The organism is Mesobacillus sp. ABV4_180 (assembly GCF_056158485.1).
Genome location: NZ_JBSWTJ010000001.1, coordinates 2963588 through 3078930, shown reverse-complemented (window position 1 = coordinate 3078930; position 115343 = coordinate 2963588). Strand labels below are relative to the sequence as shown.

Annotated in this window: 115 protein-coding genes (2 of these 115 running past the window's edge); 114 read left to right on the top strand and 1 reads right to left on the bottom strand. The window is 42.9% G+C overall.

Features of this window, described 5'->3' with window-relative positions; genetic code table 11:
* The 6 genes from ACXAEA_RS15820 to spoVM form a co-directional block, all read left to right on the top strand.
* Window positions 1-281, top strand: partial view of a Stp1/IreP family PP2C-type Ser/Thr phosphatase gene (locus ACXAEA_RS15820; protein WP_475098144.1) — the 3' portion only. 472 nt of this gene lie to the left of the window's left edge; 281 of the gene's 753 nt are visible here — the last part of the coding sequence; its start codon lies beyond the left edge, outside the window; its stop codon occupies window positions 279-281.
* A gap of 5 nt (window positions 282-286) precedes the next feature.
* Window positions 287-2242 (top strand): Stk1 family PASTA domain-containing Ser/Thr kinase, encoded by a 1956-nt coding sequence (gene pknB / locus ACXAEA_RS15815; RefSeq protein ID WP_475096834.1) that lies wholly within the window; start codon window positions 287-289, stop codon window positions 2240-2242.
* Between the two features lie 18 nt (window positions 2243-2260).
* Window positions 2261-3142, top strand: a complete 882-nt coding sequence (gene rsgA, locus ACXAEA_RS15810; RefSeq protein WP_475096833.1) for a ribosome small subunit-dependent GTPase A — start codon at window positions 2261-2263, stop codon at window positions 3140-3142.
* A 2-nt stretch (window positions 3143-3144) separates the two neighbouring features.
* Window positions 3145-3789: a ribulose-phosphate 3-epimerase gene (gene rpe / locus ACXAEA_RS15805; RefSeq protein WP_475096832.1), complete on the top strand. Its 645-nt coding sequence runs from the start codon at window positions 3145-3147 to the stop codon at window positions 3787-3789.
* Window positions 3790-3877: 88 nt separating this feature from the next.
* Window positions 3878-4525 (top strand): thiamine diphosphokinase, encoded by a 648-nt coding sequence (locus ACXAEA_RS15800; RefSeq protein WP_475096831.1) that lies wholly within the window; start codon window positions 3878-3880, stop codon window positions 4523-4525.
* Between the two features lie 151 nt (window positions 4526-4676).
* A complete protein-coding gene (gene spoVM, locus ACXAEA_RS15795) occupies window positions 4677-4757 on the top strand; it encodes a stage V sporulation protein SpoVM (RefSeq protein ID WP_023614935.1) in 81 nt (26 codons plus the stop codon).
* Window positions 4758-4967: 210 nt separating this feature from the next.
* Here the strand turns inward: spoVM and rpmB are convergent, their stop codons facing one another.
* Window positions 4968-5156 (bottom strand): 50S ribosomal protein L28, encoded by a 189-nt coding sequence (rpmB, locus tag ACXAEA_RS15790; RefSeq protein ID WP_213366849.1) that lies wholly within the window; start codon window positions 5154-5156, stop codon window positions 4968-4970.
* A gap of 295 nt (window positions 5157-5451) precedes the next feature.
* Here rpmB and ACXAEA_RS15785 point away from each other — a divergent pair, with 295 nt between their 5' ends.
* The 108 genes from ACXAEA_RS15785 to ACXAEA_RS15250 all read left to right on the top strand — a co-directional run.
* Window positions 5452-5814: an Asp23/Gls24 family envelope stress response protein gene (locus ACXAEA_RS15785; protein WP_041965977.1), complete on the top strand. Its 363-nt coding sequence runs from the start codon at window positions 5452-5454 to the stop codon at window positions 5812-5814.
* A 15-nt stretch (window positions 5815-5829) separates the two neighbouring features.
* Window positions 5830-7500, top strand: a complete 1671-nt coding sequence (locus ACXAEA_RS15780) for a DAK2 domain-containing protein (RefSeq protein WP_475096830.1) — start codon at window positions 5830-5832, stop codon at window positions 7498-7500.
* A gap of 113 nt (window positions 7501-7613) precedes the next feature.
* Window positions 7614-7748 (top strand): hypothetical protein, encoded by a 135-nt coding sequence (locus tag ACXAEA_RS15775; RefSeq protein ID WP_475096829.1) that lies wholly within the window; start codon window positions 7614-7616, stop codon window positions 7746-7748.
* A 30-nt stretch (window positions 7749-7778) separates the two neighbouring features.
* Window positions 7779-9827 carry an ATP-dependent DNA helicase RecG gene (recG, locus tag ACXAEA_RS15770; protein WP_475096828.1) on the top strand — a complete coding sequence of 683 codons (2049 nt, stop codon included), beginning with the start codon at window positions 7779-7781 and terminating at the stop codon, window positions 9825-9827.
* 210 nt (window positions 9828-10037) lie between these two features.
* Window positions 10038-10607 (top strand): transcription factor FapR, encoded by a 570-nt coding sequence (gene fapR, locus ACXAEA_RS15765; protein ID WP_475096827.1) that lies wholly within the window; start codon window positions 10038-10040, stop codon window positions 10605-10607.
* Window positions 10608-10619: 12 nt separating this feature from the next.
* A complete protein-coding gene (gene plsX / locus ACXAEA_RS15760) occupies window positions 10620-11618 on the top strand; it encodes a phosphate acyltransferase PlsX (protein WP_475096826.1) in 999 nt (332 codons plus the stop codon).
* A gap of 54 nt (window positions 11619-11672) precedes the next feature.
* Complete coding sequence (gene fabD / locus ACXAEA_RS15755; RefSeq protein WP_475096825.1) at window positions 11673-12620, top strand: ACP S-malonyltransferase; 948 nt, start codon at window positions 11673-11675, stop codon at window positions 12618-12620.
* Entirely contained in the window at window positions 12617-13360 is a 744-nt protein-coding gene (gene fabG / locus ACXAEA_RS15750; RefSeq protein WP_475096824.1) for a 3-oxoacyl-[acyl-carrier-protein] reductase, read from the top strand. Before fabD ends, fabG begins: the two co-directional genes overlap by 4 nt.
* 115 nt (window positions 13361-13475) lie before the next feature.
* Window positions 13476-13709, top strand: a complete 234-nt coding sequence (locus tag ACXAEA_RS15745; protein WP_475096823.1) for an acyl carrier protein — start codon at window positions 13476-13478, stop codon at window positions 13707-13709.
* Between the two features lie 218 nt (window positions 13710-13927).
* Entirely contained in the window at window positions 13928-14695 is a 768-nt protein-coding gene (rnc, locus tag ACXAEA_RS15740) for a ribonuclease III (protein ID WP_475098143.1), read from the top strand.
* A gap of 64 nt (window positions 14696-14759) precedes the next feature.
* Entirely contained in the window at window positions 14760-18326 is a 3567-nt protein-coding gene (gene smc, locus ACXAEA_RS15735) for a chromosome segregation protein SMC (RefSeq protein ID WP_475096822.1), read from the top strand.
* Between the two features lie 19 nt (window positions 18327-18345).
* Window positions 18346-19344 (top strand): signal recognition particle-docking protein FtsY, encoded by a 999-nt coding sequence (ftsY, locus tag ACXAEA_RS15730; RefSeq protein ID WP_474835873.1) that lies wholly within the window; start codon window positions 18346-18348, stop codon window positions 19342-19344.
* Window positions 19345-19450: 106 nt separating this feature from the next.
* Entirely contained in the window at window positions 19451-19780 is a 330-nt protein-coding gene (locus ACXAEA_RS15725) for a putative DNA-binding protein (RefSeq protein ID WP_474835872.1), read from the top strand.
* Window positions 19781-19793: 13 nt separating this feature from the next.
* Window positions 19794-21146 (top strand): signal recognition particle protein, encoded by a 1353-nt coding sequence (ffh, locus tag ACXAEA_RS15720; protein WP_474835871.1) that lies wholly within the window; start codon window positions 19794-19796, stop codon window positions 21144-21146.
* Between the two features lie 109 nt (window positions 21147-21255).
* Window positions 21256-21528, top strand: a complete 273-nt coding sequence (gene rpsP, locus ACXAEA_RS15715) for a 30S ribosomal protein S16 (RefSeq protein ID WP_475096821.1) — start codon at window positions 21256-21258, stop codon at window positions 21526-21528.
* A gap of 14 nt (window positions 21529-21542) precedes the next feature.
* On the top strand, window positions 21543-21773 hold the full coding sequence (locus ACXAEA_RS15710; protein WP_475096820.1) for a KH domain-containing protein: 231 nt from the start codon (window positions 21543-21545) through the stop codon (window positions 21771-21773).
* A 218-nt stretch (window positions 21774-21991) separates the two neighbouring features.
* Complete coding sequence (locus ACXAEA_RS15705; protein WP_475096819.1) at window positions 21992-22384, top strand: YlqD family protein; 393 nt, start codon at window positions 21992-21994, stop codon at window positions 22382-22384.
* Window positions 22385-22392: 8 nt separating this feature from the next.
* Entirely contained in the window at window positions 22393-22911 is a 519-nt protein-coding gene (gene rimM, locus ACXAEA_RS15700; RefSeq protein WP_475096818.1) for a ribosome maturation factor RimM, read from the top strand.
* Window positions 22908-23651: a tRNA (guanosine(37)-N1)-methyltransferase TrmD gene (trmD, locus tag ACXAEA_RS15695; protein ID WP_475096817.1), complete on the top strand. Its 744-nt coding sequence runs from the start codon at window positions 22908-22910 to the stop codon at window positions 23649-23651. The genes rimM and trmD overlap by 4 nt, the downstream gene beginning before the upstream one ends.
* A gap of 132 nt (window positions 23652-23783) precedes the next feature.
* The gene (gene rplS, locus ACXAEA_RS15690; RefSeq protein ID WP_207498457.1) at window positions 23784-24128 is read left to right on the top strand and encodes a 50S ribosomal protein L19; all 345 of its coding nucleotides are present in this window, start codon (window positions 23784-23786) and stop codon (window positions 24126-24128) included.
* Between the two features lie 184 nt (window positions 24129-24312).
* A complete protein-coding gene (lepB, locus tag ACXAEA_RS15685) occupies window positions 24313-24867 on the top strand; it encodes a signal peptidase I (protein ID WP_475096816.1) in 555 nt (184 codons plus the stop codon).
* Between the two features lie 61 nt (window positions 24868-24928).
* Entirely contained in the window at window positions 24929-25810 is an 882-nt protein-coding gene (gene ylqF / locus ACXAEA_RS15680) for a ribosome biogenesis GTPase YlqF (RefSeq protein ID WP_475096815.1), read from the top strand.
* An 86-nt stretch (window positions 25811-25896) separates the two neighbouring features.
* Window positions 25897-26673 (top strand): ribonuclease HII, encoded by a 777-nt coding sequence (locus ACXAEA_RS15675; RefSeq protein WP_475096814.1) that lies wholly within the window; start codon window positions 25897-25899, stop codon window positions 26671-26673.
* A gap of 22 nt (window positions 26674-26695) precedes the next feature.
* Window positions 26696-28573: a hypothetical protein gene (locus ACXAEA_RS15670; RefSeq protein ID WP_475096813.1), complete on the top strand. Its 1878-nt coding sequence runs from the start codon at window positions 26696-26698 to the stop codon at window positions 28571-28573.
* Entirely contained in the window at window positions 28570-28848 is a 279-nt protein-coding gene (locus ACXAEA_RS15665; RefSeq protein WP_475096812.1) for an EscU/YscU/HrcU family type III secretion system export apparatus switch protein, read from the top strand. Before ACXAEA_RS15670 ends, ACXAEA_RS15665 begins: the two co-directional genes overlap by 4 nt.
* 323 nt (window positions 28849-29171) lie before the next feature.
* The gene (sucC, locus tag ACXAEA_RS15660; RefSeq protein ID WP_475096811.1) at window positions 29172-30332 is read left to right on the top strand and encodes an ADP-forming succinate--CoA ligase subunit beta; all 1161 of its coding nucleotides are present in this window, start codon (window positions 29172-29174) and stop codon (window positions 30330-30332) included.
* A 22-nt stretch (window positions 30333-30354) separates the two neighbouring features.
* Window positions 30355-31257: a succinate--CoA ligase subunit alpha gene (gene sucD / locus ACXAEA_RS15655; protein ID WP_475096810.1), complete on the top strand. Its 903-nt coding sequence runs from the start codon at window positions 30355-30357 to the stop codon at window positions 31255-31257.
* 71 nt (window positions 31258-31328) lie between these two features.
* Complete coding sequence (gene dprA, locus ACXAEA_RS15650) at window positions 31329-32186, top strand: DNA-processing protein DprA (RefSeq protein ID WP_475096809.1); 858 nt, start codon at window positions 31329-31331, stop codon at window positions 32184-32186.
* A 248-nt stretch (window positions 32187-32434) separates the two neighbouring features.
* On the top strand, window positions 32435-34510 hold the full coding sequence (gene topA / locus ACXAEA_RS15645; protein ID WP_475096808.1) for a type I DNA topoisomerase: 2076 nt from the start codon (window positions 32435-32437) through the stop codon (window positions 34508-34510).
* 295 nt (window positions 34511-34805) lie between these two features.
* Entirely contained in the window at window positions 34806-36113 is a 1308-nt protein-coding gene (gene trmFO, locus ACXAEA_RS15640) for an FADH(2)-oxidizing methylenetetrahydrofolate--tRNA-(uracil(54)-C(5))-methyltransferase TrmFO (protein ID WP_475096807.1), read from the top strand.
* A 60-nt stretch (window positions 36114-36173) separates the two neighbouring features.
* Window positions 36174-37076, top strand: a complete 903-nt coding sequence (xerC, locus tag ACXAEA_RS15635; RefSeq protein ID WP_475096806.1) for a tyrosine recombinase XerC — start codon at window positions 36174-36176, stop codon at window positions 37074-37076.
* 20 nt (window positions 37077-37096) lie between these two features.
* Complete coding sequence (hslV, locus tag ACXAEA_RS15630; protein ID WP_475096805.1) at window positions 37097-37639, top strand: ATP-dependent protease subunit HslV; 543 nt, start codon at window positions 37097-37099, stop codon at window positions 37637-37639.
* 19 nt (window positions 37640-37658) lie between these two features.
* On the top strand, window positions 37659-39062 hold the full coding sequence (hslU, locus tag ACXAEA_RS15625; protein WP_475096804.1) for an HslU--HslV peptidase ATPase subunit: 1404 nt from the start codon (window positions 37659-37661) through the stop codon (window positions 39060-39062).
* Between the two features lie 130 nt (window positions 39063-39192).
* The gene (gene codY, locus ACXAEA_RS15620; RefSeq protein ID WP_475096803.1) at window positions 39193-39972 is read left to right on the top strand and encodes a GTP-sensing pleiotropic transcriptional regulator CodY; all 780 of its coding nucleotides are present in this window, start codon (window positions 39193-39195) and stop codon (window positions 39970-39972) included.
* A gap of 473 nt (window positions 39973-40445) precedes the next feature.
* Window positions 40446-40841, top strand: coding sequence for a flagellar basal body rod protein FlgB (gene flgB / locus ACXAEA_RS15615; RefSeq protein WP_475096802.1), 396 nt, complete (start codon window positions 40446-40448; stop codon window positions 40839-40841).
* 2 nt (window positions 40842-40843) lie between these two features.
* Window positions 40844-41293: a flagellar basal body rod protein FlgC gene (gene flgC, locus ACXAEA_RS15610; protein ID WP_475096801.1), complete on the top strand. Its 450-nt coding sequence runs from the start codon at window positions 40844-40846 to the stop codon at window positions 41291-41293.
* Window positions 41294-41340: 47 nt separating this feature from the next.
* A complete protein-coding gene (fliE, locus tag ACXAEA_RS15605; protein WP_475098142.1) occupies window positions 41341-41619 on the top strand; it encodes a flagellar hook-basal body complex protein FliE in 279 nt (92 codons plus the stop codon).
* Window positions 41620-41697: 78 nt separating this feature from the next.
* The gene (gene fliF, locus ACXAEA_RS15600) at window positions 41698-43290 is read left to right on the top strand and encodes a flagellar basal-body MS-ring/collar protein FliF (protein ID WP_475096800.1); all 1593 of its coding nucleotides are present in this window, start codon (window positions 41698-41700) and stop codon (window positions 43288-43290) included.
* An 11-nt stretch (window positions 43291-43301) separates the two neighbouring features.
* The gene (gene fliG / locus ACXAEA_RS15595; RefSeq protein ID WP_475096799.1) at window positions 43302-44318 is read left to right on the top strand and encodes a flagellar motor switch protein FliG; all 1017 of its coding nucleotides are present in this window, start codon (window positions 43302-43304) and stop codon (window positions 44316-44318) included.
* A complete protein-coding gene (gene fliH, locus ACXAEA_RS15590; RefSeq protein WP_475096798.1) occupies window positions 44302-45078 on the top strand; it encodes a flagellar assembly protein FliH in 777 nt (258 codons plus the stop codon). Before fliG ends, fliH begins: the two co-directional genes overlap by 17 nt.
* Window positions 45075-46388 carry a flagellar protein export ATPase FliI gene (gene fliI, locus ACXAEA_RS15585; RefSeq protein ID WP_475096797.1) on the top strand — a complete coding sequence of 438 codons (1314 nt, stop codon included), beginning with the start codon at window positions 45075-45077 and terminating at the stop codon, window positions 46386-46388. Before fliH ends, fliI begins: the two co-directional genes overlap by 4 nt.
* A gap of 7 nt (window positions 46389-46395) precedes the next feature.
* Entirely contained in the window at window positions 46396-46842 is a 447-nt protein-coding gene (gene fliJ, locus ACXAEA_RS15580; protein WP_475096796.1) for a flagellar export protein FliJ, read from the top strand.
* 4 nt (window positions 46843-46846) lie between these two features.
* The gene (locus ACXAEA_RS15575; RefSeq protein WP_475096795.1) at window positions 46847-47446 is read left to right on the top strand and encodes a MotE family protein; all 600 of its coding nucleotides are present in this window, start codon (window positions 46847-46849) and stop codon (window positions 47444-47446) included.
* 29 nt (window positions 47447-47475) lie between these two features.
* On the top strand, window positions 47476-48723 hold the full coding sequence (locus ACXAEA_RS15570) for a flagellar hook-length control protein FliK (protein ID WP_475096794.1): 1248 nt from the start codon (window positions 47476-47478) through the stop codon (window positions 48721-48723).
* Between the two features lie 11 nt (window positions 48724-48734).
* On the top strand, window positions 48735-49364 hold the full coding sequence (gene flgD / locus ACXAEA_RS15565; protein WP_475096793.1) for a flagellar hook assembly protein FlgD: 630 nt from the start codon (window positions 48735-48737) through the stop codon (window positions 49362-49364).
* Between the two features lie 16 nt (window positions 49365-49380).
* Window positions 49381-49770: a TIGR02530 family flagellar biosynthesis protein gene (locus tag ACXAEA_RS15560; protein ID WP_475096792.1), complete on the top strand. Its 390-nt coding sequence runs from the start codon at window positions 49381-49383 to the stop codon at window positions 49768-49770.
* Between the two features lie 82 nt (window positions 49771-49852).
* Window positions 49853-51088, top strand: a complete 1236-nt coding sequence (locus ACXAEA_RS15555; RefSeq protein ID WP_475096791.1) for a flagellar hook protein FlgE — start codon at window positions 49853-49855, stop codon at window positions 51086-51088.
* Window positions 51089-51143: 55 nt separating this feature from the next.
* The gene (locus ACXAEA_RS15550) at window positions 51144-51365 is read left to right on the top strand and encodes a flagellar FlbD family protein (RefSeq protein WP_475096790.1); all 222 of its coding nucleotides are present in this window, start codon (window positions 51144-51146) and stop codon (window positions 51363-51365) included.
* Entirely contained in the window at window positions 51355-51783 is a 429-nt protein-coding gene (fliL, locus tag ACXAEA_RS15545; protein ID WP_475096789.1) for a flagellar basal body-associated protein FliL, read from the top strand. Before ACXAEA_RS15550 ends, fliL begins: the two co-directional genes overlap by 11 nt.
* Before the next feature lie 38 nt (window positions 51784-51821).
* A complete protein-coding gene (fliM, locus tag ACXAEA_RS15540) occupies window positions 51822-52823 on the top strand; it encodes a flagellar motor switch protein FliM (RefSeq protein WP_475096788.1) in 1002 nt (333 codons plus the stop codon).
* Window positions 52810-54081 carry a flagellar motor switch phosphatase FliY gene (fliY, locus tag ACXAEA_RS15535; protein WP_475098141.1) on the top strand — a complete coding sequence of 424 codons (1272 nt, stop codon included), beginning with the start codon at window positions 52810-52812 and terminating at the stop codon, window positions 54079-54081. The genes fliM and fliY overlap by 14 nt, the downstream gene beginning before the upstream one ends.
* Before the next feature lie 19 nt (window positions 54082-54100).
* Complete coding sequence (locus tag ACXAEA_RS15530; RefSeq protein ID WP_475096787.1) at window positions 54101-54463, top strand: response regulator; 363 nt, start codon at window positions 54101-54103, stop codon at window positions 54461-54463.
* A gap of 33 nt (window positions 54464-54496) precedes the next feature.
* Window positions 54497-55150, top strand: a complete 654-nt coding sequence (locus ACXAEA_RS15525; protein ID WP_475096786.1) for a flagellar biosynthetic protein FliO — start codon at window positions 54497-54499, stop codon at window positions 55148-55150.
* Complete coding sequence (gene fliP / locus ACXAEA_RS15520; protein WP_475096785.1) at window positions 55143-55808, top strand: flagellar type III secretion system pore protein FliP; 666 nt, start codon at window positions 55143-55145, stop codon at window positions 55806-55808. Before ACXAEA_RS15525 ends, fliP begins: the two co-directional genes overlap by 8 nt.
* A gap of 14 nt (window positions 55809-55822) precedes the next feature.
* Window positions 55823-56092: a flagellar biosynthesis protein FliQ gene (fliQ, locus tag ACXAEA_RS15515; protein WP_475096784.1), complete on the top strand. Its 270-nt coding sequence runs from the start codon at window positions 55823-55825 to the stop codon at window positions 56090-56092.
* Window positions 56093-56096: 4 nt separating this feature from the next.
* Window positions 56097-56873, top strand: a complete 777-nt coding sequence (gene fliR / locus ACXAEA_RS15510) for a flagellar biosynthetic protein FliR (protein ID WP_475096783.1) — start codon at window positions 56097-56099, stop codon at window positions 56871-56873.
* On the top strand, window positions 56874-57959 hold the full coding sequence (gene flhB / locus ACXAEA_RS15505; protein ID WP_475096782.1) for a flagellar biosynthesis protein FlhB: 1086 nt from the start codon (window positions 56874-56876) through the stop codon (window positions 57957-57959). It begins immediately after the preceding gene.
* 34 nt (window positions 57960-57993) lie between these two features.
* A complete protein-coding gene (gene flhA, locus ACXAEA_RS15500; protein ID WP_475096781.1) occupies window positions 57994-60030 on the top strand; it encodes a flagellar biosynthesis protein FlhA in 2037 nt (678 codons plus the stop codon).
* Window positions 60027-61199: a flagellar biosynthesis protein FlhF gene (gene flhF / locus ACXAEA_RS15495; protein ID WP_475096780.1), complete on the top strand. Its 1173-nt coding sequence runs from the start codon at window positions 60027-60029 to the stop codon at window positions 61197-61199. Before flhA ends, flhF begins: the two co-directional genes overlap by 4 nt.
* Complete coding sequence (locus ACXAEA_RS15490) at window positions 61192-62058, top strand: MinD/ParA family protein (protein ID WP_475096779.1); 867 nt, start codon at window positions 61192-61194, stop codon at window positions 62056-62058. Before flhF ends, ACXAEA_RS15490 begins: the two co-directional genes overlap by 8 nt.
* A 7-nt stretch (window positions 62059-62065) precedes the next feature.
* A complete protein-coding gene (locus tag ACXAEA_RS15485; protein WP_475096778.1) occupies window positions 62066-63163 on the top strand; it encodes a protein-glutamate methylesterase/protein-glutamine glutaminase in 1098 nt (365 codons plus the stop codon).
* A 19-nt stretch (window positions 63164-63182) separates the two neighbouring features.
* Complete coding sequence (locus ACXAEA_RS15480) at window positions 63183-65237, top strand: chemotaxis protein CheW (protein WP_475096777.1); 2055 nt, start codon at window positions 63183-63185, stop codon at window positions 65235-65237.
* 47 nt (window positions 65238-65284) lie between these two features.
* Window positions 65285-65740: a chemotaxis protein CheW gene (locus tag ACXAEA_RS15475; RefSeq protein WP_475096776.1), complete on the top strand. Its 456-nt coding sequence runs from the start codon at window positions 65285-65287 to the stop codon at window positions 65738-65740.
* Between the two features lie 16 nt (window positions 65741-65756).
* Complete coding sequence (locus ACXAEA_RS15470) at window positions 65757-66398, top strand: chemotaxis protein CheC (RefSeq protein ID WP_475096775.1); 642 nt, start codon at window positions 65757-65759, stop codon at window positions 66396-66398.
* Entirely contained in the window at window positions 66391-66888 is a 498-nt protein-coding gene (locus ACXAEA_RS15465; protein WP_475096774.1) for a chemotaxis protein CheD, read from the top strand. The genes ACXAEA_RS15470 and ACXAEA_RS15465 overlap by 8 nt, the downstream gene beginning before the upstream one ends.
* A 57-nt stretch (window positions 66889-66945) precedes the next feature.
* Entirely contained in the window at window positions 66946-67704 is a 759-nt protein-coding gene (locus tag ACXAEA_RS15460; RefSeq protein WP_475098140.1) for a FliA/WhiG family RNA polymerase sigma factor, read from the top strand.
* A 16-nt stretch (window positions 67705-67720) separates the two neighbouring features.
* Window positions 67721-69103: a DUF342 domain-containing protein gene (locus ACXAEA_RS15455; protein ID WP_475096773.1), complete on the top strand. Its 1383-nt coding sequence runs from the start codon at window positions 67721-67723 to the stop codon at window positions 69101-69103.
* Complete coding sequence (locus ACXAEA_RS15450) at window positions 69100-69411, top strand: hypothetical protein (protein WP_475096772.1); 312 nt, start codon at window positions 69100-69102, stop codon at window positions 69409-69411. Before ACXAEA_RS15455 ends, ACXAEA_RS15450 begins: the two co-directional genes overlap by 4 nt.
* A 9-nt stretch (window positions 69412-69420) precedes the next feature.
* Window positions 69421-70005 carry a DUF6115 domain-containing protein gene (locus ACXAEA_RS15445; protein WP_475096771.1) on the top strand — a complete coding sequence of 195 codons (585 nt, stop codon included), beginning with the start codon at window positions 69421-69423 and terminating at the stop codon, window positions 70003-70005.
* A gap of 144 nt (window positions 70006-70149) precedes the next feature.
* Window positions 70150-70860, top strand: a complete 711-nt coding sequence (gene rpsB / locus ACXAEA_RS15440) for a 30S ribosomal protein S2 (RefSeq protein ID WP_475096770.1) — start codon at window positions 70150-70152, stop codon at window positions 70858-70860.
* A gap of 148 nt (window positions 70861-71008) precedes the next feature.
* Window positions 71009-71893, top strand: coding sequence for a translation elongation factor Ts (gene tsf / locus ACXAEA_RS15435; RefSeq protein ID WP_475096769.1), 885 nt, complete (start codon window positions 71009-71011; stop codon window positions 71891-71893).
* Between the two features lie 86 nt (window positions 71894-71979).
* A complete protein-coding gene (pyrH, locus tag ACXAEA_RS15430; RefSeq protein WP_102262217.1) occupies window positions 71980-72705 on the top strand; it encodes a UMP kinase in 726 nt (241 codons plus the stop codon).
* Window positions 72705-73262, top strand: coding sequence for a ribosome recycling factor (gene frr / locus ACXAEA_RS15425; RefSeq protein WP_475096768.1), 558 nt, complete (start codon window positions 72705-72707; stop codon window positions 73260-73262). The genes pyrH and frr overlap by 1 nt, the downstream gene beginning before the upstream one ends.
* A gap of 472 nt (window positions 73263-73734) precedes the next feature.
* Entirely contained in the window at window positions 73735-74511 is a 777-nt protein-coding gene (locus ACXAEA_RS15420; protein ID WP_475096767.1) for an isoprenyl transferase, read from the top strand.
* A gap of 19 nt (window positions 74512-74530) precedes the next feature.
* On the top strand, window positions 74531-75319 hold the full coding sequence (locus ACXAEA_RS15415) for a phosphatidate cytidylyltransferase (protein ID WP_475096766.1): 789 nt from the start codon (window positions 74531-74533) through the stop codon (window positions 75317-75319).
* A gap of 112 nt (window positions 75320-75431) precedes the next feature.
* Complete coding sequence (gene dxr / locus ACXAEA_RS15410) at window positions 75432-76574, top strand: 1-deoxy-D-xylulose-5-phosphate reductoisomerase (protein WP_475096765.1); 1143 nt, start codon at window positions 75432-75434, stop codon at window positions 76572-76574.
* A gap of 63 nt (window positions 76575-76637) precedes the next feature.
* Window positions 76638-77900 (top strand): RIP metalloprotease RseP, encoded by a 1263-nt coding sequence (rseP, locus tag ACXAEA_RS15405; RefSeq protein WP_475096764.1) that lies wholly within the window; start codon window positions 76638-76640, stop codon window positions 77898-77900.
* Window positions 77901-78030: 130 nt separating this feature from the next.
* Window positions 78031-79734: a proline--tRNA ligase gene (locus tag ACXAEA_RS15400; protein ID WP_475096763.1), complete on the top strand. Its 1704-nt coding sequence runs from the start codon at window positions 78031-78033 to the stop codon at window positions 79732-79734.
* A 239-nt stretch (window positions 79735-79973) separates the two neighbouring features.
* Window positions 79974-84299, top strand: coding sequence for a PolC-type DNA polymerase III (locus ACXAEA_RS15395; RefSeq protein WP_475096762.1), 4326 nt, complete (start codon window positions 79974-79976; stop codon window positions 84297-84299).
* Window positions 84300-84554: 255 nt separating this feature from the next.
* A complete protein-coding gene (gene rimP / locus ACXAEA_RS15390) occupies window positions 84555-85025 on the top strand; it encodes a ribosome maturation factor RimP (protein WP_475096761.1) in 471 nt (156 codons plus the stop codon).
* A 60-nt stretch (window positions 85026-85085) separates the two neighbouring features.
* Window positions 85086-86195 carry a transcription termination factor NusA gene (nusA, locus tag ACXAEA_RS15385; RefSeq protein ID WP_475096760.1) on the top strand — a complete coding sequence of 370 codons (1110 nt, stop codon included), beginning with the start codon at window positions 85086-85088 and terminating at the stop codon, window positions 86193-86195.
* Window positions 86196-86211: 16 nt separating this feature from the next.
* A complete protein-coding gene (gene rnpM / locus ACXAEA_RS15380) occupies window positions 86212-86493 on the top strand; it encodes an RNase P modulator RnpM (RefSeq protein WP_475096759.1) in 282 nt (93 codons plus the stop codon).
* Window positions 86493-86795 carry a YlxQ family RNA-binding protein gene (locus ACXAEA_RS15375; protein ID WP_475096758.1) on the top strand — a complete coding sequence of 101 codons (303 nt, stop codon included), beginning with the start codon at window positions 86493-86495 and terminating at the stop codon, window positions 86793-86795. The genes rnpM and ACXAEA_RS15375 overlap by 1 nt, the downstream gene beginning before the upstream one ends.
* A gap of 19 nt (window positions 86796-86814) precedes the next feature.
* Window positions 86815-89124, top strand: a complete 2310-nt coding sequence (gene infB, locus ACXAEA_RS15370; RefSeq protein WP_475096757.1) for a translation initiation factor IF-2 — start codon at window positions 86815-86817, stop codon at window positions 89122-89124.
* Window positions 89124-89405, top strand: a complete 282-nt coding sequence (locus ACXAEA_RS15365; RefSeq protein ID WP_475096756.1) for a DUF503 domain-containing protein — start codon at window positions 89124-89126, stop codon at window positions 89403-89405. Before infB ends, ACXAEA_RS15365 begins: the two co-directional genes overlap by 1 nt.
* A 19-nt stretch (window positions 89406-89424) precedes the next feature.
* Window positions 89425-89802, top strand: coding sequence for a 30S ribosome-binding factor RbfA (rbfA, locus tag ACXAEA_RS15360; protein WP_475096755.1), 378 nt, complete (start codon window positions 89425-89427; stop codon window positions 89800-89802).
* A 163-nt stretch (window positions 89803-89965) separates the two neighbouring features.
* Window positions 89966-90883 (top strand): tRNA pseudouridine(55) synthase TruB, encoded by a 918-nt coding sequence (gene truB, locus ACXAEA_RS15355; RefSeq protein ID WP_475096754.1) that lies wholly within the window; start codon window positions 89966-89968, stop codon window positions 90881-90883.
* A gap of 45 nt (window positions 90884-90928) precedes the next feature.
* The gene (gene ribF / locus ACXAEA_RS15350; protein ID WP_475096753.1) at window positions 90929-91882 is read left to right on the top strand and encodes a bifunctional riboflavin kinase/FAD synthetase; all 954 of its coding nucleotides are present in this window, start codon (window positions 90929-90931) and stop codon (window positions 91880-91882) included.
* A 123-nt stretch (window positions 91883-92005) separates the two neighbouring features.
* Window positions 92006-92275 carry a 30S ribosomal protein S15 gene (gene rpsO / locus ACXAEA_RS15345; RefSeq protein ID WP_475098139.1) on the top strand — a complete coding sequence of 90 codons (270 nt, stop codon included), beginning with the start codon at window positions 92006-92008 and terminating at the stop codon, window positions 92273-92275.
* Between the two features lie 321 nt (window positions 92276-92596).
* The gene (pnp, locus tag ACXAEA_RS15340; RefSeq protein WP_475096752.1) at window positions 92597-94711 is read left to right on the top strand and encodes a polyribonucleotide nucleotidyltransferase; all 2115 of its coding nucleotides are present in this window, start codon (window positions 92597-92599) and stop codon (window positions 94709-94711) included.
* Window positions 94712-94904: 193 nt separating this feature from the next.
* Window positions 94905-95867: a polysaccharide deacetylase family protein gene (locus ACXAEA_RS15335; protein WP_475096751.1), complete on the top strand. Its 963-nt coding sequence runs from the start codon at window positions 94905-94907 to the stop codon at window positions 95865-95867.
* Between the two features lie 85 nt (window positions 95868-95952).
* Window positions 95953-97185, top strand: coding sequence for a M16 family metallopeptidase (locus ACXAEA_RS15330; protein WP_475096750.1), 1233 nt, complete (start codon window positions 95953-95955; stop codon window positions 97183-97185).
* A gap of 107 nt (window positions 97186-97292) precedes the next feature.
* Window positions 97293-97538, top strand: coding sequence for a YlmC/YmxH family sporulation protein (locus ACXAEA_RS15325; RefSeq protein ID WP_475096749.1), 246 nt, complete (start codon window positions 97293-97295; stop codon window positions 97536-97538).
* Between the two features lie 173 nt (window positions 97539-97711).
* A complete protein-coding gene (dpaA, locus tag ACXAEA_RS15320) occupies window positions 97712-98614 on the top strand; it encodes a dipicolinic acid synthetase subunit A (protein WP_475098138.1) in 903 nt (300 codons plus the stop codon).
* Window positions 98611-99207, top strand: coding sequence for a dipicolinate synthase subunit B (dpaB, locus tag ACXAEA_RS15315; RefSeq protein ID WP_475096748.1), 597 nt, complete (start codon window positions 98611-98613; stop codon window positions 99205-99207). Before dpaA ends, dpaB begins: the two co-directional genes overlap by 4 nt.
* Window positions 99208-99593: 386 nt before the next feature.
* Window positions 99594-100643, top strand: a complete 1050-nt coding sequence (asd, locus tag ACXAEA_RS15310) for an aspartate-semialdehyde dehydrogenase (protein WP_475096747.1) — start codon at window positions 99594-99596, stop codon at window positions 100641-100643.
* Window positions 100644-100683: 40 nt separating this feature from the next.
* Complete coding sequence (gene dapG, locus ACXAEA_RS15305; protein ID WP_475096746.1) at window positions 100684-101931, top strand: aspartate kinase; 1248 nt, start codon at window positions 100684-100686, stop codon at window positions 101929-101931.
* A 79-nt stretch (window positions 101932-102010) separates the two neighbouring features.
* Window positions 102011-102877, top strand: coding sequence for a 4-hydroxy-tetrahydrodipicolinate synthase (dapA, locus tag ACXAEA_RS15300; protein ID WP_475096745.1), 867 nt, complete (start codon window positions 102011-102013; stop codon window positions 102875-102877).
* A 216-nt stretch (window positions 102878-103093) separates the two neighbouring features.
* Entirely contained in the window at window positions 103094-104764 is a 1671-nt protein-coding gene (locus tag ACXAEA_RS15295) for a ribonuclease J (protein ID WP_475096744.1), read from the top strand.
* A 174-nt stretch (window positions 104765-104938) separates the two neighbouring features.
* Entirely contained in the window at window positions 104939-105691 is a 753-nt protein-coding gene (locus tag ACXAEA_RS15290) for a ClpP family protease (RefSeq protein ID WP_475096743.1), read from the top strand.
* Window positions 105688-105900, top strand: coding sequence for a YlzJ-like family protein (locus tag ACXAEA_RS15285; protein WP_475096742.1), 213 nt, complete (start codon window positions 105688-105690; stop codon window positions 105898-105900). The genes ACXAEA_RS15290 and ACXAEA_RS15285 overlap by 4 nt, the downstream gene beginning before the upstream one ends.
* A 154-nt stretch (window positions 105901-106054) precedes the next feature.
* Window positions 106055-108424 (top strand): DNA translocase FtsK, encoded by a 2370-nt coding sequence (locus ACXAEA_RS15280; protein WP_475096741.1) that lies wholly within the window; start codon window positions 106055-106057, stop codon window positions 108422-108424.
* A gap of 310 nt (window positions 108425-108734) precedes the next feature.
* The gene (locus ACXAEA_RS15275; protein ID WP_475096740.1) at window positions 108735-109460 is read left to right on the top strand and encodes a GntR family transcriptional regulator; all 726 of its coding nucleotides are present in this window, start codon (window positions 108735-108737) and stop codon (window positions 109458-109460) included.
* 87 nt (window positions 109461-109547) lie between these two features.
* Entirely contained in the window at window positions 109548-110639 is a 1092-nt protein-coding gene (locus tag ACXAEA_RS15270; RefSeq protein WP_475096739.1) for a BMP family lipoprotein, read from the top strand.
* Between the two features lie 199 nt (window positions 110640-110838).
* On the top strand, window positions 110839-112362 hold the full coding sequence (locus ACXAEA_RS15265; protein WP_475096738.1) for an ABC transporter ATP-binding protein: 1524 nt from the start codon (window positions 110839-110841) through the stop codon (window positions 112360-112362).
* Window positions 112359-113438, top strand: a complete 1080-nt coding sequence (locus ACXAEA_RS15260; RefSeq protein WP_475096737.1) for an ABC transporter permease — start codon at window positions 112359-112361, stop codon at window positions 113436-113438. The genes ACXAEA_RS15265 and ACXAEA_RS15260 overlap by 4 nt, the downstream gene beginning before the upstream one ends.
* Before the next feature lies 1 nt (window position 113439).
* On the top strand, window positions 113440-114393 hold the full coding sequence (locus tag ACXAEA_RS15255; protein WP_475096736.1) for an ABC transporter permease: 954 nt from the start codon (window positions 113440-113442) through the stop codon (window positions 114391-114393).
* Window positions 114394-114562: 169 nt separating this feature from the next.
* Window positions 114563-115343, top strand: the 5' portion of a protein-coding gene (locus ACXAEA_RS15250) for a GGDEF domain-containing protein (protein WP_475096735.1). The gene runs 308 nt beyond the window's last position; only the first 781 of its 1089 coding nucleotides appear in the window; the start codon lies at window positions 114563-114565; its stop codon lies off the right edge, out of view.

The window sequence follows — 115343 nt, the reverse complement described above, 5'->3', positions numbered from 1 at the left end:
ATCCACGGAAGAATGTACTTTTGAGAGCACTTGGGACGGAAGAATCAGTGGAGATGGACTTGAAAACAATCATCTTTGAAGAAGGCGACGCATTGCTGCTATGTTCAGACGGGCTATCCAATAAGGTAAGCCTGGATGAAATGGAAAGGATCATTACAAGTGAAGAAATGTCCTTAGAAGATAAAGGTTCAGAATTTATCAAAAGGGCCAACCAATATGGCGGCGAAGATAATATAACTCTTGCAATCGTCGAATATCAGGAATTCAACGAGGGCAGGTGAAGAAAATGATTATCGGAAAAAGAATCAGCGGACGCTATAAGATAATGGATATGATTGGCGGCGGAGGCATGGCCAATGTCTATCTTGCTCATGATATGATCCTTGACAGAGATGTTGCCGTCAAGATGCTTCGTCTTGATTTTGCGAATGATGATGAATTCATCCGCAGGTTCCACAGGGAAGCGCAATCCGCAACCAGCCTGGCACATCCAAACATCGTCAGCATCTATGATGTTGGTGAAGAGGACGGACTATATTATATTGTAATGGAATATGTGAACGGCCAGACACTGAAACAATACATACAGCAGCATGCCCCTGTCCCGGTCGAAGAAGCGCTGGATATCATGAAACAGCTGACTTCTGCAATATCACATGCCCATCATAACCATATTGTCCACCGTGACATAAAGCCGCATAATATACTGATCGACAGTGATGGTACTGTGAAGATAACGGATTTTGGCATTGCCATGGCTTTAAGCGCTACGAGCATCACGCAAACAAATTCCGTACTTGGTTCTGTTCATTATCTGTCACCTGAACAGGCAAGAGGTGGAATGGCGAACAAGAAATCGGATATTTATTCGATTGGGATTGTAATGTTTGAATTGCTGACAGGCAGGCTGCCTTTCTCGGGTGAATCAGCGGTATCCATCGCTCTAAAGCATTTGCAGTCAGAAACTCCTTCACTAAAAAGATGGAATCCGCAAATTCCTCAAAGCGTGGAAAATGTTGTGCTCAAAGCGACAGCAAAGGATCCATTCCACCGCTATGATACAGTGGATGAAATGGAGGATGACCTCCGGACTGCATTGGATGATAAGCGATTGAATGAAGGAAAGTTTGTTATTCCAGAGGATGACGAAGCAACAAAAGCCATTCCCATCATTACAAATGACCGGCCTTATCATAATCTTGATGAAACACTCATCCGTAAAGAAACGCCTGTCTCTCCAGAGAAGAATGCCAATGGAAAGCCTGAAAAAAAGAAGAAAAAGAAATGGCCGATTATCCTGACCATTTTATTTTTGCTCATATTAACAGCAGGTATTGTAACAGTGACGATGGGCCCGGATTTATTTGGACCGGAGGAAAAGGAAGTACCTGATGTAAGCGGCATGGAAGTTGAAGAAGCTGTGGCAGAACTCATGTCCGTTGGTTTTATTATTGGTGACAAGAAGGAAATCAGCGATGAGGAAATCGAAGAGGGCAATGTCATCAGGACTAACCCGAAAGCCGGGAAGATGATTAAAGAAGGCAATGAAATCGATATATATATCAGCACGGGCAAAGAAGAGATGGAATTGTCCGATTACACCGGCAGAATGTATGAAGATGTCTTCAGGCTGCTTGAAGGCAAGAATTTCAAGGATATTGAAAAAACCGAAGAACACGATGACAGTGAACCAGGCACGATCCTTGAGCAATATCCTCCTGATGGTGAAATGGTGATTCCTGAGGAAACAATCCTCGAATTCAAAGTCAGCCTGGGACCTGAACTTATTACCCTCGCTGATTTCAGTGATTATAATCAAAAGGGCCTCCAGTTATATGCCGAGAGCACTGGCCTGGTGATTGAAATAACTGAAGAGTTCCATGACACCATTGAAAAAGGATTAGTCGTTTCACAGGACCCAAAACCAGGAACGAAACTTAAAAAGGGAAGCAAGGTCAAGGTCGTCATTTCCAAAGGGATGGAGGAAGTCCCGAAAACAGAAACCCGTGAAATCACGATTCCATACGAACCTGAAGTAGAAGGTGTGCCACAGGAAGTCCAGATTTTCATCAGCGATCTAAATCATCAAGACGAACTTGTACCTGCCGATTCATTCTTGCTGACGGAAGATCGGAAAATGACACTTAGTTTTCTAATACCGCCTGGCGAAGAGGCTTATTATAAAGTAGTGCGGGACGGGGTCGTCATTGAAGAAGATGGTGTTCCTTACCCGGCTGATTAACAGACAGGGAGTGTTGCTATGCCTGAGGGCAAAATTATCAAGGCGCTCAGTGGTTTTTATTATGTTGCGAATGAAGATCGAGTCGTTCAATGCCGAGGACGCGGTGTTTTCAGGAAAAACAAGGTTACGCCGCTTGTTGGTGACGAGGTTGTATTTCAGGCCGAAAATGATACAGAAGGCTATATTCTCGAGGTAAAAGGCAGGAAGAATGAGCTTGTCCGCCCTCCGATTGCGAATGTAGATCAGGCAATACTTGTCTTTTCTGCTGTAGAACCAGGGTTTAGTACAGCTCTGCTTGACCGGTTCCTGGTCCTCGTTGAATACAATCATATTCAGCCGATCATTTGCATTACAAAAATGGATCTGACGAATGATGAGGAAAAGGTAAAGCTTCAATCTTTTGCTGATGATTACCGGAAAGCTGGATATGAGGTCATTTTCACTTCTTCCGAAACATCCTCAGGAATTGAAGAGCTAAGCCCCCATCTGGAGGGAAAGATCTCTGTGTTTGCCGGGCAGTCAGGTGTGGGTAAATCGTCTCTCCTGAATGCAATCCGTCCAGACCTTGAACTAAAAACGGACGATATCTCCTCTCACCTTGGAAGGGGAAAGCATACGACCAGGCATGTTGAATTAATTTCGATCAATAATGGGCTCGTAGCGGATACGCCGGGCTTCAGTTCTTTGGAATTCACTGAGATTGAGGCTGAAGAGCTGAATTCATGTTTTCCGGATATTGCTGAGATCAGCGAGGATTGCAAGTTCCGTGGCTGCCTGCATATGGCGGAGCCGAAGTGTGCAGTCAAAGCGGCAGTTGAAGAAGGAAATCTTCCCGAATACAGATACGCGCATTATAAAGACTTTTTATTGGAAATAAAAGATCGAAAGCCGAGGTACTGAAAATGGTTAAAATAGCACCTTCAATCTTATCAGCAGACTTTTCCCGCCTTGGCGAAGAAATAAAGGACGTTGAGCGAGGCGGAGCAGACTATATTCATGTGGATGTAATGGATGGGCATTTCGTTCCCAATATTACTATAGGCCCTTTAATTGTTGAAGCAATCCGGCCTGTTACAGATTTGCCGCTTGATGTCCACTTGATGATCGAGAATCCGGACCAGTATATCGAAGCATTTGCAAAAGCTGGGGCTGATTACATTACCGTCCATGTGGAAACATGCAGGCATCTTCACAGAACGATTCAATTGATCAAATCGACAGGTGTTAAAGCCGGAGTAGTCATAAACCCTGCAACCCCTGTCGAAAGTATTAAACATATCATCGAAGATATAGATATGGTCCTTCTCATGTCCGTCAACCCTGGGTTTGGAGGACAAAAATTTATCTCATCCGTCCTGCCTAAAATCAGGCAGGTAAAAGGAATGGCAGATTCTTTGAATCCAGGTTTGGAAATCGAAGTTGATGGCGGAGTGAATGAAGAAACAGCAAAGCTTTGCGTTGAAGCAGGAGCCAATGTACTTGTAGCAGGCTCAGCAGTATTTAACCAAGAAGACCGTGCAGCTGCCATTGCAAGCTTAAAACAATAACCAAAAAGCCAGCCGCACCACGGCTGGCTTTTATTGCAATTTAAGTTGGAAGATGGTTTTTATTAGATCGAAATAAAGGAGTTTCTTAATGAAAATAAACTTAGTAGCCGGTGGTCCGTCTAACCTGATTCCTGACTTTCAGCCTTTCGACAGGAAAGGGGTTGCCTGGGTTGGCATTGACAGTGGAGTGTTTTACCTTCTGAATTCAGGGATCAAGCCAGATGCTGCATTTGGAGATTTTGACTCTGTAACAGAATCAGAAATGGAGTTTATCGAGAAAGAGGTAAACGATCTCAAAAAATTCAAACCTGAAAAGGACGAAACAGATATGGAACTGGCTTTAAACTGGGCTATTGAACAGCAGCCGGAATCCATCACAATTTTTGGTGCTACAGGAGGCAGGCTTGACCATCTGATGGCAAATATCCAGCTTCTAGTCAAACCGCTTCAGCAAACTGTACCCGCTCATATTGAAATAATAGATACCAAGAATATTTTATATGTTAAAACACCAGGCACATACACCGTTCATGAGCTGGATGATTTTAAGTATATTTCCTTCCTCCCAGTAACCCAAACCGTCTCTGGAATCACGCTTGAAAATTTTAAATACCCGTTAAAAGACTGTCATATTCCTATGGGATCGACACTATGTATTAGTAATGAACTTATTAGAGGTCATGGTACTTTTTCATTTTCTGAAGGCATATTATTAGTTGTAAGGAGCAAGGATTGAAGTTCTTCAGCAAAGGCTCTTTCCGGAGACTTTGATTCAAGGCAGCCGGATGTGAAAATCATTCAAAAAGAGCAAATTTTGTATACCCGGGAATATACTATAGGGATACAGAAAGAAGACAGGTTTGCTAGAGATGGTGAGGAGGGACGGTATGAGATTCTATACAATCAAACTGCCTAAATTTTTGGGTGGCCTCGTACGGGCGATGTTAGGAGCTTTTAAAAAGGATTAGGTTATTTCGTGTGACATGAATAAAACTGAAAAGCAGAGATGGAAGCTGTGTGGCACCCTGTAGACCGGGGTGCTATTATTTTTTACTGGAATGGGCAGAATGAGCTGTAGGGGATGATTGAAGTTCTGGAAAATAAAAAAGGCACCCTGAAAGGATGCCGTGCAGCTTCCCGCCGGTTGCAAGACCAGGCAGGACATCTGCGATTTTTAATTATACGCGTTCAACTTTACCTGATCTTAGAGCTCTTGTAGATACCCAAACACGCTTAGGCTTACCGTCTACAAGAATACGTACTTTTTGAAGGTTAGCACCCCATGTACGCTTGTTAGCGTTCATTGCGTGGGAGCGTGCGTTACCAGAACGAGTTGATTTACCAGTTACTACACATTTACGTGGCATATGATTTCCCTCCTAACTGACAAAAGCTAAAACTATTTGTTGCTGCAATTATTTTGCATATCGTCAGAACAGCGAATTTAACAGGATAACCTTATTTCTGACATACTTTAATAATTTATCATAGAAATTTGCCATTTGCAATAGTTCTGGACAAAGCTATAAAGAAAAAAACCTTGACATATAGTTGAGAATCTTGCTGAATAATATAGGGAAGTGCAGAATAACTTTAAAATTTGATTGGCTTATAGTAAAATAACTGTAGCATAAAGCTATTTTTCCAAAGGGGGAACGAGACATGTCCATTGAGCTAAAAACGAAGTACGGACAAATTGATATATCAAATGATGTCATTGCAACGATTGCGGGCGGTGCAGCAGTTGATTGTTACGGGATTGTCGGCATGGCTTCAAAGAACCAGATCAAAGACGGATTAACAGATATCCTGCGCAGGGAGAATTTCACTCGCGGAGTCATCGTTCGCCAGGAAAATGAAGAAGTACATATCGATATGTATATTATTGTGAGCTATGGAACGAAAATTTCCGAGGTTGCCCACAATGTCCAATCAAAGGTGAAGTATACCCTTGATAAAACAGTCGGGCTGGCTGTTGACTCGGTCAATATTTACGTTCAGGGAGTTCGTGTAACGAACCCGTAAGAGGAGGAAAGATTTGTGTCTATTAAAGTTCTAGATGGAAAACGTTTTGCGGAGATGGTGATCCAGGGTGCCAACCATTTGGCGGCGAATGCCAAGTATGTCGATGCATTGAACGTCTTCCCTGTTCCTGATGGTGATACGGGAACGAATATGAATTTATCCATGACTTCCGGTGCCAAGGAAGTAAAGAACAATGTGCAGGAACATATCGGAAAGGTTGGTTCTGCGCTGGCAAAAGGCCTGCTGATGGGGGCAAGAGGAAACTCTGGAGTCATCCTTTCACAATTGTTCCGTGGCTTTTCGAAAGCAATTGAAAATAAGCCTGCAGTCAATTCTGTGGAATTTGCTGCCGCACTTCAGGCGGGTGTGGAAACTGCCTATAAAGCAGTAATGAAGCCAGTCGAAGGTACGATTCTTACGGTGGCAAAGGATGCAGCAAGACATGCGGTTGCCGTAGCCGACAACCATGAGAGCCTGGTAGGTTTAATGGAAGAGGTGCTTAAAGAAGCAAAGGCATCTTTGAACCGTACTCCTGATTTGCTTCCAGTCCTAAAGGAAGTCGGAGTTGTCGATAGTGGCGGCCAGGGACTTGTATTCGTCTATGAGGGCTTCCTTGCAGTATTGAAGGGAGAGCAGCTTCCTGATTCTCCAGCAGCGATGCCAAACATGAATGAGCTTGTAAGTGCCGAGCACCATAAGAGTGTCCAAAGCCATATGAACACTGAGGACATCGAATTCGGCTATTGTACCGAATTCATGGTCAAGCTTGAAGGAAAAGAGTCATTCTCTGAAGAGAACTTCCGACAGGACTTGAGCAAATATGGAGATTCTTTATTGGTCATTTCTGATGAAGAGGTTGTAAAAGTGCATATCCACTCAGAGCAGCCTGGAGATGTTCTGACATATGGACAAAAATATGGCAGCCTCATCAATATGAAGATCGAGAATATGCGCCAGCAGCACACGAATATTGTTGGAGAACCGACAACGCCTCTTCGCACTGAGGCAAACACTCCTAAAAAGGAAAAACAGGAATACGGAATTGTTGCTGTTTCAATGGGGTCCGGTATTGCTGAGTTATTCAGAAGCATCGGTGCAAATGCCGTCATCGAGGGCGGACAGACGATGAATCCAAGTACGGAAGATATCGTTAAGGCAATTAAGGAAGTGAATGCCCGCAAGGTCATTATCCTTCCTAATAATAAAAACATCATCATGGCTGCTGAACAGGCTGCTGAGGTTGCTGAAGAAGAAGTAGTCGTTATTCCTTCCAAGACCGTGCCTCAGGGAATGACAGCATTGCTTTCATTCAATCCATCTGCAGAAGCTTCAGATAACAAAGAAGCAATGACAGAAGCGATGCAGCATGTGAAGACAGGACAGTTGACATATGCAGTCCGTGACACAAGCATCGATGGACTCGAAATTTCAACAGGCGATTTCATGGGCCTTGCTGATGGAAAAATCGTCCTGAAGGACAAGGATAAAGTCAAGGCAGCGAAGGAACTATTGGGCCAAATGCTGGACGAAGACTCAGAAATCCTGACAATCCTTAAAGGGGAAGACGCTTCGGATGAAGATGTCGATTCCATCGTCGAGTTTGTTGAAAACAAGTTCAAAGATGTTGAAGTTGAAGTCCATAATGGAGAACAGCCATTATACGCCTTCATCTTCGCAATCGAGTAAGAAAATATTCCAAGCCGATCATGATTCTCCGGCTGGACAATTTAAATATTTATATGATACTAAGGAATAGAAGGGGATAACCCTTCTATTTCGTTTTGTTTATAGGGTGAAAAATGGTCCAGCAAGCTGGCCCAGGAACAAATCAATCACGAAGGCAGTTGGCTGAAGGTATTTTGAAAATGCCATCAGCACTTAGTGAAACAGGACAGGGAGGGTTAGCGGCAACGCCGGCAGGACGGGAATTATAGGCCAAATCTCCGGCATACCGCTTGATAAACGTGAATGATATTCTAAAACAGTCCGTAACTGCAGTTAAAGGAATCGGTGATGAAATGGCGGAAACACTTGCAGACATGAATATCAGGTCTGTTGGTGAATTGCTGGAGTATTTCCCATACCGTTATGAAGATTACCGCCTGAAGGATCTGGCAGAAGTCAAGCATGATGAAAAAGTGACGGTGGAAGGGAAGGTGCACAGCGAACCTTCTCTGGTCTATTATGGACGAAAAAAGAACCGTCTTACTGTCAGGATGCTTGTAGGCAGATACTTGATCATCGCAACCTTTTTTAACCAGCCATATTTAAAACAAAAGATAAAAATCGGTGAAACAATCACTGTAACAGGAAAATGGGATCAGCACAGGCAGACGATCACTGCCAGCGAAATGTCGGTTGGAGAGCATGCGAAAAGCCAGGATTTTGAACCTGTTTATGCGGTGAAAGGGAAGATGACCGTAAAAACAATCAGAAGACTGATTAAGCTGGCTTTTTCCCAGTTTGGGCATGAAATGGCTGAAATTCTGCCGATGGACCTGTTGCAAAAATATAAACTGCTCAACCGAAGGGATGCATTGCGAATCATGCACTTCCCAGCAGGGGCTGATGAAATGAAGCACGCAAGAAGAAGGTTTGTTTATGAAGAATTTCTCCTGTTTCAGCTTAAGATGCAGTCCTTACGAAAAATTGAACGTGAACAGACGCCAGGAATTGCCGTTTCTTATAAATTGGACAAGCTTAAAGAGTTCATCAGTGGACTGCCGTTTCCATTGACAGGCGCGCAAAAGCGGGTAGTCAATGAAATCCTGGGAGACATGAAGTCATCTTACCGAATGAACCGGCTGCTGCAAGGTGATGTAGGGTCAGGGAAAACAGTTGTGGCAGCCATTGCACTCTATGCAGCCAAGACAGCGGGCTTCCAGGGAGCATTGATGGTGCCGACAGAAATCCTTGCAGAGCAGCACTCACAATCAATGACACAACTGCTTGAGCCCTTTGGGGTAAAAACGGCACTGCTGACAAGTTCCGTCAAAGGTAAGCGGCGGAGAGAGCTGCTTGAACAGTTAAAGCTAGGCGAAATCCATGTGTTAATAGGGACACATGCTTTGATCCAGGATGAAGTGGACTTTCATGACCTGGGCCTGGTTATTACTGACGAACAGCACCGTTTTGGTGTTGAACAAAGACGGGTCCTCAGGGAAAAGGGTGAAAATCCTGATGTCCTGTTCATGACAGCGACTCCGATTCCGAGGACGCTTGCGATTACGGTTTTTGGTGAAATGGATGTTTCTGTGATTGACGAAATGCCTGCAGGCCGGAAAACAATCGAAACATATTGGGCGAAGCATGAAATGCTTGATCGTGTCCTTGCCTTCATGGAGAAAGAACTTGCCAGCGGCAGACAGGCATATGTCATTTGCCCATTGATCGAGGAGTCAGACAAGCTTGACGTGCAGAATGCAATTGATGTTCACAGCACCCTGAGCTTTTATTTTCAGGACCGCTACAAGGTCGGCCTAATGCATGGGCGGCTCCATTCCGAAGAAAAAGATCAGGTTATGAAGGCTTTTAGTGAAAATGAGGTCCAAGTTCTTGTATCAACTACTGTCGTCGAGGTAGGCGTTAACGTGCCGAATGCTACAGTCATGCTGATTTATGATGCGGAGAGGTTTGGCCTTGCCCAGCTCCATCAGCTGAGAGGAAGGGTTGGAAGGGGAAGTGACCAGTCTTACTGCATTTTGCTTGCAGATCCAAAAAGCGAGGTTGGCAAAGAACGGATGAAAATCATGTCCGAAACGAATGATGGATTTGTTCTAAGTGAGAAGGATCTCGAGCTTCGCGGACCAGGGGATTTCTTCGGCAAAAAGCAAAGCGGACTGCCTGAATTCAAAGTTGCAGACATGGTCCATGATTACCGTGCGCTGGAAACAGCGAGGAATGACGCCTCATTGCTAGTCCAATCAGTTGCGTTTTGGAAAGGTGAAAAATATAAAGCCTTACGTGATTATTTACATGATACAGGTGTCCTTGCCAGTGAAAAGCTCGATTGATTTTTAGAGAAGCTGCTTTTCTTTTGCCAGAATCATAGAGTTACAGAAGAGCAGATTCAAAGGAATCTGCTTTCTGCATATCTTTGCTGATATAGTAATGAGGATTTTTTCTGGCAGGAGATGTTGTCATATTTCTTCTTGCATATTTATTTTGTTATATATATACTACTATTAGTACCTAGTCTTAATAGCTCGGGCGGTGTTTGGTAAATGAAACGCAATAAAAAAGAACGACAGTCCATGCTGACTGAAACGATAAAAGAAAATCCTTTTATTACAGATGAAGAGCTGGCTGAGAAATTTACAGTCAGCATCCAGACGATCAGGCTGGACCGACTTGAATTATCAATTCCCGAGTTAAGGGAAAGAATAAAGAACGTTGCCGAAAAACGTTTTGAAGATGAGGTCCGTTCACTGCCACTTGAAGAAGTAATCGGAGAAATCATTGATATAGAATTAGATAAAAGTGCCATTTCAATTCTTGATATAAAAAGAGAGCATGTTTTCAAACGAAATAAGATTGCCAGAGGACACCATTTATTCGCACAGGCCAATTCCTTGGCGGTAGCTGTAATTAATGATGAACTGGCCCTTACCGCTAAAGCGAATATCCAATTTACCAGGTCGGTAAAAGAAGGTGAACGGGTAATCGCCAAAGCCAGAGTTGTCAATATTGACAATGCAAATGGACGTACACTTGTAGAAGTGATGAGTTACGTGAACAATGAACTTGTCTTTAAAGGCGAGTTTGAAATGTATCGATCAAAAAATGAGAAATAAGGGATGAATTAAATGAGGCTTGCAATAGATGCGATGGGCGGAGACAATGCTCCAAAAGAAATCGTGCTCGGAGCAATCAAGGCAGTGGAAAGGTATAAAGACATACATATCGTCCTTGTTGGTGACGAGAAAAAAATCAGGGAGCATCTGACAACTGAAGATAGGATTGAAATCCTTCATACTGAAGATGTAATCCTAGGAACGGATGAACCCGTAAGAGCTGTGCGCCGCAAAAAGACAGCATCGATGGTCCTTGCAGCACAGCAGGTCGCGGACGGAAAAGCGGATGCCTGCATTTCTGCTGGAAATACAGGAGCGCTGATGGCGGCTGGATTATTTGTAGTTGGAAGGATTGAGGGGATTGAGAGGCCAGCGCTTGCTCCAACGCTGCCTACGATCGGCGGCGAAGGGTTCCTGCTTCTTGATGTAGGAGCAAATGCAGACGCAAAACCTGAACATCTAGTTCAATATGCGATTATGGGCTCCATCTACAGTGAAAAGGCAAGGGGAATCACAAGCCCGCGTGTCGGATTGCTTAATATTGGGACAGAAGAAAAAAAGGGAAATGAGCTTGTAAGAAACACCTATGAATTGCTTAAGGATGCTGACATCAACTTCATCGGCAATATCGAATCCCGGGACTTGCTAAATGGGGTTGCAGATGTGGTGGTTGCTGATGGCTTTACTGGTAATATGGTCCTTAAAACAATAGAAGGTACTGCAATGTCGGTATTCAAAATGTTGAAAACAGCACTCACTTCCAGTTTTAAAACCAAGATGGCTGCAGCAGTCCTGAAGCCTGACCTGACTGTCCTTAAAAATAAGATGGATTATACAGAATATGGAGGTGCAGGCCTGTTCGGCCTTAAAGCTCCTGTTATTAAAGCACATGGATCATCGGATGCCAATGCTGTATTCAACTCTATCCGCCAGGCAAGGGAAATGGTCGAAAAGGATGTTTCTGGAACAATCAGGACGGCAGTTGAAAAACGAGAAAGTGTGAAACAATAGAAATCGATGTTGTAAATAAATGAGTGAAAAATAAATGGTAAAGGGGAATCTTTCATGGGGAAAATCGCGTTTTTGTTTCCAGGTCAGGGATCACAGTCAGTTGGGATGGGCCAAGCCCTGTCTGCATCAGAACATACAGTCTCCGAAACTTTCAAGAAAGCGGACGAGGTTTTGGGGGAGAACTTAAGCGGATTGATTTTTGAAGGCCCTCAGGAAAAACTGACGCTAACGACAAATGCTCAGCCTGCGCTTCTGACAACTAGCATTGCGATCCTGAACTATTTCAGTCAATTTGGAATTAATCCGGATTACACTGCTGGCCATAGCCTGGGGGAATATTCTGCACTGGTCGCATCGAAAGCCATCTCGTTTGAGGATGCGGTATTTGCAGTCCGCAAACGTGGTGAATTCATGGAAGAGGCAGTGCCAAATGGGGAAGGTACAATGGCTGCTGTTCTCGGCATGGACCGCGATAAACTCATGGATGTAACTGAAACTGTATCCGCAGGCGGGAATCCAGTTCAATTGGCGAACTTGAATTGTCCTGGGCAAATCGTGATTTCCGGTTCGAAAAAAGGTGTGGTGGAAGCTTCAGCAAAAGCAAAAGAAGCTGGCGCTAAGCGAGTTATACCGCTTGATGTAAGCGGTCCGTTCCATTCCTCGCTAATGGAGCCGGCAGCTGAAAGATTTGAAGCAATCCTGGACAGTATTTCAATTAAAGATGCTGCTATTCCTGTTATTGGAAACGTGACAGCCGAACCGATGACTGATGCTTCCGAAATTAAAAAGAGACTTGTAGAGCAGCTGTTTTCCCCGGTTCTATGGGAAGATTCAGTGGCAAAGATGATGGAGCTTGGAGTCGATACTTTCGTAGAAATTGGTCCAGGAAAAGTACTCTCTGGGCTAGTGAAGAAGGTTGACCGCTCAGCAAGGACTTTCGCCATTTATGACGCAGAAACATGTGCTGCAGCAGTTGCAGCATTAAAGGAGGAAGAAATATGAGACTAGAAGGTAAAGTGGCCCTGGTAACGGGTGCCTCTCGTGGAATTGGACGTGAAATAGCTTTTGAACTGGCAAGTGAAGGAGCTTCAGTAGCTGTCAATTATGCGGGAAGCGAAGCGAAAGCTCTGGAATTGGTGGATGAGATCAAATCGTTAGGAAGGGAAGCTTTTGCAATCCAGGCGGATGTCTCCAGCTCCGATTCAGTTAACGATATGGTAAAGGAAACAATTGAACGCTTTGGCAAACTTGACATCCTGGTCAACAATGCAGGGATAACGAAAGACAATCTGTTAATGAGAATGAAAGAGTCTGAATGGGATGATGTCATTAACATCAACCTGAAAGGTGTTTTCCTGTGCACGAAGGCTGTGACAAGGCAAATGATGAAACAGCGAAGCGGCAGGATCATCAATATCTCTTCAATTGTCGGAGTCAGCGGCAACCCTGGACAGGCAAATTATGTCGCGGCAAAATCCGGTGTGATCGGCTTGACGAAAACATCTGCGAAAGAACTGTCGTCAAGAGGAATTACCGTAAATGCCATTGCCCCAGGCTTTATTACAACAGATATGACGGATAAACTGAATGAAGAAGTTAAAACAGAAATGCTGAAACAAATTCCTCTTTCCCGCTTCGGTGAGCCGAAGGACATTGCCAGGACGGTCGTATTCCTTGCCTCAGAAGACAGCGCCTATATGACAGGCCAGACCCTGCATGTAGATGGCGGAATGGTGATGTAATATACGGTAAGTGCAATTTAGTTTCAGTATGGATTTATTTTGGGTAAAAAGTGATCACAGCCATTTATTAATTTTATAAAATCAACTATAATGGCTTGAGGGGAGGTGAACGAGCATGGCAGACGTTTTAGAACGTGTAACGAAAATTATTGTTGACCGTTTGGGAGTAGATGAATCTCAAGTAACTTTAGAAGCATCTTTTAAAGATGATCTTGGTGCTGATTCCCTTGATGTTGTTGAATTGGTAATGGAATTGGAAGACGAGTTCGACATGGAAATTTCTGATGATGATGCTGAAAAAATCGGTACAGTTGGTGACGCAGTGAACTACATAAACAGCCAAATGTAATCAAACGATTTTCTAAGAAGCTCCGTTTTTAATGAACGGGGCTTTCTTCTGTAAAAAAGCACCGCAATTTCTTGCCATCTCAAGTGATTTGCTGGAATTAAGGCAAGTTTTTTTGCTTTATGGGCATTTTTTTTTGTAAACTATTAGTAGTCTGTATTGAGTTTCAGACCAATCTTTATGCAAAAAAGCTTTAAATTATAAGCAAGGTGGAATAAATGATGCGCAACAATGGAAGAGAAAAAGATAAAAAGAATTTTCGCGCGAAGGAATATAAATTTAAAGAATTCCAGGACAAAATTGATATTCATTTTGAAAGTGAAAGGTTACTGAAACAGGCCTTTACGCATTCATCCTATGTGAATGAGCATCGCCGGAAGCCTCATGAAGACAATGAGAGGCTTGAGTTTCTAGGAGACGCTGTTTTGGAACTGACTGTATCCCGATTCCTGTTTAAAAAATACCCAATGATGAGTGAAGGAGAATTGACGAAGCTTCGTGCTGCTGTAGTTTGTGAACCGTCACTTGTAGCATTCGCCAATGAACTTGCTTTTGGAGAGCTGGTTTTGCTCGGCAAGGGTGAGGAGATGACAGGCGGAAGAACGAGGCCTGCTCTTTTGGCTGATGTTTTTGAGGCATTCATCGGTGCTTTATATTTGGACAAGGGTATTGAAACAGTCACGACATTTCTTGAAAAAATTGTGTTTCCGAAGATTGATGACGGTGCTTTTTCTCATGTGATGGATTTTAAAAGCCAGCTGCAGGAACTAGTCCAGCGGGATGGTGCAGGTTCGCTAGAATATAGAATCCTGAAGGAAATAGGTCCCGCCCACAGCCGGGAATTCGAGTCAAGAGTCTATCTGAATGGGGAAGAGCTTGGAACAGGTTCGGGGCGTTCAAAGAAGGAAGCTGAGCAGCATGCTGCCCAGATGGCCCTTGAAAAGCTGAAGTCCCATATAGAAGCCTCCCGCGAACAGGACGAAAAATAGCCCAATGATTTTAACAATCACTGAGACACCTTAGAAATAGTTTAATTGGAAAGGGAGAGCCATATTGTTTTTAAAACGATTAGATGTGGTCGGTTTTAAATCCTTTGCCGAGAGGATATCCGTAGAATTCGTGCCTGGTGTGACCGCGGTCGTAGGACCCAATGGAAGCGGAAAAAGCAATATTACCGATTCCATCCGCTGGGTATTGGGTGAACAATCAGCGAAATCGCTTCGCGGAGCAAAAATGGAAGATATTATTTTTGCCGGGAGTGACTCACGAAAGCCGCTTAATTTTGCAGAGGTAACGCTTACCCTTGATAACGAAGACCAATCATTGCCGCTGGATTATAACGAAGTGAGTGTAACAAGGCGTGTTTTCCGTTCGGGAGACAGCGAATATTTAATAAATAAACAGAATTGCCGTTTAAAGGATATTGTCGATTTATTCATGGATTCTGGCCTGGGCCGTGAAGCCTTCTCAATCATCAGCCAAGGCAGGGTTGAAGAAATCCTGAACAGCAAGCCAGAAGAACGCAGGACGATTTTTGAAGAAGCTGCGGGTGTACTAAAATATAAATCCAGGAAGAAAAAAGCGGAAAGCAAGCTGTTTGAAACACAGGAGAATTTAAATCGTGTCGCGGATATCATCCACGAACTTGAGGGCCAGGTTGAACCTTTAAAAATCCAGGCCTCGATTGCCAGGGACTATCTTCAGCAGAAGGAAGAACTTGAGCAGATTGAGGTCGCATTGACAGCCTATGAAATTGAAGATTTGCATCGCCGCTGGGAACAGTTGTCCAAACAGCTTGAACAGCATAAAGAGGATGAAATCAAGCAATCAGCTGTCCTCCAAAAGAAGGAAGCTGAAATTGAAAAAATGCGGGATCATCTCGCTGCTCTCGATGAGTCGGTCAGTGACCTTCAGAATGTGCTCCTTCATGCGAGTGAAGAGCTCGAGAAACTTGAGGGCAGAAGGGAAGTTCTCAAAGAACGCAAGAAGAATGCGTCCCAGAACAAAGGCCAGCTTGAGAAAAATATCGAGGAACTCACATCTTCCATCGGCCAGCTTGAGAAACAGAAGGCTGAATATGAGGAATCTGTATCTGTTCTGGCAACAGAAGCTGCCGGCCTCCAGAAGGAATTGTACGAAAAACAGGAGCAATTAAAGCTGTACAGTGAGGATGTCGAACTCAAGATTGACTCAATCAAAAGTGACTACATTGAGGTCCTGAACCAGCAGGCCGGGGCGAAGAATGAAAAAATCTATATCGAACAGCAGCTGCAGCAGCAAACCTCAAAAGGAACAAGGCTCGATCATGACAATGACAGATATGTATCGATTCGCGATGAAATTAATGCAAAGAAAGCGGAGATCGAGAACAAGGTAATTGCCGCACAGCAGGAGCTGGAGGATCAGGCAAAGCTGTATTTCGATGAACAAAAGAAGCTGGAATCTTTAAGAAACAATTATCAAAAGCAGGAAAAGACATTATATCAGGCCTATCAATTCTTGCAGCAGGCAAAATCAAAGAAAGAGATGCTTGAGGAGATGGAAGAAGATTATTCAGGCTTTTTCCAGGGTGTAAAAGAAGTGCTTAAAGCCAGAAATGGCCGTCTCCAGGGTATAGAAGGAGCCGTTGCTGAACTGATCCAAGTTCCTAAACAATATGAAACAGCAATTGAAACAGCCCTTGGCGGGGCTATGCAGCATATTGTCGTTCAAAATGAAGAAAATGCCAGGACTGCGATCCAGTTCCTGAAACAAAAATCTTTTGGACGGGCAACCTTCCTGCCCCTCAGCATCATTAAAGGGAAGTTTCTGGCTTCAGCCCAGTTGGCGCTGCTGTCAGAACACGAAGCCTATATTGGTACAGCTGCTGATCTTATTCAGTTCGAGCAAAGGTATGCTGATGTCATTAAAAGCCTCCTTGGGAATGTAGTAATTGCCAGGGATTTGAAGGGTGCAAATGAAATTGCCAGAATCCTTCAATACCGCAGCAGGATTGTAACCATTGAGGGCGATGTCGTCAATCCTGGAGGATCCATGACCGGCGGTGCCGTTAAGCAGAAATCCTCCTCGCTTCTTAGCCGTAAGGGAGAGCTTGAGGATTTGACCAGCAAGCTTGCTGATATGGAAGAAAAGACCAGCCTGCTTGAAACCCGTATCAAATCCTTTAAGACAGACATCCAAACCAGCGAAGGAAAGCTTGAAGAACTTCGTAAAACAGGGGAAGACCTTCGTTTGAAACAGCAAACCTTGAAAGGCGACTTAAGGGAAGTGGAGCTTGAACAGAAAAACATTAACGAACGTTTATCTGTTTATGATTCAGAAAAGAACCAGCTGGACTCTGATAAAGAGAAGTTGGAATCGAGATTGATTGAACTCGAGGATTTTTTAGCTGAGCATCAGGAGAGTCTAGTGCGATTTGACAAAGAAATCGAACGTTTGACAGCGCTGAAAAACTCGAATTCTACCTCAAAAGATACATTGCTGTCCGATATCAGCGATTTGAAAATCAGTCTTGCAGCAAAGAAAGAACAGCATTCTTTTGCCAAGGAGAAGCTGGATACAGCATTTTCTCAAGCTGAGGAGCAATCAAGGAAACTAGAAGTCATCAAAGAAGATTTGTCCCTGCTATCATCTGAAATGACCGACAGTTCTTCCGGCGAAATGCAGCTGGAGGAAGCGGCAAAAAGAAAGCTTCAGGACAAAAATGAAACACTTAATCTCATTTCCTCCCGGAGGAATGAGCGCCTTGAACTTCAGAACAAACTTGAAGACCAGGAGCTCGAATCCAAAGAATTAAGAAGGCTGCTAAAAGGGCTAAATGAAGTGCTGAAGGACGAGGAAGTGAAGCTGAACAGACTCGATGTTGAATTGGACAACAAGCTTGCCCACCTTCGCGAAGAGTACTTGCTATCTTATGAAGCTGCTAAAGAACAGTATCCTTTGACGATCCCGGCTGATGAAGCAAGGAGAAAAGTGAAGCTCATTAAAATGGCGATTGATGAGCTAGGTACTGTAAATCTTGGGGCAATTGAAGAATACGAGCGGGTATCAGAACGTTATGAATTCCTGCTGGAGCAAAAAAATGATCTCCAGGAAGCTAAAGACACCTTATTCCTTGTCATCGAGGAAATGGATCATGAGATGAAGAAACGTTTTGAACAGACTTTCACAGGAATCCGCTCACACTTTGAATCGGTCTTCCAGGCGTTGTTTGGCGGCGGAAGAGCGGACCTTAGGCTGACACAGCCTGATGACCTGCTGAATACTGGAGTGGAAATTGTCGCTCAGCCACCGGGGAAGAAACTTCAGAATCTTGGGCTTTTGTCTGGGGGGGAGAGAGCACTGACTGCAATTGCGCTGCTTTTCTCCATCCTGAAGGTTCGTCCGGTTCCTTTCTGCATTCTGGATGAAGTAGAAGCTGCCCTTGATGAGGCAAATGTGTACCGCTTCGCTCAATACCTGAAGAAATACAGGGAAGAAACACAATTCATTGTCATCACCCACCGCAAGGGTACAATGGAGGAGGCAGATGTCCTGTACGGTGTGACCATGCAGGAATCAGGTGTCTCGAAGCTTGTGTCCGTGCGGATGGAAGATTCAAAAGAGCTAGTAAATTCGTAATGAGAAAGGCGATGGAACTGTGAGTTTTTTCAAGAAATTAAAAGAAAAGTTTACGACACAGACTGAGACTGTTACAGAGAAATTCAAAGAGGGATTAACCAAAACAAGAGACAACTTCTCGAGCAAGGTAAATGATCTCGTTTCAAGATACCGCAAAGTGGACGAGGAATTCTTCGAGGAGCTGGAAGAAATTTTGATCCAGGCCGATGTTGGCTTTGAGACTGTCATGGAATTAGTCGAGGAACTGAAGAAAGAGGTTAAACGCCGCAACATCCAGGATACAAAAGATGTGCAGGCCGTCATTTCTGAGAAGCTTGTCGATATTTATGAGTCTGGTGCAGACGATGAATCATTCAAGCTGAACATGCAGGAAGACGGTTTGACTGTCATTTTGTTTGTTGGCGTAAATGGTGTCGGCAAAACAACTACGATCGGGAAATTGGCCCATAAGTTCAAAAATGAAGGCAAAAACGTTCTGCTTGCTGCCGGAGATACGTTCCGCGCAGGCGCGATTGAACAGCTGGAGGTTTGGGGAGAACGTGTGGGTGTTGATGTCATTAAGCAAGCGGAGGGCTCTGACCCTGCAGCTGTTATGTTTGATGCCGTCCAGTCCGCAAAGTCCAGGAAGGCGGATATCCTGATCTGTGATACTGCTGGCCGTCTGCAAAACAAGGTAAATCTCATGAAAGAACTTGAGAAGGTAAAGCGTGTAATTGAACGTGAAGTTCCTGGTGCCCCTCACGAAGTCCTGCTTGTGCTCGATGCGACGACTGGACAAAATGCTCTCATCCAGGCAAAAACGTTCAAGGAAGCTACCAATGTAAGCGGAATTGTTTTGACAAAGCTGGACGGAACAGCAAAAGGCGGGATTGTCCTGGCCATCCGCAATGAACTGAATATCCCTGTAAAGTTCGTAGGTCTTGGTGAAAAAATGGATGACCTTCAGGAATTTGATGCGGAACGCTATGTTTATGGACTGTTTGCTGATTTAGTTGAGGAAGAGAAAATGGCGGAGTAATGCCGTTTTAACAACATCTTGCTGTAAAGAACTTTTCTTGACAGGAACTTGGAACGTGTGTACACTCTTAATGTAAAGGTATTTCACTTAACATGGGGGAATCGATATGCTTGAGAAGACGAACCGTATGAATTATTTGTATGACTTTTATCAGGCATTGCTTACTCCAAAACAAAGCAGTTATATGGCCCTTTACTATCTTGATGACTACTCTCTTGGTGAAATCGCTGAAGAGTATGATGTTAGCCGCCAGGCTGTATACGACAACATCAAACGGACGGAAGCGATGCTCGAGGAGTACGAAGAGAAGCTTTTGCTGTTCGAGAAGTTCCAGATGCGCAGCCAGTTGATTTCCAAAATGAAGAAACAGCTGAGTGAGGATCCGGACAAGCAGGTTTTGAGTGAAATGGTAGCCGAGCTTGAGAAATTAGACTAGGGAGGCACATGATATGGCATTTGAAGGATTGGCCGACCGACTGCAAAATACAATGCAAAAAATCCGCGGAAAAGGGAAAGTAACCGAAGCGGATGTAAAAGAAATGATGCGCGAGGTCCGTCTGGCGCTGCTAGAGGCCGACGTTAACTTTAAGGTAGTTAAAGACTTTGTTAAAAAAGTCACTGAAAGGGCAATTGGTCAAGAGGTTGTGAAGAGCCTGACTCCAGGCCAGCAGGTCATTAAGGTTGTTAAAGAAGAACTTACCGAGCTGATGGGAGGAGAGCAAAGCAAGATTGCAGCCTCCAACCGTCCGCCAACCGTCATCATGATGGTCGGCCTTCAAGGTGCAGGTAAAACGACAACAACCGGAAAACTTGCCAATTTGCTTCGCAAAAAATATAACCGCAAGCCTTTGCTTGTTGCAGCAGACATTTATCGTCCGGCAGCCATCAAGCAGCTTGAGACTCTTGGCAAACAGCTGAGCATGCCAGTCTTCTCATTGGGAGACCAGGTCAGCCCGGTTGAAATTGCCAAGCAGGCAATCGCTAAAGCGAAGGAAGACCATAATGACTATGTACTTATTGATACTGCAGGCCGTCTTCATGTAGATGAAAACCTCATGGATGAGCTCAAGCAGATCAAAGAATTGTCAAAGCCAGATGAAATCTTCCTTGTCGTCGATGCCATGACCGGTCAGGATGCTGTCAATGTTGCCCAGAGCTTCAATGAACAGCTGGGCTTGACTGGTGTCGTCCTGACAAAGCTTGATGGTGATACACGAGGCGGTGCTGCGCTTTCAATCCGCGCCGTGACAAATACTCCAATCAAATTTGTCGGTCTTGGTGAAAAGCTCGATGCTCTTGAGCCTTTCCATCCTGAGAGAATGGCTTCAAGAATTCTGGGAATGGGTGACGTGCTCACGCTCATCGAGAAAGCGCAAGCCAATGTCGATGAAGAAAAAGCGAAAGAGCTTGAGAAAAAAATGCGTACAGCATCATTCACCCTTGATGACTTCCTGGACCAGCTGGGCCAGGTCAAGAAGATGGGGCCGTTGGATGAAATCCTTAAGATGATGCCTGGGGCGAATAAAATCAAGGGCATGAACAATCTTCAAATCGATGAAAAGCAAATTTCTCATGTTGAGGCCATCATCCAGTCGATGACGTCTAACGAAAAGACTCATCCTGAAATCATCAATGCCAACAGGCGTAAAAGGATCGCTAAGGGAAGCGGCACTTCCATCCAGGAGGTAAACCGATTGCTCAAGCAGTTCGAGGACATGAAAAAGATGATGAAGCAAATGACGAACATGCAGCAAAAAGGCAAGAAAAAAGGCGGTTTCAAACTGCCGTTCAATCCTTTTTAACATGTAAATTCAGGTATTTGCAGTCTGTAAAGAAAAAACCCTTTACAAGCTGATTTCAATTTGGTATTATTCTATCTTGTGTGAAACTATTCGGAGGTGCTTATTTAAAATGGCAGTAAAAATTCGTTTAAAGCGTATGGGAGCTAAAAAATCTCCTTTCTATCGTATTGTAGTAGCTGATTCCCGTTCACCACGTGACGGCCGTTTCATCGAAACTGTTGGAACTTACAACCCTGTTGCACAACCAGCACAGGTTGAACTTAACGAAGAGTTAGTTCTTAAGTGGTTGAATGACGGAGCAAAACCATCTGATACAGTGCGCAACTTGTTCTCTAAGCAAGGTATCATGGAAAAATTCCACAACGCTAAGCTTAGCAAGTAATTGTGGACATGCCCATGAAGGAATTAATTGAGACGATCGTGAAGCCCCTTGTTGATTTCCCGGAAGATGTCCATGTAAATGAACATGAAGAGGATCAGCGCGTAACATATAAGCTTACCGTGAACAAAAGTGATATGGGCAAAGTAATTGGAAAGCAGGGACGCGTTGCAAAGGCGATAAGAACAGTAGTCTATGCAGCAGGATCATCACAGCAAAAGAAGATTTTCTTAGAAATCGTCGAATAACAATCATCTGCGAAAGCAGGTTGTAGATATCTCTATATGATTGTGTTTTAAAAGGGAGGGGTGACCCTCCTTTTTTCTATTTAAAAAGAATTAAGGTATAATGGTTATTTGAAGAATAGTGATAAGCTGGACTAAACTTATTGGGCACAAAACATGATGTATTTAACTCAGCCTATAAAGTTGCTGTGATAAGTTGGTTTTATTAAGGAGGAAATGCTTTGAAGGTACTGCAAACGATTGTAGTCAAACAAGTACTGACAGAAGAAAGCAGAGAAACAATCCACCGCAAATATCACGCAAGAAAGCTGCAGCTGCAGAAGGAATGTGACCAACTGAAATTTGAGCTCAAAAAACTGGAAAAATCAAAGAAGTTTTCGCCTGAAACATTGAAAAAGCATTTTGAACAAGAAATTAAAGTCCATAACGAAAAGATCAAGCTTCTGGATTTTCAAATAGAACAACTACATATTCTTCCGCTCGGAAGTGAAATCAAAGAGTCAGAATTGCAGGGAATAGTGGAAATCAATGAGGGGGACCAATGGGATGGGTTCCTTTCGGGAAAGACTATTATTGTGAAAGACGGCGTCGTGGCCGAAATACGCGAGAGGTGATTGAGAAAATGGAGAAATATTTTAATGTCGGCAAAATTGTAAATACCCATGGAATCCGCGGAGAAGTCAGGGTGATTTCGAGAACGGATTTTCCGGAAGAGCGTTATAAAATTGGGAATACCCTCTACTTATTCATGCCTGGAACAAAGGAACCTGAGATATTGGTCGTGAAAACCCACAGAACCCATAAGAATTTCAACTTATTAACTTTTGAGGGTTTTGACAACGTCAATCAGGTTGAACGCATGAAGGGTGGCATCCTTAAGGTGCCTGAAAGCCAGCGCGGAGAATTGGAGGAAGGAGAATTTTACTTCCAGGATATCATCGGCTGCCTTATGTACACCACAAAAGGCGAAGAAATCGGAAAGATAGTGGAAATCTTAACGCCTGGTGCGAATGATGTCTGGGTGGTCAAGTCGCCTAATGGGAAGGAAATTCTCATTCCTTATATCGATGAAATTGTGAAAAAGGTTGATGTTAAGGAAAAGGTCATTTTAATTGATCCTATGGAAGGGCTTCTGTCATGATGCATATCGATGTCCTGTCGATCTTCCCAGAGATGTTTGAAGGAGTATTTGGGCACTCGATCCTGAAGAAAGCAGCTGAAAAAGAAGCGGTCCAATATAATCTAGTCAATTTCCGGGATTTTGCCGATAACAAACATCAGACAGTAGATGACTATCCATATGGCGGCGGCGCAGGTATGGTATTGAAGCCACAGCCGATTTTCGATGCAGTAGCCGATTTAAAAGATCGTGCAAAAAGTTCAGCCCCTCGGGTGATTCTCATGTGCCCTCAGGGTGAGAGATACACTCAAAAGAAAGCAGAGGAGCTGGCAAGTGAGGAACACCTGATTTTCATTTGCGGCCATTATGAGGGTTATGATGAGCGTATTCGTGAGCATGTCATTACCGATGAAATCTCGATTGGGGATTATGTCCTGACTGGCGGCGAGCTAGGTGCGATGGTCGTCATCGACAGTGTCGTGAGGCTTTTGCCAGGCGTGCTTGGAAGTGAAGAATCCCATATCCAGGATTCATTCAGCACAGGCCTGCTGGAGCACCCGCACTATACTAGACCCGCTGATTTTCGGGGATTGAAGGTACCGGATGTTTTGACTTCCGGAAACCATAAGCTGATCGAAGAATGGCGTATTAAAGAAAGCCTGAGGAGAACCCTTATGCGACGGCCAGATCTTCTGGAAGAAGCTGATCTTACGGACCAGCAAAAAAAATGGCTTGATGAACTGATAAAACTCAATGAATGATGTTGCAGTGACTCCATGTTTATGGTAAGATACTTCTTGTGGCTAAAAGCGATCATGCTGTATGCTGCTTATAACGATGTTCCGCTGCAATGAAATGTTTTGCAAGAGCATTTGTGGGAGGAGATGAAAACGATGCAACAATTAATCGAAGAAATCACAAAAGCACAACTTCGCACTGATCTTCCATCTTTCCGTCCTGGTGACACAGTACGTGTTCACGTTAAGGTTGTTGAAGGAACTCGCGAACGTATCCAGTTGTTTGAAGGTGTTGTGATTAAGCGTCGTGGTGGTGGAATCAGCGAAACTTTTACAGTACGTAAAGTTTCTTACGGAGTAGGCGTTGAACGTGCATTCCCTGTTCACACACCAAAAATTGCGAAGCTTGAAGTTATCCGCCGCGGTAAAGTACGCCGTGCGAAACTTTACTACCTGCGTAACCTACGTGGTAAGAAAGCTCGTATCAAGGAAATTCGATAAGAATGAATGTCAAAAAGGAGCTTGCCTAGCCAAGCTCCTTTTTCATTAAATTCCTTTTGCATTTAATCAGTGTTTTTATTAAATTTATTTTAAAAATCATCGCCCATCGTGTTTATCTTGCCTGACTTATGTAAAATAAAGTTATGTATTCAAACAACATATATTTCGGAATGGTGGGAAAAGAATGGCCGAGAAAAAGAAGAATGAATTATGGGAATGGACGAAGGCGCTCCTGATCGCTGTCGTGCTTGCAGCGGTTATTCGATATTTTTTATTTGCTCCGATTGTAGTGGATGGGTTATCCATGATGCCAACTCTTCACGATCAGGACAGAATGATCGTGAACAAGCTGAGCTATAAAGTAGGTGAGCCGGACCGATTCGATATCATTGTATTTCATGCACCGGAAAATAAGGATTACATAAAAAGAGTGATCGGCCTTCCTGGAGACAAAATCGAATATAAAAATGACACACTGTATGTCAACGGGAAAGCATATGAAGAACCATATTTGGAAGACTATAAAAAACAGGTGATTGATGGGCCATTGACAGACCCTTTCACGCTAGAAGAGAAGATTGGCAGGGAGACAGTGCCTGAAGGCCATCTTTTCGTGATGGGCGATAATCGCCGCTTCAGCAAGGACAGCCGCCATATCGGCACTGTTCCGTTCGAAGAGGTACTTGGTAAGACCAGTATCATTTACTGGCCTATTGATGATATACGGACAATAGACTAGAAATCAACTTGATCCCTATGTCCATTTAGGGAGATTGCAAAACAGATAGGAGGTGGCTGCTTTGACGATCCAATGGTTTCCAGGCCATATGGCCAAGGCTCGCAGAGAGGTCACAGAAAAATTGAAACTCGTTGATGTCATCTTTGAATTGGTTGACGCACGGATACCGTACTCTTCAAGAAATCCAATGATTGATGAAATCATTCAGCATAAGCCAAGAATTGTTTTATTGAATAAAGCAGATATGGCAGATAAAGCCGTTACAGAAGAATGGCTCCGATACTACCGTAAAAAAGGCATCACAGCATTAGCGATCAATTCCCAAGCTGGCACCGGTTTGAAACAGATTGTCCAGGAATCAAAGGTGCTTTTAAAGGACAAGTTTGACCGCCTCAAGTCTAAAGGTGTCAAGCCAAGAGCGATACGGGCAATGATCGTCGGTATCCCGAATGCCGGCAAATCGACACTGATCAACCGACTTGCAGGCAAAAATATCGCTCAGACCGGAAACAGGCCCGGTGTGACCAAATCTCAGCAATGGATCAAGGTCGGAAAAGAGCTGGAGTTGCTGGATACGCCGGGAATTCTTTGGCCAAAGTTTGAGGATCAGGAAGTAGGAACAAGGCTGGCAGTCACAGGTGCAATCAAGGACACAATCCTGAATCTCCAGGATCTTGCTGTCTATGCACTAAGGTTTTTGGAAAAGTATTATCCTGAACGTCTGCAGGAAAGGTATAAACTTTCCGTTTTACCTGAGGAGATTGTCGAGCTTTTTGACCAGATCGGCGACTTCCGTGGCTGCAGGATGCCTGGCGGATATGTTGACTATGACAAAGTCGCAGAACTTGTGATCAGGGAAATCAGGACTGAAAAAATGGGTCCTTTATCCTTTGAACGTCCAGCGGATTTGATTGCAGCTGAAGAAACAGAAAATGAAGGTTGAAAATAAAGGTCCTGGAATCAGGGCCTTTATTTTTGGTTTTTACTGCCGATACATATTAAAGAAGCAAGTTTAGGAGAATGCGGTTTATGGAGAAATTAACGATTGGTGAAATAGAACAACAACTCTTTGGAAAAGACAGCTTGGATCAAACATTTCTTGACAATTTAAGAAAAGATGACCGCAAAGGCGTCCAAAAAATAATCCTCAAATGGGAAAGGCAGGAGGATCATAAGCGGCAGGCACACGAGCAATTTGTCAAAATGACGTCCTTTGAAAGACAATACATGGCCGAAGGCTATAAATACATTGCTGGTATAGATGAAGCAGGAAGAGGACCGCTAGCAGGTCCAGTCGTGGCCGGCGCGGTGATCCTGCCAGAGGATTTCTATCTGCCTGGTCTTAATGATTCAAAAAAACTGTCTGAATCTAAAAGGGACGAGTATTTTGACATCATCAATGCAAAGGCCACAGCCGTTGGGGTAGGAATTGTCAGCGCAGAAGAAATTGACGCAATCAATATTCTTCAGGCAAGCAAAAAGGCAATGGTGTCCGCTGTAAGCCAATTAGGTGTAGCGCCGGATTTCCTTTTGGTTGATGCCGTTAAACTAGACACTCCTTATCCGTATGAAGCATTGATAAAAGGCGATGCAAGAAGCATAACCATTGCAGCCGCTTCGATCATTGCCAAAGTAACGAGAGACAGGCTGATGAAGGGAATCAGCCTTGAATATCCACAATACGGGTTCGAGGCGAACATGGGGTACGGAACTGCGGAGCATTTAAAGGCAATCAATACGCATGGAATCACGCCGCATCATAGGAAGACATTCGCTCCCGTAAGAGAATGTATTCAGCAGCCTTGAATTTGAATGAAGCAGGTGAAGCATGGAAACTGGAGCACTGCAGTCATTATTCAATCAAAAAGCAGCACACGCAGCAAGACCAGCTGCATTGCAGCCCGGCCAAATAATCAACGGCAAAATCATCAAGCTTTTTCCCGACCAAATCGCACAAGTACAAATTGGGAATCAAAAAATGATTGCACAATTGGAAGCACCGCTGTCGGCAAATGAAAGATACTGGTTCCAGGTTCAGCCTGGGGAAGGAAAGATCCATTTGAAGGTAATCGGTCCCGGTACAGATGATGTGAAGCAGACTGATGGCCTGTCAAAAATCCTCGGTGAGTTTTCAATGGCGCAAACAAAAGAGAATATCGAGTTAATTCGTTTTTTTGTCAAAGAACAGCTCCCTGTACATCGTGAAATTTTGCTCGAAGCATCAGCCTGGTTAAAAACCGTCGATTCTCGCAGCACGGGGCTAGAGGCATTGAAAATAGCCTTGAGCAGAGGACTTCCGATCAGTCAGGCGACATTATCCGCTCTTTATACTTCAAGTAAGGAGCCTTCTTTGCTCGGCTTGATGGAAACACTTCTTAAGGAGATGGAAGGACAATTTGAAAACGATACAAGTGCGAGATTAACGCGACTGCTGGATCAATTTCTTCCATCAAATAAATCATCAGTATCGCTTGCTGTGCCGACTGAGCTAATTGCCACTTGGATTAAAGGAAACAGAACAGAAAGCGAGACAGCTTACGGACTCCTTAAACAGTATTCAGCGCTCCCGGTTAAAAGCTCTGAGAATGTCGCTCTACAGCAGATGCTGGCAAATTTGCGCAGTGTTGCAGTCACAAAAGATGAACTGCCCGCTGAATTGAGCCTGGCAAAGGATATTCTGGCATCGTTGGAACGTGGAAACAGCAGCGCAGCAAAGCAATTGCTATTGCCTTTTATGGGTGAAGAAGCAGTTGAAGAAATCGTTCCCTCGTTGAAGATGTTAACTAGTGCTGACACCTCAGGAGAAAAATCAGCTGACAATGAAAGAATGCAGGCGTTCAAAACTTTATTGTCCGCATTGTTTTCAGGAAAATCCAATCCGGCAGCTTTAGAAGAGTCTTTGCCCATATTGCTTGGAGGCAAGGGGGATATACAGAGAGCGGGACTCGAGATGCTGAGGGCAGCTGGACAACTTCATGCTGATCTAGATAAAAATCAGCAGACAGAACTTCTTTTGAAAATAATAAATAAAGCAGAAGAGTCTGTGATCCTGCCGGAAACAGGGAGTGCCATACTATCGTCAGGCAGGATGAAATCCTTTCTGGAGGCGATTGGGCTGTCATATGAGCACCAGATCGCAGAAGTGTTTAAGGGTCAGGCCGATGAAAAGTTACAGGATGCAGATACGCTAAAAGCCCATCTTTTGCGTTTGTTAAATGAAAATCCACCACAGGCAGTGAAAGATACTGCTGAAAAGCTGTTAAACAAAGTAACTGGTTTCCAATTGCTGTCGCAAGAGTCTGGGCCCTTACAGCAGCTGGTTATGCAAATTCCTTTTGTTATGGACGGAAAAATGAATGAACTTACGATGCAATGGAGCGGCAAGAAAACGGAAGATGGCAAAATTGATGCAGATTTTTGCCGTGTTCTTTTCTACCTTAAGCTTAAGAACCTTGACGATACCATCGTGGACATGCAGGTACAAAACCGGATTTTAAGCATACAGGTTATAAATGAAAATCCCCTTTTGAAAAAATTATCTGAGCAATTAACGCCAGTGTTAAAAATTAAACTTGCTGAGATTGATTACCATCTATCAGCAGTGCAATTTAACGTCCCAGGCCAGGCGCAGCCTGGAGGGAAGCAACGCAGGATTGCCGATCTCTATCGGAGACAAGAGTACAGCGGGGTGGATTTGAAAATATGAAGCAGCCAAAACATATACGCAGGACAGCTGTAGCCCTCGGTTATAATCCGTCGAATATGGATGCCCCGAAAGTGATGGCGAAAGGCAAAGGGATTGTTGCTGAACAGATCATCGGGAAAGCGAAGGAGCATGATATTCCTATTCAGGAGGATCCGTCACTGGTGGAAGTATTAAGCCAGCTGGAGTTAAATGACAGGATTCCTGAAGAGTTATATCAGGCTGTGGCCGAAGTATTTTCTTTTATCTATCACCTTGATCAACAAGCAGGTAAATAAAAATAATATTTTCACAATGAAAACTAATGGAAATAGTATAGTTTTTTTACCTGATTTTTTCATATTGAAAGCCGGAAAACGCCTACACTCCGGCTTTTTTTGAAGTTATAAATTGGCTTTGAAACTTTTTTGCAATATTTAAAATGGCAAAATATTTAAATCATAATGGTAGACAATCAATATTTCATTATATAAAATGAAAGCGCAGTCTATTTTTTAAAAATTTAAATGAATTATATTTTCTACTTAGAGAACAAAAATCATCTGGAATGCTATTCTGGTCTATGATTTATTCGGTTTTCTAATAGATAGGAGGATGGGAAATGAATGTCCATGAGTATCAAGGAAAAGAAATCCTCAGAAAATATGGGGTAAAAGTACCGAATGGGAAGGTTGCTTTTACAGTTGAAGAAGCTGTTGAAGCAGCAAAAGAGCTAGGCTCATCAGTTGTGGTGGTTAAAGCTCAAATCCATGCTGGCGGAAGGGGTAAAGCTGGCGGTGTCAAGGTTGCGAAAAATCTTGATGAAGTGCGTACATATGCAACTGAAATCCTTGGGAAAACACTGGTAACTCACCAGACTGGCCCTGAAGGCAAGGAAGTTAAGCGCCTGCTGATCGAGGAAGGCTGCGACATCAAGAAAGAGTACTATATCGGCCTTGTGCTTGACCGTGCTACTTCTCGCGTTGTCCTTATGGCTTCTGAAGAAGGCGGAACGGAGATCGAAGAAGTTGCTGAAGCAACTCCTGAAAAAATCTTCAAAGAAGAAATCGATCCTGTGTTAGGCCTAATGCCATACCAGGCTCGCAGAATCGCATTCAATATCAACATCCCGAAGGAATTGGTGAACCAGGCTGTTAAATTCATGATGGGCTTATACAGCGCTTATATCGAAAAGGATTGCTCAATCGCTGAAATCAATCCTTTAGTTGTTACTGGCGATGGCCAGGTAATGGCTCTTGATGCTAAATTGAACTTTGATGCAAATGCTCTATATCGCCAGAAAGATGTCCTTGAGTACCGTGACCTTGAGGAAGAAGATCCAAAGGAAATCGAAGCATCCAAGTATGACCTGAGCTATATTTCTTTAGACGGAAACATTGGCTGCATGGTTAACGGTGCGGGACTTGCGATGGCGACTATGGACATCGTTAAGCATTACGGCGGAGACCCTGCCAACTTCCTTGATGTTGGGGGCGGCGCAACTGCTGAGAAAGTAACTGAAGCATTCAAAATCATCCTTTCAGATCCAAATGTTAAGGGTATCTTTGTTAATATCTTCGGCGGCATCATGAAGTGTGATGTAATCGCTACAGGTGTTGTGGAAGCAGCCAAGCAGGTTGGTCTTGAGGTTCCGCTTGTAGTTCGCCTGGAAGGTACTAACGTTGATCTTGGAAAACAGATTCTAAATGAATCTGGCTTGAATATCATCGCTGCTGAATCAATGGCAGACGGTGCTGAAAAAATCGTTTCATTAGTTAAGTAGGATCGAAAGGAGAGAATTTGACGTGAGCGTATTCATTAATAAAGATACAAAGGTCATTGTTCAAGGAATTACGGGTTCAACAGCCCTTTTCCATACAAAACAAATGCTTGAATATGGTACAAAAATTGTTGGGGGAACATCCCCGGGCAAGGGCGGTACAGAAGTAGAAGGCGTTCCTGTATTCAATACAGTTAAAGAAGCTGTAGAAGCTACTGGTGCTAACGCGTCTGTCATCTATGTACCTGCTCCATTCGCTGCAGATGCGATTGTGGAGGCTGTTGATGCAGATCTTGACTTGGCAATCTGTATTACTGAGCATATCCCGGTATTGGATATGGTTAAGGTAAAGCGTTACATGGAAGGTAAGAAGACTCGCCTTGTAGGCCCTAACTGCCCAGGTGTCATCACTCCTGAGGAGTGCAAAATCGGCATCATGCCTGGATATATCCATACAAAAGGCCATGTCGGAGTTGTATCACGTTCCGGAACATTGACTTACGAAGCAGTACACCAATTAACTCAAGCTGGAATCGGCCAGTCTACAGCAGTAGGTATCGGTGGAGACCCAGTAAACGGAACAAACTTCATCGATGTCCTGAAAGCATTCAATGAAGATCCAGAAACATATGCTGTCATCATGATCGGTGAAATTGGCGGAACGGCTGAGGAAGAAGCTGCTGAATGGGTGAAGGCGAATATGACTAAACCTGTTGTCGGCTTCATCGGCGGAAGAACAGCACCTCCAGGAAAGCGCATGGGTCATGCTGGTGCGATCATTTCTGGCGGCAAGGGTACAGCAGATGAGAAAATCCGCGTAATGAACGAATGCGGTATCAAGGTTGCTGACACTCCATCCGTTATGGGCGAAACACTCATCAGCGCATTAAAAGAAAATGGTCTATACGATAAGTGTAAAACTCACTAAAAAAACAATAAACAGTCCCTCTGTACAGAGGGGCTGTTTATTGATCATAAATATTCAAATAGGAGGTATTTATGGACCGAATAAAAAAGAAATTGTTCCATCTAGTACATAGCAAGCATGCAACCTGGAAAGCAATTTTTACAATCCTGAAATCAGATATCTTGTTGAAAAATATATATGAAGAAAATTACTATCACTCTTATACTCCACACACCTACAAACTGCTGAAAAGCCTGCATGACATCCCTGTCGATCATCTCCTCTCAGAATACTCCTCACAAAACATCAAACTTATATCCATTTTCGATGATGAATATCCAGAAAGGCTAAAGACAATCTATCAACCCCCGTGGCTTCTCTTTGCAAAAGGGGATATTTCTTTGTTAAAATGCGAGAAAAGTCTTGCTGTCGTTGGTTCAAGGGAAGCGACAGAATATGGGCTGAATGCAATAGAATATTTATTTCCCGAATTGATTGAAAAGCAGACACTCATCGTAAGCGGCCTTGCAAAGGGTATTGATGCTCATGCGCATAAAATAGCCATCAGACTTGGAGGAAAAACCATTGGTGTGATCGCCGGAGGATTTAATAAGATTTATCCAAAGGAAAATATCAAACTGGCAGAGTATATGATGGATAAGCAGCTTCTGCTGTCTGAATATCCCCCTTCCATGATGCCTATGAAATGGCATTTCCCGATGAGGAACAGAATTATCAGCGGCATCGCAAGGGGAACACTTGTGATTGAGGCAAGAAAGAAAAGCGGATCATTAATCACGGCAGATTTCGCATTAAATGAGGGACGTGAAGTATTTGCGGTTCCAGGCAGCATTTTGACACCGTATTCCGATGGTGTCCATGATTTGATTCAGCAGGGAGCGAAGCTGATAAAAAGTTCCCGGGATATTTTGGAGGAACTCGACGTATAATGTGGAATTATAATGGAACTACTGTATATAATTCATAAAAAAATGCCTTTTTATCTAATTTTTTTATTTTTAAACAAATTTTAACTACAAAAAGGTTGAAATAATTTTCATTCTGTTATACATTTTGCATCAGGTATTTTAAAATCCCCAAAGAACATGAAAACGGTTACTTATTGGTGAGATTTGACAATGTAATAATATGTAGACAATAATAATGATAATTTTAAACCTCTAAGGAGGACAATTGGATGTCGGAATTTTTAGTCATCGTTGAGTCGCCTGCCAAGGCAAAAACGATCGAGCGTTATCTGGGAAAAAAGTATAAGGTTAAAGCTTCCATGGGCCATTTGCGAGATTTGCCTAAGAGCCAGATGGGAATTGATATAGGAAACAATTTTGATCCAAAGTATATCACGATCAGAGGAAAAGGCCCTGTCCTAAAAGAATTGAAAACTGCCGCAAAAAAGGCTAAGAAAATCTATCTCGCGGCTGACCCCGACAGGGAAGGAGAGGCAATTGCCTGGCATCTTGCCCATAGCCTGGATGTTGATATCCATTCTGACTGCAGAGTAGTATTTAACGAAATCACCAAGGATGCTATCAAGGAATCATTCAAACATCCACGTGCCATCAATATGGACCTCGTAGATGCCCAACAGGCACGCCGCGTTTTAGACAGGCTGGTTGGCTATAATATCAGTCCATTATTATGGAAAAAGGTAAAAAAGGGGCTTAGCGCAGGCCGAGTACAATCCGTTGCATTAAGGATGATCATTGATCGGGAAAAGGAAATCAATGCTTTTGAGCCGGAAGAATACTGGACAATCGGTGCTGAATTCCTTAAGGGCAAGGATGCATTTGAAGCATCATTTTACGGAATTGATAATGAGAAGACAGAATTGAAATCCGAAGAAGATGTTAAGAGCGTTTTAAAAAAGGTGAAGGGAAATAAATTCACCGTTGAAACTGTTACGAAGAAAGAACGGAAACGAAACCCTGCACCGCCATTCATCACCTCTTCCCTGCAGCAGGAAGCAGCCCGAAAGCTTAACTTCAGGGCTAAAAAGACGATGATGCTAGCGCAGCAGCTTTATGAAGGTATTGATCTTGGCAAAGAGGGTACAGTCGGTTTGATTACTTATATGAGAACCGATTCTACAAGGATTTCAGAACTTGCCCAGGGCGAAGCACGCGAGTACATCAGTGGGGAGTACGGAGAAAATTTCGTACAAATAGAAGCCAGGAAAGACAAGAAGAAATCCAATGCCCAGGATGCTCATGAAGCCATCCGCCCTACCAGTACTATGAAAGTTCCTGAGAAATTAAAGGAATTCCTCTCCAGAGATCAGTACAGACTATATAAACTGATCTGGGAGCGGTTCATCGCCAGCCAAATGGCACCAGCAATCATGGATACGATGAGTGTGGATTTAAAGAATGGGCATGTCACTTTCCGTGCAACAGGTTCTAAAGTGAAATTCCCAGGATTCATGAAGGTTTATGTTGAAGGTAATGATGACCAGGTCGAAGAGAAAGACAAATTCCTGCCTGATTTAAAGGAAGGTGACGAGGTCGTCAAGAAGGACATTGAACCTAAACAGCACTTTACCCAGCCGCCTCCAAGGTATACAGAAGCGAGGCTTGTAAGGACGCTGGAAGAGCTTGGTATAGGACGTCCATCCACATACGCACCTACACTTGATACGATTCAGAAAAGAGGATATGTATCTCTTGATAATAAACGTTTTGTACCGACAGAACTTGGCGATGTCATCCATGAGCTGATGATCGAGTTTTTCCCGGACATCCTTGACCTTGAGTTCACTGCGAAGATGGAACAGGATCTCGACCATGTCGAGGACGGGAAGGTCAATTGGGTAAAAGTAATTGATGATTTCTACCGTGATTTTGAGAAACATCTTGAAATAGCGGAAAAGGAAATGCAGGAAGTTGAGATCAAGGATGAACCTGCCGGAGAGGATTGCGAGGCATGCGGATCTCCTATGGTCTTCAAGATGGGCAGGTATGGCAAGTTCATGGCCTGCAGCAATTTCCCTGATTGCCGCAATACGAAAGCGATCGTCAAGGACATTGGAGTTAAGTGCCCTAAGTGCGAAGAAGGCAATATCATCGAACGGAAGAGTAAAAAACGCCGGATTTTCTACGGCTGCGACCGCTTCCCAGAGTGCGATTTCCTATCATGGGATAAACCTCTTGCCCGTAAATGCCCTAAGTGCGACAAGATGCTTGTTGAGAAGAAACTCAAAAAGGGTGTTCAGGTTCAATGTACGGAATGTGATTACAAGGAAGAACCACAAAGCTAGAGTGAGCCAAGTGCTCACTCTTTGTGTTTGTTAAAAGAAAAATGAGCAATTCTCAGTCTATAACGAAACTTTTTTCTTTCTTTTTCGTAAAGGAAAGTGCAAAATGATACAGGTATCAGGGAAAAGTAAGTAAGATTGAGTATATTATAGAAGATTTATGTGAAGGCAGATGGTATAATAAATCTTTTGAAAAGGCTGTTACTTTGTATTTGCCTGTATTTAAGCAAAAATTGCTGCATCAAAGCCTGCTGTTACGATCTTTAACCATTTTATATAGCTATTGGAGGAAATACATATGTCTGAAGCAACAGTTAATGTCATTGGTGCCGGACTTGCCGGAAGTGAAGCTGCCTGGCAGCTTGCGGAAAGAGGCATCAAAGTTAAACTTTATGAAATGAGGCCAGTGAAGCAGACACCTGCTCACCATACAGATAAATTTGCGGAGCTCGTCTGCAGTAATTCATTACGTGCCAACACATTGACAAATGCTGTAGGTGTATTAAAAGAAGAAATGAGATTGCTTAACTCAGTGATCATCGGAGCTGCTGATGCCTGTGCCGTACCTGCTGGCGGTGCATTGGCTGTAGATCGTCATGAGTTTGCTGCGCATGTTACGAATCGTGTGAAAGAACATCCAAACGTTACGGTCATTAATGAGGAAATCACTGAAATTCCAGAAGGGCCGACAGTCATTGCCACAGGCCCTTTGACTAGCCCTGCTTTATCTGAGCAATTAAAGCAGCTTACTGGTGAAGAATATCTTTATTTTTATGATGCTGCGGCACCGATCATCGAGAAGGAAAGCATCGATATGGATAAAGTTTACCTGAAATCCAGGTATGACAAAGGAGAAGCAGCGTACCTTAACTGTCCGATGACCGAAGAAGAATTCGACAGATTTTATGAAGCATTGATTACTGCTGAAACTGTTCCTCTTAAGGAATTCGAAAAGGAAATCTTTTTTGAAGGCTGTATGCCAATCGAGGTTATGGCTCAGCGCGGAAGAAAGACAATGCTTTTTGGCCCGATGAAGCCGGTTGGACTAGAAGATCCGAAAACCGGAAAGCGCCCATTTGCAGTAGTGCAGCTTCGCCAGGATGATGCAGCAGGCACACTATACAATATTGTAGGCTTCCAGACACATTTGAAATGGGGCCCGCAAAAGGAAGTGCTGAAGTTAATCCCAGGTCTTGAGAATGCTGAAATCGTCCGCTACGGTGTTATGCACCGTAATACCTTCATCAATTCTCCTAAGGTATTAAAGGCGACATATCAATTCAGAAATCGCGATGATTTATTTTTTGCAGGACAGATGACTGGTGTAGAAGGGTATGTTGAATCTGCTGCAAGCGGATTGATTGCCGGCATTAACGCAGCCCGACTCGTGACAGGAGAGGAGCCAATGGAATTCCCTCATGAAACCGCGATGGGAAGCATGGCTCGTTACATCACGACAACAAATGCAAAGAACTTCCAGCCGATGAATGCGAATTTCGGACTTTTTCCAGACTTGCCAGTGAAGATCAAAGGCAAGCAGGAACGTAATGAGAAGCACGCTTCCAGAGCATTGGAAACAATTCAGAAATTTGTGAAAAATTTGTAATTTCACTTGCGGGGGCTATATAAATATGATACTATTTAGTAGCCCTTGCGAGGTGATAAGATGGAAGCAAATGTGAACAATTCTTTAAAGTTGTTTATAGAATATTTACAAATAGAAAAAAATTACTCACAATATACTATTGAACATTATCAACATGATATTAGGGAATTTTTTTTGTTCATGTCTGAACAAGGCCTGACTAGTTTGGATGATGTCGAGTATTCAGATACGAGGATCTATCTAACAAAATTATTTGATCAGCAGTTATCCAGAAAGTCGGTGGCGAGAAAAATTTCATGCATGCGGAGTTTTTATAAGTTCCTTTTGCGTGAAAAAATTTCATCAGATAATCCTTTTTCACTCGTTTCCATCCCTAAACTGGAAAAGCGCCTGCCTGATTTTTTTTATGAGGAGGAACTTTCCCAGCTGTTTATGGCTTGTGAGACTGAGACTCCGTCAGGAAAAAGGAACAAAGCACTTCTTGAACTTCTTTACGCTACTGGTATCCGTGTGGGGGAGTGCTGCAAAATACAGCTGAAGGATATAGATTTATCCTTATCCACTGTTTTAGTCAGAGGTAAGAGAAGAAAAGAAAGGTATGTGCCTTTCGGAAGCTTTGCGCATGATGCGCTTGAGGATTACATAAAGAATGGCAGACCGGCTCTGTTGAAGGATAAGGATGAACATGGCCAGCTTTTTGTGAATTTTCGAGGTGGACCGCTCACTGACCGGGGAATCCGGGAGATCCTAAACAAACTAATCGACAACTCTGCTCTGACGGGTAAGATTCATCCCCATAAACTCCGGCATTCCTTCGCTACCCATATGATGAGCAATGGGGCAGATATGAGGACTGTACAAGAGCTTCTGGGCCATGCGTTCCTATCATCGACTCAGGTCTACACTCATGTTACGAAAGAGCATTTACGAAATATTTATATGTCACATCATCCGAGGGCATAAGCCAGAAGGAGGACAAAGAAATGTCGGAATTCCACGCTACAACGATTTTTGCTGTTCAGCATAAAGGCCAGTGTGCTATGTCAGGCGATGGCCAGGTAACCTTTGGAAATGCAGTTGTGATGAAACATACAGCCAAAAAGGTCCGAAAGCTGTTTAATGGTAAAGTAATTGCAGGTTTTGCAGGTTCTGTTGCCGATGCATTCACATTGTTTGAGATGTTTGAAGGGAAGCTTGAAGAGTACAACGGGAATCTCCAGAGAGCAGCAGTCGAACTTGCCAAGCAATGGCGGAGCGACAAGGTCCTTAGAAGGCTTGAAGCGATGCTGATTGTCATGAATGAAACGGATATGCTGCTCGTTTCAGGCACTGGCGAAGTTATTGAGCCTGATGATGGCATTCTTGCCATCGGATCTGGTGGCAATTATGCCTTGTCTGCTGGCCGTGCATTAAAACTCTATGCAGGCGAACATTTGACTGCAAGGGAAATTGCGAAGTCGGCTTTGGAGATTGCTGCTGACATTTGTGTGTACACAAACCACAATATTATCGTAGAAGAACTGTAACGGAAAAGGAGTGTTGAGAGTGAAACAAACGACTAATTTAACTCCAAGGCAAATCGTAGAAAGGCTCGACCAATATATTGTCGGCCAAAAGGATGCTAAAAAAGCTGTTGCAGTAGCTCTAAGAAATAGATATCGCAGGGGCTTGCTTGCCGAAAACATCAGGGATGAAGTGATACCAAAGAATATCCTGATGATAGGACCAACTGGTGTCGGTAAAACAGAAATTGCCAGAAGGATGGCGAAATTGGTAGGTGCGCCATTTGTGAAGGTGGAGGCCACCAAGTTCACTGAAGTGGGCTATGTTGGCCGTGATGTGGAATCAATGGTCAGGGATTTAGTAGAAACCTCCATCAGACTTGTGAAGGAAGAGAAGATGCAGCGCGTCAAAGAACCGGCTGAAGAAAATGCCAACCGCCGCCTGGTTGAACTGCTTGTTCCGTCAGCGAAGAAATCAGTGAATTATAAGAATCCATTGGAAATGCTGTTTGGCGGTGGAGGACAGCCTGATCAAGAGTCCAGCCAGACAGAAGACCTGGGTCTTTATGAGAAGCGTAAGATCATCAAGCAGAAATTGGAGCTTGGTGAGCTTGAAGATGAGATGATCACTGTCGAAGTCGATGAGCAGGCTCCTTCCATGTTTGACATGCTGCAGGGTTCGGGCATGGAGCAGATGGGCATGAACATGCAGGATGCTTTAAGCGGCCTGATGCCGAAGAAGCGTAAGAAGCGTAAGCTGCCTGTACGTGAGGCCAGGAAGGTCCTCATCAATGAAGAAGCCCAAAAGCTTATTGATATGGATGAGGTGACACAGGAAGCGACATACCGGGCTGAGCAGGCAGGCATCATTTTCATCGACGAAATTGACAAGATTGCCAGCAAAAATTCCGGCAGTTCAAGCGCAGATGTTTCACGCGAGGGCGTTCAGAGGGATATCCTTCCGGTTGTGGAAGGATCCACAGTAAATACTAAATATGGCCCTGTAAAAACAGACCATATTTTATTCATTGCTGCAGGTGCTTTCCATATGGCGAAACCATCTGATCTGATTCCGGAATTACAAGGCCGCTTTCCAATTAGAGTGGAATTGACAAAGTTGACAGTAGAGGACTTTTACAGGATTCTTGTAGAACCGGACAATGCCCTTACAAAACAATATCAAGCTTTATTGGAAACAGAAGGTATACAAATTGAATTTTCTGACGATGCTATACGTAAGATAGCTGAAGTTGCGTATGAAGTGAATCAGAATACAGATAATATCGGTGCCAGAAGGCTGCAGACTATCCTGGAGAAGCTTCTGGAAGATCTGAGCTTCGAAGCTCCGGATATCAATTTGGAAAAAGTAGCGATCACTCCTCAGTACGTTGAGGAAAAACTTGGCGCTATTTCAAGGAACAAAGACTTAAGTCAGTTCATACTATAATGGTTTATCGTTTTAATACATACTCGATAGGGTAGACAAATAAAGGCTGCCTATTGTGCTAAAGTATTAAAACAAGCCAATGAAAATGGAATATATGCATTTTTGTTAAAGCAAATAGGAGGAAGAAACAATGGACTTACTATCAAAAACTAGAAAAATTAATGCTCTGCTCCAAAAAGCTGCCGGCAAACCGGTGAACTTTAAAGAAATGTCTGAAACGCTTAGCGAAGTGATCGAAGCGAATATCTTTGTTGTCAGCCGCCGTGGTAAGTTGCTGGGATTCGCAATCAATCAGCAAATCGAAAACGAGCGCATGGTTAAAATGCTTGAAGACCGTCAATTCCCTGAAGAGTACACGAAAAACCTTTTCAACGTCCAGGAGACATCTCCAAACCTTGACGTGAACAGTGAGTATACAGCTTTCCCAGTAGAAAACAGAGATCTTTTCAAAAATGGTCTTACAACAATCGTGCCGATCATCGGTGGCGGTGAGCGCCTTGGAACATTGATTCTTGCACGTTTGGAAGAACAGTTCCATGATGATGACCTGATCCTTGGTGAATACGGAGCAACAGTTGTTGGTATGGAAATCCTTCGTGAAAAAGCGGAAGAGATTGAAGATGAAGCGCGCAGCAAAGCTGTTGTCCAGATGGCGATCAGCTCTCTGTCTTACAGTGAGCTTGAGGCAATTGAGCATATCTTTGAAGAACTTAACGGAAAAGAAGGTCTGCTTGTTGCTTCCAAAATTGCGGACAGAGTCGGGATCACACGCTCTGTAATCGTTAATGCACTTCGCAAACTGGAAAGTGCAGGAGTAATCGAATCTCGTTCTCTTGGTATGAAGGGGACTTATATTAAAGTGCTAAATGACAAGTTCTTGTTTGAATTAGAAAAGCTTAAGAATAACTAAGAAATAAAAGTAAAACCCGCTGGAATGATTCCAGCGGGTTTTTTATTGACCTTAACAGGTATGAAAAAATGTAATTTTAAACGTGAAAATATTACAAAATTATTTCTCTTTTTTTACATGGTTCTAGCTTTGCGACAAATCATTTGAAAATTATCTAGAAAATTATAACTTCTCTAATAGGTAATTTAACCTTGTCAGCGCTGATGCACTCTCTAAATCTTGTATCGATTTTCCTACAATTTTATGTGGTTATTTACAGATAACTGGCGGTATTTAATAATTATATAAGTATAAGTAAATTAATAGGTATTTTATCCTATTTTAAAAAATGGGCAATATGCATGATAAAAATTAACTGAAAGTACATAGACAGATTATTTCAGATTCTTTACAATTAGGATTATGCAGACGTAATTCAACAAAGAATTACAAAGTTCAGCAAATTATACAGTGTGGCTAATGTGGGGTGCAAAATGAAATTGTTTTCGAACACAGTATCAACCCTCGAACACGCGTTAAATTATTCTTCTGCAAAACAAAAAGTTATTTCGCAGAATATCGCGAATGTTGATACGCCGAATTATAAAGCAAAGGACGTCACCTTTAAATCCGTATTTCAGCAGGCAATGGGGCAATCATTTGTAGCGAACAGGACAGATGCACGCCATTTTGAATTAACGACTGGAGCCAGCAGCAGTTCTGGAATCGTAACTAAGCGGAACGTAAATTATAACGAAAATGGAAATAGTGTTGATTTGGATAAAGAAATGGCCGATTTGGCAACGAACCAAATCTATTATAATGCCTTAACTGAAAGGATTAACGGAAAGTTCAATTCTCTCCAATCAGTCATAAGAGGAGGAAAGTAATCATGACAATTTTCCATAGCATGAACACGACTGCATCAGCACTAACAGCACAGCGGTTAAGAATGGATGTCATTTCTTCCAATATGGCAAATGTGGACTCCACAAGAGGAGCCAATGGTGAGGCTTATCGAAGGAAAATGGTCGTCCTTGCACCTAAAGAAGGTAACTTCTCTTCTTTTCTGAATAAGGCGATGGGCAGATCAACCGATGCAGGCGCTGGAAATGGTGTGAAGGTAACCAGGATTATGGAGGACAAAGATACTCCATTCAAAATGGTATTTGACCCTGAACATCCAGATGCTGATGCACAAGGGTATGTAGCTTATCCGAATGTCGATCCATTAAGGGAAATGGTGGATTTGATCAGTGCTACAAGATCATATGAAGCAAATGTTACGGTATTCAATGCTTCCAAAGGAATGATGATGAAAGCACTGGAAATAGGCAAGTAAGGAGAGATAACTGAATGAATACATCTGGAATTAATTCTGTCACTCAAATGGTCAGGCCATTTGAATCAAAAGCGTCTACTCCCACATCTACACCATACGAAGCACAAAAAAGTTTTACGTCCGTACTTAAACAATCAATTGAAAATTTAAATAAAAGTCAGCTTCAATCCGATGCCATGACCGAAAAGTTGGCACGCGGTGAAAATGTCGACTTGCACCAGGTAATGATTGCAAGCCAAAAGGCGAGCATCTCTTTACAAGCTACAATGGAAGTGAGAAATAAAGTCATCGAAGCATATCAGGAAATGATGAGAATGCAAGTTTAATAATTTTTGGCTAAAAACTAAGATTATATCGGTTATTAGCTGTATAAAAAGAAGAGACTTAATAACCGGGGGATTGAAATGAAAGAAACCGTTCAAAAGTATTTACATACAATGAAGGATTTCTGGCAAGGGCGCACCAGAAAACAAAAAATAAGTCTTGGTGCGTCTGTTTTCTTTGTTTTGGCAGTTGCGGGACTGACTGCGTTTTTCGCTACCAGGACTTCATTAGTGCCGCTCTACAGCAATCTTTCGCCTGCAGAGACTGGATCGATTAAAGAGAGTCTTGATGCAAGGGGAATACCATCGGAGATTGCCGATGGAGGAAAAACGATATTAGTCCCTGAGGAATCGGTTGATAGTTTGAAAGTCGAGCTTGCAGCAGAAGGAATACCGAATTCAGGAAGCATCGATTATTCGTTTTTCAGCCAAAATGCCGGACTTGGAATGACAGATAACGAATTCAATGTACTGAAACTTGAAGCAATGCAAACAGAGCTTGCTGATTTGATGAAAGGTATCGAAGGTGTGAATGATGCAAAGGTCATGATCAACATGCCTGAGAAAGGAATCTTTGTAAATGACAGTGCTGAACAGGCGTCGGCTTCTATTGTTCTGAATACGAGTCCGGGATACCAGTTCAAGGAAGAGCAAATTAGTTCGCTTTATCATCTAGTTGCAAAAAGTGTTCCAAATCTTCCTACTGATAATATCGTCATCATGAATCAGTTTTTTGAGTATTTTGATTTAAAAAATGAAAAAAATTCCAGCGGTGCATCTTTTGCTACTCAGCACGAAATTAAGCAGCAAATTGAAAGAGATGTCCAAAGACAAGTTCAAAATATGCTTGGCACCTTGATGGGCCACGACAAAGTTGTTGTCTCCGTTTCTGCCGATATTGACTTTACCCAGGAAAACAGGGAGGAAAACCTCGTAGAGCCTGTTGATAAAGAAAATATGGAAGGAATTGCGATCAGTGCACAAAGGATTACTGAGACATTCACAGGGAATGCCAATCAGGCTGAGGGCCTAACAGAATCTGGTGATCCAGCAGATGCTAATGGATCTCAATATCTTGAGGGATCTGGCGGTAATGGAGATTACGAGAAGGTAGAAGAAACGATCAATAATGAAGTTAGCAGAATCCGTAAAGAAATTACGGAAAGTCCATATAAGGTAAGGGACTTAGGGATCCAGGTGATGGTTGAACCTCCAACTCCGGATGATCCGAATTCATTGCCTCAGGAGAGAGTAGAAGACATAACTAGAATCCTTGGTACGATTGTCCGTACGACAATAGATAAAGAGGCTTTAGGAACAGAACTTACGGATGAAGTGATTGAAGACAAGGTTGTTGTATCCGTCCAGCCATTCAATGGAAAGGTAACATTTGAAAACACTGTTGTTGAAAAACTTCCATGGTGGGTGTACTTGGTTGGAGGGCTGTTGCTTGCAGCTATTGTGATCCTGCTGCTCCTATTTATGAGATCGAGAAAAAATGAAGTTGAAGAAGAATATGTTATGGAAGAAAAATTTGAACAAATCCGTGTCCCTGATGTGAACAAGGAATTTGAAACTGAAGGTTCTATGAAAAAGAAACAATTGGAAAAAATGGCGAAGGAAAAACCAGAGGATTTTGCAAAATTGTTACGTACATGGATTTCTGAGGATTAGGAGGGGGACAAATGGCAAGGAAAGACCAGAAGGAACTTACTGGGAAACAGAAGGCAGCAATCCTCCTTATTTCGCTCGGACCGGATGTATCTGCTTCAGTTTATAAGCATTTAAGTGAGGAAGAAATCGAAAAGCTAACTTTGGAAATATCAGGAGTGAAGAAAGTTGACTCTTTGGCTAAGGAAGAGATTCTGGAGGAATTCCACAATATCGCTTTAGCACAAGATTATATCACCCAGGGTGGCATAGGATATGCCAAGACGGTACTTGAAAAAGCATTAGGTACTGACCAGGCGGCTGTGATTATTAACCGATTGACGTCATCCCTGCAGGTAAGGCCTTTTGACTTTGCTCGAAAGGCTGACGCTGGTCAAATTTTGAATTTTATCCAAAATGAGCATCCGCAGACAATTGCCCTTATTCTGTCATATTTGGATTCAGCACAAGCTGGCCAAATTTTATCGGAATTGCCGCAAGAGGTCCAGGCAGATATAGCTCGCAGAATCGCAGTGATGGATAGTACTTCACCTGAAATTATTAATGAGGTAGAGCAAATTCTTGAAAGAAAGCTTTCAGCTACGGTTACGCAAGACTACACGCAGACAGGTGGAATTGAAGCAGTAGTTGATGTCTTGAACGGTGTTGACCGAGCGACTGAACGGACAATCCTTGATGCGCTTGAAATCCAGGATCCTGAGCTGGCTGAGGAAATCAAGAAGCGGATGTTTGTATTTGAGGACATCGTTACCCTTGATAATCGTGCAATTCAGCGGGTAATCCGGGATTGCGAAAATGAGGACCTCATGCTTTCTCTTAAAGTTTCCAGCGATGAAGTGAAAGAAATTGTCTTTAAGAATATGTCTAAACGTATGGTTGAAACCTTCCAGGATGAAATGGAATTTATGGGGCCAGTAAGATTGCGTGATGTTGAGGAAGCGCAGTCTAGGATTGTAGCGATCATCCGTCGACTCGAAGAAGCTGGTGAAATCGTCATTGCCCGTGGCGGAGGGGATGATATCATTGTCTAGGCTTATTAAGTCAAATTTCACCAGTACCTTATCATCTGAGAAAAAAGTCATTTCGATCCGAATGCTGGAACCATCAAACGAAGAAGAAGTAAATGTAGCATTCACATATACAGAAAGCGAAAAAGCAAGGATTCTTGAAGATGCAGCCAGAGAAGCTGAAAGAATTGTTTCAACTGCTGTTGCGGAAGCTGAACAGATTAGGCACCAAATTCAAAGAGAGCAGGAAAATTGGGACCAGCAAAAAGCGGCCCTGACCGAGCAAGCCATGCAAAACGGTTTTGAGCAAGGATTTGCGAAAGGGCAAAGCAGTGGATACGAGGAGTACAGAGAAACCATCCAATCTGCGAAAGAAATAATTGAAGCATCCAAACGGGATTACCATATCCATATAGCATCGTCTGAGAAGGTGATCCTTGACTTGGGAATGAAAATTGCAGGTAAGATCATCGGAGAAAAGATTTCTGGCGATGCCGAAGGTTTTCTCTCCCTGGTGAAAAGGGCGCTTAAAAATGCAAGAGATTATAAAGATATCCAACTGCATATCCATCCTGCACATTATCAGTTTCTGCTAGCCCACAAAGAAGAATTAATGGCGATATTTCCAAAGGAAATTGATTTTTATATTTTTCCGGATGATGATTTAAAAGAAGATTCATGCATTATAGAATCCGAAAACGGCAGGATTGATGCCAGTGTTGATAGCCAGCTGGAAGAGGTTAAACATAAACTTTTCGAATTTTTGGAGAGTGAGCAATCATGAAGGCTGTTGACTTATTGGAGCAAATAGATTTTATCGATAGCTTTAAACGTTATGGCCGTGTCAAAAGAGTGGTTGGATTAATGATTGAGTCACAGGGTCCCGAAAGCTCGATTGGTGATGTTTGTTTTATTCATGTTGGTACAAAGAAAAAGCGAAAGATTCAGGCTGAAGTAGTTGGGTTTAAAGATGAAAATGTGATCCTCATGCCATATACATCCCTGCATGATATATCACCTGGAAGTCTGGTCGAAACAACATTGAAACCACTTGAGATTAAAGCAGGGCCTGGGCTTATAGGTAAGGTCGTAGACTCCCTTGGTGTTCCCCTTGATCATTCAAGTCTTCCTAAGGGATTAGCATCAGTCCCTACTGAACAGGACCCACCAAATCCTTTGAGCAGGCCGCCAATCTCTGAACCTATTGAAGTTGGGGTACGCATGATTGACAGCCTGTTGACTGTTGGGAATGGCCAGCGTGTTGGGATATTTGCAGGAAGTGGAGTCGGAAAGAGTACCTTGCTCGGTATGATTGCGAGGAACACAAAAGCAGACTTGAATGTGATTGGACTGATTGGAGAACGCGGGCGTGAGGTCAGGGAGTTTATTGAACGGGATCTTGGACCGGAAGGATTGAAACGCTCTATTGTTGTAGTAGCCACTTCAGACCAGCCGGCGTTAATGAGGATAAAAGGAGCTTATACAGCTACTGCCATCGCGGAGTATTTTCGCGATAAGGGACTTAACGTCATGTTGATGATGGATTCTGTTACCCGTGTAGCCATGGCCCAGCGTGAAGTAGGGCTTGCTGTCGGGGAGCCTCCAACAACAAAAGGTTACACACCATCCGTTTTCGCTATCCTTTCAAGGCTTCTTGAAAGGACGGGAACAAATGAATTCGGTTCGATCACAGGCTTTTATACGGTGCTTGTAGATGGTGACGATATGAATGAACCTATAGCGGATACAGTCCGGGGAATCCTTGATGGTCACTTCGTATTAGACAGGAATTTAGCCAATAAAGGTCAATATCCAGCATTAAATGTACTCAAGAGCATTAGCAGGATTATGAACAATATTGTCAGCGAAGATCATACAAGGGCAGCTGAGAAATTAAGGGAACTTTTAAGTACTTATATCAATTCGGAAGATTTAATCAATATTGGCGCGTATAAAAAAGGTTCATCAGCAGAAATAGATGAAGCTATTATGAGATACCCGCAAATATTGAATTTCCTGAAGCAGGGCACAAGCGAAAAGGTATCAATGAATGAAAGTGTACAGGATCTGTTGCAATTAGTAAGGAAAGGTTGATGGTTCAATGCGGTATCATTATAAATTTGATAAAATCCTGTCGCTAAAATCCAGGGAGAAGGATGAGGCTCAAGTAGTTTATCAGGACTCGGTCAAAAAGTTTGAAGAAGCGGCTGACAAGCTTTATCACCTCCTTAAGAAAAAAGAAGATCTGGAAATCTTTCAATCTGATCGGTTGATTGACGGATTGCCAGTACAGGAAATGCGCCACCATCAACAATTTATCGGGAATCTAGAAAAATCGATTGCACATTATCAAAAGGTCGTCATGAACGCAAGGAATATTATGAACTACCAGCAAATGCAGTTGATGGAAAAGAACGTGGAAGTAAAGAAATACGAAAAAATAAAAGAGAAAGACCATCTTCAATTTCTTGCCGATGAAAAATTTGCAGAGAGCAAGATGATGGACGAAATCTCGATTCAGCAATATATGAACCGGGAAATTAGGTGATTGAATGGGACAGAGCATCGAAGAAAAAGAAAGTCAAAATGTTAATAAACTCCAATGGTTTTTGTTTGTCATTGCGATTCCGACAATGTTTGCAATCGTCATAGCACTGGTCGTTCTTTCATTTGCCGGAATTAATGTCTTCGAGACTGCAAAAGGGATAGGCAGTAAAGTTCCATTCCTGTCTGAGGTTATTGAAGGAGAACCACAGCCTTCAACTGAAGAATTTGAAAAGGAACTGATCAATCTGCAAGCAGAAATTAAAGACCGTGAAGCCAAAATGGAGCAATTGCAAGCGAAAATCGAAAGCAAGGATACACAGGTTAAACGGATGGAACTTGAAAAAGCTCAGCTGGAAGCCCAAATAGAAGAATTGACAGCAATCCAGGAAGAAAACAAGCGCGCTTTCAAGGAAATCGTCAAGACCTATGAAACGATGTCAGCTAAGAGTGCTGCTCCAATCATCGCAAAAATGGAAACCTCTGAAGCAGTGAAAATACTTACGAATATTAAGCCTGAAACACTTGCTGCCATAATGGAAAAAATGACAGTAGAAGAAGCTGCAAAGTATACAGAATTGCTCACGAACGAAACAGAAAACAATTAGCCATTCAGTATTTGGAAGGAGGTGAAAATATGGAAATCAGCGGTCTCGGTTTTTTCAATACAATTTCAGCCGGAAAGCATACAGGTTTAGAACAGACCGGAAAAATTGGCAGTTTCGCTGGCATAATGGCCTCTGCAGCCGCAGATAAAATCAATGCAAATTCAATCGGGTTAAAGCAAACTGAGGCTTCCTTCGAAAATTTGATTGAGTTGGTTGAGTTTTTACAGACAGATGATCTTCTAGAATTGGAAGATGGTATGAAGCTATTGGACATGCTTATTTCAGATCCGGCCAATTTAATGGGAAAAGCACTCGGTCACTTTGGATTAGATGGTGAGGACATGAAAGTCTTGATTCAAAAATGGACTGGTGAAGAAGGAAGCGAAGCCAATACCTTATCAACCGATGAATTAGTGGCATCATTAGCAAACTTGCTGAATGGAATGGTGAACCTTCCGAAGAATGAACTGGCTGCAAAGATGGAACCAAATGATTTTCAAGCTGTAAAGGCTCTAAAACTATATGTTCTGATGTCAAAATATGCTGATGGATTTGACTACAAAACTACATTTCCACTCAAAGAATCTATGCAGAATCTTGGTGAAATGCTTACAAGTATAATAAAATCCAGCAATGCTGGCAATAAAGCAGAATTCATACAACAACGTTTTACCCAGTTAGCTGCGGAGTTAAACATGAAAAATACCGGAAATAGCACTTTATCAGAGGGATATGGCTTAGTGGAAAATGTTTCGAGTCTCAAGACAGAAGGACCAGCAGGTACTGTTTCATTTCTTCCGCAGATGGCTAGGGCCGAACAATTAACCTTAATGATGAATAGTCCGGATAAGCCAGTATCAGCCGAACAGTTAATGAAGCAATTTGAATCCATTCTTTCTAAGTCGCAATTTTTGAATAGCGGCGGTACTCAAAAGCTATTCATCAAACTATTCCCTGAGCATTTAGGGAGCATCCGTGTGGAATTATTCCAGAAGGATCAAACGATGATGGCAAGAATCATCACTTCTACAGGTACAGCCAAGGATACTTTGGAAACTCATATCAATGGGCTTAAACAAGCATTTGCCGCCCAAAATATATCAGTTGACCGAATCGAGATAACTCAGCAGCCACAACATCAAGAACGATTCTTTAACAGAGATCCTCAACATCAACACAGGCAGCCTGACAGACAGGAACAGGAACATGAAAAGAAAGAAGAAATGGGTGACTTCAATCTTTCTTTTGAAGAAGCTCTGCTAAATATGGAAGTATAGGTGATCTAGTTATGGTAAATTCAATTAATTCTTCCTATTTGCTATCGAACCTCCAGCAGGAAAGGAAAGCAGGTTCAGATATCCTGGGGAAAGATGATTTTTTGAAAATCCTTATGACACAGCTTCAAAATCAGGATCCAATGAATCCGATGCAGGATAAGGATTTCATTGCCCAGATGGCAACGTTCTCTACTTTGGAACAAATCACGAATATGGGCAAATCAATTGACCGATTTGTGCAGGCAGAACAACAAAACAAAATGATTTCATACAGCCAATTTGTTGGCAAGGAAATTACCTGGCACAAGATTGAAGAAGTGAATGGTCAGGAATCGATCAAACAAGGTAGTGGCAAAGTAGCATCCGTGCAATTTAAAGAGGATACAGTTTCATTTTTACTTGAGGATGGCACAGAGCTTGAGCCCGCAAATATATCCCAGATCAACGAACTTTCAAGTGAAAATCAAATGCTTCAGGCAAGCATGCTGATTGGGAAATCAGTCACGTATCTTGATGCAAACAATCAAGAGAAGTCAGCTATTGTCCAGTCAGTGTCTTTTAAAAATGGAAAAACATCCTATTTATTAAACGATGAGAACAGTACAAGTATTGTTTCTTCTCAAATTACAAAGATTCAATAATAAGGGAAGTGGTGTGATGGATAAGGCAGGTTTCCGGCCGATTCAATCATTGCCTGTTAGCAGGAACCACCAACAGCCTGTAAAACATAATCAGTTAACACATGGATCTTTTTCATTGCAGCTGCATTCAGCGATTCAGGCAAAGAGTAAGCTGACAATCAGCAAGCATGCCAGTGAGCGTCTGGAACAGCGCGGAATCGAAATATCCCAGGATCGCTGGAACAGGATTGAAGAAAAAGTGAATCAGGCTAAAGCTAAAGGCGTGAGTGATTCGCTCGTGCTATTAAAAGAAGCAGCACTTATTGTAAGTGCGAAAAATAATACTGTGATTACTGCAATGGGAAGACAGGAAGCTGCAGAACAGATTTTTACCAATATCAATGGAACCATTGTCATGGAAAACTAAAATGGAATAGGCTGGACCTTTTTGGAGGCCTGGGCTGCGGACCGATTGAAGCAGCCCCTTAAATAGGAAGGAGTTAAAATTTATGCTTCGTTCAATGTATTCAGGTATCAGTGGAATGAAAAACTTCCAAACAAAACTTGATGTCATCGGAAACAATATTGCCAATGTAAATACATACGGTTTCAAAAAAGGCCGTGTAACTTTCAAAGATACAATGAATCAGACGATTTCTGGTGCAAGTGCCGCTACCCCAAATAAGGGCGGTAAGAATCCTATGCAAGTAGGACTGGGCTCCACTGTGGCAAGCATCGATACAATCGACACACAATCAAGTTTGCAAACCACCGGCCGTGCACTTGACCTTGCAATTTCAGGCGATGGCTACTTTGTTGTAAAGCAAGGCCAATCCCAAATGTACACTCGTGCAGGAAACTTTTATCTTGATGATAATGGAACGCTTGTGACAGGGGATGGAATGAAAGTCCAATCACTTAACGAAAATGGTCAGTTGGAGGATATAACAGTTAACGTAAATGCTTTGCTTCCTGCAATGGAAACTACTGAATTAGTCATGAATGGAAACTTGCCGAAAGACGCAAAGGGCGCTTCAGAATTATTGCAACAATTGAAGGTCGTTGATGGTGATGGAATTGAGCATGTTATTGATATGACAATAACACCAGATCCTGATATCACCTATGATGCAGTTTCTAATCCTACTGGTAAAAACGGGGCATTAAGTGGCAATTGGTTAATTTCATTTGTGGATAAGTCACTGCCAAACCCTGGCGCAAATATGACTAAAGTGGAAATAGAGATACCAACAACTGATGTTGAAAGCATAGATTTACAGATTAATAAAAATGGAGTACCTACAATTTTTACTGTAGACGTTCCATTAAAAGACCTTACTATAGATGGTGGCAGCCTTGATGCCAACGCCTATCCAGACGGCAACACTCAAGGTGCGCTGGAAAGCTTCAATATCGGTTCTACAGGTGAAATAAATGGAGTTTTCTCCAACGGTTTAGTATTGACACTTGGTCAATTGGCACTTGCAAAATTCAGCAACCCATCTGGTCTATCGAAGGTTGGGAATAATACATTCCAGGAGTCAGTCAACTCAGGAACCGCCAATATTAATGTTCCAGGAGAAGGCAGAGGATCAATTGCTGCAGGTGCATTGGAAATGTCCAATGTTGATCTTTCAGAAGAATTCACTGAAATGATTACGGCCCAGCGTGGTTTCCAGGCGAATACGAGAATCATCACGACATCTGATGAAATCCTCCAGGAGCTTGTAAACTTAAAACGATAGATTAAGAGAGGAGCAGGGCTAGAAGCACTTAGCTTTTAGCCCCCTGTAAATTAATGTGATAAAAGTTACTAAATTAAACGGGAAATCATTCAGGATTAATTCTATCTTTATTGAAACTGTTGAGGCCTTTCCTGACACAACCATTACGCTAACCAACGGGCGAAAATATGTGGTCAAGGAAAGTGAAGAAGAAGTTAGCGAATTAATTAAGGGATTTTATAAGAGTGTCGGCCTTTTAGGAGGGCGAGTGTTGGAGGAACAGGACCATGAAGAATAACAAACTGGTAATGATAATGACGGTCATGCTGGTCGCCATTTTGCTGGTAGGGTCTATCGCAGTTGTTGCGGTTATGAAGCTGACCGCTGATGATGGTAACAAGGAGCCAAGTATTGACGAAGTTTTGGAAGCATCTGTCGATATACCTGAAGTCACAACCAATCTAGCATCTAACGATTTTATCAAGATTTCCTTTAAAATTGAGACAGATGGCAAAAAAGGCAAGGAAGAACTGCAAAAAAGAGATTTCCAGGTGAAAAATCTAATTATCTATGAGTTATCCGAGAAAAAAGCGGAAGAGCTGCAGGGCAAGGAAGGCAAGATGAACCTTGAAGAAACCCTCAAAACTAAGTTGAATGGCCTGATGCAGGATGGGAAAGTCAAAAAGGTCTATATAACAGGTTCTCTACTCCAATAACAGAATACTAAATATCCAAACATATGGAGGTGAAGAGAATGTCGGGAGAGGTTTTATCACAAAGCGAAATAGATGCTCTGTTGTCCGCGCTATCCACAGGCGAAATGGATGCAGACGAATTAAAGAAGGAGCAAGTTGAAAAGAGGGTAAAGGTTTATGATTTCAGAAGAGCATTGCGCTTTTCAAAGGATCAAATCCGAAGCCTTACCCGAATTCACGAAAACTTTGCCAGGCTTTTGACCACCTTTTTTTCAGCCCAGCTTAGAACTTATGTCAATATCGCTGTTGCATCAGCGGATCAGATCCCATATGAGGAATTCATCCGATCGATCCCGAAAATGACGATACTGAATGTATTTGATGTCGAGCCTCTAGAAGGCAGAATATTGATGGAGGTCAATCCCAATATTGCCTATGCTATGATGGACAGGCTGTTGGGGGGGAGAGGGACAAGCCACAACAAAGTCGATAGTTTGACAGAAATCGAAACCAGGATCATGTCAAACATGTTTGAAAAAGCATTTGAAAACTTCAGAGAGGCTTGGGGGTCCATTTCAGATATTGAACCACAGCTCTCAGAGTTTGAAATCAATCCTCAATTCTTACAGATGGTTTCCCCTAACGAAACTGTCGTGGTGATATCTTTGAACACCACAATTGGTGAAGCAAGCGGCATGATCAATATTTGTATTCCACACGTGGTGCTGGAGCCAATCATTCCTAAATTATCTGTCAAGTATTGGATGCAATCAGAAAAGAAAGAAAACCTGCCTCTTGAAAATTCACTGCTGCAAAATGAAATCCAGAAGGCAGATGTGTCAATAACTGCAGAAATTGGCTCATCCGAAATTTCAATACAAGACTTTTTAATGCTCGATGTCGGTGATGTTATTGAACTAAATCAACAGATTGATAAGCCATTACTGATAAAAGTCGGAGATATCCCTAAATTTGTAGGACAGCCAGGGAAAATAAACAAAAAATTAGCCATTCAAGTGTTTGATACATTTAAGGGGGGAGACGATGATGATGAGCGATGACATGTTATCACAAGATGAAATTGATGCGCTTCTTCGAGGTACATCAGATGAATCCGAAGAAATAGAGAATACGATTGACGTTGATGACTATTTTTCTTTTATGGAAAGGGATGCACTGGGGGAAATAGGAAATATCTCTTTTGGCAGTTCAGCTACTGCCTTGTCAACATTGTTAAACCAGAAAGTAGAGATCAATACACCTACTGTTACCGTTGTGCATAAGAGCAAACTTGAAGATGCGTTCCCAGATCCATATGTAGCTGTACAGGTTCACTATACAGAAGGATTTATTGGCAGCAATATGCTTGTCATCCAGCAGCATGATGCAGCGATTATCGCTGATCTGATGCTTGGAGGGGATGGTCTAAATCCCAGGGATTTACTTGACGAAATTCAATTAAGTGCAGTTCAGGAAGCCATGAACCAAATGATGGGATCAGCTGCAACCTCCATGTCGACTGTTTTCAGTAAGAGGGTCGATATTTCACCTCCAAATATCAATCTATTGAATGTGGTAGAGGGAGAAGGAACGGATTCGATTCCAGAAGATGATATTTTAGTGAAAGTATCATTCTCATTAAAGATAGGCAATCTAATAGATTCAAATATCATGCAGCTTTTGCCGGTTACTTTCGCCAAAAGCCTCGTCGACGAATTATTAAACCCGGGATCATCACAGCCTGTGGAACCTGAAATGCCGGCACCGCCAATGACTCAGGCAAATCAGGCAGAGCCAAATTACACTAACATACAACAAGACCAGCAGAATTTCGCTCAACAACAGCCGATGAACCACCAGGCTCAATATCAGCCACAACAGGAACAGGTTTTCTATCAACAGCCTGTTCAGCAGGGAATGCCTGCAGCTTACGGGTATAACCAGCAGACTGTTCAATCGGCACCGCAGCATTTAGGCAATGTCATGACTGGTGCGCAGCCTACAGTACAGCCTGCAGTATTTTCTAGTTTTGAAGCCTTCCAGCCTCAGCAAGCGGAGACGAAGAATCTTAATATGCTTCTGGATATTCCGTTACAGGTCACTGTTGAATTAGGAAGGACAAAACGTTCAGTGAAGGATATTCTTGAACTTGGTTCGGGCTCGATTATTGAATTGGATAAATTGGCAGGTGAGCCAGTCGATATCCTAGTTAATAATCGCTTGATTGCTCAAGGTGAAGTCGTGGTAATCGATGAGAATTTCGGAGTCCGTGTCACTGATATTATCAGCCAGAGCGACCGAATTAAAAAATTGAAATAACATTACAGGAGGAATTCCAATGGCGAACAGAATTTTAGTCGTGGATGATGCGGCTTTCATGCGAATGATGATTAAAGATATTTTAACGAAGAATGGTTTCGAGGTAGTTGCTGAGGCAGCTGACGGCCTTCAGGCTCTTGAGAAATACAAAGAACACCAGCCGGATCTTGTCACGATGGACATTACAATGCCTGAAATGGATGGAATTACGTCACTGAAGGAAATCAAAAAAATCAATCCGAATGCGAAGGTCATTATGTGTTCTGCAATGGGACAGCAAGCAATGGTTATCGATGCAATCCAGGCTGGTGCGAAGGACTTCATTGTAAAACCATTCCAGGCCGATCGTGTTATTGAAGCTATTTCCAAAACACTTAGCTAATGAACTATATAATTCTAGAGGGTGCGGCAATTGTTGAAACTATTCCGAACTGCCTCCACAATCCTATTCATTTTAGCTGCTCTGTTGAGCCCGATTGGCTTGGCGAACGCAGAGCAGCTGAATTCCAGTGTAAAGGATTGTCTGGAAAATCCTGATTCATGCGATGAAGGCCAGGCGGAGAAACCGAAGAACCAATCAGACAATACAGAATCTAAAATAGGGGTAACTTTTCTTGATTTCATGAGGATGATATTTGCCACTGCTTTTGTAGCGGGATTATTATACTTCCTGTTAAGATTCATCAATAAAAAATCGATGTCGTATAAGAGCTCCCAGCTCGTGGAGAATCTTGGCGGGACAAGCCTCGGGGCAAATCGGTCAATACAGATTGTAAAGGCGGGCAACAGACTGCTGATTGTAGGTGTTGGCGAAAATATTCAGCTTTTAAAAGAAATAGACGATCCAGAAGAGTACGACAAAGTCATCAATGAGTATAACAACAAAATGGAACAGCTCGTACAGCCAAGCGACATTGTGACAAAGTTGCTTAAAAGAGCGAATAATGATGGTGGCAATGAGAGTTCCAATTTTTCCGCTTTATTGAAAAAGCAGCTGAATGATATGGCAAGCGGAAGGAAGAAAATGCTCGAGGAGATTCAAAAGAAAGGGTCAGACAAAAATGAATGAGTTTATGGAGTTTTTTAACAGCAGTGCTCCGGAGAATGTATCAACTTCCGTTAAGCTGATGCTCCTTCTGACTGTGCTTTCGATTGCGCCAAGCATCCTGATCTTGATGACAAGTTTTACAAGGATCATCATCGTTCTTTCCTTTGTCAGAACGGCGCTTGCGACCCAGCAAATGCCGCCTAACCAGGTATTGGTCGGATTGGCTATGTTCCTTTCATTCTTCATCATGGCACCAACATTTCAGGAAGTGAATGAACAGGCCTTGACTCCGCTGTTCAATGAAGAAATTAACTTGGAAGAAGCTTATGAAAAGGCTTCTATTCCGTTCAAAGAGTTCATGAGCGCTCATACCAGGCAAAAAGATCTTGCACTATTTCTTGAATATTCAAAGGCGGATACCCCTGAGTCAGTAGAGGATATTCCGCTGACTGCGCTTGTGCCGGCGTTTGCGATCAGCGAAATAAAAACAGCATTTCAAATTGGATTCATGATCTTCATCCCTTTTCTGGTGATTGATATGGTAGTAGCAAGCGTCCTGATGTCGATGGGGATGATGATGCTGCCGCCAGTCATGATTTCACTTCCATTCAAGATTTTACTTTTCGTCATGGTGGATGGCTGGTATTTAGTCGTGAAATCATTACTACAAAGTTTTTAAGCAGGTGAATGACAATGACATCAGAAGCAGTTATCTCCATAGCTGAACGAGGTATTTACACAGTATTGATGATTTCCGGGCCATTGCTTGTCCTTGCACTGGTTGTGGGTCTGATAGTCAGTATTTTTCAGGCAACTACGCAAATACAGGAGCAGACTCTAGCGTTCGTTCCAAAAATTGTAGCTGTCCTGATTGGGGTCGTTTTCTTTGGTCCATGGATGCTTAGCTACATGCTTTCCTATGCAAGCGAGATTTTTTCGAATTTAACAAGGTTTGTAGGATGAGAAAATGATAGACTTCATCCCTTCTTTTCCGGCATTCCTATTAATCTTCGTCAGGGTGACATCATTTTTTTTGATGATGCCGTTATTCTCGTATCGAACGATTCCGGCTGCCCATAAAATCGGTCTTGGTCTGTCGCTGTCCATTATCATGTTTTCGGCCATCGGTGCACCAGAAATTGCGATTGACGCTGAGTATTTTTTATTAATTATTAAAGAAGCTATGGTCGGATTATTCATCGGATTCATCGCTGCGCTCATGATGTCGGCAATCCAGATCGCAGGAGGATTCATAGATTTTCAGATGGGTTTTGCAATCGCAAATGTCATCGATCCCCAGACAGGGGCTCAAAGCCCGCTGATGGGACAGTATCTATACACCATAGCGCTGTTGTTTTTGATGACTGTCAATGGGCATCATCTATTGTTGGACGGGGTTTTTTACAGCTATAATTTCATCCCGATCGATCAGGTGGCGATTCCTTTTGGGAATCAAAATATTGCTGAATTCATCATTCTTTCTTTCAATAAAATGTTTATTATTGCTTTCCAAATGTCCTTGCCAGTTGTCGGCACCCTGTTTCTTGTCGATGTGGCACTGGGCATCGTAGCAAGGACCGTGCCGCAGCTGAATATCTTTGTTGTTGGTCTGCCGGTTAAAATTGGTGTCAGCTTTCTGGTTATAATTGCCGTTATGGGTGTTTTGATGATGGTGATTTCAGATCTCTTTTCAACGACACTCGCGACTATGAGGGGCTTGATGGAGCTGATTGGAGGGGCTTAAATGGAAATGTTGACATTAGACCTGCAGTTTTTTGCAGGGGAGAAAACGGAAAAAGCGACTCCTAAAAAGAAACAGGATGCCAGAAAGAAAGGTCAGGTTGCCAAAAGCCAGGATGTCAACACTGCCATTGTTCTCCTTGCTGTCTTTCTTTTTTTGATGTTCTTCGGTAAAACGATGACAGAAAGACTGATCGCGGTTCTCCGGCATTCTTTGCAAAATTATATGTTCATGGATTTAACAGCCCAAAATATTCAATCTATCTTGCTCGAAATTCTTGCAGAGCTCGCCTTTTTCCTTGGACCTGTAATGATGGTGGCCTTGATTGCAGGGGTAGCCGCCAACTATGCACAGGTGGGGTTCATGTTTTCAACTGAAGCGATACAGATGAAACTTGAGAAAATCAACCCGATCAGCGGATTCAAGAGAATTTTCTCTATGCGGGCTATAGTCGAATTGATTAAATCTATCCTTAAAATCAGCTTTATAGGTGTCATTGCTTTTTCGGTATTGTGGTTAAGGATGGATGAAGTTTTGCTGCTTGCGAATAAGAGTGTCGGTGCGGCTATTGCGACCATCGCAGGACTTACCCTTCAAATGGGACTTTTTGCTTCCGGAGCATTGCTATTTTTATCATTATTGGATTATCTCTATCAAAAATATGATTTTGAAAAAAGTATCCGTATGTCAAAGCAAGATTTAAAGGATGAGTATAAGAACATTGAAGGTGACCCGCTCATCAAATCCAAAATCAAGCAAAAGCAGCGTGAGATGGCAATGCGGCGGATGATGCAAGAAGTCCCAAAAGCGGATGTTGTCATAACCAACCCGACACATTACGCGATCGCCCTGAAATATGACGAACAGAAAGCAGATGCCCCGGTGGTTGTCGCCAAGGGGGTCGATTTCGTTGCCCAGAAAATAAAATTGATTGCCAAGGAAAATGATATTGTTTCCGTAGAAAACCGTCCCCTGGCCAGAGCACTATACAGCCAGGCGGAAATCGGGGATTCGATCCCAGAGGAATTCTTCAAAGCGGTAGCAGAAATCCTTGCTTATGTGTACCAGACAAAAAATAAAGTGCTGTAGTTTGAATGTAATGCAGTGATAGGAGAGTAGAAATATGTCAGGAAAAGACTTATCTGTCATATTCGGTGTCATTTTAATAGTAGCGATGTTAATCATTCCTTTTCCATCGTGGCTATTAAGTATACTAATTATGGTCAATATCTCAGTGGCGCTTCTTGTGCTATTGAACACAATGAACATGACGGAGCCGCTGCAATTTTCTGTTTTTCCTTCATTGCTGTTAATTTTAACATTGTTTCGGCTGGGTCTGAACGTCTCCACTACACGTTCAATCCTTTCCCACGGTGAGGCCGGGGGAGTAGTTGAGGTATTTGGATCATTCGTTGTCGGAGGCAATGTAGTAGTAGGGATGGTTGTCTTCCTAATTTTGATCATAATCCAATTCATTGTCATTACAAAAGGTTCCGAGCGTGTATCGGAAGTAGCAGCAAGATTTACCCTTGATGCAATGCCCGGTAAGCAAATGAGTATAGATGCTGATTTGAATGCTGGGATGATTTCTGAACAACAGGCAAGGGAACGGCGGGAAAAAGTAAGTCGCGAGTCAGATTTTTACGGTGCAATGGACGGTGCCAGTAAATTTGTTAAGGGTGACGCGATCGCCGGAATCATCATCGTATTGATCAACCTTATTTTTGGCATAGTGATTGGTATGACCCAGCAGGGACTGGCAATTGGGGAAGCAGCCCAGAGATACTCGCTCTTGACAGTTGGCGACGGAATCGTCAGCCAAATCCCTGCACTATTGATTTCAACGGCTACCGGTATTGTAGTAACAAGAGCTGCATCAGATGGCAATCTGGGATTTGACATCACTTCTCAGCTTACTGCCTATCCAAAGATGCTTTATGTCGCCGGAGGTACCATTTTCATGCTAGGTTTGTTTACCCCGATCACGGATTTGCTTACCATACCGCTTGCGGCTTTGATGGTTTTTGGAGGATATACATTATCCCGTAGTCCTGAACCAGATAAACAGCAGTTACAGGAGATGGAAGAGGACATCCAGATGGATGAGATGAAGAGTCCGGAAAGTGTTGTTAACTTGTTGAACGTGGATCCGATTGAATTTGAGTTTGGCTATGGATTAATTCCTTTGGCTGACGCCAACCAGGGAGGAGATCTCCTTGACCGGATTGTTATGATCAGGAGGCAGCTGGCGATTGAGCTGGGGCTTGTCATTCCTGTAGTCAGGATCCGTGATAATATTCAGCTTCAGCCGAATGAATACAGGCTGAAAATCAAAGGAAATGAAATGGCCAGGGGAGAATTACTGCTTGATCATTACCTGGCAATGAGTCCAGGGATTGATGATGAATCTGTTGAAGGTATTGATACAATTGAGCCAAGTTTTGGACTGCCGGCCAAATGGATAACGGAAGAAATGAAAGAACAAGCAGAAATCTTTGGCTACACTGTCGTTGATCCGCCTTCGGTTGTCTCAACCCATATAACCGAAGTAATCAAGGCAAATGCACACGAACTCCTCGGAAGACAGGAAACAAAGCAGCTGATCGATCATTTACGCGAAAGCTATCCAATCCTGGTAGAGGAAGCAACACCCAATCCGCTATCTGTGGGTGAAATTCAAAAGGTACTTGGGAAGCTTCTTAAGGAAAATGTATCAATCAGGAATCTGCCGATTATTTTCGAAACGCTCGCTGATTATGGAAAAGTGACGTCTGATACAGATATTCTTGGTGAATACGTCCGACAGGCTCTCGCAAGACAGATTACCAATCAGTATTCAAGAATGGGAGATACATTGAAGGTCATCACACTATCCGGGAGGGTAGAGAAGCTGATTGCCGATGGTGTACAGCAGACAGAGCACGGAAATTACCTGTCCCTGGATCCTGCGGTTTCTCAGGGAATATTAGAGTCTGTGGCTAGCCAGGTAGAGCAATTGAGCATAATGGAACAAACGCCGATCATATTGTGCTCGCCAGCTGTAAGGATGTATGTCCGGCAGCTGACCGAAAGATATTTTTCGCAAATACCAGTATTGTCATATAACGAACTCGAAGCAAATGTTGAAGTCCAAAGTGTCGGAGTGGTGAATGTAGAATGAAAGTAAAAAAGTATACAGCATCATCCATGCCGGAAGCAATGAAACAAGTCAGGGAAGAGCTTGGAAGTGATGCAGTCATCCTGAACTCTCGTGTAATACAGACAGGAGGGTTCATGGGTTTCTTTCGAAAAAACAGCATAGAAGTGATCGCTGCCATAGATCCTGACATAGAAAGCAGCAATAAACAATCTGCACTTCCGGAAAAACCGCTTCAGCCAATCAAACCTGTTAAAAAACCTTATGAAACATTATCTGCTGGTCAAAATGCTGGACAGGTACACAGCGATGCAATGGCTGGTAAAGAGCTATTAAATGAAATAACGCAGCTGAAGGATCTGCTAAAAACATCAGCAAACAAAGAAGCAGTTTCCCTTCCTGGACCGATTGGGAAACTGGTTCAGACCTTAAAAGACCAGGAAGTCGATCAAGGCATCATTGATGGAATAGCTGCAGTCCTTCTTGAAAAATGGTACTTAGGCGGCGCAGCTGCGAATGATGAACAAATTACTGAATGGTGTTCTGAAGAAATCAAGCAAAGGCTATCAGCCCTGACATTCGGAGGTCTTTCGTTTAAAAAGAAATTTATCAATGTCATCGGGCCAACAGGGGTAGGGAAAACAACTACACTTGCCAAAATTGCGGCAGAATGCGTTTTGAAGCACCAGAAAAAAGTGGCCTTTATAACGACAGACACATACCGGATTGCTGCGATTGAACAATTGAAAACCTATGCAAAAATTCTTGATGTACCAATTGAAGTTTGCTACAACATGGAAGACTTTAAGACTGCTACTGAAAAATTTGCAGATTATGATCTCGTTTTTGTCGATACAGCAGGAAGAAACTTCAGGAATCAAAAATATGTAGACGATTTGAAAAATGTTATTGATTTCAATAATGAGATGGAAACATTCCTTGTGCTGTCTTTGACCTCAAAGCAAAAGGACATGGAGGAGATTCGGAAGCAATTCTCACTGATCAATATAGATAAATTCATTTTCACTAAATTAGATGAAACATCTGTGTATGGTGCAATGATCAACATGACGGAAAAATTCTCGACAGGAGTTGCCTATCTGACGAATGGCCAGGATGTCCCTGATGATCTGATTGAATCGAATCAAGGCATCATTGCTAATTCAATCATTGGAGTCAAAGTATATGAGTGACCAGGCAGAAAAATTAAGAAACCGTCTTAAGATGGAGATCCCAGCCAGGGAAGCCAAGACGCTTGCAGTTGTAAGCGGAAAAGGTGGGGTTGGCAAGTCGAATTTTTCATTGAATTTCTCTATTTCACTTGCAAGGAAAGGCTTTAAAGTATTGCTTTTCGATCTTGATATCGGGATGGGGAATATAGAAATTTTAATGGGAAAGAACTCATCGCTTTCCGTTGCAGATTTCCTTACGGGAAAATATTCATTAGAAGAAGTGATTTTACAGGGGCCAAATGGCGTTGAATATATATCTGGTGGAACGGGTTTAAGCCAGTTAGTCAGGATGGACCGGGAAAGCGTAGAATACTTTACTTCGAGCTTAAGTGAAGTATTAAGAAAATATGATTATCTAATCTTTGATATGGGTGCAGGATTAAATGAAGAAACTTTATCAATCCTGCTTTCAGTTAATGAGATATTTGTGATTACGACAACAGAGCCTACATCTCTGATGGATGCATACGCAACGATGAAATACATTCATCTTGCTGACTCTGAGTTGCCGTTTTACTTAATCGTCAACAGGGCAGGCTCTGTCAAGGAAGGGAATGAAACACTTGCGCGGCTTGATGATGTACTCAGTAAATTCTTAGGCCGTACACCCGTTAAGCTTGGTATGCTTCCTGATGACAAAACCGTACATGAAGCAGTCAAGAGGCAAATTCCATTCGTATTGTTCAATGAAAGTTCACACGCGTCAAAAGGGATGGCAGGAATTACAGAAAAATATATCAATAAAGTAAGCTACAATGCCGAAAAGAGAGATAACAGAAGTTTTACAGCAAGATTGAAGAAATTCCTTTTCGAAAGGTAGTGGTCGAGTGAATAAAATCAGAGTGCTCATCGTAGATGATTCAGCTTTCATGCGTAAACTCATAAACGACTTTCTATCAGAACATTCCGAGATTGAAGTAATCGGTTCAGCACGAAATGGTGAGGATGCCATTAAGAAATGGAAATCACTGCAACCTGATGTCATCACACTCGATGTTGAAATGCCAATCATGAACGGTCTTCAAGTGCTGAAAGAAGTCATGAGTGAAAAACCGCTTCCGGTCGTAATGCTTTCAAGCACAACTAAAGAGGGCGCAGATATCACACTCCAGGCGATTCAGGCAGGTGCAGTGGATTTTGTTGCAAAACCGTCTGGTTCGATTTCAATTGACCTCCATAAGGTCAAGGCAGAATTAATTGAAAAAGTCTTATCTGCCAGCAAGGCGAATCTATCGAATGTCAACATGAATTTACCTCCAAGACAAAACAAAAACCAATCAGATAGATTAATAGCTATTGAGAAAAAGACTGCTGAACAAGAGTATGAATTAAGACCGAAAAATCGAGATTTGAATTCAAAAAAGATCGTCTGCATCGGAACTTCAACTGGAGGGCCACGAGCACTGCAGCAGGTTTTAACAAACTTGCCGAAAGAGATTGAGGCACCTGTTTTGATTGTACAGCACATGCCGCCTGGCTTTACCAAGTCACTCGCCAATCGCCTGGATTCTCTCAGCCAAATAACAGTAAAAGAAGCAGAGGATGGTGAAATCCTGCAAAAGGGTACTGCATACATAGCTCCAGGAGGGTATCATTTGCAGGTAAAAAGTATTGGGACAAGCCTTGCAGTGAGTTTGAGTGAATCACCGCCTCGCAATGGACATCGCCCTTCAGTGGATGTCATGTTTGAATCAATAAGCAAAATCAAAAATTATTCAAAAATCGCTGTCATCATGACCGGGATGGGTTCAGATGGTGCGAAAGGACTGCTGGATATGAAGAAAAGCGGTTCTGTCAAAGCGATTGCCGAATCGCAGGATACATCGATCGTATTTGGAATGCCTAAGGCAGCGATTTCAACAAATATGGTAGATCAAGTCGAAAATATCGAAAATATCTCGAAATCAATCATGAATTATATTTGAGTCCGGAGGTACAGGGCATATGGAATTAAATCAATATCTTGAAGTCTTTATTGAAGAAAGTAAAGAACATTTGCAGGCCTGTAACGAACAATTGCTGGAGTTAGAAAAGAACCCGCAGGATTTGTCAATCATCAATGAGATATTCAGATCGGCCCATACGCTTAAAGGAATGTCTGCGACAATGGGGTATGAAGATTTGGCCAGCCTGACACATCAGATGGAAAATGTACTGGATGCGATTCGTAATGGTCGTTTGGTCATAACTCCAGCCACTCTTGATGTCATTTTCATGGCAGTGGATCATCTTGAGGACATGGTAGAATCAATAGCTGCAGGCGGAGATGGAAAAAAAGATGTTTCCGAGACAGTTGAAAAATTGAAGATGATTGAAAATGGTGAATCTATTGGGATTTCTGCACATGCTGAAGTCGCTGCATCTGCTGTTATGGAAAGTTCTCAGCTATTAAACTATGACGAATTTGAATTAACAGTTCTAAAGCAATCAAAGGAACAGGGCTTCGGTGTCTATGAAATTTCCATTGCTTTGCGGGAAGACTGTTTACTGAAAGCAGCACGAGTATTTATGATTTTCGAAGTGCTTGAAAAGATCGGGGAAGTGATTAAAGCTACTCCTTCGGTAGACCAGCTCGAGGAAGAACAATTTGACCAGGAATTTTCGGTAACATTTGTTTCGAAGGAAAACCCTGAGGATATTAAAAGTAATATCATGAAGGTTTCTGAGGTGGTGAAAACTGATATAAAATCCTTGGAATTTGATCAGTTACACACTGAATCTGTACAAGAAGCACAGTCAGGCCTTGAAACTGCAGAGATGAATACAGAAGTTCACACTCCTGTAAAATCTGATCCTGCTGACATACTGCCGGCTGCTGAAAAGAAGAACAGCATGAAGCAGCAAGCTTCCAGCAGTAAAACCATTCGAGTGAACATCGAACGCTTGGACATTTTGATGAATTTATTTGAAGAGCTGGTCATCGACCGTGGCAGACTGGAACAAATCTCAAAGGATTTGACTAATACGGAACTTACAGAGACGGTCGAAAGAATGTCAAGGATTTCTGGTGATTTGCAAAATATTATCTTGAATATGCGCATGGTACAAGTTGAAACGGTGTTTAACCGATTCCCTAGAATGATCCGTCAATTAGCCAAAGATTTGAACAAAAAAATCAACCTGGAAATCGTTGGTGCAGAAACAGAATTAGATCGTACTGTAATCGATGAAATCGGCGACCCACTCGTGCATTTATTGAGAAATTCAGTGGATCACGGCATTGAATCACCTGAAGATAGAAGAACTAAAGGCAAGAATGAAGAGGGCACAGTAGTGTTGCGTGCTTTCCATAGCGGCAACCATGTGTTTATTGAAATTGAGGATGACGGAGCTGGAATCAGCAAAGAAAAAGTTTTGAAGAAAGCGATCAGCAAGGGGATTATTACAGAGCAAATGGCAGCTGGCTTTACAGATAAGCAGGCGTATGAATTAATCCTTTCTTCAGGATTCTCCACTGCTGAGAAAATCTCTGATATATCCGGCCGTGGAGTAGGCCTGGATGTAGTGAAAAATACAATTGAATCTTTAGGTGGAACAATCTCAATTGATTCAAAAGAGAATGAAGGAACGATTTTCTCCATTCAGCTTCCATTAACATTATCCATCATTTCGGTGATGCTTGTGGAAATTCAAAAAGAGAAATTCGCCATTCCGCTTTCTTCGATCATCGAGACCGCGATCATCAAAGATACAGACATACTCAATGCGCATAATCAAAAAGTCATCGACTTCAGGGGAAAGGTTGTGCCATTACTGTTCTTGAAGGAAATTTTCGAGGTACCATCTGAACCAAGTGCGGACAAGTTCCACTCAGTCATCATTGTTCGTAAAGGGGATAAAATGGCCGGATTGATCGTTGATTCATTCATTGGCCAGCAGGAAGTAGTTCTTAAGTCATTAGGAAATTATTTAACGAATGTTTTTGCGATTTCAGGGGCTACAATCCTTGGTGACGGCCAGGTTGCTTTAATCGTTGATTGCAATGCACTAATTAAATAAATCCCATGGCTGATGGGTGGAAGATGATATTTTAGGAGTGATTAAAGATGGCTGAATCGCTGGTTTCTGACTTAAAGGTGATAGTATTCCAGTTAAATAATAAAGAGTATGCCGTACCTGTAAACCAGGTCAAATCGATTGAGAAAATCATGCATATTACAAGAGTGCCGCATACTTACCCTTTTGTTAAAGGTGTAATGAACCTTAGAGGGGTGGTAACACCACTAATCGATTTGCGAGTTCGCTTCGGTATTGAAGAACAAGAATATACAGAGAGTACTAGAGTAATCATTGTTTCGGTGGAAGATAAGGAAGTTGGCTTGATCGTAGATGGTGCCAACGATGTCATTGATATACCAACTAACTTGATAGAAGCTGCGCCTGAAACGGTTGGGCTGTCTGCTGAAGGATTTATTGATGGGGTAGCCAACCTCGAAAAGAGGCTTCTGATATTGATAGAACTTGGCAATATCCTTGATTCTGAAGAATTAAAAGCACTGTAAAGGTAAAGGGATAATTATGACTTTTCTCAAAAGCATTTCGGCTGTTCATCTGGATATTTTAAAAGAGGTCGGTAATATTGGGGCAGGGCATGCAGCTACGGCCCTCTCTACTTTACTCAATAAAAAAATCGATATGAAAGTACCAAGTGTCAGGGTTGTCTCCTTTGATGAAGTGATGGATCTGGCTGGTGGTGCGGACAATGTTGTGGCCAGTGTTTTCCTTAGAATTGAAGGAGAGGCCCCAGGAAGTATGTTTTTCATTTTACCACTGCAGCACGCTGAAAAATTTATCGGCCAATTGATTGATGAACAATCATTTTCTTTTTCAGAGCAGCCTGAAAATGACCTGGCGTTTTCTGCACTTCAGGAATTAGGAAATATCTTGTCTGGTTCTTATCTATCCTCACTGTCAGACTTCACTGGTTTAACGCTGTATCCATCGGTTCCTGCTTTAAGTATCGATATGGTAGGTGCGGTCATAAGTTTTGGATTGCTGGAATTGTCCCAGGTAAGTGATTATGCCATAGTAATTGATACGGCACTAGATGAAGAGGATGCACTTTTAGATGATAGTGTCAAAGGGCATTTCTTTTTACTCCCTGATCCGGATTCATTTAATACCATATTTAAAGCGCTGGGAGTAATGATTGATGCATAAGACAGCAGAAATCATCAAAGTTGGTATCGCAGATATGAATTTTGTAAAAGCTCCGGATTTAATCAGGACGACAGGACTTGGATCCTGTGTTGGAGTAGTATTGTATGACCAGGTTAAAGAAATCGCCGGTATGGCACACGTTATGCTTCCTGATTCATCGCTATCCCGCACAGAGCCTCTGAACAAGGCGAAATTTGCAAATACTGCCATTAAAGAGCTATATAACTGGTTAATCCATGAGGGTGCCAGACCTTCAAGTTTGAAAGCCAAAATTGCGGGTGGAGCACAAATGTTCCAATTTTCCGGAAGCAGCGACATGATGAGGATCGGTCCGCGAAATGTGGATGCGGTCCTGAATGAATTAAAAGAACTTCGAATTCCCGTTATCGGACAGGATGTAGGCGGGAACAGCGGAAGAACCATTGAGTTCAACCCATTAACAGCATTGTTGCATATCAGAACAGTTAATAAAGGCAATAGTGAGATTTAAGAGATAATTTGTTGATTGGATAAAAAAAGCGTGAAGCGCGTGAGGAGGATTACAATGGTGCGAGGGTCCACATCGGAAGAGCAGGTAACATGGGATAAATGGGTAGAGTCCCGTGATCCGGATGCAGGTAATTTGCTCATAAAAAAATATATGCCACTTGTTTCCTACCATGTGCAAAGAATCTCCGTCAGCCTTCCAAAGAATGTTTCTAGAGATGATCTTAAAAGCCTTGGAATGATTGGGTTGTATGATGCTTTGGAAAAATTTGATCCAAACAGGGATTTAAAGTTTGATACATACTCATCGTTCCGGATTCGAGGGGCCATTCTGGATGGATTAAGGAAGGAAGATTGGCTTCCCAGAAGTACTCGTGAGAAAGCTAAAAAAATTGATGCAGCCATTGAACGGCTCGAACAAAGATTGATGCGCAATGCGACAATAGAGGAAATCGCCAAGGAATTAAATATGCAAGAACATGAAATTTATTCGACAATCAACGAACATTTTTTTGCCAATGTCCTGTCTATAGATGAACATCCAAATGAAAATGATGATCGCGATAACCAATCATTTGTGATTAAGGATGATAAAGCAGAAATTCCTGAGGAAAAAATCATTAAAACAGAAATGTTCGAAGAAGTTGCATCGAAAATATCCCAATTAAACGACAAAGAGCAGCTCGTGTTAAGTTTGTTCTATAAAGAAGAACTAACATTAACTGAAATCGGGCAAGTCATGAATCTATCTACATCTAGAATTTCGCAAATTCATTCTAAGGCCATATTCAAATTGAGGAAATGGTTAGAAACCGCATAGAAGGCAGGAGATGTAGATGGGCTATAAAGTTAAGCTTTCCAAAAATGGCCTCTCTGCTGAGTTGGAATTTGAAAACGATGATATCAATGTTTCCTATTCAGTAGACGATCTAATAGATGTTTTAAATAAAAATAAGGTAGTATTCGGAATTAAAATAGATGTCTTAAAACTTATATCGGCAGATCCTTTTTCGATTGAGTATCCGGTAACAGTTGCTCAAGGGGTACAAAAGAAAGATGGCAAAGACTCCTATTTACAGAACGAATTACAAACAAGCAGCAGGTCAGATGAAAAAGTATATAATTTCCGGGAAGTCCTTAGCATTCCTTCAGTACAGAAAGGACAGCTCCTTGCAATTATAGTACCAGCAAAAAACGGTAGGCCAGGTACGAGTGTCACCGGTAACCCTATCCCCGCAAAGCCTGGGCGTCCGCTAAGAATAAGGGCTGGCAATAATGTCATTTATGAATCCGGCAAATTTTACGCGGCATGTGATGGCCAGGTCAGCATTACGAAAAAAGCAATATCTGTCAATCCAGTGTTTGAGGTGAAAGGCGATCTAGATTTAAAAGTTGGGAATATCGATTTTGTCGGAAATATTGTCATCAAGGGAAATGTTCCTACAGGGTATGAACTGAATGCAGGCGGAGATATTTGGGTTGATGGAATGGTTGAAGGAGCAAGAATCCATGCTGAAGGAAATATCGTCATCAAAGGCGGGGTCGCCGGGGCGATGAAGGGGAGTATCACAGCAGGGGGCAATGTGCAGGCCAATTATCTAAACCAGGCGAATGTAATAGCAGGCCAGGATGTCTTGGTGAAATCCTCGATCCTTCACAGCAAGTTGACTGCTGGCGGAAACATAGACTGTAAAACAGGCACCATTATTGGCGGAATGATTTCGGCAGGGCGGAATATCTTTGTAAAGGATTTAGGGAATGAGCTTTTTACGAAATCAGAATTAGCCATTGGCTGGGACCCTTTGCTGGAGAAAACGGAACTAGATACAATCGCTTCCATTGAAAATGCGAAAATGAATATTAAAAAGCTGACTGAAATTGAAGCAAAACTGAACGAAATCGGCAAGGTTACGGGAAAGCTTACAACTGAACAGAAACAAATGATTGGAAAGCAGAGGGCGACAAGGGAGAGTATGGAAAGGAATATGTCAGTAAACCTGGATGAACTTAACCTTATCCAGGCGGAAAAGCAGGACAGACTGAACTCTTCTTTATTTGTATCTGAAAGAGTATATCCTAACACAAAGGTGTATTTTGGGAAATACGCAATCATTACGAATCAGTTTTACAAAAATGTCAGCTTCTTTCTTGAAAATAGCGAAATTTCAATCCAGCCCATCGCTAACCCTAATCCTGGTATTTTGGAAGTGACACGATGAGCCTAAAAGCAATTGAAATGCAAATCGCAATTCCAAGAACACAGGATGCTGGCAAAATCCAGGAACAAATGCAGCAGAGGGGACAACATCTTCAGGATCATGCAGCAAAGAGTGTGAACAAGGAAGATGAATTAAAACGCAAGACGGTAGTCAAAAATGACCAAAAGCAGGAGGCCCGCCTTAACAAAGAGGATGGATCTCAGAGCAGCGATCAGCAGCAAGACAGTAAACACCAAAAGAAAAATGATGAAAACCATGCGCATCAGCACCATCCCTACAAGGGAAAGATCATTGATTACAGCGGATAGAGGGATGTTATGACCACTTTTCTACTACTTTTAAGCCTCATTTTAAACGCAGCAGCAATCTTCGCAATCATCCTATTATATTTACGCCAGAACAGACTAGTTGAAGCAGAGAAGAAGCAGGAAAGAATCATCAAAGAAATAGAAGAGGTATTTTCAGCTTATCTTTTTGAATTAAAAGAAGAAAATGAAAAGTTCATTGAGTTAATGACAAAAAGACCGGGCAAAAAACAGTCTGAAAATAAAAAAGATCCATCAATAGAAATTGAAGAAGAGGATCGGAATCAGAGCCCCGAAAGTGGGAATCAAGGAGATCAGCCGCCTAGGTTCGGAAAAGGAATCTCCTATCATGCTGCAAGGAAAGCATACCAGCAAAATAGCGAGCCGGTTTCTGAGGAAGAAATCACTGTTGAGCTAATCGAGGAGCTTCCAACCTCATTGGAAAATGGCCAGGTATCAAAGCCTTTAAGTTTAATTGATCAGGTAATGGAAATGAAAAGGCAAGGTAAGTCTGTCGAAGAAATTGCCCGGGTCCTGGACAAGGGAAAGACAGAAATAGAACTTTTGCTTAAATTTCGGCAAAATATGCAGGAATAAGCTTGATTGTCATTTTTATTTATGCTATATTATCTCATGGTGTTAATACACACGTTCATTGATTTAGCCAGACGGTGCTGATTACAGTTCCTGGCTGAAGATGATTTGGACGGAGGAAATCAAAACCATTAGGAGGAAACAACAATGTCAGTAATTTCTATGAAACAACTGCTTGAAGCTGGTGTACACTTCGGTCACCAGACACGCCGTTGGAACCCTAAGATGAAGAAATACATCTTCACTGAGCGTAACGGCATCTACATCATCGACCTTCAAAAGACTGTTAAGAAGGTAGATGAAGCATACAACTACGTGAAGGAGCTTGCTGGTAACGGCGGAACAGTTCTTTTCGTAGGTACTAAGAAACAAGCTCAAGATTCTGTTAAAGAAGAAGCAGCTCGTTCTGGTATGTACTATGTTAACCAACGCTGGTTGGGTGGAACTCTAACTAACTTCGAAACAATCCAAAAGCGTATCGCTCGTCTTAAGAACATCGAAAGAATGTCTGAAGATGGAACATTTGAAGTGCTTCCTAAGAAAGAAGTAGTTCAATTGAAAAAAGAGCAAGAGCGTTTAGAGAAGTTCTTGGGCGGAATCAAGGACATGAAGAGCCTTCCAGATGCTCTATTCATCATTGACCCACGCAAAGAGCGCATCGCTGTTGCAGAAGCTCGTAAATTGAACATTCCTATCGTTGGAATTGTTGATACAAACTGTGATCCAGACGAAATCGACGTAGTTATCCCTGCGAACGATGACGCAATCCGCGCTGTTAAATTGCTTACTGCTAAAATGGCTGACGCTATTATCGAAGCTAAGCAAGGCGAAGAAACTACAGAAACTGTAGAAGCTTAATTCAAAATAAGGTGATATAGGGAAGCACCCTTTATCACCTTTTTTTAAGACTAATATGTCTGTATAAGCCTTAACAGGGTTTATATTGGCAAAATGAAGTTAAAATAAAGTATAGTTACATAATCATGATTCTAGGAGGAATTTCATTATGGCAATTACTGCACAAATGGTTAAAGAATTGCGCGAAAAAACTGGCGCAGGTATGATGGACTGCAAAAATGCACTTACTGAATCAAACGGTGATATGGACAAAGCAATCGATTACCTTCGCGAAAAAGGGATCGCAAAAGCTGCTAAGAAAGCTGACCGTATCGCTGCAGAAGGAACAACTTTCATCCTTGCAGAAGGCAATGAAGCTGTAATCCTTGAAGTGAACTCTGAAACAGATTTTGTTGCAAAGAACGAAGGCTTCCAGGTTCTTGTAAAAGAACTTGCTGCACACCTTCTTAAGAACAAGCCAGCATCTGTTGAAGAAGCAAACGCTCAAACAATGGAAAACGGTGCAACAGTGGAAAGCCATATCAACGCTGCTATCGCTAAGATTGGTGAGAAACTTTCACTTCGCCGTTTTGAAATCAAAACTAAGACTGATAACGACGCTTTCGGTGCATACCTTCACATGGGCGGCCGTATTGGTGTACTTACAGTGCTTGAAGGCACTACTGAAGAATCAGCTGCAAAGGATGTTTCTATGCACATCGCAGCATTGAACCCTAAATATGTATCTCGTGACGAAGTTTCCCAAGAGGAAGTTGAGCATGAGCGTGAAATTCTTACTCAGCAAGCACTTAACGAAGGCAAGCCAGAAAACATCGTTGCTAAAATGGTTGAAGGCCGTCTAAGCAAATATTTTGAGGATGTTTGTGTTCTTGACCAGGCGTTCGTAAAGAACCCTGATCAGAAGGTACGCCAGTTTGTTGAATCAAAAGGAGCTACTCTTCGTGAGTTCACTCGTTACGAAGTAGGCGAAGGAATCGAAAAGCGTGAAGATAACTTTGCTGAAGAAGTAATGAACCAAGTAAACAAGAAATAATTATTACTAGCCAATGTAATTGCAGGGAACACTTTGTGTTCCCTGTTTTTGGACATAGCTTTATAAATTACATATGGAGGTACCCTATGACCAGCCCAAAATACAAAAGAGTTGTTTTAAAGTTAAGTGGAGAAGCTTTAGCCGGAGAACAAGGATTTGGCATCAATCCGTCGGTAATCAAAAATGTTGCAGACCAGGTGAAAGAGATTGCAGAACTTGATGTGGAAGTCGCAGTTGTAGTAGGCGGGGGAAATATCTGGCGAGGCAAAATCGGTGAAGAAATGGGAATGGACAGAGCGACGGCAGACTATATGGGCATGCTCGCTACGGTCATGAATTCCCTGTCATTGCAGGATAGTCTTGAACAGGCGGGTATTGAGACAAGGGTTCAAACTTCCATCGAAATGCGTCAGGTGGCAGAACCTTATATCAGAAGAAGAGCGATCAGGCATCTTGAGAAAAAACGTGTCGTTATTTTTGCTGCAGGTACTGGCAACCCATATTTCTCAACAGATACTACAGCTGCGTTGCGCGCTGCGGAAATCGAAGCCGATGTCATCCTGATGGCTAAAAATAATGTTGACGGCGTTTACTCTGCAGACCCTAGGGTTGATAAGAACGCTACGAAATACGATGAACTTTCATATCTTGACGTATTGAAGGAAGGACTTGCTGTAATGGATTCAACAGCATCATCCCTATGTATGGACAATGATATCCCATTAATTGTATTCTCTATTATGGAGAAAGGTAATATTAAAAGAGCAGTTATGGGTGAAACAATCGGAACAATTGTGAGGGGGAAAAACTAATGCCGAAACAAGCAATTGCTAATGCTAAGGAAAGAATGACAAAAGCGATTCAAGCATACACTCGCGAACTTGCAAGTATCCGTGCCGGAAGAGCAAGTGCCTCATTGTTAGACAGAGTCCAGGTGGATTATTACGGTGCCCCGACTCCTGTTAACCAGCTTGCTGGTATCTCCGTACCAGAAGCTCGTTTGCTGGTGATCCAGCCTTATGATAAAACAATCCTGGGCGAAATTGAAAAAGCAATCCTTAAATCTGATCTTGGTTTGAATCCATCAAATGATGGTTCAATCATCAGGATCGCAATTCCTCAGCTCACTGAAGAGCGCCGTAAGGAACTTGCCAAGCTTGTTAAAAAAGAAGCGGAAGAAGCGAAAATCGCTGTCCGCAACATTCGCCGTGATGGCAACGAAGATTTGAAAAAGCTTGAGAAAAACGGCGAGATCACTGAAGATGATCTTCGCGGTTATTCTGATGATATTCAAAAGCTTACTGATGAGCATATTGTCAAGATCGATCAGATCACTAAAGACAAAGAAAAAGAAATCATGGAAGTGTAAGAAAGCCTCCATACCGTGTGTACATCGAAAACCCTCTGTTTTCCAGGGGGTTTTTTCTCTATACATAATAGATTAGTTAAAAAAGGTGATCGTAAACTTTAATTGATAGTAAAGCAATGAGTTTACGATTAGAGTCTTATTGATAGAATATAATAATGTTGGGTAATTATATTCTGTTTTACCTATTAAGAACATAGTCTTTTATGAGACTATATCCGTCCTTATGCGGAGCAGGCTGGTGTAACACATTCACATCAATCCATCCATTTATAGAGATATCTTTTTTCTTTTTTGGTATGATAGTGGCATGCGGGAATGAAAGAAAAATGGGCAACTTTTGAAAATTGGAATGCCTGGCCTGTCGTGCCATCACCGGCCAATTTGCGTATTATTTCTATGTAATGCCTGTCAGGTATAGACTCTGCGCAATACTGATCGGAGCTAAAGATTATCTATTGGGGGAGCTGTCCTAATGCTAAATAAAATGAATCTATGGAAGAAGGATCAAAATCCTTCTAGTCTCCGTGATCGAGTAAAACAAATTAAAGAACATGAAGTCCCTTCTCACGTTGCCATTATCATGGATGGCAATGGGCGCTGGGCAAAAAAACGTGCATTGCCGCGTGTGGCAGGCCATCATGAAGGCATGAAGGTTGTCCGGAAAATAACCAAGCTTGCGAATGAATTAGGTGTCAAGACCCTAACCGTTTATGCCTTTTCAACAGAGAATTGGAAGAGGCCAAAGATGGAAGTCGATTTTCTAATGAAGCTGCCTGAAGAATTCTTGGGAACATTCCTGCCGGAACTGATCGAAGAAAATGTCCGGGTCGAAATGATTGGATACAAGGATAAGCTTCCAGAGCATACGCAAAGAGCAGTAGGCAAAGCGATGGAGGATACGAAGGGAAACACAGGGCTGACATTGAATTTTGCCCTTAATTACGGCAGTAGGGCAGAGATTCTTGATGGGGTAAAACACGTCTTAAATGATATTAAAAGTGGCAGAATGAGTGAAGATGATCTGACCGAAGATACTTTCTCTTCCTATTTAATGACTAAGGAAATGAAAGATCCCGATTTGCTAATCAGGACAAGCGGCGAAATCCGCTTAAGCAATTTTATGCTTTGGCAGCTTGCTTATTCAGAGTTCTGGTTTACAGAAGTGCTTTGGCCGGACTTCAGCGAGGAGCATTTTGTCGAAGCAATTGAAGCTTTCCAGGGCCGCCAGCGGCGTTTTGGAGGAGTATAAAAAAGGTGTGAATGAATAGATGAAGCAGAGAATCATTACAGCAGTCGCAGCAGCAGCCGTTTTTCTTCCAATCGTTATATTTGGAGGCTGGCCATTTATTGCCATGGTTTATTTAATCGCATCCGTGGCTTTACATGAGGCATTGAAAATGAGAAAGTTAGAGTTATTTTCTGTCCCTGGGATCATTTCATTGATTCTCCTCTGGGTTTTCATGATTCCAGAACAATATCAGGACATACTTCAAAGTATTAATTATTCAAAAATGGAATTGTTTTTTCTTGGTGTCCTTATATTCTTGACTTATACAGTCATTACGAAGAACCGCTTCACATTTGAGGATGTCGCTTTTTCTGTACTGTCCACATTATATGTTGGGCTGGGTTTCTTTTTCTTCATAGAAACCAGGGAAGACAGCCTGATTTATGTATTCTATTCCCTATTCATCATTTGGGCTACCGATTCAGGGGCGTATTTTATCGGAAAAGCGATAGGAAAGCACAAGCTTTGGCCTGAAATCAGCCCGAATAAAACGACAGAGGGTTTCTTTGGCGGAGTTGCATCTGCGCTTGTGGTTGCAGCATTGTTCAGCTTCTTCGGGGACATGGACGTTTCAGCGTTAGTTCTTTTGGCTGCGACAGCATTCTTGTCTGTTTTTGGCCAGATTGGGGACCTTGTTGAGTCCGCAATGAAACGTTATTACAATGTAAAGGATTCAGGAAATATCCTTCCAGGTCATGGAGGAATTCTTGACCGGTTTGACAGCCTTCTGTTTGTCTGGCCATTAATCCATCTTTTCCATCTGTTATAAGTATTGTAGAAAAGATCTTGATCCTGGCCTGTCTGCCGAGCAGTCAAGGCTAATAACAAGTTGATAATACCGGGTCTTTTGCTTCCCGTTGTGATATTTAGGAGTGAACATTGTGAAGAAAATCAGCTTGCTCGGTGCTACTGGATCAATCGGGATCCAGACACTCGATGTAATCAGGGAGCATCCAGAAGAGTTTAAACTCGTATCGATGTCTGCAGGTAGAAATGTGGAGCTTACAAGGGAAATTATGAATGAGTTCCATCCTGAGATGGTCTCTGTCCAGGAAAAGACAGACGCTGAAACTTTAAAAAATGAGTTTCCAAGCGTAAAAATTGTATCTGGCCAAGATGGGCTCGAGGAAGCAGCCGTTTATCATCAGTCTGATGTTCTTGTCAATGCAGTCCTTGGCAGTGTTGGTCTAAGCCCAACTCTAAAGGCGATCAAAGCTGGAAAGATGATTGCGATTGCCAATAAGGAAACACTTGTAACCGCCGGACACATCGTGATGGAGGAAGCGAAGCGCCATAACGTGGCGATCCTCCCGGTCGACAGTGAGCATTCAGCCATTTTTCAGGCTTTGCAGGGTGAGAAAGAAAAAAATATCGAGAGGCTGATACTTACAGCATCGGGAGGAAGCTTTAGGGATAAAAAAAGGGAAGAGTTGCAAGGGGTCACGAAAGCAGACGCTTTAAACCATCCTAACTGGTCGATGGGGGCAAAAATAACAATCGATTCGGCCACAATGATGAACAAGGGCTTGGAAGTGATCGAGGCTCATTGGCTTTTCTCCCTGCCCTATGACCACATTTCCGTGCTTCTCCATCGTGAGAGCATCATCCATTCTATGGTAGAGTTCCATGATACAAGCATCATTGCGCAGCTTGGTACACCTGATATGAAGGTGCCAATCCAATACGCACTTACATACCCGGACAGGCTGCCGTTAGTATCAGGCAAGAGGCTGAATCTTGCGGAAATTGGCAAGCTGCATTTCAGGGAAATGGATTTTGACCGTTTCCGCTGCCTGAAGTTCGCCTATGAAGCTGGCAGGGCTGGAGGCACATTGCCTGCAGTCATGAACGCAGCGAATGAAGCTGCAGTTGCTGCCTTTTTGGAAGACAGAATCACTTTCCTGCAAATCGAAGACTTGATTGAAAGAGCAATGGAGAGCCATGATATCATAGAAAATCCTGACCTTGAAACAATACAAGAAGTTGACAAGCAGACAAGATCTTTAATAAATTCGCTTTTATAAAGACTGATTGTCATAAGGTTAGAAGAAGTGGATTCTTATCCTTAAAAAAGGTGGTTAGATAATTTGAATACAGTTATTGCCTTTATCGTCATTTTTGGCGCCCTAGTGTTCTTCCACGAACTTGGGCACTTGATATTTGCAAAGCGGGCGGGCATTCTATGCCGTGAATTTGCCATTGGATTTGGCCCGAAAGTCTTCTCGCACCGAAAAAATGAAACAACCTATACCGTCCGGCTCCTGCCTATTGGCGGTTTTGTCAGAATGGCTGGCGAAGACCCTGAGATGATTGAGATTAAGCCTGGCCATAGAGTTGGATTACTTTTCAATGCCAGCGAAGAAGTTACAAAAATCATACTTAACAACAAAGAAAAGTATCCTGATGCCCGGATAATAGAAGTAGAGAAAGCAGATATCGAGCATGATCTATTTATTAAAGGGTATGAAGAAGGGGAAGATGATACACAGCTTAAAACCTTCCAGATCAGCAAAACTGCCGTACTAGTAGAGAACGGAACCGAAACACAAATCGCACCTTATGACAGGCAGTTTGGTTCAAAAACCCTAGGTCAAAGAACGATGGCGATCTTTGCAGGTCCGATGATGAATTTCCTTCTTGCTATGGTGATTTTCATCATTCTTGCGCTTTTCCAGGGCATCCCTTCCAATGAACCGGTTCTTGGAAAGCTAACTCCAGATGGAAGTGCCCTTGATGCCGGTCTTAAAGAGGGCGACATCGTTAATAGCATAGAAGGGGCAGAGGTTTCGAGCTGGCAGGATGTCGTTGAAATTATCCGTAAAAATCCTGGCAATGAACTTGACTTCTCAATCGTCCGCGATGGAGAAAACATCGAAATTCCCGTCACTCCTGAGTCGAAGGAAGTCGAAGGTGAGAAAATCGGATTGATTGGTGTGTATAATCCTGTTGAAAAGTCTCCATTAAAGTCCATTACTTATGGAGTAAAGGAAACCTATTTTTGGACAACAGAAATATTCTCAATGCTTGGGAAATTGATTACTGGCCAATTTTCAATCGATGCTCTTTCGGGACCTGTCGGGATTTATGTTTCAACTGATACCGTTGCAAAGTCTGGCATCTTCTATCTCATGAAGTGGGCTGCGATTCTGAGCATCAATCTTGGAATCATGAATTTGCTTCCATTCCCGGCACTTGATGGGGGCAGGCTGACATTCTTTGCGGTAGAAGCCCTTAGAGGGAAGCCGATCGACAAGCAGAAAGAAGGAATGGTCCACTTTATTGGTTTTGCACTTTTGATGCTGCTGATGCTGGTGGTCACATGGAATGATATACAAAGATTCTTTCTTTAAAAAGATTCCTGCCCGGAGAAATCCGGGCAGGACAATTTTTGTATTATGAAGATTGATGAAATTAAATAGCATGGTTAATACAGCCTGCATAAAATATGCAACTATTTTTTATCCTAATGAGGTGTAATCAATGAAACAGAGTTTGACGCTTATTCCTACTTTAAGAGAAGTACCATCTGACGCAGAAGTTAAAAGCCATCAGCTGTTGCTGCGAGCGGGATTCATCCGCCAGAACGCAAGTGGTGTCTATACATACATGCCTTTAGGACGCAAGGTCCTCCAGAAGGTAGAGGCAATTATCCGTGAAGAAATGAATAATGCTGGTGGGGCTGAATTATTCATGCCCGCTCTTCAGCAGGCAGAACTATGGCAGGAATCCGGCCGCTGGTACTCTTATGGTCCGGAGTTAATGAGGTTAAGGGACAGGCATGACCGTGAGTTTGCTCTTGGTGCAACTCATGAAGAAGTCATAACTAGCCTAGTCCGTGACGAAGTGAAATCTTATAAACGTCTGCCATTGACGCTATATCAAATCCAGACAAAATTCCGTGACGAAAAGCGTCCTAGATTCGGCTTGTTGCGCGGACGTGAGTTCATCATGAAGGATGCTTACTCCTTCCATGCCACAAAAGAAAGTCTTGACGAAGTGTATGACCGGATCTTCCAGGCCTATTCGAATATCTTCAAGCGCTGTGGCCTTAATTTCCGTGCTGTAATTGCGGATTCAGGTGCAATGGGCGGGAAGGATACACATGAATTCATGGTGCTGTCCGATATCGGTGAGGATACAATTGCTTATTCGGATACATCCAATTATGCAGCCAATATCGAAATGGCGCCTGTATCAGCTGTTTATGAAAAAAACAGTGATCCAGCATTGGAACTTGAAAAGGTACACACAGAAAACAAGAAATCAATCGACGAAGTGTCTTCATACCTGGAAGTAGAGGATAAAGCTTGCATCAAATCCTTGCTGTTCAAGGTAGACGACCGTCATGTCCTTGTATTGGTCCGAGGAGACCATGAAGTTAACGATATTAAGCTGAAGAACTTCCTGGAAGCTTCAGTTGTTGAATTAGCAGATGCAAATACAACGAAAGAGGTTCTTGGATGCTCAGTTGGTTCATTAGGACCGATCGGAGTGGAAAACGTAGAGGTTATTGCAGACATGGCCGTGCAAGCAATCGTTAATGGTGTCTGTGGTGCAAATGAAGAAGATTATCACTTTAAGAACGTGAACCCGGACCGCGATTTCAAGGTGAGCGCTTATACAGACCTCCGCTTCATTAAAGAAGGAGATCCATCACCAGACGGACAAGGAACGATTGTCTTTGCGAAGGGCATTGAAGTTGGACATGTATTCAAGCTTGGAACAAGGTACAGCGAGGCAATGAACGCTGTATTCCTTGACGAAAACGGCAGGACACAGCCGATGATCATGGGCTGCTACGGAATTGGTGTTTCCCGAACGATGGCCGCGGTAGCTGAACAATTCAATGATGACAATGGCCTTGTATGGCCAACTAACATTTCACCGTTCGATGCACATCTCATCGCAGTGAATATGAAGGACAGTGCACAGGCTGCATTGGCTGAAGAATTATACACAAGTTTGCAGGCTTCGGGCCTTGAAGTACTTTTTGATGACCGTCAGGAACGCCCTGGAGTTAAATTTGCTGATTCTGATCTGATGGGATTGCCAGTCAGAATAACTGTCGGCAAAAAAGCCAGCGAAGGAATCGTGGAAGTCAAAATCCGCAAAAATGGCGAAATGCAAGAAGTCCATGTAGACGATTTAGCGGGAATCTTAAAGAATATTTTACAGGAACTATAATAGCCAGCGGATCCTCAAGGGGGTCCGCTTTTTGAATGCTTTCTCGATGGAAAGCACCTTTTTCCTGGTTATCGAAAAATATTTTAAGCACTCAAATGGAAATATCAAACACCGATAACGGCCTCATTATTTTATGTTATAATAACCTTTGCTAACAACGGCTTATGACTAGAGTCATTTAACAGGGATCTGCCCTGATAGATAGAATTACAAGCTTTTCAGATGGGAGAGAAATATCCATGGGTGATCTTTCTTCGGGTAAAAAAGAAAGGTTTCAGCTGCTGCTGCAGCAACTGCAGCTAACGGAAGATGCGATCGTCACTCATTTTCACAATGCTGAAATTGACAGGGTGATCGTTGAAAAACAGGCAAGGAAATGGCATTTCTATTTCCAGTTTGAAAAAATCATACCGTGCACGCTGTATAGCACGTTTACGGGCAAGCTGGAACAAACATTCTCGCATATTGCCAAAATATCATACTCGATAAATGTACTCGAACAGGCAATCCATGAACAGGAAATCCTGGATTACTGGAAGGTATGCATAAAAGAAATCGATGGAATTTCACCTCCGCTGTTAAAACTCTTAAACGAACAAATCCCGAAAATTCAGGGAACTAAAATCGTTTTAAGTGCAAGGAATGAAGCGGAGGGGCTTGCCCTCAAAAGGAAATACGGAAGTGTCATTGCCGAAATATATCAGAGCTTTGGCTTTCCGTTATTGACGATTGATACTGTCGTAAGTGAAGACAGTTCTTCCGATGAATATGAAAAGTTCATGAAGGCGAAAGAAAAGGAAGATCAGGAACGCGGTCTCATGGCGATGATTGAGATGCAAAAGAAAGAAGCCGAAAAGGCACAGGGGGATGCTCCTCAGCAGGACGGGCCTCTTACGATCGGTCTGACGATCAAGGATGACGCGGACTTCCGCAAGCTTGAAGACATCGTCGATGAAGAGCGCAGAGTAGCAATTGAAGGTTTTGTATTCTTTGCTGAAACGAAAGAACTTCGCAGCGGCCGAACGTTATTGACATTCAAAATAACTGACTACACAAGCTCTATCATGGTTAAAATGTTCTCTCGCGACAAGGAAGACGCCGCACTTTACCAGCGGGTGTCTAAAGGTATGTGGCTGAAGGTGCGCGGAAGCATTCAAAATGATACATTTGTACGGGACCTTGTCATGATCGGCAATGACATCAATGAAATCAAGCCTAAGGGAAGAATCGATTCGGCTCCTGAAGGCGAAAAACGTGTTGAACTCCATCTCCACTCACCGATGAGCCAGATGGATGCGGTGACACCTGTAAGTACACTTGTATCCCAGGCAGCAAAATGGGGACACCAAGCAGTGGCAATCACAGACCATGCGGTTGTCCAGTCCTTCCCAGAAGCTTTCGGTGCTGGAAAGAAAAATAATATCAAGATACTTTATGGTGTCGAAATAAATCTGGTGGATGATGGAGTACCGATTGCTTATAATGATGCTCACCGAGTACTGGCAGAAGATACGTATGTTGTCTTTGACGTTGAAACTACAGGTCTGTCAGCCGTATATGATACGATCATCGAACTCGCGGCTGTAAAGGTGCACAACGGTGAAATCATCGACAGGTTCGAATCTTTTGCAAATCCTCATCACCGTTTATCAGCAACGACGATTAACTTAACCGGAATCACGGATGATATGGTCCGCAATGCGCCCGAAGTAAGTGAAGTACTGCTGAAGTTCCATGAGTGGACAGGCGACTGTGTCCTGGTAGCACATAATGCTTCATTCGATATGGGCTTCCTGAATGTCGGCTACAAGAAAATCGGTTTGGGAAAAGCGACAAATCCTGTCATCGACACACTTGAACTTGGACGTTTCCTGTATCCTGACATGAAAAACCACAGATTGAACACGTTAACGAAAAAATTCGATATTGAATTGACTCAGCATCACCGTGCGATTTATGACGCTGAAGCCACAGGTTATTTGCTATTGAAAATGTTGAAGGATGCAGCTGAAAAGGGGCTCGAATATCACGACCAGCTGAATGACAATATGGGCCAGGGCAAGGCATACCAGCGTGCTCGTCCTTATCATGCGACACTGCTTGCCCAAAATGAAATCGGTTTGAAAAATATTTTTAAGCTGGTATCAATTTCGCATATTGATTATTTTTACCGTGTGCCAAGGATTCCTCGTTCTGTGTTGAATAAGCATCGTGAAGGAATCTTGATAGGCTCTGGCTGTGACAAAGGTGAAGTCTTTGAGGGCATGATGCAAAAGGGGCCTGAGGAAGTTGAGGAAGCAGCTCACTTTTATGATTACCTTGAGGTTCATCCTAAAGCAGTTTATGCCCACTTGCTCGAGCTCGAATTGGTAAGGGATGAGAAGGCGCTGGAAGATATCATTACCAATATCGTCAAGCTTGGCGAGAAGCTGGATCTGCCAGTAGCAGCCACCGGCAACGTACACTATTTAAATGAAAATGATAAAATCTACCGCAAGATCCTGATCAGTTCTCAGGGTGGCGCGAACCCGTTGAACCGCCACGAGCTCCCGGATGTCCATTTCCGGACAACAAATGAAATGCTTGATGCCTTTAAGTTTTTAGGAGAAGCAAAAGCGAAAGAAATCGTTGTGGAAAACACCAATAAGATTGCTGATATGATTGATGTCATCAAGCCAATCAAGGACGATCTGTACACGCCGAAAATCGAAGGCGCCGACGAAGAAATGCGCAGCATGAGTTACGGAATGGCGCGCAGCATTTACGGCGATGATCTTCCGGAAATCGTCGAAGCTCGTCTTGAAAAAGAATTAAAGAGTATCATCGATAACGGATTTGCGGTTATTTACCTGATTTCTCATAAACTCGTTAAGAAATCATTGGACGATGGCTATCTTGTAGGTTCGCGTGGGTCGGTCGGATCTTCCTTTGTTGCAACGATGACAGAAATCACAGAGGTTAACCCGCTGCCGCCGCACTATGTGTGCCCGAAGTGCAAGAAGTCAGAGTTCTTTAACGATGGATCGGTCGGTTCAGGCTTCGACCTTCCAGATAAAGACTGTCCGGATTGTAATATTAAGTATAAAAAAGATGGACACGATATTCCGTTTGAAACCTTCCTTGGTTTCAAAGGGGACAAGGTTCCCGATATCGATTTGAACTTCTCGGGTGAATATCAGCCGCGTGCCCATAACTATACGAAAGTATTGTTTGGTGAAGAGTATGTATACCGTGCGGGAACGATCGGTACGGTTGCTGATAAGACTGCCTATGGTTATGTGAAAGGCTACCAGGGGGACAACAACCTCCAGCTCCGAGGCGCGGAAATTGACCGCCTGGCGTCAGGATGTACCGGTGTAAAGAGGACAACAGGGCAGCACCCTGGAGGAATTATCGTAGTGCCTGACTACATGGATATCTATGATTTTTCACCAATTCAGTTCCCAGCTGACAGTAACACATCTGAATGGAAAACAACCCACTTTGATTTCCATTCGATCCACGATAATCTTCTGAAGCTGGATATTCTCGGCCACGATGATCCGACCGTGATCAGGATGCTTCAGGATTTAAGTGGCATCGATCCTAAGACAATTCCGACAGATGACCCTGAAGTTATGAAGATTTTCAGTGGTACAGAATCTCTTGGTGTTACTGAACAACAGATCATTTCAAAGACTGGCTCGCTGGGGATACCGGAATTTGGTACTCGTTTCGTCCGTCAGATGCTTGAGGATACGAAGCCGACGACATTCTCGGAGTTAGTCCAGATATCAGGTTTATCGCACGGTACGGATGTATGGCTCGGAAATGCACAGGAACTGATTCACAATAAAATCTGTAATCTTAGCGAAGTAATCGGGTGCCGTGATGATATCATGGTATACCTGATCTACCAGGGGCTTGAGCCGGCATTTGCGTTCAAAATCATGGAATCTGTCCGTAAAGGTAAAGGGCTGTCAGATGAAATGGAAGAAGAAATGCGCAAGAATAAGGTTCCGGAATGGTATATTGATTCTTGTAAAAAGATTAAGTACATGTTCCCTAAGGCCCACGCTGCAGCCTATGTTTTGATGGCTGTCAGGATTGCGTACTTTAAAGTCCATCATCCGCTTATGTATTATGCAGCATACTTCACGGTCAGAGCAGATGACTTTGATGTAGATGCAATGGTCCGTGGATCTGAAAGCATCCGGGCGGTGATTGAGGAAATCAACGCTAAAGGACTTGAAGCATCCACCAAAGAAAAGAACTTGATGACCGTCATGGAGATCGCACTTGAAATGTGTGAACGTGGTTTTGGCTTTGCCAAAGTAGATTTGTATAAATCCAGCGCGTCAGAATTCATCATTGAAGGAAACCAACTGATTCCGCCATTCAATGCGATACCTGGACTGGGTACTAACGCAGCAATCAATATCGTCAAGGCGCGTGAAGAGGGAGAATTCCTGTCAAAAGAAGACCTCCAGCAGCGCGGGAAAATTTCAAAGACGATCCTGGAATACCTCGACAATCATGGGTGTCTGCAGGGCATGCCAGACCAAAACCAGCTATCATTATTCTAAAAGAGATAGACTCCTGCTGATGGGAGTCTATCTTTTTAAAATGAAACAGAATAATCGATACCTTGTAAACCACAGCACGGCAACCCTTTGTTTGCATTAAATAACTGGTTATGTTATATTTTTATTGGAAATACTACGGATAACTCTGGCAGATGAGAGTGGGGCAACCCGCTCTTTCTTGTTTGTTAAGCACTTTTTCGGGGATAAAAACCAAATGAAAATGAATGTTAGAGGTTGTGTAAAAGGAGGGATTTTATGAGCAAGGTAACAGAAGTAGTGGAAGAGCTAGTAACTCCCATCTTAAATGAAAACGGACTTGAATTGGTCGACATCGAATATGTAAAAGAAGGTAAGAACTGGTTCCTGCGCGTATACATTGATAAGGACAACGGTATTGATATCGAAGAATGTGGCATCGTCAGTGAGCGCCTTAGCGAAAAGCTAGATGCCCTTGATCCAATCCCGCATAACTATTTTTTAGAGGTTTCCTCTCCAGGTGCAGAACGCCCGTTGAAAAAGGAAAAGGACTATCAAAGAGCGATTGGCAAAAATGTTTTCATTAAAACATATGAGCCTATCGATGGGGAAAAGGGCTTTGAAGGCACTTTAACCGAGTACAATGGAGAAACTGTGACTGTTGTAGTGAAAATCAAGACTCGCAGGAAAACAGTCGTGATTCCATTTGATAAGATTGCCAGCGCAAGGCTTGCTGTCACTTTTTCATAATCTGTCTAGAAAATCTATTATAAAATAGTTGTGATGTTAAAAAAGGGGGATTTAAATCTCATGAGCAGCGAATTGTTGGATGCTCTTAATGTGCTTGAAAAAGAAAAAGGCATCTCCAGGGACATTTTAATTGAAGCGATAGAAGCAGCGCTGATTTCGGCTTATCGCCGCAACTTCAACCAGGCGCAGAACGTCAGGATTGATTTGAATCTTGGGAACGGATCCATGCGCGTTTTTGCCAGGAAAGAAGTCGTCGATGAAGTATTCGACCCACGCCTCGAAATCTCTCTAGAAGAAGCGCAGGGAATCAACCCGAATTATCAGGTTGAGGATGTCGTTGAACTGGAAGTTACACCTAAGGATTTCGGAAGGATTGCTGCCCAGACTGCAAAGCAGGTCGTGACACAGCGAGTGCGTGAAGCAGAAAGAGGAATCATTTACTCCGAATTCATCGATCGTGAAGAAGATATCATGACAGGGATCGTTCAGCGCCAGGATCCGAAGTTCATCTATGTAAGCCTTGGCAAAATCGAGGCGATCCTGCCGGCAAACGAGCAGATGCCGAACGAACATTATAAGCCTCACGACCGCATCAAGGTATTTATCACCAAGGTTGAAAAAACCACTAAAGGTCCACAAATTTTCGTTTCCAGAACCCACCCGGGACTGTTAAAGAGACTTTTCGAGATCGAAGTTCCTGAAATTTATGATGGAACAGTCGAAATCAAGTCAGTCGCCCGTGAAGCAGGGGATCGTTCGAAAATCTCTGTTCACTCTGACAACCAGGAAGTGGATCCGGTAGGTTCATGCGTTGGGCCTAGAGGGACACGTGTACAGGCTGTCGTTAATGAGCTTAAAGGCGAGAAAATTGACATTGTAAAATGGTCTGAAGATCCAGTAGTATTTGTCGCAAACGCTTTGAGCCCGTCAAAGGTTCTTGACGTTATTGTGAATGAAGAGGAAAAAGCAACAACTGTTGTCGTTCCAGATTACCAGCTGTCACTTGCAATCGGAAAACGCGGACAGAACGCGCGTCTAGCTGCCAAGCTGACAGGATGGAAGATTGACATCAAAGCAGAAACAGAGGCAAGGGATTCCGGTATTTATCCACGCGATAATGAGCCTCTTTTATCTGCAAATGATGATTTTGAAGATGAAGAGATCGATTAATGTGAGGTGAATGATCGTGAACAGCCGTAAAAAAGTTCCTATGCGCAAATGTGTCGCAACCGGTGAAATGAGGCCGAAAAAAGAACTCGTTCGCATCGTTCGCTCAAAAGAGGGAGAAGTATCCATCGACCTGACGGGGAAGAAATCGGGCCGTGGCGCATATCTTTCGAAAGAAAAAGAAGCAATCGAGATTGCCAAAAAACGTAATATATTGTCCAAACATCTTGAAACACAAGTGGGCGATGCAATTTATGATGAGCTGAATGACCTCATCGAAAAGGAGAACAGACTATCCTGATGAATTCAAATCAATGGATGTCGTTGCTTGGCTTAGCCAATCGAGCACGGAAGATTATTTCAGGAGAAGAGCTTTCCGTAAAAGAAATCAGAAGCGGCAAAGCGAAACTCATTTTGCTTTCAGCGGATGCATCCGCAAATACTACAAAGAAAATTACCGACAAGTGCAGCTCCTATAATGTCACGTGCAAGGTGGTCCCGGACCGGTACCAGCTTGGGCAGGCAATAGGGAAGGATGCCCGTGTTGTAGTAGCCCTGTTGGACGAGGGTTTTGCAAAAAAACTGTTGACGTTGCTCGATTAATTCTAGCGGGGGTGAAGATATGAGTAAAACACGCGTTTATGAATATGCAAAGAAGCATAATTTATCGAGTAAAGACGTGATAATAAAACTAAAAGAGATGAACATCGAGGTTTCAAACCACATGACTGCCATGGAAGATGAAACCGTGAGGAGACTAGACGCCATTTATATTAAAAAAGAAGAAAAACCACAAACACAGGCTAAACCGCAACAACAGCAGCAAAGCCAGCCGAAAGCTGCACAGGGCCAGGGTCAGAAACAAGGACAGAACCGCAATCAGGGTCAAAACCGCAGCCAGGGTCAGAATCAGAACCGCAATCAATCGCAAAATCAGCAAAGAAACAATCAGGCCCAGCCAAAGGCTCAGCTTAAGACAACAGCCAGTGCTTTTTCAGACGATGAACGCCGTGCAACTACTCCTGAAAAAGTAAAAAGTGGACCAGCAGCTAAAAAACCTGGCAATTCACAGCCTTTTAATAAGAACAAACCAAACAATAAGAATAGAAACCAGCAGAACCAGAATAAAGGCAAGCATACCCCACCTCAGGCTCAACAGCAGCCTAAAAAGGTTAAAGAGCTTCCTTCAAAGATCACGTTCAGTGAGTCGTTGACAGTAGCAGAACTTGCAAAGAAGCTTAATCGTGAGCCATCAGAACTCATTAAAAAGTTATTCATGCTAGGTGTCATGGCCACAATCAACCAGGACCTCGACAAAGATGCGATCGAATTGATTGCTACTGATTATGGTGTTGAAGTTGAAGAAGAAATCAAGATCGACGCTACTGACCTTGAAGTTTATTTCACTGAGGACGAGGAAGCAACTTTGATTGAAAGACCGTCTGTCGTTACGATCATGGGCCACGTTGACCATGGTAAAACAACCTTGCTTGACTCGATCCGCAACACGAAGGTGACTGCTGGAGAGGCTGGAGGGATCACTCAGCACATTGGTGCATACCAGGTTGAAGAAAATGGCAAGAAAATCACATTCCTTGATACACCAGGCCACGCAGCCTTTACGACTATGCGTGCCCGCGGAGCGAAAATCACGGATATCACGATTCTTGTCGTTGCTGCTGACGATGGCGTAAAGCCACAGACAGTTGAAGCATTGAACCATGCCAAAGCTGCCAATGTACCTATCATTGTAGCGGTAAACAAAATGGACAAACCGACAGCAAACCCTGATCGTGTTATGCAGGAGTTGACTGAACATGGTTTAGTGCCTGAAGCATGGGGTGGAGAAACAATCTTTGTTCCAATCTCTGCACTGACAGGTGAAGGAATCGATAACCTGCTTGAAATGATCCTGCTTGTAAGTGAAGTAGAAGAGTACAAAGCGAATCCAAACAGGAACGCAATGGGTACTGTCATCGAAGCACAGCTTGATAAGGGCCGCGGCTCAGTGGCAACATTGCTTGTCCAGAACGGCACATTGAAAATCGGTGACCCTATCGTTGTCGGCAACACTTTCGGACGTGTGCGCGCGATGGTCAATGATCTTGGACGACGCGTGAAGGAAGCTGGCCCATCCGCTCCTGTAGAAATCACAGGTTTGAACGATGTACCGCTAGCAGGAGACCGTTTCGTTGTATTTGAAGACGAGAAGACAGCACGTCAAATCGGCGAAATTCGTTCACAGCAGGCATTGCAGGCTCAACGCAGTGAAAAAGCACGCGTAAGTCTCGATACATTGTTTGAACATATGAAACAAGGGGAAATGAAAGACTTAAATCTAATTATTAAAGCTGACGTTCAAGGTTCAGTAGAAGCACTTGCAGCAGCATTGCAGAAACTGGATGTTGAAGGTGTAAATGTAAGAATCATTCACACAGGTGTTGGTGCGATCAATGAGTCTGACATTACTCTTGCAGCAGCTTCAAATGGTATTGTCATCGGTTTTAACGTTCGTCCGGACAATAATGCCAAACGTGCCGCGGATTCAGAAAGTGTAGATATCCGACTGCACCGCATTATTTACAAAGTGATCGAAGAAATCGAATCTGCAATGAAAGGCATGCTTGATCCAGTTTATGCTGAAAAGGTCATTGGCCAGGCTGAAGTACGCCAGACATTCAAGGTATCAAAAATTGGTACGATTGCAGGTTCATATGTCACTGACGGCAAAATTACCCGTGACAGCGGCGTCCGCCTGATTCGTGACGGTGTCGTCATCTTTGAAGGTCAAGTGGATGCACTAAAACGTTTCAAGGACGATGCAAAGGAAGTCTCTGCAGGGTATGAATGTGGTATTACCATTAAAAACTTCAATGATGTCAAGGAAGGCGACGTAGTTGAAGCATATATTATGGAAGAAGTGGAACGTTAATGGTAGTAGGCTTAGCAGCCTGTGAGTGCATCATCTACGATGCTCATTCTCTAAAAGAAAAGAGAGCGGTCCTGCAGAGGATCATGACACGGTTGAAGCAGAAATATAATGTTTCAGTGTCAGAAGTGGAGCACCATGATGTATGGCAGAGGACAACGATTGCAGTTGCCGCTGTCTCAGCATCCAGGGTCTCTACAGAAAGAGAGCTGCAGAATGCATTGAAATTGATCGATTCTTTTCCAGAGATCGAACGAACCATCACCGAAATAGAATGGCTTTAATAGAACGAGGTGATCGATAATGGGTCATAGAGTAAACCGTGTTGGGGAACAAATGAAAAAGGAACTGGGCGATATCATCAGCCGCAAAATCAAGGATCCGCGAGTGGGCTTCGTAACCGTAACGGATGTCCAGGTTACAGGGGATTTACAGCAGGCAAAGGTTTATATCTCTGTTTTAGGCGACGAACAACAGAGGGAAGATACGCTTAAAGGGTTAGCGAAGGCCAAAGGTTTCATCAGAACAGAAATCGGCCAAAGAATCCGCCTGAGAAAAACGCCTGAGCTAATTTTCGAATTTGACGAAACAATGGCATACGGTAACCGAATCAATTCGCTGATCCATGAGCTGCAAAGAGAAGAGCAGCCTGGGGACGAACAAGACAAAGAAAATGATTAATCGACTGTTCTTTTCAGATCGAAAAATCTGATATTAAAAATGGATAGACACCTAGTCTATCCATTTTTTTCAATGGCTTAGAAAATTTGTGATGTGGAATCAGATATCAACAATATAATAAAAGCGAAATAGCCTAATACATAAATGAATTGAGGGAACATATATGGAAGGGATTCTGCCTCTTTTTAAACCAGCAGGGATGACCTCACATGACTGTGTCTTTAAACTAAGAAAGATCTTAAGGACGAAAAAGGTTGGCCATACAGGTACATTGGATCCTGATGTGACAGGTGTTTTGCCAATTTGTGTTGGCAAGGCGACAAAAATTGCCGAATATATCACCGATGCAGGGAAGGCATATGAAGGTGAAGTGACCCTTGGGTTCACAACGACTACAGAAGATGCTTCCGGGGATAAGGTTGAGGAAAAGCAAGTAGATAGAGTAATTCTTCGTGAAGAAATCGAAGCAGTACTCCGCTCATTGACGGGCGAAATTGAGCAGACGCCTCCCATGTATTCAGCGGTGAAGGTAAATGGGAAGAAACTTTATGAATATGCAAGACAGGGAATTCAAGTGGAACGTCCTACTCGAAAGGTGACGATCTACGATATTGAACTTCTTGATGAGCGGGATACATTTGAAGGAGAGCAAGTCAGCTTTAAATTCCGGGTTTCATGCAGCAAGGGAACCTACATTAGGACACTCGCTGTGACGATTGGAGAAAAGCTTGGCTATCCTGCACATATGTCATTCCTGGAGAGGATCAGATCGGCTGCCTTTACACTTGAAGACTGCTATACATTCACTCAATTGGAAACAATGGTTGAGGAAGGTACCATCGAAAACGCACTTCATCCATTGGAACTCGGTATTTCTCATTTGCCGAAATTTAGCATAAATGATACAGTAGCAGAGAAAGTGAAAAACGGTGCAATCCTCACGATCCCTCATGATTTGAAGGAAACGGGAGGCCCGATAGTGGTAGAAACAGAAGACGGAAAAGCGCTCGCCATCTACAGGGCACATCCTACAAAGACTGGGATGATGAAACCTGATAAAGTATTAAGAAATGATCAATAAAAGCCATTAATGAAGAGCAGCTGGTCAGAAAAGGTGAAAACAAACGTGGAATTAATTAAGCTAAACCATCCTCATGATTTCAATATACAGGATTTCCCGGCCATGGTCATGGCTCTTGGTTATTTTGATGGAGTCCATTTGGGCCACCAGCAAGTAATCGTTCAAGCCAGGAAAACAGCAGACGCCAAAGGAATGAAAAGTGCGGTGATGACCTTTGATCCGCATCCCTCTGTTGTTCTTGGTAAGAGTGTTAAACATATTGAGTACATAACACCCCTGGATGAAAAAGCTAGAGTCATTGAAACATTGGGAGTGGACTACTTATTTGTTGTTCATTTCACAACAGAATTCTCCAGTCTTTTACCTCAGGAATTCATCGACCAGTATATAATCGGCTTGAACGTCAAGCACGTGGTTGCAGGTTTTGATTATAGCTACGGGAAAATGGGGAAAGGGACGATGGAGACCATCCAGTTCCATTCACGCAGCCAGTTCGACTTTACAGTTGTCCCTAAGCTGGCCACTTCAGATGAAGAGAAAATCAGCTCTACATTGATACGGTCCCTTCTGAGGGAAGGGAAGATGGACGCTATGCCCGGCTTGCTTGGAAGACACTATGCAACCCGCGGAACAGTCGTGAATGGGGAACGGCGCGGCAGGACGATTGGCTTCCCTACAGCCAATGTATTAATGGATGACCAATACATTCTTCCTCCGACTGGTGTTTATGCGGTGCGCATTGAAATTGATGGGCATTGGCATGAAGGGGTCTGCAATGTCGGCTATAAACCGACCTTCCATAAAGAGAAGAAAGATAAGCCTACGACAGAAGTACACATCTTTAATTTCAACGAAGAGATTTATGGCAAAAAAGTTGCAGTTGAATGGCATCTTCATCTCAGAAAAGAGCAGAAATTTGAGGGCATTCAACAGCTTGTAGCCCAAATCGAGAAAGATAAGCAAGAAGCGGTTCTATACTTTGAAAAAAACAAGGGTTAGACTTGCTTTTTGTCGTAAAAAGATGTATTCTTATTAACGTATCAAAAAAGAACCTTTGCTTGGCAAGTCGAGTCACCGACGCTTGCTCGGTAACAGGGGATTAAATTATTGGAGGTGAAACGGATGGCAATCTCAAAAGTACGTAAAAACGAACTAATCAACGAGTTCAAGACTCACGAAAGTGATACTGGATCTCCAGAAGTTCAAATCGCTGTCCTTACTGCAGAAATCAACACATTGAACGATCACTTACGCGTTCACAAAAAGGACCACCACTCACGTCGCGGTCTTTTGAAAATGGTAGGTAAGCGTCGTAACCTTTTGACTTACCTTCGTAACAAGGACGTTTCTCGTTACCGTGAGTTAATCAACAAGCTTGGTCTACGTAGATAGTCTGTTAAAGCGGGATTTTTCCCGCTTTTTTATTAGGCAAAATTTTGTAAGATACATAAGAAACTATTGATATTAAGCGCTTCTTTTTTGGAGCATAATATAACATAAAAGTCTTTTTGAAAATTTCTTATATAACATCAGGCCACCTGCCTTTCAGACTAATGGCGGACAGGCTTGGTGACACCTATTCAGACTGAGTTTTTCAGAGGTTTATTTTACTTCATAAAGGTAAAGTTGATATAAGACATGCATAGGTGCTGTTTAAAATAATACCCGGGCAAGTCCTGGGTGGATTTAGTGTTAGAGAGGGGCTAAAAAAGCATGGAACAAGAAAAGCAAAGTTTTTCCTTTGACTGGGCAGGGCGCAAGCTTACAGTCGAAATCGGCCAGCTTGCAAAGCAGGCGAATGGTGCTGTCCTAGTCCGTTATGGAGATACGGCAGTATTAAGTACGGCAACAGCTTCAAAGGAGCCGAAGAATCTGGATTTCTTCCCTTTGACTGTCAACTATGAAGAAAGATTATATGCAGTTGGTAAAATACCTGGAGGTTTCATCAAGCGTGAAGGACGACCAAGCGAAAAGGCAATTCTTGCGAGTCGTTTGATTGACCGTCCAATCCGTCCATTATTTGCTGACGGTTTCCGTAATGATGTCCAGGTGATCAGCATTGTCATGAGTGTTGATCAGAATTGTTCATCTGAAATGGCTGCAATGTTTGGGTCATCATTAGCATTGTGTGTATCAGATATTCCGTTTGAAGGGCCAATCGCTGGTGTTACGGTTGGAAGAATTGACGGAAACTTCATCATCAATCCATCTGTGGAAGAAACAGAAAAAAGTGATATGCATCTAGTCGTTGCAGGTACTATGGATGCCATCAACATGGTTGAGGCTGGCGCTAATGAAGTTCCTGAAGAAGTAATGCTTGAAGCAATCATGTTCGGACATGACGAAATCAAGCGTCTGATCGCTTTCCAACAGGAAATCGTTGCTAAGGTTGGCAAAGAAAAGAGAGCAGTAACTCTTTTTGAAATCGATAAGGAACTTGAAGCAGAAGTACGTGGTATTTGTGAAAGTGACATGCTTGCTGCAATTCAGGTCCAGGAAAAGCATGCGCGCGAAGACGCCATCAAAGAAGTGAAGAATGCAGTTGTCGCTCGCTATGAAGAACAGGAAGCTGACGCTGACAAGCTTAAGATGGTTAAGCAAATTCTTGATAAAATCGTCAAAGGCGAAGTGCGTCGTTTGATCACTGAAGAAAAAGTCCGTCCTGATGGTCGTGGTGTCGATGAAATCCGCCCGTTATCATCAGAGGTAGGCCTGCTTCCAAGAACGCACGGTTCTGGTTTATTCACAAGGGGACAAACTCAGGCACTGAGCATTTGTACACTTGGAGCAATGGGTGATGTGCAGATCCTTGACGGCCTTGGAATCGAAGAAGAAAAACGCTTTATGCACCATTATAACTTCCCATTATTCTCTGTTGGTGAAACTGGACCGATCCGCGGACCGGGCCGACGCGAAATTGGGCATGGTGCACTAGGTGAGAGAGCACTTGAACCTGTCATTCCGAATGAAAAAGACTTCCCATATACAGTCCGCCTTGTTTCTGAAGTGCTTGAATCTAATGGTTCTACATCTCAGGCGAGCATTTGTGCAAGTACATTGGCGATGATGGATGCTGGTGTGCCAATTAAAGCGCCTGTAGCTGGTATTGCGATGGGTCTTATCAAATCTGGTGAGCACTATTCAATCCTTACAGATATCCAAGGGATGGAAGACCATCTAGGTGATATGGACTTCAAAGTGGCTGGTACAGCTAAAGGTGTAACAGCATTGCAAATGGATATAAAAATTGAAGGTTTATCACGTGAAATCCTTGAAGAAGCATTACAGCAGGCTCAAAAAGGACGAATGCAGATTCTTGAGTCCATGCTTGCAACGATCAAGGAACCACGCGGCCAGCTTTCAAAATATGCACCTAAGATCATCACAATGACAATCAATCCAGATAAAATCCGTGATGTCATTGGGCCAAGCGGCAAGCAAATCAATAAGATTATTGAAGAAACTGGCGTAAAGATCGATATCGAGCAAGATGGAACAGTCTTCATCGCATCTGTGGATGAAGAAATGAACCAGAAGGCGAAGAAAATCATCGAAGATATCGTCCGTGAAGTTGAAGTTGGCCAGATGTACCTTGGTAAGGTGCGCCGAATTGAAAAGTTTGGTGCATTCGTAGAAATCTTCCCTGGAAAAGATGGTCTTGTCCACATTTCCGAGCTTGCTGAAGAGCGCGTCGGTAAAGTTGAGGATGTCCTGAAACTTGGGGATGAACTCCTTGTAAAGGTTACGGAAATCGATAAACAAGGAAGGGTCAACCTTTCCCGCAAAGCAGTATTAAAAGAACAGCGTGAAAAAGCTGAAAATCAATAATGTCCTTAATGAGGCCAGGGGGATTCTCCTGGCCTTTTTGCATGCGATTTTCTAAGTTAGACCAAAGAGTCCCGTTCTACCTTGTCCTCAGATTTCATAAACTAAAATAAGGCCTGTTCATGCGGTAAATACTAATGATAGACAGGGTTTTGTCTATAACAAAATGGCCTGAACAAAAGAGGAGGCACAGGATATGAAAAAGCTTATTTTAATTTCAGCCATGCTGATCGGAGCATGGATTACTGTAAATAACCCATTTTCCAATACATATGTTTCGGGCCTGAAAACTGAAAGCATTGCAGTAACCGGCCAGGTTAATCCCCTCCTGACGGAAATTGAAACAAAGGCGAAGGAATTTGAAATTGAGCCTTCCGATGCGAGGAAAGACCCGGTATGGAAAGCAATTCCCGGGTATAACGGTCTTGAGGTCGACGTTAAAAAATCCTATCAAAAAATGAAAAATGACGGCAAATTCAATCCAGATAAGCTTGTCTTCAAACAAGTTTCGCCTCAGGTCCATTTAAGCGACCTGCCGCCAATGGCCATCTATAAAGGTCATCCCGAAAAGCCAATGGTAAGCTTTATCATCAATGTCGCCTGGGGGAATGAATACCTTTCGGGGATGCTTGCTACATTGAAAAAGCACAATATCTCCGCGAGTTTTTTCCTTGAAGGAAGATGGGTGAAAAATAATCCCGGTTTAGCAAAGATGATTGCAGAAGCTGGACATGAAATTGGGAATCATTCATTCACACATCCCAATATGAAGCAGCTTTCCACTCCAGAAATCAATGAGGAAATTAAGAGAACAAATGAAGTGATCGAGGCTGTGACTGGAATTCAAACGAAATGGTTTGCGCCGCCAAGCGGATATTACAAAGATGAAGTAGTGGAAATTGCTGCGGCACATAAATTAGGGACAGTGATGTGGAGTGTCGACACAATTGATTGGCAAAAGCCTTCTCCTGACAAACTAATCAGCCGTGTAATGGGGAAGGTTCATAACGGTGCATTGATTCTGATGCATCCAACAGAATCGACTGCTGCTTCATTGGACCAGTTAATCACCCAACTTAAGGATAAAGATTTGCAAATAGGGACAGTATCAGATATGTTGAGTGAAAATAGGGTAATGGCAAAAAAAATGAAAGAATAGCATTGTATTTGGAAAAAGTAAGTTAAATGGACTATACTTAGATAATGCAATGTTTTTAGCAGCAGGTTCCAGAGGAGGAATATAATTGATAAAAAAATATACATGCCAAAATGGAGTAAGAATCGTACTTGAACAAATTCCAACTGTCCGATCTGTCGCAATCGGTGTTTGGATTGGAACAGGATCGCGGAATGAAAATCCAGAAAACAATGGGATTTCCCATTTTCTAGAGCATATGTTCTTCAAAGGTACGAAGACCAGATCGGCAAGAGAGATTGCTGAATCATTCGATAGCATTGGCGGGCAGGTCAATGCATTCACTTCAAAAGAATATACTTGCTATTATGCAAAGGTACTGGACAATCATGCACAATTTGCTCTTGAAGTTTTAGCAGATATGTTCTTCAATTCGACATTTGTATCTGAAGAGTTGAATAAAGAGAAAAATGTCGTGAACGAAGAAATCAAAATGTACGAAGATACTCCAGATGATATCGTCCATGACTTGCTAAGCCAGGCAATATACGGGGACCATCCGCTGGGCTACCCGATCCTTGGGACGGAAGAAACGCTCCAAAGCTTTACAGGAGAGAAACTGGAACAATACATGCATGAAACTTACACGCCGGAAAATGTCGTGATTTCAATCGCAGGAAATGTTTCAGAATCCTTTATAAAAAATGCCGAAGAATTCTTTGGATCTTACGAAGCGAGCAAGGAAAAAATCGTGCACGTAAAGCCAGAATTCCACGCAAACAAGGTTTCCCGCAAAAAAGAAACGGAACAAGCTCATTTGTGCCTCGGTTTTGAAGGCTTGCAGATTGGACATAAAGATGTGTACAGCCTGATTGTCTTGAACAATGTGCTCGGAGGAAGCATGAGCAGCCGATTGTTCCAGGACGTCCGTGAGCAGCGCGGACTCGCCTATTCCGTATTTTCTTACCATTCCGCTTATCTTGATAGCGGGATTGTAACAATTTACGGCGGCACAGGTGCAAATCAACTGAATGTCTTATATGAAACAATTCAGGAAACCCTCTCAAAGCTTCGTGCAGATGGAATCACTGAAAAAGAATTGAAGAACAGTAAGGAGCAGCTAAAAGGAAGTCTGATGCTAAGCCTTGAAAGCACGAACAGCCGCATGAGCAGGAACGGGAAAAATGAACTTCTCCTCGGAAGGCACAGGTCACTGGATGAAATCGTTGAACAAATCGATCAGGTGACCAAAGACAGTGTCGACAGCATGGCGAATAGTATTTTTACTGACAACTATTCCGTGTCCCTAATTAGTCCTAATGGCGAATTGCCAAAAATGTAATCACTGCAGCAGCTCCATTGGGGGCTGCTGTTTTTTATTGGATTTGCATTCTAAAATGGAATGCTGATTGATAAATATAGATTAAGGACAAAGTGAGGGAGGGCACTATGAAACTAAGTGAACTTGGCGGAAAAGAAATTGTCGACGTAAAACGGGCAGAAAGATTAGGAATCCTGGGACAGACAGATTTAGAGATCAATGAAAGGACAGGACAAATTGAAGCACTGATCATTCCTTCGTTAAAATGGTTCGGACTCCGGAAACAAGGCGGAGAGGTAAAAGTTCCATGGAAGCATATCAAAAAAATTGGTTCAGACATGATCATAATCGATATTCCAGATGATGAAGAATGAAAGCGGGCTTAATTGCCGGCTTATTTTTTTTTGGACCATTTACATTTTAGCCGGCGCTTTTCTTTTTTATGGAAAACTCACCTATTCCCGGCTTGATACATATGATGTTGAAGTAGTTCAGATTGATTGATATTTACATTCCAGGATTATTGGAAAAGAAGGTGATTGTTCTCATGCTGACAGGAATGCAAATCGCGGTGATCGGCGGAGATGCGAGACAGCTGGAGATTATTCGCAAGCTGACAGAGCTTGATGCAAAGCTTTCTTTAATAGGCTTCGAGCAGTTGGATCATGCTTTTACAGGTGCCTCAAAAGAAAAGATAGATGAAGTAGATTTTTCAGTCCAGGATGCTTTGATCCTGCCGGTACCAGGAACGAGTCTGGAGGGCCAGGTCGAAACCATTTTCTCGAATGAAAAAGTAGTGCTAATAAAAGAAATGCTTGAGCGGACTCCTGCACATTGTACCGTGTATTCAGGCATCAGCAATTCGTATTTAACAGGTATTACCAAACAGGCAAACCGCAGCCTTGTTCAGCTTTTTGAGCGGGATGATGTTGCAATATACAATTCGATCCCGACGGTAGAAGGTACGATTATGATGGCCATCCAGCACACAGATTTCACTATCCATGGTTCAAAGGTCTCAGTGCTTGGCCTGGGCCGGGTAGGTATGAGCGTTGCCAGGACCTTTCATGCTCTTGGTGCCAAAGTGAAGGTCGGTGCACGGAAGAGTGAACATATTGCCAGGATCGCCGAAATGGGTCTCGAGCCATTCCATCTAGCGGATGTGAGCAAGGCGGTGGGAGATTCAGATATTTGCATTAACACGATTCCTCACTTGATCGTGACAGCTTCCGTGATTTCAAGGATGCCTGCCCATACATTAATCATTGACCTTGCATCCAAACCAGGTGGAACGGATTTTCGCTATGCGGAAAAACGCGGAATAAAGGCTTTGCTTGCACCTGGGTTACCAGGAATCGTAGCGCCCAAGACAGCAGGGCAAATTTTAGCTAACGTTCTTTCTCAACTGCTAATGGAAGACTTTACTAACCGAAAGGAGAAAGAAGCATGAGTTTAAAAGGTAAGAAGATTGGTTTTGGATTAACCGGCTCCCATTGTACTTATGACGCTGTTTTTCCTGAAATTGAAAAATTGGTGAATGCAGGCGCGGAAGTTTTGCCAGTTGTCACTTTCACTGTCCAAAATACAGAAACACGTTTTGGAAAAGGGGAAGATTGGGTACAGCGAATCGAAGAGCTTACTGGCAATAAAATAATCGACTCTATTGTAAAAGCCGAACCCCTTGGTCCGAAAATTCCCCTTGATTGTATGGTCATTGCTCCACTCACAGGAAACTCAATGAGCAAGTTCGCCAATGCGATGACAGATTCACCAGTTTTGATGGCAGCAAAAGCAACATTAAGAAACCTTAAGCCCGTAGTCCTTGGCATCTCGACAAACGATGCATTAGGCCTGAACGGCGTCAACTTGATGAGGCTGATGGCTACCAAGAATCTTTACTTCATTCCATTCGGCCAGGATGATCCCGTTAAAAAACCGAATTCAATGGTAGCGAGAATGGAAATGCTTTCCGAAACAGTCATTTCAGCAATGAATGGAACTCAAATACAGCCAGTTCTAGTGGAGCGTTATAAGGATAACTAAAGCTATTTTCGTTGCTTAGTTAACTTATTTCCAAGTGGAAAATAGCATTATTCAGCCTGGAAATGCTTTTCTCCGGCAGTGAAGCAAAATGTTTCTTTCCTTAACGATTGATTATGATAAAATATAGGATAATATACAAGGCGGTTTTTTAAATTAAGAAAGGATATTCTCTTCGAGAATTGTCCAGCTCCAGCGCCTAGCCCCTTGAGTCGTTTGGGTCCTGCCACTGAAGTCAAAGAACAACTTCACTGTCAGGCCTTTCAGCGCTTATCGGGGCTGACCAAGGCGCTTCCGCTTTTCTTATGACCGCCGTTTTATACTTATAGTTAAAATAGCCCGGCTATGCCGGATATAAAACAATAATGGCAGTGGAAGGGGAAACAATGATGTCAGAGAGAAAAGGTTACCGTGTAGCAGTAGTTGGAGCAACAGGAGCAGTAGGACAGCAGATGATCCAGACCCTGGAAAGCAGGGATTTTCCTGTGTCAGAATTATTATTGCTGTCTTCATCAAGATCAGCTGGATTAAAGGTACAATATAAAGGGAAAGAAATTACGGTCCAGGAAGCAAAACCAGAAAGCTTTGAAGGAGTGGATATCGCTCTTTTCAGCGCTGGCGGAAGTGTTTCAAAGGAACTTGCTCCTGAAGCAGTAAAACGCGGAGCGATTGTAGTTGATAATACAAGTGCCTTCAGGATGGATGAAAATACTCCACTTGTCGTGCCAGAGGTTAACGAACAAGATTTGCATTCTCATAATGGAATCATCGCGAACCCTAACTGTTCTACAATCCAGATGGTTGTGGCATTAGAACCTTTACGCCAAAAATTCGGCTTGGAAAAAATCATCGTTTCAACATACCAGGCTGTGTCTGGAGCTGGTGCTGCAGCTGTTCAGGAGCTTGAGGAGCAGACTCAGGCAATCCTGAATGGTCGAGAATACGAGCCAAAGGTGCTTCCTGTTAAGTCTGCAGAGAAGCATTATCAGATTGCCTTTAACGCCATTCCGCAGATAGATACGTTTGTGGATAACGGTTTTACCTATGAAGAGATGAAAATGATCAACGAGACGAAGAAAATCATGAATATGCCTGAACTTCAGGTTGCTGCAACATGTGTACGTCTTCCTGTTGCTACCGGTCACTCCGAATCAGTGTACTTTGAAATTGGCCAGGGCGGTATCACAGGAGCGGAAGTGAAGGAACTGCTGGCTGATGCACCAGGAGTAGTGCTTCAGGACGATCCTGAACAGCAGGTATACCCAATGCCTGCATTCTGTGTTGGCAAGAATGATGTATTCGTAGGAAGAATCAGAAAAGATCTGGATAACGATAAAGGGTTCCATATGTGGGTTGTTTCAGATAATCTGCTAAAGGGCGCTGCATGGAACTCAGTCCAGATTGCTGAAAGTCTTGTGAAGCTTGGTTTGGTAAAATAACAGCATTAATGATTAATGACAGAATTTCTGAGGTGTTACGATGAAAATAATCGTTCAAAAATTTGGCGGCACATCGGTGCGTGACGAGCAAAGCAGAAGCCACGCCATGAGCCATATTAAAAAGGCGATTTCTGATGGATATAAAGCTGTTGTTGTCGTTTCTGCAATGGGAAGAAAGGGAGATCCATACGCAACCGATACTCTCCTGAGCCTGATTGGCGGGAACAACAGCATGATCAGCAAGCGTGAACATGATTTGCTGCTATCCTGCGGAGAAACAATTTCAAGCGTAGTGTTCGCCAACATGCTCCTTGAAAATGGCATCAATGCGACAGCACTTACTGGAGCTCAAGCAGGCTTCCGGACAAACAGCGAACATACAAACGCAAGAATACTCGATATGAAATGCGACCGTTTACTGAGGGAACTAGAGCAGGTCGACGTTGTTGTCGTAGCTGGTTTCCAGGGAGCAGCAAAAAATGGAGATATTACAACCATAGGACGAGGCGGCAGCGACACTTCGGCAGCAGCACTAGGGGCTGCTTTGAACGCGGAATGGATTGATATCTTCACGGATGTTGAAGGCATTATGACTGCTGATCCGAGAATTGCTGAAAATGCCAGGCCTCTATCAGTTGTAACTTATACGGAAGTATGCAATATGGCTTACCAGGGAGCAAAAGTCATCCATCCCCGGGCCGTAGAAATCGCGATGCAGGCGAAGGTGCCAATCCGGATCCGTTCCACTTATTCTGATGGCCTGGGCACACTGGTCACTACATTGAATCGGGACAGCAGTAAAGGTACCGATATAAAGGAACGCCCAGTTACGGGAATTGCACACGTTTCAAATGTAAGCCAAATCAAAGTGTTTGCAAAAAAAGATCAATATAATCTGCAATCTGAAGTTTTCAAAGCAATGGCTAACGAAAATATCAGTGTCGATTTTATCAACATTTCACCTAATGGTGTCGTTTATACCGTGTCGGATGAAATGACAGACCGAGCAGCAAAAGTGCTTGAGGGTCTGGGGCATACACCTCAAATCGAAAGAAGTTGTGCCAAGGTCTCTGTAGTCGGAGCAGGAATGGCTGGAGTGCCAGGGGTAACTTCCAAGATCGTAACGGCGCTATCTGAAAAAGGCATTCGCATTCTGCAATCCGCAGACAGCCATACTACGATTTGGGTACTGGTGAAACAAGAAGACCTGGTCAAAGCTGTCAATGCACTTCACGATGCATTCCAGCTCGAAGCAGAAATGGCAGAATTCGAGCGCCAGGATATTTAATGATAATTTCACGCTTGCCGAGGCCAGTGGGGAGTACCCGAAAAGCTTTTGGCGTTTTTATGAAGAGGAGTGAACAGGAATGGTTCAATTCGGAAGAATATCTACAGCAATGGTGACCCCTTTTGACCACAAAGGGCACATTGATTTTGCTAAAACGACACAGTTAGTAAACCATTTGATTGATAATGGCACCGATTCACTTGTTGTCGCTGGTACAACCGGGGAATCTCCAACACTTTCAAAAGAAGAGAAGATCGCTTTATTCCAGCATGTAGTGAAAGTTGTTGACAAAAGAATTCCGGTCATTGCCGGAACAGGCAGCAATAACACATACGCTACGATCGAACTGACAAAGAAGGCAGAGCAGATTGGCGTGGACGCTATTATGATCGTTGCGCCATATTACAATAAGCCAAATCAGGAAGGCTTGTATCAGCATTTTAAAGCAGCTGCTGAGTCTACATCACTTCCAGTAATGGTGTACAATATCCCGGGCAGGTCAGTTGTCAATATTCACGCAGATACCATCATCAAACTTGCTGAGATTCCAAATATTGTAGCAGTAAAGGAAGCGAGCGGCGACCTTAATGCAATGACAAAAATCATTGCAGAAACACCGGAAGATTTCCTTCTCTACAGCGGGGATGACGGACTGACTTTGCCGGTCCTTGCAATCGGCGGTACAGGAATTGTATCGGTTGCATCCCATGTCATCGGGAATGAAATGCAGGCAATGGTAGAAGCATTCTTCAGTGGGAGAAATGCCGACGCAGCAAAATTGCACCAGCGCCTGCTTCCAATTATGCAGGGGTTATTCGCAGCCCCTAGTCCAGGGCCCGTAAAAACAGCATTGCAGCTAAAAGGTCTTGACGTCGGATCCGTCCGTCTGCCAATGGTTCCATTAACCGAGCAGGAAAGAACAGCAGTTGCAAAATTATTTGAATAGAATCACGAGGCCAGCCGTATTAGGTTGGCCTTATTTTTTTGTTGGATTAAAGTTAAGTGGATCTTGTAAATTCCTTACCTCATACCGGGAAGAAAAAAAAGGGGGTGATGCATGGCTAAAATGCTATCGGATTAAGTTGTAAAAATTTTCTGCCATCAAGTATAATGATTTTAACTGGTCACGGTCGGCCCATATCAACTTAGGAGGAGCGGAAAATTGAATAAGAAGAATGAGAATATTAAGATCATCGCACTTGGTGGCGTAGGGGAAATCGGCAAGAACATGTACGTCACCGATGTCGACGGCGATATTTTTGTAGTGGACGCAGGTCTGATGTTCCCCGAGGATGAAATGCTCGGCATCGACATTGTCATACCTGATATTTCTTATTTAACTTCAAACAGTGAGAAGGTAAAGGCGATTTTCCTTACTCATGGCCATGAAGATCATATCGGATCACTCTCATATGTTTTACGGAAGATCAATGTTCCGGTGTATGGCACGAAGCTTACTCTTGCACTGGCAAGGGAGAAAATGAAGGAGCAGGAATATTCCGGTTCGGCAGATTTTCATGAAATCACTTCGGATTCAGTATTGGATTTTGGCTCGGCCACAGTTTCGTTTTTTAGAACTAATCACAGTATCCCAGATTCAGTTGGGGTAAGCATCCATACATCTGAGGGAGCAATTGTCCATACTGGAGATTTCAAATTCGATCAGGCTGCTACTGCGCTTTACAAGCCTGAAATTGGTAAAATGGCAGCCATTGGCGATAAGGGTGTCCTATGTCTTCTTTCAGACAGTACGGACGCTGAAAAGCCAGGCTACACTCCTTCTGAATCCACAGTCATCGAAGAACTCTCGAATGTATTTTATAATGCTAGTGGCAGAATTATTGCTGCATGCTTTGCATCTGACATCAACAGAATCCAGCACCTATTTGACAGCGCTTCTGCAAATGGCCGTAAAGTAGCTGTGGCAGGAAAAAGCCTTAAGAGAATATATGATATCGCTTTAGAACTTGGATACTTACAAGTAGAGGACGAATTAATTATTCCAATTACCGAAATTAACGGACATCCTGATGATGAAATCGTCATTCTGACTACAGGCAGTCAGGGCGAACCAATCGAGTCTCTGCAAAAAATGGCAAAACAAATTCATCCACAGGCTAATATCCTTAAAGGAGATACTGTTTTGATTGCTGCTTCTCCTCTGAAGGGCAGTGAAGTGTATTTATATAAAACAATAGACTTGCTGTACCGTGCCGGAGCAACCGTAGAATCAAGCAAAAAAAGTATCCATGTTTCCAGCCATGGCAGCCAGGAAGAATTAAAGTTCATGATTAACCTAATGAAACCTAAATTCTTCATTCCTGTCCATGGTGAATACAAAATGCTGAAAGCGCATAAAAAAATAGCGCTGGCATGCGGTATCCCGGACGAAAACATCTATATCCCGGATCGAGGGAATGTGCTTGAAATCTCAGGCGGGAAAATGATCTCCACTGAAAAGGTACCTGCTGGCAATATTTTGATTGACGGAATTGGAGTCGGAGATGTTGGCAATATTGTTCTCCGTGACCGAAGACTTCTATCACAGGATGGAGTATTAATAGTTGTCGTCACCCTTAACAAAGCTGAAAGGAAAATTGCCGCCGGCCCGGAAATAATCTCACGTGGATTTGTTTATGTCCGGGAATCTGAAAAACTAATGTCCGATTCTTCGGATCTGGTCAAAGAAATCGTTGAAAAAAATATTACGAAGGAAACGTTTGACTGGACTAGCATGAAGCAGGACATCCGTGACTCCTTGAATCATTATTTGTATGATAAAACAAAACGTCGCCCTATGATCATGCCGATCATTATGGAAGTGAAAAAATAACGCAAACGCACTTGCCTTAAAAACGCAGGTGCTTTTTTATGTAATGGATGTTAAGGATTTTAACTGTTCCTCAGAATTTAGAAGTGCAGAACCAACCACTCTCTTCTGACTGCCGAATGAAATTAAGGACGATGTTCATACTAACAATATCATGTCTGAAGGGAGCAGTAATGGATGGATAATGAAATGAATCATGTCAGTTCAGAAAATCAGGGTGGCCAGGAAGGTGAAAAAGAAAATAAGTCATCGGGCCTTCTGGAAAAAATCCAGCAGCTGGGCCAGACGAATGTCCCTCAGCTTTCCGGGGATTCGAAAATTCATTGTCTGACTATTGTCGGCCAAATAGAGGGGCATATGCAGCTTCCTCCTCACAATAAAACAACAAAATATGAGCATTTGATACCCCAGATTGTTGCAATCGAGCAAAACCCAAACATTGAAGGCTTGCTTGTCATTTTAAATACGGTCGGCGGAGATGTAGAAGCTGGACTTGCAATTTCTGAGATGCTTGCATCCCTTTCGAAACCGACTGTGTCTCTCGTCCTTGGGGGCGGACATTCAATCGGTGTACCAATTGCAGTTTCGTGTAATTACTCGTTCATTGCTGAAACAGCCACAATGACGATACATCCGATTCGATTGACAGGCCTTGTCATCGGTGTTCCGCAAACCTTTGAATACTTGGATAAGATGCAGGAACGTGTAGTAAACTTTGTAACAAAGCATTCTAACATCGCTGAAGATACATTCAAAGAGTTAATGTTCGCTAAGGGCAATCTGACAAGGGACATTGGGACAAATGTTGTTGGCCATGATGCTGTAGAAACAGGCCTCATCCATGAAGTTGGCGGGATCGGCCAGGCAATGAAGAAATTAAATGAATTGATTGATTTGAATAAACAAAAGAATGAAGTGATAGTGCAATGATCCTGTATACAATGATGCCCCAGGAGCAGGTTTTCCCGCCAGGTGACATGGAGGCAGTTAATCAGGTCATGATTTCATACAATGGAATTCCAATCATGGCTGAATGGACAGAAAATCATGAGTATAGGGTTGTCCGTGTCATGAGCACCGATCCAAATGACTACATGAACCCAACCTGTATGCCGGGTTCGAAAATTTCGTTCTCTTAATAAAAGGATTGTCCCAGCTAAACTGGCAAATATGATATAATATGGATACACTCAGCATTGGCAGCCGAATCAGGCTGCTTTTCTACTTACTGAAGTTTGAGAAACGGAATGGTTGTTCATGCTGTAAGTGAAGCTATAAATATCAGGTGATAACATGGCCAAAAAGAAAAGACGGCAATCCAGAAAAAAGAGTACATTAAAAACAACAGTTCAATACGAACTTGCCGGGTTAGCCTTGCTGGCACTGGCTATCATAGCAATGGCAGACCTGGGGGCGGTCGGAAAAGCGGTCGTGATGTTCTTCCGGTTTTTCTTCGGGGAATGGTATATGCTCAGCCTTGTCGGGCTTGTCATATTCAGTATCTATATTATGTGGAAACGGAGTCTGCCGTTTATTTTCCATACAAAGTTAATCGGTACATATTTGATAATAAGTGCAATCTTATTATTAAGCCACGTCACCTTATTTGAGCTTTTGTCCAATGGCGGAAAGTTCGAAAATCCAAGTGTGATAAAAAATACTTTCGACTTATACGTCATGGAAGCCAAAGGGGAAACCAGCACGACGGACCTTGGAGGCGGGATGATCGGTGCGGTGATGTTTGCATTATTTTATTATTTATTTGATGCTGCCGGGTCGCAGTTGGTTGCCTTTGTTTTAATCATCGTTGGCGGAATCCTTGTAACAGGAAAAACCTTTAGTGAAACGACTGGGAGACTTCTCGTGCCAATCGGCAGATTTATTAAGGACCAGTGGAGTTCCTTTATTGAGGATTTGAAGCAGTGGAAAGAAACCCAGCAGCAGAAAAGAACAGCTCAGCGTGAAGCTCGGCTGGCAGAAAAACAGAATAGTCAAAGCAGTCAAAGCAATCAAGGCAACCAAAGCAGTCAGGCTCTTGCAAATGGACAACCTGCAGGAAGCGAAATAGAAATTGCTGAGGAGCCTTCTCCTGAACCCATCATATCAAGCTTTGCTGAACGGGCATATGGGAATACGACAGAGTCACAGTCACAGCAAACTGAGAAAAAAGATAAACCTAAAAAGGGTAAAGAAGAAGAAAGCGAAGAGCTTCAGCAGCCAATCACATTTACTGAAGTGGAAAATACCGCATATGAATTGCCGCCAATCAGCTTATTGAAACTTCCGAGCAAAACCGACCAAAGCGGCGAATACGAACTCATCCACGCCAATGCAGCAAAACTGGAGAGAACCTTCCAGAGTTTTGGCGTAAAAGCAAGAGTTACCCAGGTTCATCTTGGACCCGCTGTAACAAAATATGAAGTCCATCCCGATGTAGGAGTGAAGGTCAGCAGGATTGTCAGCCTGAATGATGACCTGGCACTTGCACTTGCTGCCAAGGACATCCGGATTGAAGCACCGATCCCAGGAAAATCGGCAATCGGGATTGAGGTGCCGAATTCCGAGGTGGCAATGGTTTCATTGAGGGAAGTTATTGAATCAAGGCAGCATAACAAACCGGAGGCAAAGCTGCAGATTGGCCTCGGGCGTGATATCACAGGTGAGGCAGTTCTGGCTGAATTAAATAAAATGCCCCATCTTCTCGTTGCCGGCGCAACCGGAAGCGGTAAGAGTGTTTGTATTAACGGAATCATCACGAGCATCCTGATGAGGGCCAAGCCGCATGAAGTCAAGCTGATGATGATTGACCCGAAAATGGTTGAATTGAATGTTTACAATGGAGTACCTCATTTGCTTGCACCTGTTGTGACGGATGCGAAGAAAGCTTCCCAGGCTCTCAAAAAAGTAGTCAGCGAGATGGAAAGGCGCTATGAGCTGTTCTCTCATACTGGTACAAGAAATATAGAAGGCTATAATGAATATATTAAAAGGTACAACAGTGAGGAAGAAACTAAACAGCCGCTCCTCCCATTTATTGTTGTCATTGTGGATGAGCTGGCAGACCTTATGATGGTGGCGTCATCAGATGTTGAAGATTCCATCACCCGCCTTGCCCAAATGGCGCGTGCAGCTGGAATTCATTTGATCATCGCTACCCAAAGGCCATCAGTAGATGTCATCACCGGGGTCATCAAAGCAAATATTCCATCCAGGATTGCTTTTGCAGTATCATCCATGACAGACTCAAGGACTATCCTTGATATGGGCGGAGCCGAGAAGCTGCTCGGAAGAGGCGATATGCTCTTCCTGCCAGTCGGTGCTTCGAAGCCTGTAAGGGTGCAGGGCGCATTCTTGTCGGATGAAGAAGTTGAAGAGGTTGTCAACTATGTTATCGGCCAGCAAAAAGCCCAGTACCAGGAAGAAATGATACCGGAGGATATTCCAGAGAATACTTCTGAGGTCGAGGATGAGTTATATAATGAAGCAGTTGATCTGATAGTTGAGATGCAGACGGCATCAGTATCGATGCTGCAGAGAAGGTTCAGGATCGGCTATTCAAGAGCAGCCAGACTGATCGATGAAATGGAGCTGCGGGGAGTCGTAGGGCCATATGAAGGAAGCAAGCCAAGAAATGTCCTGGTTGCAAAGTCAGAAGAAGCATAGTGCGGAACCTGAATAAAGAGACAAAAGCCGGATCATCGAATCCGGCTTTTGTTATTGTTTATAGGTGAATTCTCTTAGCGAGTACTAATAATGTCATACTATTAAAAACGCTTTCAAAATACTATTATACCAAAAATATAGGATTTTTGTCCCGTAAATCTGAACATTTTTGGTCAATCTAGCTTTTTTCGACAAAATGTTGAAACGCTATTTATTTATCTTAAAAAAAGTGTTATAGTATTTTCGATTAGTAGGAATGCTATACATCAGATGTCTGATGTCTTGAGCAAAAAGGTTGGAGGAACGCCTCATGTCGATCAAGTCAGATAACCGGCACCTGTATTTACAAGTAATTGACCATCTGAAGAAAGATATTCAAAAGGGAGTCTATAAAGAAAGAGAAAAACTGCCTTCTGAATTCGATCTTTCCAAACAGCTTGGAGTAAGCAGAGCTACACTCCGCGAAGCATTGCGCATTCTTGAAGAAGAAAACGTCATCATTCGCAGACATGGAGTAGGAACCTTTGTGAATGCCAAACCGTTGTTTGAATCTGGGGTTGAACAGCTTAACAGTGTGACGGCCATGATTGAGCAGGCAGGGATGAAGCCTGGAACAATCTTTTTAAACTCAATGACCACAGGGCCTACCGAAGAGGATATCCGCCGTTTTTCATGCTCTATTGATGATGAAATCACCCTTGTTGAAAGGGTAAGGACTGCAAATGGTGAACCGGTTGTCTATTGTTTGGACAAGATCCCGGCGAAAATCTTGCCTAACGACTTTTCTCACGAAGATGAATCATTGCTACATATGCTCGAAGTGAAGTCGAATCGGAAAGTGACCTATGCAGTAGCTCAGATTGAGCCAATCGGCTATCATGAGAAGATTTCTCCCATCCTGGAATGTGAACCCGAAACTGCCCTGCTCGTATTGAAGCAGATGCATTTCGATGAGAACGATGTGCCAATCCTTTATTCGGTAAACTACTTTAAAGCCGACAAGTTCAGTTTTCATGTCCTTAGAAGAAGAGTTTAATTTTTTTAATGAAATGAAAACGCTAACTGATAGGCTTTTCAGAACATTCCTGCGAAATCCACAAACATTCTCTGGGGGGTACAAACCTTGAAAAAGCGTAAATTTGGTTTGGTAATGTCATTGCTTTTAGCTGCAGGCACAATGCTTGCTGGTTGCGGAAGTGATGAAGGCGGTGGAGATAAAGGTAAGTCAGACTTAAGAGTAGGTATGGTTACTGACGCTGGTACGATTGATGACAAGTCATTCAACCAAGGTACATGGGAAGGTATCCTTAAAGCTGAAGATAAGTTCGGCGTTAAGACAAAGTACCTTAAGCCAGCAGGTACTACTGAAGCAGAATACTTAAAAGAAATCGGTAACTTATATGATGCAGAATATAAGTTCATCATTACTCCAGGCTTTAAGTTCGAAACGGCTGTATTCCAAGCCCAGGATAAATATGAAGATGCAAAATTCGTAATCCTTGATGGAAATCCGCACAAAGGTGACTACAAACCAGTTGTTAAAGATAACACTGTTGCTGTATTCTTTGCTGAGCACGAATCAGGATTCCTTGCAGGTGTAGCTGCAGCTGCTGAGTTAAAAGAAGGCGAAGCTGGTTTCATCGGCGGTATGGAAATCCCTGCTGTACAAAAGTTCAACTGGGGCTTCCAGCAAGGTCTTAAATATGCAAATGAAAACCTTGGAACAAACGTAACAATCAAAGCAGAAAACGTAGTTTACCAGGGTTCATTTGATAACGCTGCTGCTGGTGGACAAATCGCTGCTCAATTCTATGACCGTGGCGTAGATGTAATCTTCACTGCTGCTGGCGGTGTAGGTGTTGGTGCGATCAACGAAGCTAAGAACCGTGCTAAGGCTGGAGAAAAAGTCTGGATCGTTGGTGTTGACGTAGACCAGTTCGAAGATGGTAAATACGATGGCGACAAGTCAGTAATCCTTACTTCTGCAATGAAGAAACTTGACCAGGTTTCTTACGATATGGTTCAGGCTGAGTTAGATGGTAAATTCCCTGGCGGACAAACATTAACTTTCGATGCTAAGAATGACGGTATCGGCCTTCCAGAGAAAAACCCTAACTTAAGCGATGAAACTACAGGCAAAGTAAAAGAAGTATACGAAAAGATCAAATCTGAAGAAATCAAAGTCTCTGCTGAACAAGGAGATTTGTTTAAGTAAAAGAGAGCAAAAGAGACGGTACATTCCGTCTCTTTTGTCTATCAAAGTCTGAACGGTAAATATTTGAAATTAGGGCCTTGAATATTTTAAATATTTCAAGACTTTATAAGTTTTTTTTACCTGAAGTACTGGTCCAGTATGTATAGGGGACTCCCTATTTTATAAAGTAATCGAGTCTATTACAAAGGTGAGTGCTACTATGAGTTATGTAGTTGAGATGTTGAATATCCGGAAAGAGTTCCCGGGTATCGTAGCCAACGATAATATTACCCTTACACTGAAAAAAGGTGAAATACACGCACTATTAGGTGAAAATGGCGCAGGGAAGTCCACCTTGATGGGTGTGCTGTTCGGCATGTACCAGCCGGAAAGAGGCGTAATTAAAGTAAATGGCAAAGAAGTGAAGATCGCAAATCCTAACGTCGCCAACCGCATGGGGATCGGGATGGTGCATCAGCACTTTAAGCTGGTTGAAAATTTTACAGTGACAGAAAATATCATCCTGGGCAGTGAGCCACTGAAGGGCATGGTCCTTGATATTGATAAAGCCGCAAAGAGAATTGAAGAATTATCAAAGCATTATGGATTGAATGTGGATCCTCATGCAAAAATTGAAGATATTTCAGTAGGTATGCAGCAAAGGGTAGAAATTTTGAAGATGCTTTACCGTGAAGCAGATGTATTGATTTTGGATGAGCCAACTGCTGTTCTTACACCAGCGGAAATTGATGAATTGATGAAAATCATGCGCAATCTTATTAAAGAAGGTAAGTCTATTATTATTATCACTCATAAATTAAAAGAAATTAAGGCAGTTGCTGACCGTTGTACGGTAATCCGCCGTGGTAAAGGAATCGGCACGGTTAATGTGGCTGAAGCCAGTGAGGCAAGCCTTGCTGAAATGATGGTCGGACGTCATGTCTCTTTTAAAGTGGATAAGAAAGAAGGTACTCCTGGTGAGGTAGTACTTAAAATAGATTCTTTGTCAGTTAAAAATAATCGAAAAGTATTAGGGTTGAAGGATTTTTCATTGGAAGTCCGAGCAGGGGAAATTGTCGGGATTGCTGGAGTTGAAGGGAACGGCCAGACTGAGCTTGTAGAAGCGATCACTGGTTTAAGGAAGGCGGAATCCGGTTCGGTCCTCATTAGCGGCGATGACATCATTAACCTTCCGATCCGCCAGAGAAATGAAAAAGGGATCAGCCATATTCCTGAAGACAGACATAAACGCGGTCTTGTCCTGGATTATACACTCGAATCAAACATGGTTTTGCAAATTTATAACAAAAAGCCATTCTCAAATTATGGACTTTTGAACGTTTCAGCAATGAAATCGTATGCACAAAACATTCTGACGAACTTCGATGTCCGTTCAGGAGAGGGAGCTGCTTCGATTGCCAGAACTCTGTCTGGGGGGAACCAGCAAAAAGCGATCATCGGCAGAGAGCTGGAACTGGATCCAAAGCTTTTGATTGCAGTTCAGCCGACTCGCGGACTGGATGTTGGTTCAATTGAATACATCCATAAAAGAATTATTGAGCACCGTGACAAAGGCAATGCAGTTTTGCTTGTTTCATTGGAACTTGATGAGGTTTTACAGCTTTCAGACCGTATCGCGATTGTAAATAATGGTGAGCTGGTAGGGGTCGTGAACGCAGCGGAAACGGATGAGAATGAAGTTGGTCTAATGATGGCGGGCGTGGCTAAGGAGAGAGGCAAATGAGAAATACCATCGTATCTTTAATATCCATTATTCTAGGACTGGTGGCCGGCGGAATCTTGATGCTTTTCATCGGCAGCAACCCAATTGAGGGTTATGCCTATCTGCTTCAAGGGGCACTGAAGAATCTAGAGCGTATCGGTAATACTCTGGCAACAGCAACTCCGCTTGTATTCACAGGTTTGTCTGTCGCTTTTGCATTTCGTACCGGCCTTTTCAACATCGGGGCATCAGGCCAGATGCTTGTAGGAGGCCTTGCTGCATCAGCTGTAGCCTTGACATTTGATTTTTCAAGACCTGTACTGCTTTTGGTCATGGTTCTTGTTGGTCTGCTCGCAGGTGCGTTATGGGCATTCATTCCTGGCTTGCTTAAAGCCAAGTTCAATGTTCACGAGGTTGTTTCGACAATCATGATGAACTGGATCGCCTACTGGACGATCTACTATATTGTTCCTGGTTACTTCAAGGGAGAATTCCTTGAGACGGAATCCAAGAAACTGGCAGAAACAGATACTTTAAGAACACCATTTTTAACTGAAATGTTTGATGGATCATATATAAACTTAGGCCTGTTCTTTGCTGTCATTGCTGTAATCATTATCGCGTTCATCATTGATAAGACGACTCTTGGATTTGAATTGAAGGCTGTTGGATTCAACAGATTTGCAGCAGAATATGCAGGGATGAAAGTTAACCGCAACATCATCTTATCCATGTTGATTTCCGGTGCTCTTGCTGGTGTTGGTGGAGTAGCATTATACACAGGAAATGCTTCAAGCATTCAAATCGGTATCCTTCCTGCTCAGGGATATGATGGCATCGCGGTTGCGCTTCTTGGTGCAAATCATCCTGTTGGAGTATTCTTCGCGGCAGTTCTGTTCGGTATTTTATACTCTGGAACAGGATTCATGAACGCAATGACGGACATTCCACCTGAATTGGCGAATACCATTATTGCGATCATCATCTATTTTGCAGCAACAAGTGTCATGATTGAGCGTTTGCTGAACAAATTCATGAAGAGAAGATCCAATAAAGAAGATAAAAGTGGTCCTGTAGTCGAGAAGGGAGATTCATAAGATGTGGTCAATAATAGAACAAATTTTTCCTTACGCGATTATCTTTACAATTCCTCTTCTTATTACAGCCCTGGGCGGACTCTTTAGTGAAAGAAGTGGTATTGTTAATATCGCCCTTGAGGGGTTAATGGTAATTGGTGCGTTCTCTGGCGCTCTATCCATCCACTACCTGAGCGGCGTATTGGACAACAACACATTAGTACTATGGCTCGGATTGCTGACTGCTGTTCTGGCTGGTGTTCTGTTCTCGGTCTTGCATGCGTTTGCGAGCATCAATCTGAATGCCAACCAGATCATCAGTGGTACAGCAATCAACTTGATTGCCACTGCACTGACAGTTTTCCTTGCAAGAAATATGACTGGAAGCGGAAACATCCGGATCACAAGCGGTTTTTCACCGTCAAATGTTCCTTTCCTTTCTGATATTCCAGTAATCGGCGCTCTGTTTTTCACTAAAACGTATCCGACAACATGGTTCGTATTGGCGATTCTTTTCGTAAGTTCATTCATTTTGTATAAAACAAGATTTGGGCTTCGACTGAGATCATGTGGTGAATTCCCACAGGCTGCCGAAGCAGCAGGAATCAATGTCAGAAGAGTCCGTTACAGCGGCGTCCTGATTTCAGGTGCATTTGCTGGATTGGGCGGTGCGTTGATCATCGTAACATACGCAGGTGAATTTACAGGAACGGTTTCAGGTCTAGGTTTCCTTGCACTCGCTTCATTGATCTTTGGTCAGTGGAAACCGCTTGGTGTGCTGGCTGCAACATTCTTCTTTGGATTTGCGAGCACGATTGCAAACGTGTCTCAAGTAATTCCTGAGTTGGCTGTTATTCCGCCAATCCTGTTGAAAATCTTCCCTTATGTAGTAACGCTAATCGCACTTGTGATCTTCTCCAAGTCATCACAGGCGCCAAAGGCTGTTGGGGAAACTTTTGATAGTGGAAAACGTTAAGATTTCATAAACGAACTGCAAAAGAGGTACCTGATATAGGTGCCTCTTTTTTATTTTTATGGGAGAAGAAATTTTAGGAGAATGCATATTATTTTTAGAATCGCACTTAAATTTGTGATAAAATTAAGGAAAACTTTGCTAAAATTTACAGTGGCAAGAGGGCAGGCATATGAAGCTATCATTATACTTGGATGACCGTGAGACGGAAAAGATTTTTTCTTATTTGCGCTGGATTTTCCTGGTTGTAGGGATACTGATTTTCTATTATCCTCCGCTTTCAGACAGGCTTAATTATACAGAAGAGTCATTTCCATTATTATTGTCGGTTGGTTTTACCTATATGGCGGCAGCGCAGGTTGCACTAATAAAAATGTCACCGGGAAACGAATATTTCAATCTTCTTGCCAAGGCCGGAATCATTTTCGATTATGTCGCATTAATCTGGCTTATCGTCTTGACAAATGGAGTTATGTCACCACTTTTTCCAATTTCCTATTTGCTGGTGATGCATGCGACGATTTATTGGCGCACAAAAGGTGCGATTTTCTCTTCTGCAGCCCTGACTCTTGGGTATTCAGCCATCTACCTTTTTCAGGCACAATTTGATTTTCACACAACATTCATCTATATTCTTAACCTTATCTTCATTTGGGTTGTCGGCGTTTTTGGATCGCTGATCGTTATTAGGGAAAGAAAGCATTTGAAGCAAAAAGAAATCTTTCATGAGCTGATGTTCACGGATTATTTAACAGGATTATATAACCACCGTCATTTCCAGGAACAATTAAGGCTGCTAACAGCATCCCGCCAAAGTTTCCTGCTTGTCATGGGTGATATCGACCATTTTAAACAAATTAATGATCACTATGGCCATTTGACTGGTGATGAAATTTTAAAGAAATTAGGGGTGATTTTTCAAGATGTAGCAGAACATTTTGATGGGCAGGCCT

Bases quoted from the DNA above. Each gene is read 5' to 3' on its own strand.
- dapA (WP_475096745.1), top strand. From the start codon at position 102,011: ATGGTTCAATTCGGAAGAATATCTACAGCAATGGTGACCCCTTTTGAC.
- ACXAEA_RS15325 (WP_475096749.1), top strand. From the start codon at position 97,293: ATGAAACTAAGTGAACTTGGCGGAAAAGAAATTGTCGACGTAAAACGG.
- lepB (WP_475096816.1), top strand. From the start codon at position 24,313: ATGGCCGAGAAAAAGAAGAATGAATTATGGGAATGGACGAAGGCGCTC.
- ACXAEA_RS15665 (WP_475096812.1), top strand. From the start codon at position 28,570: ATGAAGCAGCCAAAACATATACGCAGGACAGCTGTAGCCCTCGGTTAT.
- codY (WP_475096803.1), top strand. From the start codon at position 39,193: ATGGACTTACTATCAAAAACTAGAAAAATTAATGCTCTGCTCCAAAAA.
- fabD (WP_475096825.1), top strand. From the start codon at position 11,673: ATGGGGAAAATCGCGTTTTTGTTTCCAGGTCAGGGATCACAGTCAGTT.
- ACXAEA_RS15670 (WP_475096813.1), top strand. From the start codon at position 26,696: ATGGAAACTGGAGCACTGCAGTCATTATTCAATCAAAAAGCAGCACAC.
- ACXAEA_RS15470 (WP_475096775.1), top strand. From the start codon at position 65,757: ATGACTTTTCTCAAAAGCATTTCGGCTGTTCATCTGGATATTTTAAAA.
- ACXAEA_RS15710 (WP_475096820.1), top strand. From the start codon at position 21,543: ATGAAGGAATTAATTGAGACGATCGTGAAGCCCCTTGTTGATTTCCCG.
- spoVM (WP_023614935.1), top strand. From the start codon at position 4,677: ATGAGATTCTATACAATCAAACTGCCTAAATTTTTGGGTGGCCTCGTA.
- flhA (WP_475096781.1), top strand. From the start codon at position 57,994: ATGTCAGGAAAAGACTTATCTGTCATATTCGGTGTCATTTTAATAGTA.
- rpsO (WP_475098139.1), top strand. From the start codon at position 92,006: ATGGCAATCTCAAAAGTACGTAAAAACGAACTAATCAACGAGTTCAAG.
- flhB (WP_475096782.1), top strand. From the start codon at position 56,874: ATGGAAATGTTGACATTAGACCTGCAGTTTTTTGCAGGGGAGAAAACG.
- ACXAEA_RS15675 (WP_475096814.1), top strand. From the start codon at position 25,897: ATGGAGAAATTAACGATTGGTGAAATAGAACAACAACTCTTTGGAAAA.
- fliH (WP_475096798.1), top strand. From the start codon at position 44,302: ATGATATCATTGTCTAGGCTTATTAAGTCAAATTTCACCAGTACCTTA.
- infB (WP_475096757.1), top strand. From the start codon at position 86,815: ATGAGTAAAACACGCGTTTATGAATATGCAAAGAAGCATAATTTATCG.
- ACXAEA_RS15265 (WP_475096738.1), top strand. From the start codon at position 110,839: ATGAGTTATGTAGTTGAGATGTTGAATATCCGGAAAGAGTTCCCGGGT.
- ACXAEA_RS15290 (WP_475096743.1), top strand. From the start codon at position 104,939: ATGGATAATGAAATGAATCATGTCAGTTCAGAAAATCAGGGTGGCCAG.
- ACXAEA_RS15280 (WP_475096741.1), top strand. From the start codon at position 106,055: ATGGCCAAAAAGAAAAGACGGCAATCCAGAAAAAAGAGTACATTAAAA.
- ACXAEA_RS15560 (WP_475096792.1), top strand. From the start codon at position 49,381: ATGGATAAGGCAGGTTTCCGGCCGATTCAATCATTGCCTGTTAGCAGG.
- ACXAEA_RS15785 (WP_041965977.1), top strand. From the start codon at position 5,452: ATGTCCATTGAGCTAAAAACGAAGTACGGACAAATTGATATATCAAAT.
- ACXAEA_RS15465 (WP_475096774.1), top strand. From the start codon at position 66,391: ATGCATAAGACAGCAGAAATCATCAAAGTTGGTATCGCAGATATGAAT.
- tsf (WP_475096769.1), top strand. From the start codon at position 71,009: ATGGCAATTACTGCACAAATGGTTAAAGAATTGCGCGAAAAAACTGGC.
- rimP (WP_475096761.1), top strand. From the start codon at position 84,555: ATGAGCAAGGTAACAGAAGTAGTGGAAGAGCTAGTAACTCCCATCTTA.
- ACXAEA_RS15365 (WP_475096756.1), top strand. From the start codon at position 89,124: ATGGTAGTAGGCTTAGCAGCCTGTGAGTGCATCATCTACGATGCTCAT.
- ACXAEA_RS15575 (WP_475096795.1), top strand. From the start codon at position 46,847: ATGGGACAGAGCATCGAAGAAAAAGAAAGTCAAAATGTTAATAAACTC.
- fliJ (WP_475096796.1), top strand. From the start codon at position 46,396: ATGCGGTATCATTATAAATTTGATAAAATCCTGTCGCTAAAATCCAGG.
- rnc (WP_475098143.1), top strand. From the start codon at position 13,928: ATGCGCAACAATGGAAGAGAAAAAGATAAAAAGAATTTTCGCGCGAAG.
- rpmB (WP_213366849.1), bottom strand. From the start codon at position 5,156: ATGCCACGTAAATGTGTAGTAACTGGTAAATCAACTCGTTCTGGTAAC.
- ACXAEA_RS15455 (WP_475096773.1), top strand. From the start codon at position 67,721: ATGGGCTATAAAGTTAAGCTTTCCAAAAATGGCCTCTCTGCTGAGTTG.
- fliM (WP_475096788.1), top strand. From the start codon at position 51,822: ATGTCGGGAGAGGTTTTATCACAAAGCGAAATAGATGCTCTGTTGTCC.
- fliE (WP_475098142.1), top strand. From the start codon at position 41,341: ATGGTCAGGCCATTTGAATCAAAAGCGTCTACTCCCACATCTACACCA.
- truB (WP_475096754.1), top strand. From the start codon at position 89,966: ATGGAAGGGATTCTGCCTCTTTTTAAACCAGCAGGGATGACCTCACAT.
- ACXAEA_RS15530 (WP_475096787.1), top strand. From the start codon at position 54,101: ATGGCGAACAGAATTTTAGTCGTGGATGATGCGGCTTTCATGCGAATG.
- ACXAEA_RS15285 (WP_475096742.1), top strand. From the start codon at position 105,688: ATGATCCTGTATACAATGATGCCCCAGGAGCAGGTTTTCCCGCCAGGT.
- ACXAEA_RS15745 (WP_475096823.1), top strand. From the start codon at position 13,476: ATGGCAGACGTTTTAGAACGTGTAACGAAAATTATTGTTGACCGTTTG.
- ACXAEA_RS15480 (WP_475096777.1), top strand. From the start codon at position 63,183: ATGGAATTAAATCAATATCTTGAAGTCTTTATTGAAGAAAGTAAAGAA.
- flgC (WP_475096801.1), top strand. From the start codon at position 40,844: ATGACAATTTTCCATAGCATGAACACGACTGCATCAGCACTAACAGCA.
- rplS (WP_207498457.1), top strand. From the start codon at position 23,784: ATGCAACAATTAATCGAAGAAATCACAAAAGCACAACTTCGCACTGAT.
- ACXAEA_RS15395 (WP_475096762.1), top strand. From the start codon at position 79,974: ATGGGTGATCTTTCTTCGGGTAAAAAAGAAAGGTTTCAGCTGCTGCTG.
- trmD (WP_475096817.1), top strand. From the start codon at position 22,908: ATGATGCATATCGATGTCCTGTCGATCTTCCCAGAGATGTTTGAAGGA.
- ACXAEA_RS15400 (WP_475096763.1), top strand. From the start codon at position 78,031: ATGAAACAGAGTTTGACGCTTATTCCTACTTTAAGAGAAGTACCATCT.
- trmFO (WP_475096807.1), top strand. From the start codon at position 34,806: ATGTCTGAAGCAACAGTTAATGTCATTGGTGCCGGACTTGCCGGAAGT.
- pknB (WP_475096834.1), top strand. From the start codon at position 287: ATGATTATCGGAAAAAGAATCAGCGGACGCTATAAGATAATGGATATG.
- ACXAEA_RS15775 (WP_475096829.1), top strand. From the start codon at position 7,614: ATGGTCCAGCAAGCTGGCCCAGGAACAAATCAATCACGAAGGCAGTTG.
- ACXAEA_RS15490 (WP_475096779.1), top strand. From the start codon at position 61,192: ATGAGTGACCAGGCAGAAAAATTAAGAAACCGTCTTAAGATGGAGATC.
- rbfA (WP_475096755.1), top strand. From the start codon at position 89,425: ATGGGTCATAGAGTAAACCGTGTTGGGGAACAAATGAAAAAGGAACTG.
- rimM (WP_475096818.1), top strand. From the start codon at position 22,393: ATGGAGAAATATTTTAATGTCGGCAAAATTGTAAATACCCATGGAATC.
- flhF (WP_475096780.1), top strand. From the start codon at position 60,027: ATGAAAGTAAAAAAGTATACAGCATCATCCATGCCGGAAGCAATGAAA.
- fliG (WP_475096799.1), top strand. From the start codon at position 43,302: ATGGCAAGGAAAGACCAGAAGGAACTTACTGGGAAACAGAAGGCAGCA.
- ACXAEA_RS15570 (WP_475096794.1), top strand. From the start codon at position 47,476: ATGGAAATCAGCGGTCTCGGTTTTTTCAATACAATTTCAGCCGGAAAG.
- rpe (WP_475096832.1), top strand. From the start codon at position 3,145: ATGGTTAAAATAGCACCTTCAATCTTATCAGCAGACTTTTCCCGCCTT.
- rpsP (WP_475096821.1), top strand. From the start codon at position 21,256: ATGGCAGTAAAAATTCGTTTAAAGCGTATGGGAGCTAAAAAATCTCCT.
- fliY (WP_475098141.1), top strand. From the start codon at position 52,810: ATGATGAGCGATGACATGTTATCACAAGATGAAATTGATGCGCTTCTT.
- rsgA (WP_475096833.1), top strand. From the start codon at position 2,261: ATGCCTGAGGGCAAAATTATCAAGGCGCTCAGTGGTTTTTATTATGTT.
- frr (WP_475096768.1), top strand. From the start codon at position 72,705: ATGCCGAAACAAGCAATTGCTAATGCTAAGGAAAGAATGACAAAAGCG.
- plsX (WP_475096826.1), top strand. From the start codon at position 10,620: ATGAGGCTTGCAATAGATGCGATGGGCGGAGACAATGCTCCAAAAGAA.
- ACXAEA_RS15725 (WP_474835872.1), top strand. From the start codon at position 19,451: ATGCTTGAGAAGACGAACCGTATGAATTATTTGTATGACTTTTATCAG.
- dprA (WP_475096809.1), top strand. From the start codon at position 31,329: ATGGACCGAATAAAAAAGAAATTGTTCCATCTAGTACATAGCAAGCAT.
- pyrH (WP_102262217.1), top strand. From the start codon at position 71,980: ATGACCAGCCCAAAATACAAAAGAGTTGTTTTAAAGTTAAGTGGAGAA.
- ACXAEA_RS15475 (WP_475096776.1), top strand. From the start codon at position 65,285: ATGGCTGAATCGCTGGTTTCTGACTTAAAGGTGATAGTATTCCAGTTA.
- ACXAEA_RS15375 (WP_475096758.1), top strand. From the start codon at position 86,493: ATGAATTCAAATCAATGGATGTCGTTGCTTGGCTTAGCCAATCGAGCA.
- topA (WP_475096808.1), top strand. From the start codon at position 32,435: ATGTCGGAATTTTTAGTCATCGTTGAGTCGCCTGCCAAGGCAAAAACG.
- fabG (WP_475096824.1), top strand. From the start codon at position 12,617: ATGAGACTAGAAGGTAAAGTGGCCCTGGTAACGGGTGCCTCTCGTGGA.
- asd (WP_475096747.1), top strand. From the start codon at position 99,594: ATGTCAGAGAGAAAAGGTTACCGTGTAGCAGTAGTTGGAGCAACAGGA.
- fapR (WP_475096827.1), top strand. From the start codon at position 10,038: ATGAAACGCAATAAAAAAGAACGACAGTCCATGCTGACTGAAACGATA.
- ffh (WP_474835871.1), top strand. From the start codon at position 19,794: ATGGCATTTGAAGGATTGGCCGACCGACTGCAAAATACAATGCAAAAA.
- flgB (WP_475096802.1), top strand. From the start codon at position 40,446: ATGAAATTGTTTTCGAACACAGTATCAACCCTCGAACACGCGTTAAAT.
- flgD (WP_475096793.1), top strand. From the start codon at position 48,735: ATGGTAAATTCAATTAATTCTTCCTATTTGCTATCGAACCTCCAGCAG.
- dapG (WP_475096746.1), top strand. From the start codon at position 100,684: ATGAAAATAATCGTTCAAAAATTTGGCGGCACATCGGTGCGTGACGAG.
- dpaA (WP_475098138.1), top strand. From the start codon at position 97,712: ATGCTGACAGGAATGCAAATCGCGGTGATCGGCGGAGATGCGAGACAG.
- hslV (WP_475096805.1), top strand. From the start codon at position 37,097: ATGTCGGAATTCCACGCTACAACGATTTTTGCTGTTCAGCATAAAGGC.
- fliL (WP_475096789.1), top strand. From the start codon at position 51,355: ATGAAGAATAACAAACTGGTAATGATAATGACGGTCATGCTGGTCGCC.
- fliQ (WP_475096784.1), top strand. From the start codon at position 55,823: ATGACATCAGAAGCAGTTATCTCCATAGCTGAACGAGGTATTTACACA.
- ACXAEA_RS15445 (WP_475096771.1), top strand. From the start codon at position 69,421: ATGACCACTTTTCTACTACTTTTAAGCCTCATTTTAAACGCAGCAGCA.
- ACXAEA_RS15555 (WP_475096791.1), top strand. From the start codon at position 49,853: ATGCTTCGTTCAATGTATTCAGGTATCAGTGGAATGAAAAACTTCCAA.
- ACXAEA_RS15450 (WP_475096772.1), top strand. From the start codon at position 69,100: ATGAGCCTAAAAGCAATTGAAATGCAAATCGCAATTCCAAGAACACAG.
- sucC (WP_475096811.1), top strand. From the start codon at position 29,172: ATGAATGTCCATGAGTATCAAGGAAAAGAAATCCTCAGAAAATATGGG.
- ACXAEA_RS15800 (WP_475096831.1), top strand. From the start codon at position 3,878: ATGAAAATAAACTTAGTAGCCGGTGGTCCGTCTAACCTGATTCCTGAC.
- ACXAEA_RS15420 (WP_475096767.1), top strand. From the start codon at position 73,735: ATGCTAAATAAAATGAATCTATGGAAGAAGGATCAAAATCCTTCTAGT.
- ACXAEA_RS15275 (WP_475096740.1), top strand. From the start codon at position 108,735: ATGTCGATCAAGTCAGATAACCGGCACCTGTATTTACAAGTAATTGAC.
- dpaB (WP_475096748.1), top strand. From the start codon at position 98,611: ATGAGTTTAAAAGGTAAGAAGATTGGTTTTGGATTAACCGGCTCCCAT.
- rpsB (WP_475096770.1), top strand. From the start codon at position 70,150: ATGTCAGTAATTTCTATGAAACAACTGCTTGAAGCTGGTGTACACTTC.
- xerC (WP_475096806.1), top strand. From the start codon at position 36,174: ATGGAAGCAAATGTGAACAATTCTTTAAAGTTGTTTATAGAATATTTA.
- ACXAEA_RS15335 (WP_475096751.1), top strand. From the start codon at position 94,905: ATGAAAAAGCTTATTTTAATTTCAGCCATGCTGATCGGAGCATGGATT.
- fliF (WP_475096800.1), top strand. From the start codon at position 41,698: ATGAAAGAAACCGTTCAAAAGTATTTACATACAATGAAGGATTTCTGG.
- nusA (WP_475096760.1), top strand. From the start codon at position 85,086: ATGAGCAGCGAATTGTTGGATGCTCTTAATGTGCTTGAAAAAGAAAAA.
- fliI (WP_475096797.1), top strand. From the start codon at position 45,075: ATGAAGGCTGTTGACTTATTGGAGCAAATAGATTTTATCGATAGCTTT.
- pnp (WP_475096752.1), top strand. From the start codon at position 92,597: ATGGAACAAGAAAAGCAAAGTTTTTCCTTTGACTGGGCAGGGCGCAAG.
- fliR (WP_475096783.1), top strand. From the start codon at position 56,097: ATGATAGACTTCATCCCTTCTTTTCCGGCATTCCTATTAATCTTCGTC.
- ACXAEA_RS15415 (WP_475096766.1), top strand. From the start codon at position 74,531: ATGAAGCAGAGAATCATTACAGCAGTCGCAGCAGCAGCCGTTTTTCTT.
- fliP (WP_475096785.1), top strand. From the start codon at position 55,143: ATGAATGAGTTTATGGAGTTTTTTAACAGCAGTGCTCCGGAGAATGTA.
- ACXAEA_RS15260 (WP_475096737.1), top strand. From the start codon at position 112,359: ATGAGAAATACCATCGTATCTTTAATATCCATTATTCTAGGACTGGTG.
- ACXAEA_RS15255 (WP_475096736.1), top strand. From the start codon at position 113,440: ATGTGGTCAATAATAGAACAAATTTTTCCTTACGCGATTATCTTTACA.